Source organism: Ideonella aquatica, assembly GCF_018069755.1.
Lineage (GTDB): Bacteria > Pseudomonadota > Gammaproteobacteria > Burkholderiales > Burkholderiaceae_C > Ideonella > Ideonella aquatica.
The window spans coordinates 1-115,343 of sequence record NZ_JAGQDE010000014.1 but is presented as its reverse complement, the minus strand read 5'-3'; the positions used below and the strand labels follow the sequence as shown (position 1 = coordinate 115,343).

Here is a 115,343-nt window from a genome sequence, read left to right as displayed (position 1 = left end):
GGTGGCTCAGCTGCGCGAGGCCCGCATGATGGGCCGCTGGAACGAGAAGGCCATCGAGGCCGAGGCACTGCTTAACCGCGACCGCTACCGCCGACTGGATGCCTTCCTGCAGCGGCACGGCCAGGCGGTGCGCGTGGCGCCCGACAGCGTGTGCGGCTTCGTGCACGGCAAGGCCGGCGTCATCGAGCTGGCCGATGGGCGCAAGCTGGGCTTCATCGGCTCGATGAACGAAACCCGCAGCGGCTGGCAGCGCCACTACGAGATCCTGTGGGAAGACGAGTCTCCCGAGGGTGTGGCCTGGATCGAGAGCGAATTCGACTTCCTGTGGAACGCCTCGCGCCCTCTGCCCGAAGCGGTGATCCGCGAGGTGCACCGGCGGGGCTACCGCCGCGAGGTGGTGTTCGACGAGATCGACGACGAAGGCGACGTGGCGCCGGCCGCGCTGATCGAGTCGCCGCTGTACCGCGAAGGCCTGGCCCTGCAGCCATGGCAGCAAGGCTTCGTAACCGAGTGTCTGCGCCACCACCAGATGCACAAGGTGGTGCGCCTGCTGCTGGCCGATGAGGTGGGCCTGGGCAAGACGCTGTCACTCGGCACCGCAGCGCTGACGCTGTGCCTGCTGGCCGACCGTGAGCAGCAAGCCCGGCGGCCGGTGGTGATCTTTGCGCCGGCCACGCTGTGCGAGCAATGGCAGACCGAGATGCTGGACAAGCTGGGCATTCCGTGCGCGCGCTGGGACACGGTGCGCAAGGTGTGGCTCGATGATCAGGAGCGGGCCATCTCGCCCGCGGGCCGTGAGCACATCGCCCGTTGCCCACTGCGCATCGGCATCGTCTCGACCGGGCTGATGATGCGGCAATCGGCCGAGAAGCAGCACCTGCTGGGCCTGCGTTTCGGCCTGGTGATCCTGGACGAGGCACACAAGGCCCGCACGCGGCAGGGCTTCGGTGCCGACGCGGGCACGCCGAACGAGCTGCTGGCCTTCATGCGCGAGATCGCGGCCCGGTCGGAGCATGTGCTGCTGGGCACGGCGACGCCCATCCAGACGCAGCCGCAGGACCTGTGGGACCTGATCGGCATCCTGCACCAGGGGCGCGGCAACTTTGTGTTGGGCAACGACTTTGCGGCCTGGCACCGGGCCGGCGAGGTGCTGGAGATTCTGTCCGGCCGGCAGGAGGTGACTTCCGCCGAGCATGCGTGGGAGCTGCTGCGGTCCCCGCTGCCGCTGGTGGACTCCACGCGCGAGCCGCGCGCAAGGCGGCTGTTCAGTGCAATCCGCCAGGACCTGGGGCTGGTGAACGGCGAGACCCAGACCGCCCGGTCGTTGGCCGACCTGAGCGAGGACACGCGCGAGATCCTGGAAGACGAACTGCACCGTCAGGTGTCCGGCGCCACCTTCTTCCAACGCGAGAACCCCTTGGTGCGCCACGTGGTGCTGCGCAAGCGCGTCAGCCTGGAGGACGCCGGCCTGCTGGCCCGGGTGGGCGTGGACGTTCACCCTGATCGCCAGCTGATCCGAGAGCCCCACGGCTTCGATGCCTTGTTCGAGGCCAAGGCCCTGCGCACCAGCGAAGACTTTCGGGAGGCCTACCGTGAGGCACGCGCCTTCGGCAAGGCCTTGAGCGCGCGTGGCCAGGGTCGCGCGGGTGGCGGCGGGTTCATGAAGAACCTGGTCGAGCAGCGCATCTGCTCGTCCATCCACGCGGGCCTGAACACGGTGCGAGCGCTGCTTCAGGGCCAGACACTGCGCGACGAGGAAGACGAGGGCGACGCGGAGCTGGCCGTTGAAAACACCGACGAACGCGAGGCCCTGGAGCGGCTGCTGAACCGGCTGGAGCGGATCGCGTCCGACCCCAAGCTGGCGGCACTTCTGTACTACCTGGACCGCGAGAAGTGGCTGGAGCTGGGCGTGATCATCTTCAGCCAGTACTACGACACCGCGCGCTGGGTGGCGGAACAACTCGCACAGCGCTACCCCGATGAAGCGATCGGCCTTTACGCCGGTGCGGGCCGCAGCCGGCTCTACCAACGTGGCGACAGTGTGTCGTGCGAACGCGAGACGCTGAAGAAGATGGTGGCCGAGCACCAGATCCGGATCATGGTGGCCACGGATGCGGCCTGCGAAGGCCTCAACCTTCAGACCCTGGGCACGCTGGTGAACGTCGACCTGCCCTGGAACCCGACGCGGCTGGAGCAGCGTATCGGCCGCATCAAGCGCTTCGGCCAGAAGCGTGACACCGTGGACATGCTCAACCTGGTCAACGAGCAGACCGTCGACGAGAAGATCTACGACCGCCTCTCGGACCGCATGCGCGACCGCTACGACCTGTTCGGGTCCGTCCCGGACACGATCAAGGACGAGTGGATCGACGACATCGAGGCACTGGGCCTGAAGATGGACGAGTACATCAACGTCCAGCGCGAGGCCACCGGCTTCGACCTTCGCTACACCGCCACGATGGCGCCGCCAGAAAAGGACTGGCGCGATTGCACGGCCGTTCTGTCGCGGCGCGACTTCGCCCAATTGATGACAGCTGCCTGGAGCTGACATAGACCGTTGTCACGCCAGGGCGCCCGAGTCACCGCCTGGCAAGAAGAACACAAGTCGAGGCAAGGCGGCTTTCAAGCGTAGCTGAACGCGCCGCGACCGTTCGTGGCCCATACGCGCTTTTCGCAAGCTTGGCATCGCCGATCTGAGCGTGTCGACAGCTGGACCGGGATAGCCTCTGCTGGAATTTCAGCCAAGAGGACTTGCGCACGAGCGCGATACGAATGATCGAGTCCGCCAAACTGTGCGGGCCAACCGGTGTCGAAGGGCTGTCCTGCGGGCCGTCCGCCATGTTGTCTGCCGCCTCGGCCTGTGTCAGCGGGGCCTTGCTGGATCTGGGTGCTACGCGATCCAAGCCAGCACAGACTGCCAAGTGGTCAACCCCTGCGCGCGGTCTTCGTCCCCAAGCTGTATCACGAGACGATTCCACGCAACCGGACCCAAGCCGTCCAGCCCAATAGGGGCGGCAGCCTCCAAGCGCGCGCGCTCTGCGTCGACCTCACCAACCTGCATCGACCAAGCGCGCCCCAGCAGGTTCAAGTAGCCGATACGCGCTTCACGGAACTGCGACGCTTTTTGGCCGGGCCGCAACACCAAGCCCAATACGCCAGCGAGCGCGAGAACGGCTCCGGCTACTGCATTGGCCAAGTTGGACTGCGCCAGGAATGTCGCCACCGCCGCTGAGCCACCGATGGCACTGACGAGGCTCAACGCCGTGTCGATTCGGGTCCAGAAGCGCTCATTCAGCTCACCGTAGATCACAGCGTAACGCACATCAGAAACGGCGGCGCCAAGCTCTCGGGTGGCGGAGGTGGTGGGCATCGAGCGCTACTTTCTGTCACGTCGAGGGTGGCGGTGGCGGTGGCGGTGGCGGTGGCGGTGGCGGTGGCGGTGGCGGTGGCGGCGGTGGCGGTGGCGGCGGTGGCGGTGGCGGGCTCGGCGGTGGAGGCGCTGGCGGGTTCCAACTCCTTCTTTCGATGCCAACTGTCCCTGTGGTGAGTATGCGCTTGTTCAACTTCTCCTCCGATTGCTTGATGGACTGAGAACCGCGGTCGCGGGAGTCAATGATCGCCGAGGTCAGTGCGTACGGTCCGACTGAGCTTCAAGGTCAGCCAGCCACCGATCAGCCAGCGGGAAGTGCCGGCCGCCGTGCCGCAGGTGGTGCCGGTACCACTCTGCCGCGATCGTCGTGGCGGTCTGCCGGTCGAGATCCTCCTCGGGGATGCCGCAGGCCTCAGCCGCGGCTCGGATGGGCTCCATCAGGAAGTAGAAGCGCCCGCGCATGTCCTGGCGCAGCCAGATGTCGGGCCACTCGAAGGCAGCCGGCGGGGTGAAGACGTAGGGCATCGCGCGAGCGTCGCGCGGCGGCACGGCGGTGTGAATCCCCCTGAAGGGGGGGATGTAGTTCTATATGTATGCCTACCCTAAAATCAACGATTCCCTCAGTGTATTAGCGCAGTCTGAATTGAACATTCTGTCCCGGTAGTAACTCGTCCACTTGTTATGGCAGATCGACCTGAGGGCCTTTTCTGTCTCGGCCTTTGTTAAGTGAAAAGCCGAGGCGGCAAAATGCGTCTCCCCACCTGATCCCAAGATTGATTCTCCTCCGAGGCGTCGTACGTTCGTTTCATCGAACCCGAACCCCAGAAAGCAAATGGCATCTGCACGGGAAATGAGCGCCTGTGCTTCGGAGAACGTATCGCTGCCGTCACGTCCTTCAGGGATTACCTGAATCCCCTGCATTGCACGAAAGAGGAAACGCGTGTCCATTGGGTTGCTGTGCGCACCGTATTGAACAAAGGAAGGGTCGTCAGGGTTTAGCGAGCCTAGTTGCCCGTAGGCGTGCACGATGGGAAACTCCTTCATCAGCACCTCCACCTCGTTTGGAGTCTTTCCGTGGCGATATTGCAGGGCCGTCGACAAGGCAAATTCAAGCGACCTATCGTAGTTGAACGTGACAAAAGATATTCTGTTCTGGTTCATCTGATCCCATGGAGCGTCCATTGCGTGCAAAAGGTCTGAAAACCAGCGTCCCGGCGCCAGACCTTCGTAAATAACCCCCGGTTGTTCCAGCTTAAGTATTTGGATCGCTATCGCGAGTTTTCCCAGGTCGGAGAACTCACTTCTACGAGCCAAGAAGGCGTCTATGCTTTTCGCTTGCGAGCGGTTGAACGAAAAAAGGAATTCGTCAGCTCTGTTATTCCTTGCACGGGAATCCTCGCTTATAGGAACCATTTCGAGTTCAGATGCCTTCATGGCCCTGATGAGCTTGGTCAAATCTAAACCGCTCGGAAAGCCATACGGAATGCTCGCTCCTGCACCTAGGATCAGGACAGTTTTCCTGGTAATCAAGATAGGACCCCTACTTGCAAACAGTAATAATTTTGCACGACTGTGGGGGGCCCTGGCTCATCGTCGGCGCCGGGATCGCGCTGCCAGCCAGCGCACCCTCGCTCAGGCATCGCCCGCACCGCGGAGTGGTTCGGGCGGGTGCACCGGCCGGCGGGCCCGCCCCATGCCCAACCTCCCCAGGCTGAGCAGTGCCAGCAGGGGCGGTCGGGCGCCTGAAGAGTGGGACGGATGTGGGCTGTGTCCATCCGGCGATGGTGGCGCGCCAGTGGCTCAGGGCATGAGCTAGAAATCGCAACCCATGCGGGCGGCTATGCTGAGCAAGTGGCCTGCATCTTCTCGAACCTCGCGCTCAAGCGAGATCATTTCCTCCTCGGGGATGGTGATGCCTTTCTTGTCGTGCCTGATGACAGCCCGCGGCGTGTTCCGCCCATCGGCGCTGAAGGTGTACACGATCAGTAGAGGGTATTGAGCGGCCGCCCGCCGCCTCACTCTACCAACCGCCCATAGACGATTGCGTGAAGCGCGTCCCCAGATTGGTCTTGAATCGTCGGGTGGCGGCGCTACCATGACGCCTCCTAGAGCATTCACCCTTGCAATGTCCACACTCCAAGACCTAATCGCCCAGAAGGACGCCCTTGATCGGCAGATAGCCGAGATGCAACGCACCGCCCGCGCCGACGCCATCAGCAAGGTCAAAGCCCTGATGGCCGAGTACGGCCTCACCGCAGCTGATCTGGCACATCGCGCCGGCGACGGCGTCAAGAAGGCCGCTGGCACCAAGGTGGCCGCCAAGTACCGAGACCCAGCATCCGGCCAGACCTGGTCGGGCCGCGGGCTGAAGCCGAAGTGGCTGCAGACGCAGCTTGCGGCAGGTCGGGCGCTCATCGACTTCGCGATCTGAACGGGCCGCGGTGCGCTGGCGCACCGCCCTAGCTGCTTGTCACTGCGAAACCCCAGCTGAGCCCGCTGCTTACTCCCTCATGCGCGAGCCCGAACCACTCAACCCACCCCCACCCGATTCGCCTCAACGATCGACATTTCGATGTCGCGCTTGGCCTCGAGCAAGGCATAGATCTGCTCGTCGATCGTTCCGGCCACCAGGGGTGTGATGACGAACACATCGCGGGTGTTGCCGCTGCGGTAGGCCCTGTCCTCCGCCTGACGCTTGAGCGCCGGCGTCCAAGGCAGCGATGCGAAGAAGACGTAGTTGGCCGCAGTGAGCGTGATGCCCACCCCGGCCGCCATCGTGGTGCCGATGAAGACCTGCACCGCAGGGTCCCGCTGAAACGCGTCCACCGCCGCCATGCGCTTCTTGGGTGGGTCTGAGCCCACCAGGCTGACACAGCGCACGCCGTCGCTGGCCAGGGCCTCCTTGAGCTGGTCCACGGTGTCCATGTACTCGCAGAAGATCAGCGCCTTGCCGTTCTGGGGCAGGCATCGGACCGAGTCGATCAGGAAGTCGACCTTGGAGGCCTCCAGATGCTGACGCAGCTTGGTGAGCTTGGGCATCGTCTGCAGGCTGGGATCGGCCAGGATGCTGCGGTACACCGCCAGCTTGTCCGGCGCCTGCAGGACTCTGGTCTGGTGCAGCTTGTCTCCCAGATCCTTGAGCACGTCCTTGCCCCGGCGCAGCATCCACTCGCTGACGCGCTCGGCGAGCTGGGCGCGCTTGCCAGCGTCGCCGGCGAATTGTTTGCGGAACTCCACCAGCGGCATCCGGCCCAAGGGATGCCCCGAGAGTCGCAGCAGGGTGTGGACCTCGATCTCGCGGTTGAGCACAGGTGTGCCGGTCAGCAAAAACCGCCGCGGTACACGCTCAGCCAGCAAGAACGCATTGCGGGTGCGTCCGGCCTGGTGCTCCTTGAGGTAGTGAGCCTCGTCCACCAACATGACCGCCAGTCGCAGGCTGGCCTCGCGCACCAGGCCACCCAGGCGCTCGTAGTTCGCGATGATCCAGTCCGCTGCGCGGACCTGCACCATCGGGTGCTGACCCACCAGCGCGATGCGGGCGTTCGGGTATACCGCGCGGATCTCACGCTCCCAATTCAGCGCCAGGCTGGCAGGGCAGGCGACCAGCACCTGGTCAGCACCGGCAGCGAGCCGACCGGCCACGACGGCCTGCCTGGTCTTGCCCAGACCCATGTCATCCGCCAACAGGCCACTGGAGAGGCCCAGCAGATGCCTCACGCCGGCCACCTGGTAGTCACGCAGGCCGCATTCGCGCGCGGCCCTGGCCAGCGCCTTCTCGTCCACGGCCAAGCGCACCAGCGGCGTGCCCAGCGCAGACACAAAACCGGCGCCCAAGGGCATGGCTGTCTCCGCCTGTTCACCGCCACCTGTCGCCGGCGGAGCGGCGCCAGGCACAGCGATCGGCACCTCGCTCCTGGCAGCGGCCACCAGGTCTTCCAGCAGCAGCGCTCCTTCGTGCACGAACACGACGGTCTCGTCGACCCCGGCCACCTCGTGCAGCACACGAAGGATCTCCTGCCGATCGCGCCTGACCTCCCAGGCCCGCGCGGGCTTGTGGAATCGTCCCCCCAGCCGCTTCAGCGCCCGCACCACCAGCGGATCGAAGGCCGATGACACCGCGTAGCCGCCCTTGGCCAAGGGCATCACTTGCACATCGAGCAGCGAGGTGAAGTAGTCGGTCTGAGGGTTCTGCCAGGCCGCCACTGCCAGCGCCCGCGCATCGTCGAACGAGAAGGCCGGCAGACGAGCGGCCGCGCGCTGCAGACCGTCCAGCAGTTCGCGCAGGCCGTCGACCTCGCACAGCCACATGCGGCGGTAGGGCGTCCAGCTGGCACCCAGGGAGCGCATCAGCGCGCTCACCTCGTCCCCGAACGGCGTGGCCAGGCCCATGCGCCGACCGTCGCAAGCGGCGCGCTGGACAAACGGTCGCAAGGCGGGCGCGACCGGCGCGAAGGAAGGCCGCTCGGTGACATCGGTGGACATGGCACCGGTCACCTGGGCAGTGCCTGACGAGCTGGCCAGGCTCGGCCGCACGACCGCGATCGCCTCAGAGGTGATAGCCGCACGTGCAGTAGTGTTCGTCAATGCCGGTTCGGCTGCAGTAGCCGGGCCCCAGATCGGGTGAGACATAGCCCGGCTCGTAGCCTCGCGCCAGCAAGGCCTGTACGGTGCGCTGGCGGTGCTGCGCCGGGGCCCTGGCCAGGATGCCTGCGTAGTAGGCCTGCACCCGCTGCTCCCAGAGCCAATCCGACAGGCCACAGCCCGCAAAGGCCTTGTCCTCAGCGGCCTGGATGAGCGCATCGCAGTCGTAGGGCTGGTCCTGCGCTGCTGCGTCCGGGCGGGCACCGGCCTCGTCCTCTGCCTGCGCTGACGTCGGCGGCGAAGGCGTCGTCACTGCCGCTGGCTGGGACCGCTTGCCCGCCACCGGCTCTCCATTGATCCACACCGTGCCGTCGACACAGGTCTCGATCAGCATGTCACCGAAGCGGCCGTACCAAACCTGCGCGGTGACCACCGCAGCGCGTTGCACACCCGACTCAGCCGCCATGATCCCGTTCCTCTGGCAGCGAAGACACGAAGGTGACCTCGGCCGGCGCTGCGCCGCGGCGCATGCTGAGCCGAATGAAGGCCCAGGGCGCACTGGCCCGAGAGGTGCCGATCCGCTGAGCCAGCAGCTGCACGCCTTGCACCCTCAGGCTGGCGCGCCCGGAGCGCGCCGCCAGGTGCACGACATCGAAGGCGCAGGCGCGCACCGCGCGCCAGGCAGACTCGGCCAGATCCGGGGGCGTTCTGTGATGCATGCATTGCTCCTGTCGTGTGCTGTCCGGCGGCTAGGCCGCGCGCGCTGTCAGACGGCCAACCGACCCAGCCGGCCGTGCCCGTCTCAGCCCGCCGCGGCCTCCTCGGCCTCCTGCGTGCGGCGCGAGGGCGCGAAGGCGATCGACTCGATGCGCGCCAGCACCAGCGTCACGCTGTCGGCGTTCATCTGCAGGCCGGCACGCGGCTCACCGGTCTCACGGTCCTTGTAGCGGTGCAAGTACATCGCCCCCTTGGCCTCCACGCGGCTGCCCTTGCGCAGGTGGGCCATCACCTGCTCACCCAGTCGCTCGGACCAGAGCGTGACGTCGACGCCCACGCAGCGGTCATCGTCCTGGATGAGTTGTTCACCTTCGCGCCGGTACTCGTCGCTGAAGATGCGAATGTCGACCACGCGCCGGCTTTCGCCATTCACCTTGACTTCGCGGGCTTCGGGATCCTTGGTCAGATTACCGCGGACGATGGATTCAATGGACATGGTGTCCCCTTTGTCGATCAGCTTCCTCTTGGGGTGTGTCCGGGGAAAAGCGCCTTTGCGGCTGCTGGTGTTGTCTGTGTCGATGCGCTGGATGCCCAGCGCCTTCCGCTACCGGATGCGCAGCTCGGTTCGCAGCCGGATTAGATGACGTCTTCGCAGCAGGAACCACTGCAGACGGGTCAGCGAGCCCTGCGCGGCCAGGCGATGCTGCTGCGCCAGCGGCTCCCACCGAAGCGCCTCGATCACCTGATGGGTCCCGAAGTGATGGATCGGCAGCCGCCTGAAGAGCACCTGCCACAGCAGGTAGCCACAACCGAGGGCCAACGCGACAGCCGCAAGGACCAGCTGGGGTTGGGCAGCAACGGTGTCGAACATGTTCATGGGCCCTCCAGGGCGATGCATTGGAATACTAGCGACGCGCCAGGTCACTGTCACCCGGCGCCGTGTTCGCCGCCGTGCGGCGCCCGGCTGCCGAGCAACCTGGCAATGGTCTTGAGCTCATAGCGCGCCACCTGCTCCTGGTGGTTGAGCAGCACGGCCGAGTCCTGCGTTTCCCGCAACCACTGCGCCAGGCCCGGGGCCAGCTGCGACAGCTCCGGCTCGATGCACTCCCACACCGTGTGGGACCGAGGCGGCGAGGCCTCTCGCCAGCGCAACTGCCACGCCGTGTCCCGCAGCCTGTGCACCTGCAGGCTCCAGCGCCGACCCTGCACCTCCCGTGTGGCCTGCGCCAGCACCTGCATGGCCTCATGCACTGTCGCGAGCTTGTGTGCGGCCTGCCGGTGCCACTGCGCCAGGGCTCCGCCCTTACCCTTTAAAGGCCCTTTGCGGTCCACCCCCTGTGTGACCCCCATCTGCCCCGCCGGCACATCCATCAGCGTTTCCATCCACAAACCCCCGCCACTGGATCGGCCTTTGGCCTCGGGCTCCGCCGCTGCCACAGCCCCATCACCCACGGGATCCACCACTGTCACAGCCCTTTGCGCTCGCCATCCCCGCCGCAGGCGCAGCCCTTGCCGCCCCATGCCCCGGGCAGCATGGCCGCGCCACCACTGGCGCAGCGCAGGCCACCACGGCGGGCCCTCACTGCAGCCCCTCGGTGGCCGCCACCAGCTGAGCGTCATCGCCCGCCAAGGGCACCTCGTTGAGCAGGCGCAGCTCTTCCGCGGAAACGTCCAGATGCCGTCGCGTGTGACGCGGCCGCACATCGCCGTTGAAGACGCCCCGCGGCAGCTCGCCAAACAAGGCCACCGCCGCCTGAACCCGCTTTTTCGCCAGCTCGTCCGCACTGGCCAGCCAGTCCCTGCGCGAGAGCGGGCGCAGCTCGTCTCTCAACAGGTAGCGCTGGAGCCAGACCACCCGCTCAAAGATCCTGCGGCTGTGACGGGTCATCGTGTAGATGTCCTCGTACCCCTCCTTGTCGGACAACAGGTCCTTGCGCACCAGCGTCTTGACCATCCGGACGAAGTAGTCGAAGGTCGAGATCAAACGAACCACCGAGTAGCCGTAGGGACTGCGAAATCCCAGCTCGACGCTGACGGGCGGATCCGCCCGAACAATCGAGAAGGACAGACCGCGGCGCTGCATCCTGTGCAGGCGGCGGTCCATGCCGTCGATGCGCCGCTCCAGCTCAGCGATCACGTTCTCCATCGAGGTCCAGGTCTCGATCAGCGCAAAGTCCGCATACGGGTTGTCGTTGCCCGAGAGGTACCAGATGGCCCGCATCGCAGCGCCGACCTTCTTGCCCCCCGACTGACCGACGCCGGTCTCCCCCGGCAGCATCGCCCGGCCGATGAAGAGCCTTGATGCCTCTCGGGTATGGATCGTCATCGAGTCGTCGGCCTCGTCGGTCAGGCGACCCAGGTCGTTCTTGACCGCGACGGCCTCACGGTAGGGCACGACATCCCTTTGCGCACCGCCCGTCGCGTGATGCTCGGACTGCATGTTGCGCAGCAGCGCTTCTCGCCGCTCGAGCTCGGCATAGCGCTGGAACCTCGGATCCGCCATGTCCAGGTCATCGGCCTCGACCAGGTCCTTCAAGGCATGGCGCTCGGCCACGATGTCATAGCCGTCCGGAAACGGGGAGGACCTGGACACCGGAAACGGAGGTGCATGCCGGGGATGGCGGGGACCGCGTCGACTGGCGTCATGGGCGCCATAGGAATCATGGGAGTCACCGGGAGCCATGGAAATCCTCCTCATTGATGGTTGTGGTTGATCGAGGTGTCTGCGGGCGAAGCGGCGCTGCGGCGGCGCCGCATGGCCGGCCCTCGGTCCGCCCTGCGCGGGCCGCGTCCCGGCGAGGTGGCGCCGCTGCCCCAGCGCCCGCTTTGGCAGCCGCCGCACCCTGACGGCCCAGTCGGGTCCGTCTGTCTTGCAGCAAGACAGACAAGTTCACTCGGGCTTTGGCTGTGACAGCGCCTCATGCTGGCCACCGCCGCCTCTTCACTTCCTGGCGCAGAGCATCGAACTTGGCGCGTACCTCAGCCGATGGCGCGCAGCTCGCGGCTGCCTCGGGAGATGCCGCCGCTGCGAGCGCAGCCTGATCGCGCTGGCGCCGGGCACTGGCAATGCGGTGCGCACCGTCCGCAGCGAACTCCCCCGCAGCCGCCTTGCGGCACAGCGTGCGCAGCAGACCCACCGGCGAGCGCACAGTCCCTTGCGAGGCCCGCCAGGCGACCTCGTCCAGGAGGGTCTGTTGCATGACCCGATCCAGGCCCGCCAGGTGCCTGGCCGCGGCCTCGCGGTCCCCCTCTTGGGCGCCCAAGGGAGCCGGCCACACCAGCCCGGTCTCCACGAGCGCCACATCACCAACGCAGGATGTCGAGTGCCTGCCGCTGCCGGCCTGGCCGGGCCACTGCGCAGGCCACCCACCCCCACCCCAGTCGGGCGTGGACGGGTCGACCCATCCGCCTCGTGTGCTCGGCCCAGGCTGTGGCGGTAGTGGTGGTTGTGGTTGAACCTGTAGTGATTCCTGGAGATAAAGGCCGGATTGGTCGATCGCTGTGGGTCGGTTCGGTCGACACCTGTCGGCCGGTTCGGTCAACGCAGCAGGTCGCTTTGGTGGGTGTGCGTTGCCACCGGTCTGTTTCGCCCAAACCGACCCAGCCTCAGATTGGGGACCCAGGGCGCCGAGCCCAGAGGCCATCGGCGCGGTCATCGCACAAGCCAGCAAGGACGCGGTGGCCACCGGATCGATGCTGAGGTCGACGCGGCGCGGGAAGTTGTGCCGACGCTCCAGCAACAGCCCCAGCGCCTGGAGATCGCGGCGGGCGGTCTGCCACTGGTGGCGGGTCAGGCCGGTTTCGCGTCGCCAGGCCTCCCGGGAGAGCTGCACGTACTTGAGCCGGGCCGGCCGCGCGCGCAGGTCGCCCTGTGCCGAGAGCAGGCGCGAGGCCATCATCGCCGCCGGCACCGACATGTGGGCCGTCAGGGCCGTGTGGAACAGAAACGAGCGCCCCAGCAGCCGACCCAGGATCGGACTGTCACGATCGACGAACCAGGACAGGTCGATCGCGGGCATCTCGATCTCGCTGCGCTCGGCCATCAGCGGCACGAACGCACGGAGATTGAGACGGAAGGCCAGGCTCGCGGGCATGGCCTGAAGCCGCTCCTCCAACAGGCCACTGTCGAGCAGGATCTTGCGCGCGCGACGCTGCATCTTCCAGCTCAGGCCGGTCTCGATCTCCCACTCTCTGGCGGACTTGTGGATCCAGCCGTCTCGCGCGACCACATCGCGGCCGCGTCGGGTCCAGTAGATCAGCTGCGACAACAGCACCGCCGAGCAGGTGTCGTCCACCAACTCGACGACGCGGCTGGCCACAGCGATCGAACACGACAGTTGGCTTCGCGCGGTACCGGGTGGCAACACGGTCCGGTCCCGCGACGCGAGGCGGGGCACCCGCGGCGTCTCGGTCAGGTCGGACGCGAAGTGCCGGGCCGGCTCAGGCGACGGCTGCGGTGCGTCCTGCGCTGGGTGGGCCAAGGGCCCGGCAAGACTTCCCAGCAACACGACGGTGCGCCTGGCGGGCTGCGCCAATGTCTCGGCACGCCCTGCCTCCACCGCGAGCGTCGCCAGCGGGGTGCCCACCCTGGCAGAGGCCTTCGGGGATCTGGGCAGGAACAAGGCCACCGGATGGCTCCTCAGCAGGGATAGCCGGGCAACGAACCACCCGCGTCAACACCGCCCTTGAGCTGACGGCGGATGTCATCGCGGACCTGACCCTTGGCCCGTGAGAAGGCATCTGGCAGGAACTGGATCTGGGTGATGATCTCGCTGCGATCCAGGTCATAGCGGCGCCGCTCCTCGATCAGATCCAGCGCTCGCAACTCACCACGGGCCTGGACCCACTGCGCTTCATCGAGCTTGGTCAGGTACAGCCACGCGCTTTGGTCCAGGTGGACCCAGGGGTCACCGCGCTCCAGGTACTGCCCCTCGCTGCGGGCCTCGATCTGGTAGAGCGCCACCGCCGCCGCGATCGAGTGGGCGATGTAGATGTAGATCATCGGCACCGCGAGGCACACTTGCTCGGCACGGTCCATGTACCAGTCCACCGCCTGGGCCACACGGGCGCGTTCTTTCTGCTTGGCCCGCCGCACAGCGGCCAGATCGGTGAGGACGGCGCCGCCCTGGGCGGGCGCGGTTGAGCGGCGTGCGTTGACGCCAGGCGTGGCCGCGGAGGCGGCAAGCGCCGTGGTGCGTAGCGCCGGCTCAGGAATAGGGCAGGGGGGCTTGTGAGGGGTCGTCTGGCTCATGGCAGGTGCCTCGTCACGGTGTCGGGCGGCCTCACAGGGGATCGCCCTGTGCTGGCCGAGGAAGTGGTCGCCCAGTGGGGCGACGAAGAGCGTTCATCAGGCCTGAGGGCCGCTGCGCCAGGCGCCGGTAACCTGGGGCAGGATCACCAGCTCCAGCGACGCAATCACCTGGGTCGCGAAGCGTTCGTGCAAGCGGCGGATGCGCGCCCTGGGGCACGGCTCGGCCGCGAGCTCGGCCCAGACGCGCTCGATCTCGTCGCGCATCTCGTCTGGGGGCAGTCTGGGGCGCCCACCGGTGGCCACATCGGGCGCCAGCACGCGCCGCAGGCGCCGCGCGTCGGACTGCGACAGCGTGAACAGCTGCGTCAGCAGCCGCGGCGACGCGCCATGGCGCACCAGGTATTCCAGGGCTTCGCGGTCCGCCTTGGCGCGGTCGATGCGCTGCAGCTGCGCACGCATGGCCGCTGTATCGACGGCGATCGCCAGGCCGCACTGACCCACGGCGAAGCGCAAGGCCTCGTTCAGTGGCATGGAGCGCAGCCGGTCCAGCAGCTCTGGCGTCATGCCGGCGCCGAGCATCTGGTGCAGCACCTGGGGATCGGCGTCCTCCATGGCTGCGATCAGCCGGGTGAGGGCGAACATCTGGACAGCGGGATCCCGCAGTGTCACGGTCGACGGGCTCCGGTGGGCCTCGCCAGGGTGGCCGGGCACAGTTCCTCGTTGGTGCATGTCGGGGCGATCCTTGGTCAGTACGGGTTGCCGGACAGCAGCAGCTTCTGCAGCAGCATCCAGCGCTCGGGCAATTGCTCCATGACGGTCGCGGCCAGCTCCTCGACCGCCCGCAGCTGGGTCATGGCGGGCCGGATGAGGCCCGGGGTGACACGGGCCATCAGCAGCTCGACGGGCTCGGGCTGCACGGGCTCGATGTCCGTGCCTTCGAGGGGCGACTCCTCCCGCTCGACGGAGAAGCTCCGGTAGAAGGTGCTGGTGTGGTCGATGCAGTCGACGGCCCCTTCGAGCCACTGGCCGGAGATCGTCGTCAGCGACCACCAGACGATGGTCTTCATCGTTCGGGTCTGGTCTTGCGGGCTGCCGATCTGCACCGTCTGGCGTCTGTGGGCCTGCCGATCGGGCAGGTCCAGGTAGAAGCCCAGCGGCATCTCGTCGCGCCAGCGCAGAACGTCGCTCAGTCCGGCGGTGGCCAGCAGCTCATCGACGGCGGAGTGCAGCGCACCCAGAGGATCGGCCCGGTCCGCCACGCCCGCGCTGAACAGCGGACCGACCGAGGCGCGCGGCGTCCCGGTTGCGCCGGTCGCTGGCCGGGCCGCATCCCCCTGGGGCTCGACAAGGCCTGAGCGGGCGGACGGGATCAGCGCGCCAGTGCCCGCCCCAGGCGGCGGCCCCTGGATCACCGTGGTGAGGTTGAGCGGCCGCTGTTGGCTGGGCGGCGGCTCGACAGGCTGCGCTACAGGATGCTCGACAGGGTGCCGGACTGGCTGTCCTGTGCTGGCGCTGTCCTGCAGGGGCCCACTGGCGGAGGACGCCGTTGGTGCAGCAACCAGGTTGGGGGAGGGCTGCCGCAGCTCAGCCATCGTGAGCTTCGGATTCAGTTTGAGCAGCGAGAGCATGTGGCGCACGGACTCGATCGACTCCGAGGCACGCTCGGCCAGGGCTGCTTCGACCTGATCCGCGACCTCATGGGGGTCGAAGGCCTGCACGTCGTGCGCCGAGGTGGCGTACAGCCGCAGCTCCTTGGCGACCAGGTCGTCCCAAAACGCGGCTTCGTCCATGCCCAGGCGCGTGGCCAGCGCCAGCAGAGCGTTCAGCCGGGGCTGCAGGATGCCCTGCACCCCACGGTGGGTCAGATGGGCGCTGGCGCTCCCCAGCGGCGCCAGCCGGCTGGTGGCAAAACGCCAGATGGTCACCAGCGACTTGTCTGCCTTCAGGCCACGGGCGGCCAGTGCCTCGCTGGCCTCGCGAACGGCCATGGGCTTGGCGCCTGGATCGTGTTGGCGTCGCTCTTCCTCGATCAGCCCAAGCAGCTCACACATGCCCACGGCGACTTCCCAGAACTTCATGTCGCCACGGTTCAGGTTCTCGCCGAGGTGCTGAGACAGCAGCGTGGTCTCGCCCTGGTAGGGCTGGTAGATGCAGTTGACCCACAGGAAGCGCTCGTCGCCGGTCTGGGCATAGAGCTCCTGCAAGAGCTCGAGCGTCGTGTTGGAGCCCGCCGCCAGCATGTACGGCTCGCCAGCGTGCCTGCGCGTCACCTGCAGCGTGCCCTGATAGCCATTGGCCTTCAGGCTGTGGCGGATGTCCTCTCGCTTCTCGTTGGCATAGAGCCGTGGGTTGTGGTCGTAGCGGACGATGTCGACCGACTTGAGCAGCATGGGGCCCGGCAAGTCCCGGCGCAGGTCGATCTTGGACGGCGCGGTGTCGCCCACGGCGTAGCTGGCCTTGAACTCGGCCTCGTCACGCTGCGCTCTGCTGGGGGTCTTGCCAGGAGGACCGAGGCTGTCTGGGCTGGCGGCGCCAAAGGGCGTCGGCATGGTCGAGTCGTGCGGGCGAAGCATGGCAGTGTTGGGTCGGTTCCTGCGCGCAGCGGCGCGGGCGGTGGCGGCGGCCAGGTTCTCGATGGCCTGCCCGACGGGGATGGTCAGCGGCAGCCCGTCGGTGAGCGGGTTGAAGCCCTGGCGCTTCCTGGAGGTGTTCATGCGGCCCTTGCAGCGGCGTGGGCGGTCTGCGAGGGTCCGAAGACCTCACGTGGGTCGCCGCGCAGGCGGCCTGCAAAGTGCCCGTAGAGCTGCGGCTGAAGCTCCCAGACGATCCGGTGCATCACTTCATAGCCCGACGGACACCGGGTGCCGCCCTGGCGGTTGAGCTGATGCACTGGCCGCCGGGCGGTGAACGCGTCCTTGTAGGCGACGGCGCTGGGAATCACCGTGTCCAGGATGGTGACCCGGTCGCCAACGTCGAACTCGGCGCGCAGCTCACCGAGCAGCTGGCGGGCGTTTCGGGTGTACTCGTGACGGCAGATGACGGCTTGGATGGGAGCCAGCGCGGCCTGCGGCTCGTTGGGGTCCTGCTCCAGCCGCTGGAGCACGCGCAAGGTCCCTGAGCGGAACTCCCGCACCGACGGGGTGTCCGGGGGAAGCGGTGATACCAGGGTGTCTGCGGCAAAAGCAGCAGCGGTCTGCAGCGGCCCGATCGCGCCCTGGGTGTCGATCAGGATGAAGTCGTAGTGCTCCTGCACGTAGGGGTTGCGCAATGCGCGGGCCAGCCGGATGCGGGCGTCCGGCCGTCCGTGCAGCCAGTGCTGCAGGTGAGCTTCGCCATCGTTGGAGCGCACCAGGTCCAGCCCAGGCACCGAGGTTCGCGAAATGCAGCCCGGCGTGACCGTGCCCTGGGTGACCACCTCGACCAGACCCTGCGGCGCCTCATCGGCCAAAGCGAAGTACTTGGTGAGACTGGGTTGCGGGTCGGCGTCCACCAACAGGATGCGCGCACCCATGTCGGCCAGCAGACCGCCCAGGTTCGCCAGAAAGGTGGTCTTGCCGACGCCCCCTTTGGAGTTCAGCGCGGCGATGGTCTGAGTCATGCGCGGGTATTCCAAGTGGGTGGTCAAGCACGGGCTGCCGGCGGCTGCGGCCACAGCATCGCGACCGTGACCTCCGTCGCGCCAAGGCGGCGCATGTAGGCGGCCACGCTGTCGAGGCTGGCCCATTCGCGCGGCGCGCCACGCGCGCCGGTCAGCAAATGGTTGCGCTGGGCGAACTGCACGACCAGCCGATAGCGACCGGGCTCGATCTCACTGGCGGTGAAGACCTTGACACCCTTGGCGGCCACCAGGTGACGCAGCTCGGGCGTCTTGATGGGCGGCATACCCTCCTGGCGCTCGCGGGCGCGCCCACGCGGCTCGGTCGCGTGAGCGCGTACCATGGCGGCCGAAGTACCCGGCGGCCCTCCGCCCTGATCGCCAGAATAAGTCATGTCGTCGTCCAAAAGTGTATGTCTTGGCGAGCCAATATTACGTATTTTGGTTGCCACAGGCAAGGCTGGTCGGCTCGTGGCCCGTGGAACGGCCTCGGGCTTCGTCCTGCTATTGCGCGATGGGGATCAGGAGCTGACGCTGGAGGCCCGGCGCGGTAACGTGCGCTACTTCAAGAAGCTGGACACCCTCGCGGGCTACCTCCGAGACATCGGCGCCCAGCACTTCGAGGTCGAGCTCGGTGACTGGGGCGATCGGCCCGAGACAAACTGAAGAGATCGAACCAACAAACGCTGACTCCTGTCGTTGCAACAGGGTCGATTCGACCGCAGCACCCTGCCTGTCGAGTAGGAAGGAATTTCTTCTTTCTAGCACCCGCCGGGGCACCTGGCGGCCTGACCGTCTTGACGTCAGGGTGCGTCGATCACACCCAGTGACACGGCTCGGCAGGCGGCCGCTACGGTCGTCGCGCAGCCCAGTTTGTCTCGTGCCGCCACGAGTGCGCGCTCCACGACAGAGCGGGAGACAAACTGCTCCTTGGCGATCTCGGTCAAGCTCAGTCCGTTGGCGGCATATTGCAAGGTGAGCATTTCGCGCTGGGAGAGCGCAGGCGCCGCGTCGCGATCGGCACCCGGCGCAGCCCGCTTGGACAGCAGCCGGTGCGTGGCTTCACTGGCCAGGGTCGTGAACAGCTGCCCCCACATCAAGACCTGGGACAAATCGACGCTTGGCCGATGCGCGGACAAGCCCAGGTCGAGGATCACCAGCCCCCTGTCGCCCAGCGGTGACACAAAGGCCAAACCACGGGTCAGCCCAGCCTGCTCGTAAGCGCGCCAACGTGATGACGCGCCCGCCAGTACGAAAAGCTCGTGACCCCAACGCAGCGGCTCAACGCGCCCGTCTAGGAAGGTCTGAAGCACCGGGCACGAAGCCATGCTGTCGGACAAGGCCGCGCTCCAGCCAGCCGGCCCCGAATGAATGGAGTCGAGCTCCCAATGCGCCCGGTGAATGCGCGAGGCCGTTCCCCCCCGGGGGCGCGCCAGCGTCAAGATGAACGAACTGATGCCATAGCGCTCCGCAAAGGCGTGGCACGCGCTCTCCAGAGCCGGCACAGAGCGGGCATCCACAGCGTCATCGAAGATCGGGCCATACCGTTGGCAAGCAATGGGTTCAAGCTCAGCCGCGGCCTGTCCTGCCTGCTCCGCACTCATGACAAGACCCCCTCCTCGTCTACCAGGATGCGCTGCGCGTCGTGAATGGTCTGCGCGGTTGACAGCCCGAGCCGCGCGGAGACCGCCTTGACATGAGCCAGAACGGTCCGACGTGAGAGTCCGAGGGCTGCCGCCGTGTCCTGCAGCGAGAGACCGGCGGACAGTCTTTCCATGACCGTGCGCTCACGCTCATTGAGCCTGCTGCGCATCCTGGCCGGCGCCAGCCGGAGGACGTGAGGGAAACAGGCGTTGGCAACGGACACGAGTTCGGCGCACACCCGTCCCGGCTGGCTGCGCCAGGCCCGCTCAGAGCCATCAAAGCCCACGAACAGACGCCGTCGCTTGGGCAGGTGCAGCGCAAGTGCAGCGCCCCCGGCGATGCCCCAGGGCTCCTGTTCCTCATAGAGATCAATCGCTCCCGCCTGCTCATAGGTCTTGCGCCCCCACAGCAGGGGAAGCGACGAGCGCTTCATGTGGCGCAGCACGGGGTCGCGCTGCCATGAGTCGGGTTTCTGCGCGAGGACGAACGCCGGCGGCAGGTTGTTCAGTTCATAGTATTCGGCCGAGGTGCCGCGGTGAACTGAGAAGGACAGTGTGGCGAACCTGAAGTCCAGGGCGTTGGCACACTGAAGCACGGCAGCGAAGAGTTCATCTTCATCGCCGACACGGTCGAAGTTTCTCGCGGACATGGCGCAGTCATTGATTGACTTATTTTTTGGCGCCGATGTACTGCTCGGTGGCACCCCCCTTGGTACTGCTCGCTTCTGATCTCTCGCCAGCGTGTCATTTACTTTTTGCCGCTGGTTGTGTCCAAGTGTAGATCACTGAAAAAGCGGTTGCCAAGCCCTTGGCGGTCTAGTTGCTTGCGCTGGCTCATCCCATGAGCCACAGTAACGCTACATTGGTCACCATGCCCATGGATTCCGATTTCTTCACCCTTCCCGCGCTGGCCTGGAATTCCCCGACGAGGTACTACACCGCGCAAGTCCGGCGCAACCTCTTCGGGGATCTGGAGTTCTTTCGCGCGTGGGGTGGACGCGGCAGCCGGCGCGGCGGCCACAAGGCGGAGCCGCTCAGCTCGTTGGAAGCAGGCAGGGATCGCCTGAACCGCGAGGATGCGCGTCGGGCGCGCCGCGGGTACGTCCGTCAGACCTGAATCCACCGACTGGCAGACTGGCACACGACCCGTATAGGAGGAGCGCCACCAAGGCGGCGCGTCCGCTCAATTCAACGGCTGCTGAGTGATCCGACCAAAAAACTCCAGCGGCTCCTCGTCAAGCGCACGCAGGGCTTCGTCCAGGGCCTGCTGGTCGGTCTCGAAATGCTCTTCCCATACATGCGAGGCGTTTTCGGCATCCACGACCTCAAGAATCCAACGGTCGTGGGAGTCGCCGTAGATCTCAATCCGAACAGTGACGCCGTGGCGCGTCACCTGCTGGCTGAGTGGCGACTCGATGATGTCGGGCACACTGTCGTCGGCATGGGCCACATCGCCATCGTCGTCATCGTCGCCATCAGTCATGGTCTTCCTGGACATCACCATGGCCATGGACGCCTGGTGCTGGCCACGGGCGCGCTTGCAGGACTGCACGACCTTGTTGATGTACTCGTCGGCCGCGATGGTCATGTGCTGCAGGTTGCGCAGCAGCGCCTTCAGTTCCGGCTCTGACGCCGGCGTCGTGTCGTCAGCGAGAACGCCGGCGGCACCATCGAACATCGCGTGCAGTTCAGACAGGGCCCCCATGGACACGTCCGCCTTCTGCGGAAGCAGCATCTCGTCTTCGGTGCCGAACAGCCCGTCCACAAACCCCTTCAGCTCCTGTGCGCGCACGCGAGCGAGATCAAGCAGGGCCTGTCGGCTGGGCGCCACTTCGTAGCGCGTCAGCCGAAACGGGTTGCGCGAGCTCTGGTGCTCAGACAGGCGGTTCCACAGACCGCGCACGAGAACCTGCATCACCTCCTCGGCCTCGTCAGCGGAGGCGAACTCGGGCAACTCGCCACCCCAAGCCTGAGCCAGTGCAGCCAATGGTGAGACGGACGGCTGCGGGCTGCTGATGTGGCCCAGCACCAGCGTGCGCAGTGCATGCAAGGGAGTTGGGCACCGCAGGCGTTGCAGCAGGGCTTGCAGGTCCTTGTCGGAAGGGTTCTGGCCAGGGGGCGACTTGGGAGAGCTCATGACGACATGGAGCTGAATGCTGAAGTGGACGCCAACGCAAAGCACCAAGTCACTGCACGGCCCTGCGCAACACTTGGCTCAAGGCGTCTGCTGTGAAGTGTGCTTGACGCGAACAATCTCGACGGTGCGCGACTGATCGAGCACGCGGTAGAAGGCGATGTAGTGCGGGTGCAGGACAAGCTCACGAATCCCAGCTGGCAGGCCAGGGCGCCCCTCACGGCCAAGGCGCGGCTGCTGCGCCAGCGCTTGCACTTTGTCGCGCAGTCGCTTGCCGAACGCCCGCGCCCGTGTGGGGCTGTCCTGGGCAATGTAGCGAACGATGCTCAGAAGGTCCGCAGATGCCTTGGGGCGCCACACGATGTCGTACTCGTCCGCCGACATCAATCACCGAGCTGCGGCAGCCATGCCTGAACGGGCGACTTGAACTCCGCCTCATAGCCCAGGCTGTCTGGGTATCGATGGACGCGGCCGATTAAGCCAAAGACCACGGTCATGTCGGCGACGATGGCAGTGTCCAGCGACCACAGCGCGGTCAGATCGAAGGCGCCACAACTGCCACTGTTCCACCAGGCCAGAAGGAAGTCTGCGACCCGCCTGCTCTGCCCAGAATCGCGCTGTGCGTGGGCCAACAGACGTTCCAACGCGGCTGCTTCGTCGGCGGTGATGAGACTGGGCCGCGCCTCGTGCGCCGCGGCCAGCATCGCCTGGGCGATCAGGGCCTCTGGTTGCCGTGGTGGCCTGTTCATGCACGCGCTCGACGCACGGGCCTGGCGCGCCCCCTCCCGATGGCGTCGATCTCGGCGTCCATGGCTGCCATGACCTCGTCGTGCGGCGTGCTCGGCTGCGCATCGTCCAGAGACGCCTGGATCTCGGCGGCCAACCACCGGTTGTGGGCCACCGCCTGGTGGGCGACCCGCATCGCCTCTGCCTGGCTGGATCGGCTTCGGCTCATGTCCTTCTCGCTCGGATCCCAGTCGGTGGCGTCGAGCTGCGCTACTGCGATACCGACCTCGCGCAGCAGGATCATCGCGGAGGCAGGGTTGCCGAAACGACGCGGCTCGGTGCTGCGCGCCTTGGCCAGTACCGCATCCTGGCCGCTGCGGGTGGCAATGCGCAACATGAAGCCGCCGCCCTGACCCTTGAGGGTGACGCCGGCAACACCACCGGCCGCCGCGGTGGCGCGCAGTTGCTCCAGGGTCATGCTGTACATAGGAGTGGTCGCATAGAAGACAAAAGAATTGTGCACGTTTGACAGAACACATGCAACGTCATACCGGCGACATGGACAAGAAAAAAGTCACCGCCTCTGGCCGCCGCCCTGACGTCAATGTCGCCGAACGCAATAAGTGGCGACAATCTTAATTATGTCAACTTTGATGGGCGTTTTCGCATGCGAACCGGGCTTCAGGCCGGTTGCTGAGCGCACCCATCGGCGACGCCTATCCCAGTCACCACTCGTTGTACAGAAGAATCCAGTCTTCCTTGATGTGGGTGTGCACCGCCTTCATCAGCAGCGCATGATCGATCTGATCGAAGGCTGCCTTGATATCAAACTCCACCACCCAGTCATATCGCCAACAGCGCTCACGAGTGATCGCCACGGCTTGCCTGGCCGATCTTCCCAGCCGGTACCCGTATTGGTCTGGATTGAAGATCGAATTCAACGCTGGTTCGATGAGAGGCTTGACGACGGTTTGCGCTACACGATCGGAGACCGTAGGCACGCCCAGCTTGCACGTGCCGCCGGATGCCTTGGGAGTCTCAACCTGCTTGACCGGAGGCGGGAAGTACGCTCCCGACGACATCCGGTTCCACAGCTTGTACAGATTCTTGGGCAGGTGCCGCCCGAAGTCGGCGAGGGTTACATCGTCAACACCTGCGGCACCGCAGTTAGCCTTGACCTGCTGGTATGCCTCCCATACCGTGCGCTTCGCTATGCCGTAAGTTTTCGCCGAGGTCACGTCGCTCATCCCCGGAGGTTGGCGATCTTCGTCGGAAGGATGACGCCGCCCCTTCGCTCCGCCCCCATTACAGAGGCCTCATCGCTACTACGGGAGGCTCCGCCCCTCTGCACCAGCATCGGTGTTCTTCCTCGTGGTGTTTGCCACTTGTCATTTCCCTTGGCATCTGGAGAGAGGTTCTCACGTTCCGTACCGAAGCCTGTACTGAGATCATGCCGCCTATACACCGGCTGCCATCGGGTCCGTAGGCAGGTATCGCCCCGACTCGTCCTGAAGCAAATGGTCCACCTCAGTTTTGACAGCGCTTTGGGCATAACGATGCGTCGTCGGACTGTTTGCTTTCGCTCATCTTCTCAGTACGTACCGGACACCCCGGATGGGATGACGTTCGTCCGGTCGCTCTGACCTGCCCCCTACGGCCGTACCAGTGATTCGGTAGGGGTCCTGGGTTGAAGGTTAATGGATTTCCGTGGGAGTCAGGTGCCGAGCAGCGTCGCCGGCATGCCGGCGACGCTGCTCGGCGAAGCGCGCTGGTGGTATCCGCCCTATGCTGCTATGGGGCCTTACCTCGTTGTAGTCGCGCTGCCAGTTGGCGATCTCGGTTCTTGCCTGGTGCAGGGTCTGAAACCAGTGCTCGTTCAAGCACTCGTCGCGGAACTTGCCGTTGAAGCTCTCGATGTAGCCGTTCTGCATGGGCCAGCCGGGCTCGATCAGGATGTGCCGGATGTGGTGCTCCTGGGTCCAGGCGATGAAGGCGCGGCTGGTGAACTCCGGGCCGTTGTCGGTTCTGACGGCGGCCGGATAGCCCCTGAAGCGCGCTGCTTGATCCAGCAGCCGCGTCACGTACAGGCCGCTGATGCCGTAGTCCACCGCGATTACCACGCACTCGTGGCTGAAGTCATCGGCCACGGTCAGACACTTGATGCGCCGCCCGTTGGTCAGGCTGTCGCTGACGAAGTCCATGCTCCACACCTCGTTGATATGCTGGGCGATGTTCAGCGGCGTGCGCTCCATCGCCGGTCGCTTGACCTTCTTGCGTTCGCGCACCGCCAGGTTGGCCGCGCTGTAGAGCCGGTACACCCGCTTGTGGTTGACGCCCGGGAACTCACCCCGTAGCAGGTCGTGCACGCGCCGGTAGCCAAAGCGCCGCCGGACGTGCGCGATCTCGACGATCTTGTCCTTCAGCGCCTGCGTTTGCACGCTGGGCACCGGTGGGTGCCGGTAGCTGTCTCGGCTTAGCCCCACAAGCCTGCACGCGCGACGCTCGGACAACTGGTGCTCCTGCACCAGCCGCGCAATCATCTCGCGCCTGGCCTGTGGGGCTACCTTTTTACCCCGAGCACGCTCTTGAGCGCATGCAGGTCCAGGTGTGCCTCGGCCAGCAGGTGCTTGAGCTTGGCGTTCTCCGCCTCCAGCTCGCGCAGCCGCCGCGCCTCCGACACATCCATGCCGCCGAATTTGGCGCGCCACTTGTAGAACGTGGCGTCCGAGAAGCCGCCCTTGCGGCAGATCTCCGCCACCGCCATGCCGGCCTCGGCCTGCTTGAGGAACCCGATGATCTGTTCCTCAGTGAACTTGCTCTTCCTCATGTCCGCGATTCTCCTGAAAGGCGGACCCCTTGCTACTTCTGATTGGTACGGAGGGTGGGGGGCAGGTCAGCTCACCACCACGCCCATTGAACGCAGCAGCACCAGGTGGTTTGAAGCCTGCTCCTGCCAGCTGGCTTCGGGAGGCCAACTCCCATCTTCAGTACTGCACCACAGGTCTGCCGCCTGTGTTCGTGACACACACACCACTGCTGGCCCTTGCGGCTTTGCTTCATCTTCGGGTCGCGCTCACCGCTGCTGTTCTTGGTCGAGCTGAGCGCTGCAATCAGGGTGGCGTCCACGACCGTACCGCTCTTGAGCATCACGCCCTTGGCGCACAGCAGGTCCTTAGCGGTCTGAATCGCCCCGGGGCAATTCAGTGAGTTGTTCACTGTCATGACCTGACTGACGCTCCACGCGCGGTGAGTCGAGCCCAGCGTTGAGCTGGCTGGTCAATACGTTCAGGGCTGCCAACGCGTGCAATTCGAGCTCCGCAGTGGCCGTGCCGTCGCTTGTCGAAACATCAAGCCTGGTCAATCGCGCACCAGGGATGACGACGCTCTCCAGCGATGCGAGCAACTCGTCCAGCGGGAACGAAGCGGCTAGCGCGTTCCATTAGACGATCCAGAGCAATCCAGCTTTGATCCGGTAGGCGCCGGTTTTGTCACATGACAGCCAACATGTTTCACGCTGCTATCAAAGTACCCATGTCGGTGCGCAGGCATCAACGGGTGTCGGTTCACCTTTGGACCATCAATCAATTTGGAGCAGACGATGAGAACCCTGAAGGCAATGATCACCACGGTAATGGTCGCGATGTTTTCCCTTTCGGCTCACGCCGCCTTTCCGGAGGGTCAATGGAACAACCACTTCCGTTCCATTGTCAACGGAGTCGAGTACTTCCATCAATTCTGTCTCAAGGCCGACGGAACTTGGTATGCCACCTCCTACCCCGGCAGCGGACGTTGGACGCTATCTGGCTCGAATGTGCTGATCAATGGCATGCACAGCGACATCGGCATGGCTGAAGCTCATGCACTCAAGAAACAGGGGCCCTTGGCGATGAAGGGATTCCTGCAGCAGTGGATGCCGGACGACACCTATACCGACTTCTATGTGGCCGAATGGAATCGCGTGAGCCTGTCCGAGAAGAAGTGCGCCCCGGCATTTCCGTCGCCAGCAAATTGAAGCACTCCGGCTTTGATAAAGGCTCCTTGCCCGTTACCTATGGATGGGCGAGTCGGCCAAGGGAGAGGTCGAGGAACTGCTGGGCGGGCAGATGGCTCGGGGCGCAGCGATCGAGCACTCGGAACCAGCCCAGGTAGTGGTGCTGGTAGGAGGTGGCTACGCCGCGGAAGCGTCGCAGCCAGCCCTTGAGGCGCGAGTGGTTTGACGTTCTGGATATGCCAGGCGCCGCGAACGCGTGGGCCGGTCGTCATGTTCAGGGCCTGATGCTCGATGCCCATGGCGCTCGCCGCAGTGGCCATGGCCGAACTGCCGTCGGTGCACAGCACCGCATCCGGGGCGAGCACCGCGGCGAGCGAGGCCAGGATCTTGCGCTTGGATGCGCGCCCGAGGATGAAGTCGGTGCAGCCCCCCCGAGCGGTCCCTGGCCACCAGTACGGGCACATGGTCGTCGCTGGTGCCCCGGGTGCTGGCGTGACCACCACGGCGACGGGGCGCACGCCCGCTCAGGCGCTGCCCCTTGGCCGAGCGCAGGATGAAGGTCTCGACGGGCCTCGGCGATGCCGCTGAGCCGCGCCGATTTGGCCTGCTGGGCCAAGCTGAGGAAGCGATGACGCCAACGGAAAGCGGTGCTCGGCGACACCTGCAGGCGCTCGGCCGCTAGGTGCACGCTCAAGCCTTCATCTTGCACCCGTGCCTGCGCCAGCCACTTGTGGCGCTGGCGCAGCCGGGCACGTAGCGTGGCGGTCAAGGCATTGAAGGTCTTGCCGCAGCCTCGGCACTTGTAGCGCGGCAGTCCGTCAGCCTGCCCATTGCGCACCACCCGCTCGGCGCCGCAGTGAGGGCAACCGGGCTTGGCCGTGCCCGTCTGATCAATCTGGGCGAGCACCTGCTCGTGCTCGTCCGGCGCATGCAACTGCGCCATCAGCGCCTGGCGCTGCCTGGGACTGGACTCACCCAGACGCTCCAGCCACCGCTTCCAGTCTTGCTCCAGTATCGCGGTCTCCAGCAAACCCGGCTTGACGCCGTATGCCTGTCGCATTGCCGGGTCACTGGCTCATGGCGTGCGCCCGTCACGACCTACCAGGCAAAGAGCCTTTCGGATGGCCGCTCGGTCTCCAATTTCGCAACCGCCATCGACCGGTGAGAACAGCGCAGTCAGCACGCTCAACCGGCATAAACACGGCCATGCACACGGGCACGTCCGTAACTTCGTTCCCTGCCGCATGAGATTCGTCGCACGAGACCCTGCCAGCGCCCCGTTTCAGGTTCACTGCTGATCGGCGGTGATTCAGCGCGAGCCGGCACCTTCGCGTCGGCCATGGATCCCGTTGCAGACGCGAGGGGAACACCGTGGTCGAACAGGGGCAAGTGCGACATGCCAAACGCTGGCACCGGATGCTGGGCTGGACCTTGGCCTGTCTGCTCATGGTGATTGCCGGGTGCGGCGGCGGCGATGGCGCGTCCAACCCGGACCCGGGACCGGTGGCCCGACCGGTCGCCAGCATCAACATGCCGAGCAGTGCCACTGCCGGGTCCACCATCACGGCCGACGGCACCGGCTCACGGGCGATGAATGGAGGCACCTTGACGTTTCACTGGCGGCTGGTCGGTCCAGCTGGCAGCAAAGCGGTTCTGGATCGGCCTGCCGACGCACGGCCCAGCTTCATGGCCGATCAGCCGGGCACTTACCAGGTCGCCCTCCGGGTGGAAGAGGCCGCTGTGTCCAGCGACGAGGTCACTCGCGATGTGACCGTGGCCCCCTTGGGCAATGCCGCGCCGGTGGCCCAGGCGGGATCGGATCAGGAGGTGCCCTCTGGGGCCCCCGTTTTCCTGGACGGCTCTGCCAGCTACGATCCCGACGGCGACCCGATCACCTACGTTTGGTCGGTGCAGAGTGCGCCGCCAGGGGCTTCTGCTGCCTTCTCGTCCCCGGCGGCGGTGCGCCCTGGGTTCTTTGGCAGCGCGCCCGGTACCTACGTCCTGGCGCTGGTGGTCACGGACAGCCGAGGCAACGCGAGTGTCGCCGCCTCGGTCCGGATCACTCTGCAGGTGGCCCAAGTGGTCCCCTTGGCCAATGTGGTCACCGCCAACACGGCCGAGGTCGGGCGCGAGGTCGCCTTCGACGGGTCCGGCAGTACCTCGGCGCCGGGTTTGACGCTGTCCTATGCCTGGACGCTGACCGCGCGCCCGGCCACCAGTGCGGCGCAACTGAACGCCTCCGGAAGCCTGGCCAAGTTGATCGTCGATGTCGAGGGCACCTATGTGGTGAGTCTCGTGGTCAACGACGGCACCCGCAGCAGCGCCCCGGCCACCGCCTCAGTGAAGGCAGAGCGCTACAACCTGGGCACGCTAGGGCTGGCTGGCGTTTGGCAGACCGTCGAAGACGTGCCTGTCGATGTCGCCTTCTTCGGTCAGCGCGCACCGAACGTGAACAGCGTGGCGCTGTCCGGTCGCGGGTGCAGCAAGGACTACGCACGCTCCAACAGCACGCTGGCCGTGTTCAGCTGTCAGGCACCCCACGTCGACTCGGGGACCGACCGGTTCGACTACCTCAGCGTGACCAGCACCGATACACCGCAGGGATGGCAGTCGGGCCCGATCTACACCTCCAGCAGGGCTTACTGGCGCAACTACAACGGCGAGCTCTATGTCGAGCGCTTGGCAGCCTACGTGTTGTCCGATCCTGCGATGCGGGGCGTCATGGTGCAGATGATCCCCAATGCCCTCAGCGGCAACTATGGCGACATCAACTACCCGCAGCTGTACTCGGCCATCAAGCTCAACGAAGCACTGTGCCCGAAGGTGGCCGACCGTGACTGGACTTACCAGTGCCCCCCCCTGCCCTATGGCACCTATGCCGTGTCCTTTCTCTTCGACGGCAACACGCGTTACCTCGCCGGCCAGGCCTACCTGGTGAACATCTCCAGCGACCAGGGCCCCATCGGTGGCGACACCATCAACGGCATCTGCGGAAGCTCCGATGGCAAGGTGCTCTCGACGGCCCCCACCAACGATCTGTGTGTCTCCGGCACGCCCAGCGCCCTGGCCGGCAGCGGGCCTTGGACCTGGTCTTGCACAGGCAGCGGCGAAGGGCATGCCGATGCCAACTGCCGCGCCAACTACGCTCCGCCGGCGCCGAAACCCCAGTGATCGTGACCGCCGCCGACTTGATCTCCCGCCCCATCCACACCTTGGAGAACGCCATGCAACAGCCTTTGTCCGTGCCCCCCGATTTGCTTCGTCGCCAGAGCCTGATCGTCGCCGGTGGGTCGACACTGCTGGCCTTGGCGGGCTGCGGCGGGGGCCAGGAGGACCTCAGCCAGCGCGAGCCGACCGAGCTCCAGCCGCCCCGCCTGGACGGCGGCCGATCGCTGACCCCAGGTCTGCGCCGCCGAGCCCTGGATGTCGGCAACGAGCGCCAGAGCGTCCTGCTGTCACGCCAAACCCCGACCTGGGTCTACTACACCCAGGACACCACCGTGGTCGATGATTTCCGCTGGTACATCAGCCCGCTGCACCAGGGCAACACGCAGGTCGGGGCCTATTCGCTGGGGCCCATCGTCCAGGGCGAAGCCAGTTGGTGGACGGTGTCTTCTGACGCCATCACCCTCAGCCAGAACGGTGCTCAGATCACGGTGCGCGGCAATCTGGACACCGATCCCTCCGACAGTTTCTACGACATCGGTCGCCACCTCTGGCTGAGTGATGCCAGCATCCACCGCGACCGCCAACTGCTCCAGGGCGATTCGGTTCGTGCCAAGTGGTACTTCTTTCAGGCGCCCAACGGTTACTGGTACATCATCCCCGACCCTCAGTACGCGCCGCCGACGGCGCCCTTGGTCAAACGCTTCGCTGAGCTCAACGGAAAGTACAACTGGGTCGACGTCGATGGCAGCGGTCAGGTGGCCCTGTTCAACTGGGACCAGGGCTCACCCATCCTCCGCTTCAGCCCGGTCACCGGCTACGCCGACGCCAACGTCGGGCTGCGGCACAACATGGATGGCCAATACGGCGCCCAGTGCGTGGATCTGATGCACCACTACATCGACAGCGCCCTCGGCATCGCTTACCCGCACGGGTTCACCGGCGACGCCTACAGCATCTTCCAGAATGCCCCCGACAGCAGCACCCGGGAGTCGTCGATCTACGGCACTGTCACATTCCAGAAGGTGATCAACACGCCCAGCGCCGTGCCCGAGCCCGGCGACATCATCTTCTGGAGCAGCCCCGATCCGGGCCACGTGGCGATCGTCATCGAGGCGGACATCAACCGCTTCCAATCCCTCGACCAGAACTGGGTCAACCCTCCGTCGCCGGACGGCACTCCGGCTGCACGGGTGGAACACAACTACCACAACGTCGCGGGTTGGCTCAGTCCGCGCTGGTGACAGGACGGGCGCCACAGGCCATCAATGGCGCGGCACGTCCGGTGGCTTCGTCGCCATCCATGGCGGCTTCGTCCGAACCCGGGTACCGGGTGAGCGCGTCTCGACAGACTTCGGTTGCGCCCACTCAACCGGTGGGCGCCAACCTTGTCCGCGGCGGAGCCTGATCGTCCCGTTGTAGGGCTGTACCTCCCTCACACCAGGAAACTTCATGATTACGCGCCATGCCCTCGCGCTCATTCTGAGCGTGGCCAGCCTGTCGGTCTCGGCCAAGGTTCTTCCCAAGTCGCTGGCCTTTGACGGCGTCTGCGATGGCCTCATCAACATCACGGTGTCGGACACCGGTTGGGTCACGGCCACGCACGACTACAGCGATTGCCCTCAGTCGTACAACTCGACAATCCTGGGCGGTGTGCCGGCCAAGGCCGTTGCCGGCGTCGCTGGCCGCGCCGTTTCCTTCACCGAAGCCTCCTACGCCGACTGGGGTTACACCTTCGCCATGTACGTCAACGCCGACCATACGCTCGAGTATGCCGTGGTCGAGTTGGGCGGTATCGGCTATGTCGGCACCTGGACCGAGGGCTATCCTAAGGGCAAGCTGCGGGCAGAGAAGACGCTGTTCCAGACGGCAGTTCCGTCGCATCGCTGAGCAAGTGCGCCAGCCGCGACGCCTCACCGACCACTGGTCTGGGCCGCAAGTCGCCCTCGGGCCGCGCTGGCGCCGCGCACTGCGGTAACGGCGGGCAGGCCACGATCCGGTGGCATGCCCCGCAGATGCAGGAATCCAGTTCATCCCGCAAGAGCGCGTCGCCCACCAGGACGGCCGCGCGGCAGTGCGGGCAAGTGATATAGCCCTCTCTCATGCCAGGCAGTCTCGGCACCTGACGCTGCGATTGGCACAAGTGAGACGAAGCCGCCAAACGACGCCATGAAGCCATCGCGGTGCACCCGTGCAACGCGCGACGTGAACGGTGTGGCCTTCAAACCTAGAGGCGCGTGACGGGACATCTCCCGTGCCTGTTGCTCCGGTTCAGGCCCTCTTGTTGGCAGCGATCACCTCGGTAGTCGCTGCTTCTTTTCTTTCACACATCGAACCGCGGCCGCGCCTTTTGAGGGGGTGCTGCAGGCGCCTCGTGCCCTCCGGCCTGACGGTCGTCGCAAACCGGATGCCGACGCTGGTTCGACGTGCAGATTGGAGGCCCTGACAGCCACCGAATCAACGTGAACACAACGTCTCAACTTCTTGCCGCCCTCTTGGCACTGTCGCTCGAGGCGAGTGGCCAAGCCCGACCCGACCAGGTGCTCAGCGGGCCCGCTGCGCAGCAAGCCTTGGCGCAGCCATCGTCCGCGGCATGTTCCCCACTGGCATCCGGCATCTACGTGTCGGTTCACGGCGGAGGCCTGACCTTGCTGCACGCGCTCGACGTCAGTGCCCGAACGGTGACCGACCAGGATGGCCAGCATGGTCAGATGGACGGACCGGACGATCTGTGTCGCCACACCCTCTCGTACGCGAACGGCACACAGGTTCGGCTGGTGGCTCTGGGCCGCCAGATCTGGGCCTTCAGTGTCCGCAGCCCTGACGGCTCCGAGGCCCAGGCCTCGGGCCTGCTGGTGCGTCGCCCGCCCTCCCCTTTGCCTCTGGCCTCGCTGGACCAGGTCGCGATGCGTGAGTACCCTGCTCATCGGCGCGCCGGGTTCATCGCGGTGGACCAGGTGATCAATCCCCGGCTCGGGGGGGTATGCCCGATCGATGCCCGCGAGGCCGGTGTGCGTCGTTACCACGCTGCTTCCGATGCGCATGGCTACATCGTCGTGCTCAGCAGCGCCCGCAGGGGCGTGGACTGTCTGGGATGGCTGCCCGTCGCGCAGCGCTTGGCAGACGAAGGCGCGTCATGAGTTGGGCCTCTCCATGGGCCGGCGGTGCAAGCGCCTTGGTGGCACCTTGCTTGGTCGCGCCCCCTGGCGGCCGTTGACTCCGGAGGACCCCAGCCGTGCTGCGCGCCTTCAGGTCCACCGTGAATTGCCTGCGCTGGAGGCGCTGTGGCGCCGCCGTCTGTGGCAGCCTTCGCTGAACATCCTCAATGCTGCGGGGTTCCGGGCCGCGTTGGCCAACCAGCAGCGCCACCAGACGTCGGTAGGGCCCGCCTTCAAGTCGTTGGGTCTGCGCCTGCTGCCCGTTCCGGCTGAGCCGGCGGGGCTGTCAGAGACCCTGCTGGACGCCGCCTTTGACGCCCTGTCTGCTTTCACGCACGAGGCCAGCGTGCCGGTCTTGGGTTTGTCGGCTCAGGGGGACTTGGTGCTGCTGTTGCGGTCAGACGCGCAGCCATCGCAGCTCTGCGCCGTGGTGGACGAGTTGATGCTCCATTCCCGCTGGCGCCTGGACGCCCACCGCTGCGCGGCGATCGAGTGGCGGCCCGACGTGGTGCCGGCGGCGCTGATGGACCGCCTACGGCGCCTGCTGGATGAAAGACCCGAATCCGGCGACGCGTTCGGGCGCGTCTGCCCATCTGGTGTCGGGTTCGGCCCAGCCGCGCTGGGCCCGGCCATCGTGGATCGGCGTTGGCATGCATCCACTCGGTTCGCCGATTCGCCTGCTGCGGCGGGCACGCCTCTCCGCCCGGCCTCCTGGCACCAATTGTCGGAGACCCTCATCCGCACTACCGCCGAGTCGCTGGCCAGGGCTGCCAGGGATCAGGCATGTGACGGTCTCCCCCGTCTTGTGCGGCTCGATCCTTTGCTTCTGGAATTGCCGCAGCACCGGGCGATCTGGAGCCGCGCTCTGGCGCGGTGGCGCGTGGGTGGGCCAGGCGTGCGCGTGGTGGTGGATGCGCAGGCCGCGAGCCACCGCAGCCAGGGCTGGCGTCAACTCGCCCACGCCGCTCGTCAGCAGGGCATGGCCGTTGGCCTCAGCGGCGTCGGGGTGCTGTTCGGTGCGCTGCGGCAGTTGCCGAAATTGCGCCCGGATTTTGTGATCCTCAGTCCCATGCCGGCAGTGTCCACACTGCCCTGGGCAGAGGAGCCTTCACAAGGCCTGGCGATCGAGGCGTGGGCACGTCGCAGCGGCGTGGCCGCGGTGATGCACACCGTGGAAACCCCTTCCCAGGCCCTGTCGCTGTGGCAACACCACCCGGAAGCCCTGGTGCTGTGCCCGGGGAGCGTTGCGCCCTGAGGCTGCGGCTGGCAGCCCCTTCACGACTGGGGCTCAAGGGTGTGCCACCTCGGTGGTCCGTGGCGGGTTCAGCGCAGCGCGGTCCCGTGGATCGTCCATCACCATCCCGATGCGGGGCTGCGCGGTCTGACGGGCGACCACATTGAGAGCTGCCAGCAGCGTCAGCTGTGCAGGGTCCTCGCGGTGCAAGCCCTCGGTGACGCTGCGATCCAGCAGCGCTTCGTCCATGGGCCGGCAGTGGAGCGCCTGCAAGTCCTCTTCGGTGCGCCCCAGCTCGTGCACGCCGATGCGGCAATGGCAGGCACGGGCCAGGTGGGCCAGCTGGGTGTAGCCATCGGCGCAGGCCAACGCATCGCTGGCGGGCACGCTCAGGCCCAGCAGGCCCCGCGGGGGTTGCAAGGCCCTCAGGGCTTCCAGGATCCGACGGCGGGCATGGGGCTGATGCAGGACTTGGCCGGGCAGGCGCACCGCGCGGGGCTGATCATCCTGGCGGGTCCCCTCGGCAGCCAGTGCCACCCAGGTGGCGCAGCGCTCTGGCAGTGCCATGTCGGCCATCGCGCGTCGCAGGGCGGGATCCGGCTCGCAGAGCCAGGCCACCATCTGACCGTCCAGGTCGACCATCGGCTCCTCGTGCGCGCCGGGACGGACCTTGGTCGGCCAACGCCGGCAGTAGTTGGACAGTGCATCGGCCAACTCGCTGGGCTTGTCGATGGTGACTGCCGGCAACTCGGCATCGTGCAGCTTACCGAACAATTGGTGCAGCCGGGCCATGCGCTCCAGCGCCCAATCGTAGGGCCCCAAGGGCACGGCGACCACTGCGGCGGACCAGCCTTTGGCAATTGACGGCACCACCGAGCGGGCCGTCGAGAGCAAGTCCACGGCGGCATGGCGCAGGAATGGCGTGGAGGGCACCACGGTGGCCAGCATGCCCTGACCGATGGCGGCCACCATGGGTTCGCCATGGGCGTCGCGCTCCAGACGAGCCTGGGCGGCGATGAACTGAAGTGCCTGTGCGGCCGTCTGACGGGCCTCGATGGCGGGTAGCTCGGCCGGGGGCAACAGCGCCAGGCCCACGAGGGCGCTGGGGCCGTCGTCCACGCTGTGGCAGCGCCTCAGTTCAGTGGCCGCAGGCCCAAGCAGCCAGCCCATGCTGTGCAGGCCGGTCGCCTCGTCCAGCGCATGGCCGCGCCAGGCCTGCACCAGGCGATGCTGGGCGGCCAGCAGGCGGCTCTGCTCGGCACTGCTGTTCAGGAGCAGGAGCCGATCCTGGGCGCGGGTCTCCCGTGCTTGGTGCAGGCGCGCTCTTGCCGAATGTGTGGCAAGTGCCAGGTGGCCGGGTGGGGGGGCGGTGTGGGTGTCGATCATGGCGGCGGGCTCCCAAGGACCAGTGCATTGCCGTGATGGTCCAGTCCCCACCGGCTCGCCAGACAGCCATGCGACAAGGCGGCGGGCGCTGGCATCCAGGCTCCCGTGACGCGGTACCAGACTCCGGACCGGCTCCATCCGGTCTCCGCCTGAGGGCGGGACGCCTGTGGCATTGGTCACGCGGCCTGCCGCGGGATGGCTTCACCGTGCCCACCAACTGCCGACAACGAGGGTGGATCCCCCGCCATGGCCCGGGGCCCCGTCGTGTTGCGCATCGGTCGGGCAGACCGCGCAGGCGTTGTCGGCCATCTGCGCGCCGCGCAGCCTCCAGGGAGAACTCTGATGCACCGCACCCCCCGCTTTGCCACCTGTGCCGCTCTTGTTGCCATGGCCGCTGCGCTGGCTGCCGGCCCCGCCAGGGCGGCCAACTCCGGCACGCTGCATTTCGTCGGCGCACTGGTGAACCCCACCTGCCTGGCCTCGGTGCAGCGCGAGCACGGCCATGACCGGCTGGAGCTGGCCCGCTGCCACGCGGGCACCGCCCACAGCCAAGCCCGCCAGGAGCGGCTGGACACCGAGACGCTGGCCAGCCTGCCGCTGCAGTCGCTGGGCGTTCAGCGCGGCGCCGGCAGCGTGCAGGCGCCGTTGGGCGCGCTCGATGGCGGCCTGCTCACCTACGCCTCTCAGTACGAGTGAGGCCGCCCAGCGGCCAGCCGCCTCAGTTGTAGACCAGGTTGAACGTGGCCAAGCCCTGCACTGCGCCTGCGGTGGCGGCGCCGGTGGCGATGTAGCGCACCTGGTAGGTGTTGCTCAGGTTCTGCCCCGGCGTGGTCACGACGCCCAGGGGGCTGTGCGCGCCGTTGCTCACCGGCGTGTTGCTGCCGTCCAGGATCTGCGGGGCCACCTGACCGGCCGGCATGCCGGTGGCCGTGTTGCGGATGAGGTTGGCTGCGCCGTCGGTGGCAGGTTGACGGTGAAGCTGCTGGCCGTGAGCGTGCAGCTGCCGGTGCGGCGGATGCGGACCGTGCCGGGGTTGAGCCAGCTCGTGCCGCCCAATTGAGCGGCGCCCCAGCCCGCGTAGGGACCGCCGACCGAGGTCCTCACCGAATTGCCCAGGGTGCCACTATTGGGGGCTGGCGTGGCGCACACCACGATGCGTGCCGGCTGGGTGACCGTCAGCAGGCAGCTGCCGGCAGCCGCGATGCCAAAGCGCACCACGTGGTAGCCATTGCTCGTCAGGCCGTTCACGCTGCACCAGGCCGGGTTGTCGACGTTGGCGGTGGGGCTGGTCAGCGCCTGCAACTGCAGGTTGGGCTGGTTGACGAAGTAGTCGTTGGGCCCACCACCCATGGCCGCGTGTGTCCACAGGCTGGCCACGCCGCCGGCGGCGCTGCTGCAGGTGGCGCTGACCGTGAGTGTGCCAGTCCACAGCACGGTGCCGACCACGGCGCCATCGGGCACGCCCAGGCGCGTCAGCGCCGGGCTGGCCACCAGGGTGGCGCCGGTGCAGGCGGCCTGGGCGCCCAGGCTGGCGGTGCCGGCCAACCCAAGCGCCCAGGGCAGGCGCCACCGGCGCCGGGCCGGCCATGCCATGTCACGAGCCCCGCGCGTCAGTTGTAGACCAGGTTGAAGGTGGCCACACCCTGTACCGCGCCGGCGGTAGCTGCCCCAGTGGCGTAGTAGCGGGCGCTGTAGGTATTGTTGAGGTTCTGGCCTGCGCTCGTGACGGTGCCCAGTGAGCTGTAGCTACCGTTGCTGACGGGCGTGTTCGAGCCGTCCAGGATCTGAAGCACGACGTTGCTGGCCGCGCCGCTGGAGGCGGAGTTCGCGATCTGGTCCGCCGCAAGGCCTTGGGTGAAGGACCAGTAGGCATTGACGTTGTAGGTGCCGCCAGGCCTGGTACAACCGGTGAGGTTCAGGCTGAACGGCGTCGCACCTGCTGTTGCCCCTGCGACATTGAGCACGCCAGGACTGGTGGCCGGTAAGGTCACCGTTTGATTGGCGTCGCCGGGCGACAGGGTGCAGACGCCGGTCGGCACCAGCACGCCGCCTGTTGGAGCCGCATAAATCGGAGAGAAGTAGTCAGAATGCTGAACCCAACCCGGCACAGTATTGTAGGCTGGGGGGTACTTCATCTGACTTCCGAGCGATCCGGAGGTCGGCACCGGCAACGCCTTCACACGAATCGATACTGGCTGGCTCAGTGTGATCCTGCACGTCCCATTTGTTACAGTGTAGGTGAAGTTCGTTAAGTAGTGATAAGGAGTTGTAGTTGCGTAGTTGAAGCTGCAAGTCGTTGGCGTGTCAATAACGTAGCTTGGTGCTCCCGTCGCGATCAATTCCAAGTTCGGCTGATTCACCCAGATATCGGAGTACCCGGGCGTGCCCGCATAGACCATGATGTTCCTGGCGACATTACCTGCAGTTGGGCAGCTCGACACGACGGTCAAGGTGCCAGACCACAACACCGTTCCCACGGTGGCAGTTGGCGGCACGCCAATCGTCGCCAGTGAGGGGCTGGCGGTGATGGTTATCGAGCCTGCCGCGCAGTTGGCGAAGGCAGGGGAGCATGTGAGCGTACTGAGGGCCAGCGCGATGCAAGCGATTCGTGCCGATTGCACGGCCAACCACAGCGCGTTGCCCAATTGAAGAGTAAACGCACCGAAGCGCCAGCCTTGAGTTCGGGTATTCATTTCTAATCCTCGTGGGTAACCCAGCAACACTTGCACGCCCAACTTAGCGGGTGCCGAAAAACTAAGGGTGCGTGACTGATCGGGTGAACCAGCTTTACCGCGCTGGCAGAAGGTGGCCCAGCAAAAGTCGGTGAGCCAAAGAGGGTTCGACCTTTGCATCGGTATCCCATTTGATGCTGCACTGGACTTGCTCGTCACGGGTGGAGTCAGCCACCGGCGTCGCGCAGCGCAGGGAATTGCCCTGGGAATCAGTCCACTCGGCCACAAGGCGTTGATCGCCCTGACCGGTTGGCGACAGCCGCAGGTAGGCCGCGCCCCCCTCGCCTACCACGGCTTGCCAGTCGGGCTGGCCCTCCACCTGCACCATCGCGCCCTTGGGCAGCGGCTGGCCCTGGGCATCTCGCAGGCTGACCTTGACCCGAGTTAGCGGCGCCTCGGCAGCACGCTGCGGGGCGGCGGCCGGAGGGGTAGATGGCGCAGGCGATCCGCCGGCGCGGCAAGGCAGCGTCAGCGTCACAAAGCCCTTCTGCTCGGTGCGCTCGGGCAAGGTGTAGTCGATGGCGCACACCTCCTGCGGCGCGTTGCCCCAGCGCACCTGCAGCTGACCATGGGTCTGGCTGAGGTGCACCTGCAGACGGCTGGCCTGGCCCACGGCCCCCACGGTGGCGCCCTGGGCGTCGAGCACGCTGGCCCCGAAGGGCAAGGCGCTGCCGTCCTCGCGACGGGTATCGATCAGCACGCTGCGGCCAGGGTCGCGCTGGAAGCGCAACATCACCACCGCACCGGCGGTGGGGGCCACACTCTGCTGGGTGTCCTGCATGTGAACATCCAAAGGCGCCTCGGACATGTCCAGGCGCAGGTCGTTGCGTTGGTACGGCACCAGGTACGGCAGGATGGTGTAACCCTGGCGATCGGGCGCGGCAGCGAGGTTGTCGCCCAGGCGGATGCCTTCTTGCGCCCCCTCCACCTGCACCACGCCCACGGTGTCGCCCAGCTCGGCGGCCATGGTCAGGCCCTGCGGGTGCAGCACCAGGCCACCGGTCACGCTGGCGCCGAACTGGCTGGCCCCCTGGGCCCGTCCGATCGATGCATTCAGGTTGGCCACCGGCGTGCGTGTCTGCCCGGAGGCATAGACCGCCTGGCCATTGGCGGTGCGCAGGGCATCCAGGTTGTAGGTGGTGGTGTTGCCCTCACCTGCATTGCCGAAGTAGCTCAGGTGCTCGGTGTTGCCGCCCTGGCTGCTGTGGGAGATGGCGGCGCTGGCTGTGCCGGGCAGCTTGCTGCCCCAGCCGTCCAGTGGCAGCGTGATGCTGGCCGCCACGGTGTTGCTGCTCGAAAAACCGCTGCCGCTGGACTCGCGGGCCAGCGTGAGGTTGAACATGGCGCTGCCCAGGTTGCGTGACCAGCCCAGCTGGTAGGTGGTGAGCACGCCGGGCAGGTTCCAGAAGCTGCGCCGGCTGCCCTGGGCATAGACATTGCCCCACTCACCCAGCCCTTGCGAGACGTTGAACAGTGCGCGTGTGCGCTCGCGCGGCAGGGGGCTGGCGGGCGCCAGAGGCGCGTCGAGCAGGTTGGCGGCAGCCACCGCATCGGTCAGGCCGTAATAGTGCTCGGTGGAGTAGCGGTAGGCTGCGAACGACAGGTTCGTGCCACTGCCACTCAGCACCTTGGACCAGGTGCCGCGCAGGCTGGAGCCGGTTTCGCGGCCCTGGCCAGGCAGTGTGGTGGACGAGGCCGAGACGTCCAGACCCCAGGCACCCCAATCGGTGTTGAGCCCGGTGCCCACCAGCGCCGACGCATAGTGGGTGGCCAGTTGCAGGCCGGCGTTGAGGGTGACGGTGTTGCTCAGGCCGTACTGCCACTCGCCCTGGGCCACCTGAATGTTGTCGCGGGCGGCGCGGTGCTGGCCAGCATACAGGCCGTAGTTGAGGTGGCCCTCGCGCAGCAGAGCGGGCATCGCCGAGAACGCCAGCGTGGATTGGTGGCGGCTGCCGTCCGCCTCGAAGACGGTGATGGTCAGGTCGCCTCCGAAGCCGGTGGGGTACAGGTCGGTGATCTCGAACGGGCCCGGGGGCACGGTGGTTTCGTAGATCAGCTGGTCGTGCTGGCGCACCTCGACACGGGCGTTGCTGTTGGCCATCCCGCGGATCACCGGCGCGAAGCCGCGCTGCGACTCGGGCAGCATGCGCTCGTCGTTGACCCACTGGGCACCGCGCAGCGCGAAGCTGTCGAACAGGCGGCCCGAGGTGTAGCTGTCGCCCAGCGTGACGACGGACTTGCTGTCGATCAGGTTGTGGCGCAGGTAGGTGTTGAGGCTGCCGTAATGGCCGTTCTGGCCGCTGCCGGTGGCGTAGGCGCCGTTGTGGCGGAACTGCCAGCCCGCGGCATTGGCGCCGGCGTCCAGGCCCAGGTAGGTGCTGGTGCTGTCGGTGCTGCCCCCCCGGGTTTCATAATGGCTGGCCTGGTAGCGCAGGCGCCCGGCGGGCACACCTTCGTCCCAACTCTCGGGCGGCACTTCACCGCGGGACTGACGCTTGAGGTAGGCCTGCGGCACGCTGAGCGACAGTCGCAACTCGCCCACGGCAAACGCCGCCGTGGCGCCGGGCACCGCCTGTTCCAGGCTCAAGCAGGCGGGCGCTGCACCAGGGCCGCGGCCCAGCAGCGCCAGGCCCTCCGGGCTCAAGTGCTCGTCGGCCACGCCCAGGCGCTGCAGCAACTCGCGGGGCATGCACACCACCGGCTCGTCGCCAGGCCGCGGGGAGGCCACGCGCAGGTCGAATCGGCCCAGCCACGTCTGGTTGAACTCGACGTCGGCACGGTAGTTGCCCGGCAATGCCCCCTGGGGGCGGTTGAAGCGGGCCATGTCGATCGTCGTGTTGGCGGCCCCCATCAGCAGGTTGCGATCGAAGTCGGCCCAGGCGTTGGCGGCAGCCGTCTTGACCGCCGAGCCGGCCGGAGCGTCGGCGGCCCGGGCCGTCAGCGGGCTGGCCAGCGCCGCCCAGGCCGCGGCCATGGCCAGGGCCAGCGGGTGCAACGCAGAGCTGGGCGCGCGCGACCGGCAATGCCAGGTCAGGCGGGAGGGGTGGTGCTTGTCGGTCATGGCGGTCTCGGTGGGGCCAGGCGCGGGCGGCAGATCAGGGCAGCGCTGCGTGGTGATCCAGGAAGGCGCCGTAGTCGTTGATGGCCTTGAACTGCACGCCGCTCACAGGCGTGTTGACTGGCCACTTGAACTGAAAGCTGCGGCTGCTGCGGGGCTCGACCATGCCGGCCACGGGCTCAGCGGCCTGGCCCTGGGCGGTGCTCTGCGGCGCCACGTCCACCAGCGAGGCGTTGAACGGCGTGGGGTTGTGGACCGTGATCGTCAGCTGATCGCCAGAGACGCTGTGCTGCCAGCGCAGCTGCTTGACGACCGACTCGGCCGGATCGTCTCCGGCCAGGGCGGCCGGTCGCAGGAACAGCTTGATGCGCGTGCGCAGCGCGAACTGCAGGGTGTTCTCGCTGGCCGAAGCGTCGGGCTTGGGCGGGATCTCAAGGACATTGAGCCAGTAGACACGCTCGGTGGCGTTCTCGGGCAGCGGTTGGCCGGTGTAGACCAGCCGCAGCAACTGGGTCTTGTCGGGCTCGACACGGAACATCGGCGGCGAGATGACGAAGGGCACCTCCAGGCGCTCGACGGCGGCCTGCGCGTCGCCAGCGTCGATCCAGGCCTGCACCAGGGCGGGCTGTACGCCGCGGTTGGTCAGTTGCACGCTGACATCGCGGGCATCAGCCCGGTAGACGACACGGGTGCCGCCGATCACCACGCTGGCGTGGGTGGGTGCCAGGCAGGCCCAGGACAACAGCGTGACCAGGCAGGCTCGCAAGAATCGGAAGGAGAGGGACTTCATCGCAGACTCGGACAGGGGGGGGCGCACGGGACACCGGCGCCGGACCGCCGTGAGGCCGCCCGGCGTCCGGCGCAACTCAGTTGTAGACCAGCGAGTAGCTGAACGTGCCGCTGAAGCTGCCGGACGTGGCCACGCCGGTGGCGTAGTAGCGCGCGTTGTAGGTCTGGGTGGCGGCGCCGCCGGACAGGTTGGTGGCCGTGGTGCCCTGGCTGCCGTTGTTGGCGGCCATGTTGACCACGCCGCCCGCGGCGGTGGTGATCTGCACGTCCACATTGGCGGCGGTGCCGGTATTGCCCACCCGGCCGCTGGCATTGACGCTGCCCGAGCCCGGCTCGAAGTAGGTGTTCATCGAGGTGGCGGTGCCGGTGCAGGCGCTGACGCCAATGGTGAAGGCGGTCTGGCCGGCCGTCTGGCCTGCGGTGGCCAGCGCGCTCTTGGCCACGGTGGGCAGGGTCAGCGTGAAGTTGGGGCTGCCGCCACCATTGCCGCTGATGGTGCAGGTTTCAGCGGAGACGGAGCCGTTGATGGTGACGGTACCATCGGCGGCGGAGGCGGCTGAGCTGGCCAGGACCAGGGCCAGAGCGGCGGCGCTGAGGAGTTGGGGCTTGTGCATCATGGTGAAAGAACCATTGAAGGGGGGGATCAGGAAGCAGGCCGGGCGGCCCAGCGGCTGCCCGGCCGGCGGGATCACTGGTAGACCATCGAGAAGCTGATCGCGCTGGCAACCGAGCCGGCGGTGGTGGCACCGGTGGCGTAGTAGCGGACGATGAAGTCCGAGGTGGAATTGCCGCCGGTGACCGCCGCGGAGTTCACGTTCTGGCTGCCGGAGGGCTTGCTCAGATCGATCACGGTGCCCGACTTGTTCAGCAGCTGCAGCTGCGTGTTGGCGGCGGTGCCGGTGCTGTTCAGGCGCCCGGAGCCGGTGTCCACGTTGGCGTTGGACTCGAAGTAGGCCGTGGCCGTGGTGGCGGTGCAGGTGGCGCCCGTCGTGCTGATGGCGAATGCCGTGTCGCCGGCGGTGAGGCCCGTCGCGGCCAGCGTGCCGATGTCCAGGGTGGGCAGCGTGATGGTCTGGTTGGCCGAGCCCGCCGTGACCGTGCAGGTGGTGCTGGTGAGCGCACCGTTGAAGGTCAGGGAGCCGTCGGAGGCCTGGGCCGCCATCGGGAGGGCGGCCGCGGCAGCCAGTGCCACCAGGGTGAGGATCTTCTTCATGTATATCTCCAATCGCTGCGCGTGGATGGGGTTGGGTGGCGGTTCCGGCGCAGGTATCGGCTCCACCACAACGCCACAGACCGGGTGCGTTGGACGCCGGTGAAGGATCACCGTGTCTCGCGGCGTTGAACGAATGGTTTCGTTTCCGGGGGGGTGTCAGCCGGAATTCGGACAACAGCCGGATTTCGCGGAACGAAGCGCCCGTGGCTGGCAAGCAAACTCCAGGCGACGAGAACGGTGCTTCAGACACCGCCGGCGGCCCTGCCGTCGGCATGAGCCCTCGGCACCGGGTAGGCATGCAAGCTCCCCCAGGGTGACGCTCCGTCCCGAGGTGTGGTGCTTCCCGGGCGCGAGTCGATGCGCATTTGCGGCGTCTGGTGGCTGGTTTCGGCGGCTTGGTTCCTCTAGGTGGCGGCCTCGTCGGGATGCGGGTTCGTTGAACCTGGCGGCACGTAGCCTGCGCGGCGCGGTTCCGGCCAGGACCCCTCCGGCCCAGTCAAGTCCAGCGCGACTTGGTCGATAGGCCTGGGAGAACCGTCTGGACTGCCGGCCAGCTGGCCACGTGTGCGCTTGTTCACGCCCACACGCGGGCATGGCTCGTCAGCGATGTACCACCCCAGCTCAATCGGATACCCCATGCACGGATGGACGCGACGCCTGCTGATGGCGATGACCTGCCTGTTGGCTGCCCTGGCGCAGGCTGCTCCTGGAGTCGGCCCAGGCAGTGGCGGCGACACCTGGCCGCTCTGGTACGAACAAGCCCAGCGTGCGGCCCTGCAGGCGCCCCGGGCCCTGATCACCCAAGCCCGGGCGGAATGGGAATCGGCCCGTCAAGGCACCGATCCGGTTGCCCGTGCCCAGGCCTTGATACGCATGTCCGAGGCCGCCCAGCTCTTGGGCGTCACCGAGGTCGTGACCGTGCGGCCCTTGGTACAGGCAGAACTGGCGCGGCCCGCAGGCGCCACTGGACTGTTGAGGTTTCTGTTGGAGACCGAGGCCTGGGGCATGGGTATGCAGGTGGCTGATGTGGCCGAGGCGGATCGGCACCTGCAGGTGATGCAGTCCGATCCTCTGGCCCAGACCCCGGGCCTGCCCAGGGTCATCCTGCTGCTCTCTCAGGCCATTCGTCAGATGCTGCTGGCGGGTGAGGCCGGCAAGGCCGTGGAAGCGTTGAACGAGGTGCTGCCGCAGACAAAGTCGGACACCATGCGGGCGCTGGTCCTGGCGGCCAAGGCTCAATCGGGCGTGGTCTCCACGGTGACAGGCCCATCCGCCCGGAATGCAGACCGCGCGAGTCTTGCCGAGGCCATGAATCTGCTGCCGCCCGACACCTATCCCTACTTTGGCATCCAGGGTCTGATGCTGCGGGCTCAGCTCAACCAGATGGACCAAGCCTTCGCCGCGGCATTGGCGGATTACCAGCGCGCGCTGGCACTGGCGGAGCAACAGCAGTCGGCCTATTGGGCCAATGTGCTGCGATCCATGATTGCCATCGATGCCAATCTGTTGGGCGACTACCGTCTGACGGTGGACACGGTCCAAAGGATGGACTTGAACCAGTTCTCGGTTGCCGAGCAACTGGCGACCCATATGGCCTGGGCCGTGGCGCTGGCGGAGCTGGGAGACCGCTCTGCGCTGGTGCACCTGCAGCAGGCGCAGAAGCTGGGTCAGCAGGTGGACATGGTCGGACAGAACTTCAACCTCCACACCGATGCCGCCCGGATCTACCACGCCTTGGGTGACGACAAGCAGGCATACCTGAGCATGCGGGAGACCGAAAAGCTCCGTACCGAGCGGCAGCGTGCCGCGAATGAAAAGCTGCGCCAGGATGCGCAGGCGCGCTTTGATGTGCAGAAGAAGGAACAGGAGAATGCGCTGCTGAAGGAAGAGCAGAAGCGCCTGGACGAGCGGCGGCAGCTGGTGACAATCGGGCTGGTGGTGGCGCTGGTGGTGGCGGGGGTGATCCTGCTGCTGCTGGCGGTGCAACTGCGCCAGAAGCGCCAGCTGGCACGACTGTCGCAGACGCTGCAGGCGCGTAACGCCGAGCTCGACGGCCTGAACCAGTCGCGCACGCTGATGATCGCCGCGGCCTGCCACGACTTGCGTCAGCCCGCCCACGCCCTGGGCATGCTGGCCGACCTGATGGCCGCCGAGGACGACCCGGCGCGGCGCCAGCAGTGGCTGCACAACATCCGGCGCAGCAGCGCGACACTGTCGGACATGCTGTCGATGCTGATGGACTTGGGCCAGCTCGAGGGTGGACGCTACGAGCCGGTGCTCAGCAGCTTCGATCTGGCTGAGGTGGTCGAGGACGTACGGTTGCAGTACGGCGAGCTGGCACGGCGCAAGGGTCTGCGCCTTGAGCTGCCCGAGGGGGTGAGCGCCCGGGTGCATGCCGACCTGCACCTGACCCGGCGGGTGCTGTTCAACCTGGTGTCCAACGCCATCAAGTACACCCCGGCGGGCCACGTGAAGGTGGGGATTGAGCCGCAGGCGCAGGGCGTGGAGCTCAGCGTGGAGGACAGCGGCGTGGGCATCCCGCCACACCAGCAGGAGGACATCTTCCGGCCCTACGTGCGGGTGGATGAGGCCGGCCAGAGCAGCGGCCTGGGCATCGGGTTGTCGATCGTGCGGCGGGCGGCGGATCTGCTGCACTGGCCGCTGGCGCTGCGCTCGGAGCCGGGCCAGGGCACGCGCATCAGCCTCACGCTGCCGGCGGCGGCGCCCAGCGAGCAGTCGGCCTCCGCGGCGCAACGGGCGCTACCCACCGGACGCACGCTGGCGCTGATCGAGGACGACGAGGTCTCACGCGGGGCCATGGCGGCGCTGCTGCGCTCGTGGGGGGTGAAGGTGATCGATGCGCCCTCTTCCGCCGAGCTGTTGCCGCAGCTCGCCGGTGCGGGCGCCGAGGTGGACCTGGTGCTCAGCGACCTGCATCTGGAAGACGAGAGCGGGCTGGACAACGTGGCGCGGGTGCGCGGCACCCTGCACAAGCCCGAGCTCAAGGCGATGCTGGTCACCGGCGACCTCAGCAGCGAGGTCGCCCAGGTGGCCGAGCAGCAGCGCATCACCCTGGTGCACAAGCCGCTCTCGCCCACCCGCCTGCGCAGCCTGCTGGCCGAGGCCTTGACGTGAGCCAACGGTCGATGGCGCGTTGGGTCATGGGCTGGACGCTCTGGCTGATGGTGGGCTTGCTGTCTCAATGTCCGGCCCAGGCGGCATCATTGGACACCTCCGATCTGGCCTCAGACTGGCCGGCGTGGTACGAGGCCAACGCTCGCGCGGTTTACAGGGATGCCAGAGCAGCATTGGCCCAAGGCGAGCGAGAACTGGCGAGCGCCGGCCCCGTGCGGCGGGCCCGGGTGCTTGCCCTGGTTCAGATGGCCGAGGCTGCTCAGAACCTAGAAACGCAAGACGTTCGGCGGGTTCGTGGCCTGGTCGACGCCGAGCTGGCCCGGACTGGTGCGCAGACACAGCCAGTGGCTGATTTTCTCCTGAGGGCCAAGGCCTTTTCGCTGGCAGTGTCCGAACTGGACATGGAGGTTGCAGAGCGTCACCTGCAGGCCATGGCCGCCGATGGTCTGGTCGAGCGTTCGGCCACCGCTCGCGTGATCCTGCTGTACCTCCAGGCTGCCTACTACCTGTTCAACGACCAGTTCTCGAAGTCCTTGGAGATCTGCAACAGTGCCTTGGCACAGGCCGGTACCTCAGCCCTCCGCGCTGACTTACTGATGCTCAAGGCACAGACCGGATTCGGGCTCAACAACGGAACCGGAACCCAGATGGCCGACATGGCGAACCTGGATGAGGCACTGCAGATCCTTCCAGCGGATGAGTACCCCTACTTCGGGCTGACGGTCATGGCGATCCGAGGCAAGCTCAAGCACACCAACCAAGCCTACAGCGATGCATTGTCGGACTACCAGAGTGCACTGGTCTTGGCCCAGCGCCTGAAGGTTGATCGTTGGGAGAGCACCATTCGTCGGTTTCTGGCTGATGTGGCCATGCAGCTGTCGCGATTCACCCTGGCTGTCGACATGCTCAAGGGCGTGCACATCACTCAACTTTCGGCAGACGAGAAAGTCGACTTCCACAGCCTCTGGGCGATCGCCCTGGCCGAAAGCGGCGACCGCGGCGCACTAGAGCAGCTGCAGCTGGCCTATCAGGCGGCGGCAGACGTGGGCTCACATACCCAACTGCTTTCTCTGCTGCCCGATTCGGCGCGCGTCCATGCGGCCCTGGGCGATTTCAGGCAGGCCTACCTGGACATGAAGGAAGCCGAGAAGCAGCGGATGTCCAGCGAAAGGCGTTCCAACGAGAAGGAGCGCCAGGATGCGCAGGCGCGCTTTGATGTGCAGAAGAAGGAGCAGGAGAATGCGCTGCTGAAGGAAGAGCAGAAGCGCCTGGACGAGCGGCGGCAGCTGGTGACAATCGGGCTGGTGGTGGCGCTGGTGGTGGCGGGGGTGATCCTGCTGCTGCTGGCGGTGCAACTGCGCCAGAAGCGCCAGCTGGCACGACTGTCGCAGACGCTGCAGGCGCGCAACGCCGAGCTCGACGGCCTGAACCAGTCGCGCACGCTGATGATCGCCGCGGCCTGCCACGACCTGCGTCAGCCCGCCCACGCCCTGGGCATGTTGGCCGACCTGATGGCCGCCGAGGACGACCCGGCGCGGCGCCAGCAGTGGCTGCACAACATCCGGCGCAGCAGCGCGACGCTGTCGGACATGCTGTCGATGCTGATGGACTTGGGCCAGCTCGAGGGCGGACGCTACGAGCCGGTGCTCAGCAGCTTCGATCTGGCTGAAGTGGTCGAGGACGTGCGGTTGCAGTACGGCGAGCTGGCACGGCGCAAGGGTCTGCGCCTGGAGCTGCCCGAGGGGGTGAGCGCCCGGGTGCATGCCGACCTGCACCTGACCCGGCGGGTGCTGTTCAACCTGGTGTCCAACGCCATCAAGTACACCCCGGCGGGCCACGTGAAGGTGGGGATTGAGCCGCAGGCGCAGGGCGTGGAGCTCAGCGTGGAGGACAGCGGCGTGGGCATCCCGCCACACCAGCAGGAAGACATCTTCCGGCCCTACGTGCGGGTGGATGAGGCCGGCCAGAGCAGCGGCCTGGGCATCGGGTTGTCGATCGTGCGGCGGGCGGCGGATCTGCTGCACTGGCCGCTGGCACTGCGCTCGGAGCCGGGCCATGGCACGCGCATCAGCCTCACGCTGCCGGCGGCGGCGCCCAGCGAGCAGTCGGCCTCCGCGGCGCAGCGGGCACTGCCCACCGGACGCACGCTGGCGCTGATCGAGGACGACGAGGTCTCACGCGGGGCCATGGCGGCGCTGCTGCGCTCGTGGGGGGTGAAGGTGATCGATGCGCCCTCCTCTGCCGAGCTGCTGCCGCAACTCACCGGTGCGGGCGCCGAGGTGGACCTGGTGCTCAGCGACCTGCATCTGGAAGACGAGAGCGGGCTGGACAACGTGGCGCGGGTGCGCGGCGCCCTGCACAAGCCCGAGCTCAAGGCGATGCTGGTCACCGGCGACCTCAGCAGCGAGGTGGCCCAGGTGGCCGAGCAGCAGCGCATCACCCTGGTGCACAAGCCGCTCTCGCCCACCCGCCTGCGCAGCCTGCTGGCCGAGGCTTGGGCATGAGGACAGAATTCCTGATGGGCCGTGCGCAGCGGTCCGGTAGTTTGGGACTGAGCGATGACCGAGATGTTGCGCGTGATGGTGGCCGAGGACGATGCTCATGCCCGAGCGCATGTCGAGCAACTGCTGGGTGAACTGCGCCCCGAGTGGTCGGTGTGCGCGTCCGTGGAGGACGTGGCCTCGGCGCTGAGCGCCGCCCGGGAGATGCGGCCCGAGTTGTTGCTGCTCGATATCCACCTCAGCGACGATGCGCCCGAGGATTGGTTCAAAGCGCTGCTGGCCGAAGGCCGGGACGTGGTCTTCATGACAGGTGACCCGGGTTTCGCTGTCCACGCGTTCGAAGGCAATGCCGTCGACTACCTGCTCAAGCCCATCACCAGGCCGCGCTTGGAGGCCGCACTGGGCAAACTGGAGGCGCGTCGAGCGCAGCGTCGCCAGGATGGCGCCATCCGCGCCCTGCGGGCCGAACTGGCCGTACGTGCGCGCGAGGCCCGCGAGGATGTCCTGACGGGGCTGCCCAACCGCCGCGAGTACGACGAGTTTCTGGAGGCGGAGGTGCTTCGCGCCTTGCGGTACCAGCGCCCGTTGAGTCTGCTGGCGATCGATCTGGACCGGTTCAAGCAGATCAACGACCAAGGATCACACCTGCTGGGCGACCAGGTCCTGCAGGAGGTGGCCAAGGTCCTGCGCACCGCAGTGCGCCAGCACGACCTGGTGGCCAGATTGGGCGGCGACGAGTTTGCAGTGGTGTTGCCAGACACGGGCGCGGAAGGGGCGATGGCCTTGAAGAGACTGGTCGAAGAGCGCATGCGCGCATGGCACTGGAGCGATGAGGTGAGGCGAATCGCCCCCCCGACACTCAGCATGGGTTGGGGGACGCTGGACCTGCAGGCTCTAGCAGCGACTGAAGCGGCGGAGCACCTCTGTGCGCAGGCCGACGAACGCCTGTATGCCGACAAGGCGCAGCGGCAAATTCAGACGGCGAACGGCATGCGTTGACGACGCTTGCCGCAAGGCGGCTCGCAGACCCCTATTCCTGCGTCGATTCGGCCTGAGTGTTGGCGCGCTCGTCTGCTCGAGGGCTCTGTCCGCTGGTGAGTTGTCCTCCACGGAGGTACAACAATGGCTTGGGTGCGGCGGTTGCCAGCGTAGCGTCACTCGGCGGGCCAGGTGATCGCGGAGCACGGCTCCAGCGGCGCGCCAACACCGTCGCCTTTTCGGCCTGGACATCGAGTAGGGCCTGCCGCTGAGGCGAGGACAAGGTTTGCCAGGCCAGCCAGGCTGCGGCAGCGTCGATGCAGACCCGGGCCTGTACCTCGATGCGCAGATTGTGTGGGCGGGTGCTTCGCAGCGGGGGCGCGGTGTCGACGCGTGCCGCCACATCGGTGAGATGCCAGCGCAGTGCGAGGTGTGTCTGCAGCAGCCCCAGTCGATGCCTCAGGACGTCGGGATCGCGAATCTCGGCCGAAAAGATGGCCGTCTGACGCTTCCGTCCGGTCGCAGCCCCCTGGTTGTAGCGATGTTCGACCACGTGCACCAACGGGACGCCCTGGGTCGACAAGCCAGGAACCAAGGCTGCATAGCCCCCTTGGGAAAGGTCCCGAAGCATCTGAATGGACAGATGACGCGATGCCAGGACATGGACGGAAGCGCCACGCGAGAGTACACGGTCCCAGACTCTCGGCATTGGATGGTCCATGGCCCACAGCAAGGTCGAGCCTGCCAACGGGGCCGTGGACAACAGTGGCAGCAGCAACTCGTCCACGCCATCGGAGAGGCGACCGAGCGCTGCACCCAAAGGGCGCCCGGTTCCGACCTCGACGAGTGCCACCGCCTGTGCCTGGGGCCGAAACGAGCCTGTCAGGGCGCAGCGCTGGCAGGCCCCGAAGAAGGCTGCGTTGGCTTTGCTCAGCGGCACGGAGACGCGAGCGGTCTCGATCCGCAGCACCCGTCCGCTGCGACTGCCAAGCTGCCGCAAGTCTTCGCTGCTCAGCAGTCCTGCTCCCCCCATCTGATGAGAGGCGTCTTGGAGCAGCGTAAGCTCCTCTTGCGGATGGGAGTGCAAGCGCTGCCAGGCGCGCCAAACTGTGGGTTGCGGCACTTCAGCGGCAAACCGCACCAGAGTGTCGTAGACCCATCCAAGGCAGGCCTCACGGCTCAGGTCGGGGCGCAGGTGTCTGGCGATGCTGAGCAGGGCCAGATCTCTGGGGTCCGGGCCAGGAGTACGCTTCTTTTCGGCAGCAACGGTTGGCGATGTACGCAACTGCAGTGCCAACTCGCGCAGGGAGGTTGCCGGATCAGGCTTCCAGACTTGACCCATGGGCCGTCTCCGACGCGTGGAGAGCGCCTCCCAGTGCCGGACCCTCACAGCGCTTCCCAAACCAGTCGAGCCTTGCCCGCGGTCTTGGCCCACTGCAGGTGCCGATCCGCACGGCCCAGCAGCGCTCCAGCATCATCGCCCGCGACCAGCTCGGTGGCACCCACGCTGATCGTCGGCCGCATTGCTGCAGGCAGCAGGCCGCCCCAGTTGATCGTCGCGAACAGTGTCATGATCTTGTCGGCCACATGCCGGGCATCCTGAACCGTGGTCATGGGCAACACGACAGCGAACTCGTCCCCGCCCATGCGAACGGTGGCGTCATGGCCCCTGCAGGAGGCCAGCAGGGTGTGGGCGAGTCGGCGCAGGACTTCATCACCCGCGGCGTGGGAGACTTGGTCGTTGACCGACTTGAAATTGTCGATGTCCAGGATCAGCACTGCCAGCGGCTGGTGCCCGCGACGAGCCCGGGAAATCTCCGACTGAAGGCGCTCGTCCAATTCCCTGCGGTTGCCTAGACCAGTCAGCGCGTCCGATCGACTCTCCAGGTGTGCCAGTCGAAGTTGGCGTTTCAGGCGGGCGACTTCGCAGAGCAATTCACCGACCTGGTTCTGCAGCTGTGCCACCCGTGTCGACGTGTGCCGTGCTACTTCTTCAGACTGGCGGGCCCGGCGGGCTGAGACGACGCGGTCCAGACTGAGATCAAGTCGCAGGCGACTCACCGGCCGAGCCAGGCAGTCGAGGGCCCCTGCGTCAAAGGCTTGCACGGCGTGGTGATCCTGCCCCGCGATCATCACCATGGCCATCTGCCCTGCGGTCAGCGACAACCATCCGCAATCCTCATTGAAAGCCAGATCTGCGTCCACGAGCAGGACGTCGGGGCTGTGATTGCCCAGGTAAACCATCAGCTCCTGGGCCGAGGCGACCTTTGCCTGCAGCTGCCAGTGCGGACGGCTGTTGCTGACCAACCTGGCCAGCTGGCTGGACAGCGCCTCGTCGGCCGTGGCGATCACCACCCGAACGCCGCGGCGATCATGCGAACTCGCCCACCTAGTCACTGGGGCGACGTTATTCGCCGCCATCGCCTGCCGGGTGGGATCCACTTGAGTGTCCATGTCGCCGCCTTGCTGTTGCTTGAGCGGAGTGTCGGACGGGGGAGGCCTTTCGCGGAGGCTATGCGACAAGGCCCGCTGAGCGCGGAACAAGACGTGCAGGCGTGGGAAGGAAGTTGCCCCCACGCCGCGGCGCACTTCAGGCAGACGCCCGTACCGCCGCTCAAGGCAGCGTTGCCGGGTCAGAGCGACTTGAAGACGCCTTGATAGGTCTTGCTGACCTTCAACACCTCGCTGCGGCCGAACAGGTAGACGTCCAGATAGCCCAGTTCATTGCGGCGAACGGACTGGACGAATCGCAGATTGAGGATGATGCTGCGATGGATCTTGACGAAATACTGCCGCCCATGGCGTGCGGCCAACTCGTTGAGGCCCATGCGCACCAGCCCGTCGCCGCGGGTGGAGACCACCCGTGTGTACTTCAGGTCGGCCTGCAGGTAGATCACCTCCCACTCGGGGACGACGATGACGTCATTGCCTTTGGACGCCGTGATCCATTGCGATTGGCTGCGGGCGTCCTCCGCGCGCTCGGACCGGTCATCGTCATGATCGACCACCGCCAGAGTTGTGCGGACAGGCATGCGAGGATCCCGTTCGGCCCGCTCGATGGCCGTCTTCAAGCGCCAGCGTGAAACGGGCTTGAGGAGGTAGTCGATGGCATCCTTGTCAAACGCCTGGACCGCAAAGGCAGGATCGCCGGTGACGAAAATGACGGCCGCCGAAGCTGGAATCTGTTCGACCCATTTGCCGTCCTCACTGCCGGGAAGGTGGATGTCCAGGATGAGCAGATCCGGCGCCAGCGCGTCAATGCCGGCCAACACCTCGTTGGCGTCAGCAGCCTCTGCGACGACTTGCCATTGCGGCCGAAGATGCAGAACAGCCTCCACCATTTGACGGCGTTGGTCGGGGTCGTCTTCCGCGATCAGTACCTTGACGACAGGAAATTGATTCATGCGTGGGTCGAAGCCGAGCGGAGTTGCTCACTCGGGCTTTCTGGGTGATCCCCGTGGTTTATCGGACACCAGGGCCCGACCTTGAACCGAGCACGAGCAGGCGGGGCATCCTGCGTTGCCGGTGGAAGCTTTGGACGCTGCGAACGCCTCAAAGGTCGATCGGCGCGGTCGGGCTGAATTGATGCTCGACGACGCTTACCGCCTCGGGCTTCTCATTGAGCGCGGCGAGCGCGACGTCGGCGAGTTCGGGGGCCCGCGCGATCCGCTCTGCCACGCCTTGCGCCAGGCGCTGTGCGTCTTTGAAATGCGCCCAATACTGTTGCGCAGCGTCATCGATATCGCGCCGACCTCCCACCGCGAGGAACGCCTGGCACAGAGCCGCCCTCATCGGCGCATGGCACCCGACCGTGTACCAGTCAAGGTAGGGCATGTCGCTGGAATGGTCGGCCGACCAGATCACTGGAATGCCGCACTGGTTGGCCTGCGCGGCCAGCTCGGGCTTGTCGGTGATCAAGAGATCGCTGCCGAGGACCAAGTCCTGCCGGGTGGACCAAGACATCTCTGGAAACTCCACGACGCCCATGGAACCATGTTCGCCCACCGCTGGGGCGTGAATCGATTTGCCACGCAACATACACGCGGTGGGTTGAGGCGCCGGCCGCTTGGCAACCATGTCCAGCGCGCGGCTCGCTGCGCCTTGGCTTCCGACAGCGATCGTGACGACCATGCCGGAGGGATCGCCGATCAACTCAGGCGGCAGTTCGAACCATCGCCAAGCTACAGCCCGATGCTCCGTCCGTGCGCGGTCTTCTGACCCTGGCGTCGGTTTTTCGCAGCCGTCGAGGCGGATATATCCGCCGCGGCGAGGCAGATCACCCATCTGCATCATCCAAGAGGTGATCTCGTCTCGCTGGTCGAGCACGATGATGGCGTTGGAGGTGGTGATCCCGGAGTCAAGCGGCACCACCTGCAAGCTGTTGGCTCCCCCGATGGATCGAGCAAACCGGGAGAGATAGTCCTTGGATGGTCGGGTGTAGAACATTTGCACCGAGTTCCGCGCCGGTTGGAAGAACCGGTCCAGCCGGGCGTCAACCAATTCCACGCCATGAAAGACCTGAACCCCCGTGGTCGCACTGGTGCCGAATGCCCGGGCCAGTTCGTCGAGCCCGTTGGTGAACAGCCGGACCCGCTGCCCCCGACGGGTCAGTGTGAGTGCCAGCTGAAAGCCGAACCACAGGGAGCCATGCTCCTCGCACTTGTCTGCAAAGACATGCCACTCCGCGCCCTCCGGCGAAGCGTGGGACAGGCTGAGGTGATTGGGGCTCATGACGAGGCTCAAGGGTGAACTGACGCGGTGGATGGTCGCCAGCGTAGGCGCGACGTGCCAGTCGCGGCGGAAACGCGACGAAGTCCCCTGGGGCGGGTACGAAGCCCGCCAGGCCCCCCCCCAAATCCTTCACTGCTGGCATCATGAGCACCATGAACCTGATCCTGTCGTGTCTCGTCGCGTTGTCGGTGGGTGTGGCCATCGGGGCGCTGTGGCGCCGTCGTGCTCAGGTTCATGCCGGGCCTTTGAGCGTGGCGCCCTCCCCTTCGCCCGGTCCCGCGCCTGAATCAGTTGCGGTTCCTGCGCCGATGGCGATGGATCCCCCGCGGCTGGACACCCACCTGAGTTTGAATGTCCTGAACCGACTTCAGATGGTTCGGGGTGACGAGGTCCAAGTGCAAGTCGCCACGGAGTCCTTGTCGGCCTACCTCAGTGCGGTTCATTTGGTGGAACTTGCCGAGCCGGGCGCGGTGTCCGTTCGTGCCGCTGACGCTGTGGCGGCTCATTGGCGGCTCACCAGGTGGTACCACGCTGGCGTCACCGGCGCCGAAGTTCAGTGTCAGATCGAGCAGGACACCGATGTCGCCACGGCCTTTCGTTTGATGGCTGCCATGCGAGAGGGATTGCACAAGGTGCGCAAGAAGGCTGTCACGGCGGTCCGGCTCAACGCCACGCCGATGGCCGATGGGAAGACCTGGCTGTTGTCGATGGAAGTGCGTGGTGCAGACGGCGCCGTGGACGAGGCCGAGTCGAGTCACTGGCGGCTACCCCCGGGCTGAGCGCAGCTCAGCAGCCGATCGGGTGCCATCTGGCCTAAGGCCCTCAGGCGCCAAGGCGACCAGTCTTACACTCCCACCAGACCTGTCGGCATGCCTGAAATGCGGCTGGCCAGTCAGGCACAGGGAGAACAGCTTGGCCAGCACACCAATTGCGGGGGGATCGTCTCCCGCGTCTCTTGATCACCTTCAGCAGCAGTTGGAGGGCATGGGCACCCATGCGTTCGAGCTGATGTGCGCGGATCTGCTCAGCCGGGTACTCGGCGATATCCGTGTCACGGTGGCCAAGTCCGGCCAACAGTTTGGCAGCGACGCCAGTACGTCCAGGACGTCCGGCCGCGTGCTTCGAGTCGAATGCAAGCGCTACCAAAAGGGCACCGTTCTGTCGCCGCGGCCGCTGGCCGGTGAAATCCTGCAGGCCTACCTGGAAGACCCGCAGTTGGAAGCCTGGGTGCTGATGACCACCAAGTCCGTCAGCGCGAATGAGCTCAGATTGGCTGAAGCGGCTGCCTCAGCGCTCGGCTTTCCGATCATCGTCCTGGATTGGACGCCTCTTCCAGTTGGCGCAGGACTGAATAGACTGGCCGCGCTATGTGCCACTTGGCCTGAAGTTGTCGGCAAATACGCCGGAGAGAAGGCCGCCGCTGCAGCCCGGGTCTTGGCGCCGGCGGTGCTTTGCGCGGTGGACGCGCTTCGGTCCGAGCTGCAAGCCTGGCAGCTTGGGTTTGAGGCCCTCAAGGATCTGACCCACGACCTGGCGACGCGGATCTGGCTCGATTCATCCACCTCGTGGCAAGTGCTTCACCAGAACGCCGCAGGAGGTCATCCGGGCGTCCATTTGGTGGAGCGGCGTGGGCCGTTGGATCAGCTGCAAGCCTGGTGGAAGTCTCCAGCCGAGCCGCGAACCCAGGCCGTTCTTCTTGGGCAAGAAGGGGTTGGCAAGACCTGGGTGGCACTGGACTGGGTTCAGCGCCAGTTGGCCTCGCTGCCGCTCGTGCTGTTGGTGCCGGCCAGCACCTTCACCGAGCGCCAGTCGCTCAGCGAATCCGGCCTTCGCGACCTCATTGCCGAGCAGCTGCGCTCATGCGTTGTCTCGGAATTGCCGCTGGCTTACTGGCGTCAGCGAGTCGATCGCCTGTTGACCCGCCCTTCGTCGAACGGTCCCGTATTGCTGTTGGTGATTGATGGCTTGAACCAACAGCCGGGCATCGCGTGGCAAGAGCTTGTTCAGTCGCTACAGGGCCCTGGCCTGGGTGGCAAGGTACGGCTGTTGTGCAGCAGCCGGCCACGGTATTTCCGCCAAGCCCTGCACAGCTTGACACGCTGCGATGTGGCTGCGACCGAGATTCCAGTCGAGCCCTATTCGCTCGGTGAGTTGGAGGATTTGCTCCACGCCCAGGGTATGAACCTGTCCCACATGCCCAAGGCGTTGCAGGACCTGGCACGAACCCCTCGCCTTTTCCCACTGGTGCTGCGTTTGAAGGACCGTGAGGCCCTCAAAGCGGAAGCCACGGTCATGCGCCTGTTATTCGAATATGGGCATGACACTTTGCAGCTGCGTACCTCCAGCAGCCTGACCTCGGATGACTGGGTGCAGTGGCTGGTGGATCGGGCTCGCGAATACCGCGAAAGGCTGATGACCAAGAGCGCCGCCACCGCTCGCATGAGGGCCCAAGACATTGAGCTGACAGTCGCGCGGCCCAGCCTGCGGCCGGACGACGTGCGCCGTCGGCTGGATGAACTGCTTGACGGCAGCCTGTTCAAGGCAGAAGACACGGTCACAGGGATCAAGTACACGCTCAAGGAGGCGCCGGCCATCCTGGGCTTGGGCCTGGTGCTGTTGGAAAGCATGGAGGGCTCCACCGCCACGGTCGCGGACTTCGAGGCCCGCGCAGCCACCTGGTTGGAGCCCATCGGCGCCACTGACCAGAAGGCAGAGGTCATCGGTGCCGCGTTGTCCGTGCTCGCCGCCACCGACACACCTCACGGCGCTTCCATGGCGGACGCGTTGCTGAGCCTGTGGATGGACGCGCAGAATCCGGCACGCAATTTCGAGCAAGATGCCATGGCCTTCGGCGAAGCGTTTCCGGCGGCCATGCTCAGCGTCATTGAGCGCGAAGTGCCGGGTGTCGGCAACGCTGCCTTGCATTGCGCCACCCAGAGCCTGCGCCGTTTGCCTCTGACCAGGCATGCAGACTGGCAACTCATCAGGGAGCGGATGCTGCAGTGGGTTGGAATCGTCCAGCTTCAGCCTCAGCGGCTGCTCGAGGATCCCAACCACTTTGCCAGTCAGCAGCAAGCTGCGCTGCAGGCCCTCATTGGTACGGTCAGTTCAGGCGCACGCCGTATCCTTGGAGAGGACTTCTCGCTGACCGATCCTCAGGCGGTCGATCCCTCGCGAGCGATTGCGGGCATGTTGGAGGGCCACCGCCTGGAATTCTTCCTTCCGGTCATTCGCCGAGCGGCGATACGTGAGGCAATCAACGTCAGCTTTCACTCTCCCTGCTGGCAGGGGCTGCAATGGCTGGTCAGCATGGGAGCGCAAGAGCCTGCAGCTGCGCGGCAGGCGCTGTTGGTCTTGGCACAGGAGATTCGCTCAACGCCCGTCGAGCCGGGCATCGCACCTGAGGTCGGCGTGATCGCGTCTGCACTGTTGGCTTTGCTGACCGACTTGGAGTCAGAGCAGCACAGGACAGCAGAGCTTGCCAGTGCGCGCAGCTCAGCCACAGACTACCAGCGTGACTACCTGGACCGCCCGGCGCGCTCACATTGGCGGCTTGAGCGACGTCACGTCGAGGCGGTTCTCCATGACGATGCCATCTCCCCTAGCGAGCGTCTGACCCGGATAGATGCGTTCGTGGACTGTCCAGATATCGACTTGCCCAACGACATCGTGTCCGACTTGGCCGAGGCCTTGACATTGTTTGATCCGGACGGCATTGATGTCCAACGACAACGCACCGCCGCTGAGTATCGATTGGAGCGGCTGGAGCGCCTGGGTGCCAGGTTCACTCCGGCGGAGTTGGCAGACTTGGGACGTCGTCGACTGACGATGATGCTCGCACGCACAGGTGAAGCAGCCCACTGGTCAGCGAGGGCCGCCTCGAGCCTGCTTCTTGTCTGCCCGCCGGATCTCGCAACACGGTTTGCTGACTTGCGTTGTGCACTGCCGCCATCATCGGATGGCACTGCCACCTCGGCTTGCCTGCTGTTGGAAATTCTGCATCTGCCGCTCGCCGAGCAGTTGGCCAGGTTGCTCGAAGCAGACGACTTTCAACCTTGGCGATTGCTGATGGGCGCCATCCGCCCCGCGACGGCCCATGAGCTGCTGGACTTCCTGGACCAACACGCCTCGAAGGCTGACAGGGCTGCACGCGTGGCCTTGGCGGTCCTGGGCACGCAGCAGATCCATGATGCCGATCGGTTGGCCGCTCGTTTGACGGCCTATCTTGGATGCGCTGATTCGGCGCTTCGGGACCTCGCGTTTGAAGTGCTGTGCATTCGCGCTCCTCAAGTGGCCGGTTCGGTCCTGCGGGACGCCCATTGGGCAGCAGACGTAGTCAGACAACCGGTGAGTGCTCATCACGGGAGCATGGCACTGGCGGCCAGCACCGGCGATATTCCCTTTCCGGAGTTGATGGTTCGAATCGCCCCGTGGCGTTGGCTCGATGCTGCAGTGCTCAGGGGATCGAATCCTGAGGAGTTGCGACTCGCCAGTGAACTGCTGGTGGAGATGGCGGTGCGGCCTGCGAGCGAGCTTCCGCATCTTGAGGGGGAACTGATCGTCCGCACACTGGGTGATGGCAGTTTGCCAACGGTGATGCTGCGCGAGGAAATGCCAGCAGGATCGGATCTTGTGGAATGCCTGAAGCGGGCGTCTCGTCCTCGACTCGAGGTGGACCAAGCGCTGGAGGCGCTTGCGTCCCAAGCTCGGCAAGCCATCGAGGCTATCTGGGCCCAAGGACACGGGTTGTACCTTCAGGATCTGGATGTTCGCGGTCTTGAAGCAGCGTACCTGGCATCGCCGCAGACGTGGGACGTCCTTCTGGCGGGGGCCGATGCTGACAGTCCAGCGTTCCAGCAGCGGTGCATGCGAGCATCCGTGCTGTACACACGACTGGCTGACGTCCTGTTCAGGTATGCGCCGACGAAGGCGCTACCCCTGTGGCGAACGTTGCGGCGGGTGGTCCACATGCGCCTGATGGGCGAAGCTCACATCTCGGAGCTCGTTCACGTGGCCATGAAAGCCCAGGGATCACCCGAATCACAGCTGGCTCGTGAGGAACTGCTGCTTCCGGCTTGGTGCAACACCGATCAAGATTTGTTGGAGGTGGTCGTGGCTGCCAAGATCCATGGCCAAGCCGCCTGGTTGACGTCAGTGATCGACCGTGACCGGCTTTCCGGCGAGCCCTGGCTTGCCCACCGTGCGCAGGTGCTGAATGCCTTCATGGACTGTCCCACGGTGAACGAGATGGATTGGCCAGAGGGGCCCCTTCTGGGATCCTGGGACAGGCTGCGGGTAAGGATGTCGGTCTGGCGAAACCGGGCAGGTGTGGCTCGCCATTGGTGGAGGCAGTTCTTGGCTGCCGAGGATGGCGATTCTGCTTATGCCGCCTGGACGATGTTTCGCGCCAACGCTGACAGGCGATGCCTGGTGTGGGTAGGTGAATGGCTCGCCACACGTCCGCAACTCAGCAGCGGTATCGATCGACTGCGCTTCCTCCATCTGATGGTCATGTCCCATGACCTCGAGAGAGAGATCAAGCGCAAGGAGGATGAATCCCCCAAGCTCGATGGCCACCTCTTCGGTATGCGACGGCCAATCGAGTGGCTGATGCTTGACGGCGTGCTTCACAGCTGAGTCACCGGCTGACATGCCTGCGTGGCCGGAGGCCGGCCTGCACCGACCCTGTCGCATTGAATTGCCCTACACCTTGAAGAAGGCGACCGCCTGGCCCAGTCTGTCGGCCTGTTGGGCAAGGCTCTGTGACGCGGCACCGCTCTGCTCAACTAAGGCCGCATTCTGCTGAGTAGAGTCATCCAAGTGCGACACAGCGGCCGAAATCTCGGCCATGCCGGCTGACTGCTGAGCAACCTTGATGCTGATGTCGCCGATCAGCGTCTGAACACGGCCTACCTGGGTGACGATATGCTCCATCGAGCTACCCGCTGCATCAACCAACTTCGAGCCTGCGCCGATCTGGTCGACGCTGGCTCCGATCAGCGACTTGATCTCGTGCGCGGATTCGACAACACGAGCGGCGAGCGTGCGAACCTCCCCAGCTACGACGGCAAAGCCTCGGCCCTGCTCGCCGGCCCTCGCAGCTTCCACGGCCGCATTCAAGGCCAAGATATTCGTCTGGAATGCAATGCCATCAATGACATTGATGATGGTCGAAATCTTGGCCGAGGAGTCTGCGATGCCCTGCATCGTGGACGTGACCTCCTGCATCAGGCGCCCACCATCGTGGGCGGCTTCATTGGCCGAACGGGCCGCCTGATCTGCTGTGGCAGCCGCCTCTGCGCTCGACTTCGCGGCTTGCACCATTTGAGACATCGCATTTGAGGCCTGTTGAAGACGGCTGGCTTGTTCTTCGGTCCGTTGTCCCAGATCCATACCTCCGCTGGCAATCTGCCGGCTGCCCACAACGACGCTCTGCGAGCAATCGGATACTTCGCGCACGACCGACAGGAAGCTGGTTTGCATGTTGTTCAAGGCATGCAGCAATACGCCCAGTTCGTCACGCCGCTGGCCAAAGTCGCCCAGGGTCTTGGCCGTCAGATCGCCACTGGCCATCGCCTCGGCCTGTTGCTTGGCCATTTCGAGAGGCCCAATGAGCGCACGCCCCATGAGCCAGATGCTCAACGCCAGCATGGCCATACAAATCACGCAGATCGCACGCGCCAGGTTGCCGACAAAGGCTACAGCGCGAGCAACCTCCACGGCGAATCGATCGCCGTTAGTGATGAGATCTTGCAGGCCCGGCAGCATGTTGAGCGCAGTCGTTTGTGATAGGTGAACGCCTGCGTCATTGTTCACCACCTCAAGGATACCTGCGAATCGGCGAATGCTGTCATACGGCAGATCGATCACGTCGCCAAACCCCAGTACGCGAAATACGGCATGCTCGATACGCCACAATTCAGTATCCACATGGCCAGAAATCCACTGGGATTTCTTCAACGAAGCAATAATCAGATCTCGGTCAATCGCTTTTCCGCCTGCCGCCTTGTTGATGTCGTCTGTCAACTTTAGGAGATTGACAGCGTATTCCCGTTCCAGATAGTGGAACTTTGCGCTCTTGGTCGTGAGCCGAAGGCCGTACATCAAGGCAACCGACGCAAGTGCCAAGACCAAGAGCAGCAGACGCATCCATTGCCGAATAGGAAGGTTTCGCATCGGTGATGTCTCCCGTTAGTTGCTCCAAAAGTGTGGCCTGACCCGTCACCAAGCCGGCGCCGAAAAGAGGGCGGAAAACCACTCTGTTCGCTTTGGCGGCGTCCATCGACACTGCCCCTCGGGGCCCGCGGCCCTGGCCAGAAGGCTGTCTCCCAGATCAATGCTGCGAACTTAAGCCAGTTGAGCTAGAATCAGAATCGCAAGTGCTTGATTTTATTAATGTTTTCTCTCTTGACAAGGTCGCTGCCCATGCCGACCTCAATACTGTGATTCCGTACAGCAAATTCTGCTGAACCTGTCCGAGACCATCACGTCGGCGACCTTCGCGCAACGCGCGCGCCATCCGAGCAACCCGAACGCGTTCACCCGACGCCGCAAGTTGCCGCTGCCCACGCTGGTAGCGTGCCTGCTGAGCCAGCGATGCAGTTCCCAGCAGACCTCGCTGGACACCTTCTTCACCTGCTTGGGCGGCAGCGGCGATCTCGTCCGAGGGGCCAGCGATCGTGCGCTGGCGCGGGCTCGCGGTCGGTTGCACCTGCCGGCCCTGCAGGACCTCAACGATCAACTGCTCGTCGACGCCGAGCGGCTCGGCCTGATTCCGCGCTGGCGCGGCCGTCGCCTGGTCGCCGCCGATGCCTCGGTGCTGATGCCGGCCACGCGGCGCTGCCCTCGCACCGTGGGTCTGGCCACGCGTGATCAGCGGCTGTTTGCCCTGTACCTGCCCGGCGCGGACCTCACGCTGCATGCTGCCGTGCACAGCGCGGCCGAGTCCGAGCGGGCCATGCTGATGGAGGCGCTGCATCGCCTGAACCAGGACGACGTGCTGCTGCTCGACCGTGGCTACCCCGCCGCCTGGCTGGTGCAATCGCTGATCGAGCGCGGCATCGGCTTCGTCATGCGCTGCGATATGGCCAGCGGCTGGCCGGCCGTGCGCACGTTCATCCGCAGCGGGCAGACCGAGGCCACGGTCACCCTCAACAGGCCTTCGGCACAGGACGCTGCCGATTGGGGCTGCCAGCGCAGTGCACCCCGCGTGCGTCTGGTGCGCCAGGTCGCGCCCAATGGCGCCGTGCGCGTGCTGGCGACCAACCTGGATGCCCAGCAGGCCCCGGCCGGCGACTTCGGCGCGCTTTACCACCAGCGCTGGCGCATCGAGGAAGCGTTCAAGCGCCTGAAGCACAACCTGCACCTCGAGTCGGTCAGCGGCCTGAGCCAGCACGCCTTGCTCATCGACGTCGCCTCCAAGGTGCTGGCCGACAACATCGCCGCATTGCTGACCAAAGCCAGCGAGTCGGCGCTGCCGCACGACCGCGTCTGCGCGCCACACGCCAACGCCCGCTATGCCGCCCAACTCTTGCAGCGTGCATTGCCGCGCATCCTGCTGGCCGTCGGTGATGTGCTCGGCGCCATCGGCAACGTCTTCAACATGCTCGTGCAGCACGCCCAGCGCTATCGCCCCGGGGCGATCCTGTCCACGTCCCGAGCACCATCGCAAGACTCATCCGCGCTTTGCCTTCAAGGGGTGATCGGGCTTAAGTTCGCAGCATTGGCCGGCTGCCGGCGCTGCCCAGCCCGTCAACTCCCGATACCGCACCTGAGCATACTGATGCCGGAAGCCGTGCACCCGGTGGATACCGGCCGAAGCACACTGGTGCTCGAAGCGGCGCAGCTGCTCGGCGTAGGTCTTGTCCGCCGGGATGAGGCTGCCCCTGCCGGCCAGAGCCTTCGCCTCGTCGAGCAGCTGCCGCTGCTCCGCATTGCAGACGGGCACCTCGCGCGTTCGGCCGCCCTTGGTCCAGGTGTCCTTCAGAGCGAGGATGTTGCCCCGCTCGGCCCATTCCGGCCGGATCTTGATGGATTCCTCGCGCCGCAGTCCGAAGGCGGCCTGCAGCCGCATCGACATGGCCGAATACTGGTCGTTCATCCGTGAGAGCTCGCTGAACTGGAGTTCCCGTGCCTTGCTGACGTTGGTGACGTGCTGCCGGTTGCCGATGCCGTAGTGGTGGTTGTCGCGGGCGATGACGTTGCTCTTGCCGATTTTCTCGGCCCACCAGCGCAGTTCGGCCCTGCGGTTCTTGATGGTGCCGATGGCCAGACCCTCGGCCTGCCAGCGCGCCACCAGGCCGTCCACGTGCTCGGGCTTCAGGCTGGTGGCGCCCAGATGCCGAAAGCCCGCCTCTTGGAGCTGGTTGGCCACGAGGTCGAGCACACGTTCGCGGTCGCGCTGGGTGGCGAAGCTGCCGTCGCGGTTGCGATGGCAGAGCTGCTTGAGCTGGTAGTTCAGGTCGCGCATCCGGTTGCTGCTGGCGTTCTCCGTTGTCAGGTCGGTCGGTTGCCCCTGGGGGGGCGGTCGGGTTCGTTGTCGCTGGTGTGAAGTCGGTCTGGTAAGTGTTTCTGTCCGTCCCGAGCGACTGAGCGCAACGGGAACCACGAGGGACACGGGACACCACTGCCGTCTTGTGCCGAGGTCTTGCTGCTGGCCGCCGCGACGCGCGGCGTTGGCCCCGACGGCGCTTGCTGCGGCAAGTCGGTTCGTCGGTTCGAGCCCATGCCCTGGGCTCAAGGGATGCACCGCAGGGCGGTGCGCAGGTCGACGGGCTTTGCACGGCCGGCAACATCCCATGAGCCAGCGTACACGTCGGCCTTTGCGCGGCCAAGCCCAGCGTCTCCGCGGGATTGCCGGCACTGTGGGCGTTTGAGTGCGGCCGGGCGTTTGAGTACTACCGCGCTCCAGCGGCGTCTTTGAGCTCCACCGCTCGCAGGAATTTCGTCACCTCCTGCTCAAGTTCGAGGCGCGCCGGCAGTTCAGCGGGCAGGTGCGAACCGTTCGACAGTTCTCGCAGACGCTTGTCTCCCAGAACACGATCGAACGCAGGCCGACTCATCGTCGTCGGCGTCCAGTTGTCGGCACCGGGATGCACCAGCAGCAAGGGGCATCGAGGCTCCAGGTGCGGCATCTGCAGGGTGTGCATCGTTCGGAAGAAGCGGCTCGGGACCCGCAGGCGGCCGATGAGCGGGTCATTCTCGAAGTACTCGGTCATCGCCGGATGGCCGGACATCCGGTCCAGGGGCGCCAGCAGGCGCAGCGGAAGCCGCAGCCGGTCAATGGTCGAAGGCATCCATCGAAAACCCAGCAAAGACGCCTTGCCCAGCCAAGGCCACTTCGCAGCCCGCACGAAGGTGGCTGGATCGCTCATGTCGAGCAAGGTGGTGGCGATGACGCCCTGTACCCCTCTGGCTGCCTGGGCTGCGAGTGCCGCGGTCATCCCGCCGACGGACAGTCCCATCAGGACGACGGAGCCCTGGACATCGTCTGCCAAGGCGGCGACGACCGCAGGCCACTCACCGTAGTCCCAGTGGAAGTCTGCACCCGGGCGGGTGAGCCCATAGCCGGGCAGGTCTGGGGCGACCGCGCGCCAGCCAATGCCGGCTGCGAAATCTGCCAGGGGAGCGAGGATGCGCCCGTTGCCGCCACCGCCGTGGACGAGGATCAGCGTACCCGTCGCTCGACCCTCCGGGCTCCATTCGTCGAGATGCAATTGATGTCCACGGACGGTCCTCCATCGCTCGACAGGAGTGCGCCGGATGGAGATGCCGAAGGCATCGAGCAGCAGTTGCCGGTAGCGGTGCCACGAGGGCGAGTCAGCGTAGGTTTCCAAGGGGCTTGCGGGTCGACTGGGCCGCTCAAGTATCCCCGCGGAGCTCATGCCGGTGTGTTGGTGCTGCGGTGGGCTGCATTTCACTTCCCCCTTCGTCGCAGTGCGGCGGGAGTCTGACCGCTGAGCTTGAGCACGAGTGTTCGCAGCGTGGATGTGTCGGTGTAGCCCACCTGCTCGGCAATGCGTGACAAGGGCAGGTCGGTTTCGCGAAGCATGCGCATGGCTTCTTCTCCGCGCACGCGGCGCATCAGCCCGACCACCGACAAGCCCAGGCTGGCCTGCGCATGGCGATGAAGCGTGCGCGGGCTCGTCGCCAGGGTGTCCGCGAGCTCTTCGACCGAAACGGCGCGATCAAGATTTGCCTTGATGTGTGTTATCGCCCGCGCCACCAATGGGTCCGTCACGCGGGTCTGGCCGATTTCGGCAACCGCTGATTGCGGCGCCCTCCAGGGGCTCACCAGATACCGGGCCACTTGAGTGGCGAGCTCTGCACCGAACTGCTTGGCGATCAGAACCAGCATCAGGTCCACATGCGCCAGCGTGCCCCCGGCGCACAGCACCTTCCCGTCCTCGGTCGTCAGCGCACCTTCACGCAGCTGGACCCGCGGGTAACGGTGGCGGAATTCCGCGGCCAGCCACCAGCTGGTGGTGGCCAGGCGCCCGTCCAGCACACCGGCTTCAGCCAGGGCAAAGCTCGCCGTGCAGGACGTTGCCAGCAACGCACCGCTGTCATGCTGCGCCTGCAAGGCATGGACGAGAGTTTGGCCCTTCGTCGTGGACAAGGCTGTGACGGGGTCCAACGCATGGGACAGGCCGAGGCCGGGAACGATGACCACATCCCAAGGTTCGACCAAGGCCGACCATGGCATGCGCGTGGCCTTGGCAAAGCCGCGTTGGCCGCCGATGTAGGCCACGTCGGCCATGGGGCGGCCGGCCAGGGACGCCACGATCTGCAAGGCGTCCAGCGTCACGGCGACCGGGGCGTTGAACTGGCCTTCGAGATCGATGATGGCGATCGAGAGCATGATGGCGAAATATACAAAAAAAGTGTCCAAACCGCCACTGTTGCAGCCACGTACCGAGGTCTAGGATTCGCTCATGAACACACCACTCGTCACCCTTCCACTGCTCGAGACCGCTGATCAGTCGCCACGCCAGGCCGAGCTTCTCGCCCGCGGCCGAAAGGCCACGCAAGGCATGCTGCCCAACATGTATCGAGCAATGGCACACAGCCCCGCGCTGCTCGATACGTACCTGTACGGCTACGAGGCCCTGCGCAAGGAGGCGGGGTTCACCCCCGCTGAACTCGAAGTCATCTTCCTCGTCATCAGCTACGAAAACGCCTGTGACTACTGCGTGGCTGCTCACAGCCTGGTGGCCGATACCCTGTCCCGCGTGCCGCGCGCAGTGACCGATGCGATTCGGAATGGAGAGGACATCCCGGATGCCAAGCTGCGCGTGCTGGTCGACGTCACACGCCAGGTGCTCTTGTCGCGCGGGCGGCCCGACCCGGCCACGGTGCAGAAGCTGCTCAACGCCGGCTATGAGGAGAAGCACCTGCTGGGCATCGTGCTGGCCATCGGCATCAAGACGCTCTCGAACTACACCAACCATCTGTTCGACACGCCGCTGGACGGCGTCTTCAAGGTCCGCGAATTCACGGCGTTCAAGGCGACGCAGCGGATCGTCGAGTTTTTCAAGCCGCGTCGTGAGTAGCCCGCCGCCAGCGGGGGTTGAGTCCGATGCCTGCAATGCAGCGCGCCAGATTCAACCGTCTCGCTCCGGTTACTTCTCGATCTGAACACGTCCTGGCTCTCGTGAGGAGACTGAATTGCGGAATAAGACTGTCGCTGTGATTGGTGCGGGGCCGGCCGGTCTGCCCACCATCAAGAACCTGATGGATCAGGGCTTTGACGTCACCGGCTTTGACCGGTGCGAGGACGTGGGCGGAAACTGGCAGTTCAACGACAGTACAGGCCACTCCAGCGTTTTCGAGACAACGCACATCATCAGTTCCAAGTACACATCCGAGTACGAGGACTTTCCGCTTCCCAAGGACTCACCCGACTACCCATCGCACGTTCAGCTGCTGCGATATTTCCGGGCTTATGCCACCGAGTTCGGGCTTCGCCCGCACATCCGGTTTCGGACCACCGTGAGCCGGGCGGAACCGGTTGAAGGGCATCGCTGGCGACTGACGTGGCAGACGGATGAAGGCTCAACCGAGAGCAAGGTGTTCGACGCCCTGTGCGTGGCCAGCGGTCACCACCACACACCTCGATGGCCCGAGTATCCAGGCGAGTTCTCGGGGGAGTACATCCACTCCCACGACTACAAGCGGGCGGCCGGCTTTGCTGGCAAGCGCGTTCTGGTGATCGGAGGTGGAAACTCCGCATGCGACGTGGCGGTCGAGACTGCGCGTGTCTCAAGCAAGACGGTGATCAGCTGGCGAAGGGGCTACTACCTCATTCCAAAGTTTGTCTTCGGAATGCCCGTGGACAAATTCTTCTATCGCTTCCGACATCTGCCCAAGTGGGCGCAGATTCGCGGCATGAAGCTGACCATCAACCTGTTGCAGGGACGGAATCGGGACATCGGTCTTCCGGAGCCGGATCATGAAATTCTGGCGACGCATCCGACGCTGAATTCAGATCTGTACCTCGCGATCCGGCACGGGAAGGTGCTGCCCAAGGGCGATGTTGCGCGCTTCGATGGGCGAACGGTTCATTTTGCCGACGGTACCGCGCAGGAATTCGACTGTGTGGTGGCCTGCACCGGATTCCACATCACCCATCCTTTTCTCGATCGGTCACTCATCGATCTGTCTCAGACGTCGGTGCGTCTGTATCAGCGCATGTTGCCCTCTCACTTGAAGAACCTCTATTTCATCGGACTTTTTCAGCCACTGGGTTGCATCTGGCCCGGGGCGGAGTTGCAGGCGAAGCTTGCAGCTCGGCATCTTGCGGGCCTGTGGGAACCCGCAAAAGACCTTGACGAACTCATCGATCACGAACTTGCAAATCCAGATGTTCGCCAGGTCAATTCACATCGGCACACCATTACGGTGAACGACTTTGCCTTCCGCCATCGCTTGAGGGCGGACCTCGCCCGGTCCCTGCCAGGAAGGAAGGAGCGGGCCTCTTCGGGTCTGCCCAGCTTCGCGACCGAGTAGCGGCGATGTCAGCAGTCTCGATCATGCGGACTGAAGAATTCCGCAGTGGGGCGGCTGGCGCGCTGCACGTGTCCACGTATGAGTGCAGCAACGCGATCCAGCGTGCGGATCTTCTTTTTGTCCATGGGGCCTGGTCTTCGAGTTGGTATTGGGAGTCCTTCTTTCTGCCCTGGTTTGCAGAGCGCGGCTTCAGGGCCAGGGCAGTATCCCTACGCGGGCACGGCGAGTCAAAGGGACGGATACGCTGGTCATCTATTCAGGACTACGTGGATGACGTCTCGGTCGCAGCGCAGGGTCTGACCCGCCCGGTCATCATCGGGCACTCGATGGGTGGCTTTGTGGCGCAGAAATACGCAGCGCGTCATGGCGCTCGGGCGCTGGCGCTCCTGGCCTCGGTTCCGCCTTCCGGGGCGTGGCATGCATTGCGGCGAGTCATTGCTGAACGTCCCTTGGCATTTTTGCGTACGGTTGCAACGCTGGACCTGTACGGTGCCGTAGCCGATCACGCAACAGCCCGGGGCCTGTTGTTTTCCCGGGATGAAAGCCGCACTGACAAAGATCATCTTCTGCAGCGCCTGAAGTCGGAGAGCTTTCGTGCCTTTCTGGACATGCTTCTTTTGCCGATGCGAGGAAAGCGGTCCCCGAACTTGGTCCCCGTCGCCGTATTGGGCGCCGAGTTTGACCAATTGATCAGCATCGCAAACAACGAGGAAACGGCCAGCTTCTATGGCGTCGAGTCACGTGTGCTGCCATTGGCCTCGCACATGTTCATGGTGGACGATCGGTGGTCGGATGCAGCCACACTGATCGAGCACTGGCTCTCGGTTCAGGTTCTCAACGAGGGCGCCAAGCTGCCTGTACCCGCGACGCCTTCAGCGCCAGACGTCCAGTCTGCGGGCGCTGATCACATCAACTCCCTGACGCTACCGACCGCAGACGAAGCGGTGGACCCACCTCGAAAGGCCAAGATGATCGGCGGCATGCAGCACCACCCTCTGATTTTGTCGTCACTGTTGACTCATGCGGAAGAGGGCCACCATCACACGCCCATTTGGTCGCGAGAGGCGCCAGCGCGCGTGGCTGAACTTGGCGTGATCGTGCGGCAAGCCTGGGGAGATACGGCCAGGCGCGCCAGGTGCATTGCGTCAGTGCTGAAAGCCTTTGGCGTTGATGAAGGCGACCGGATTGGATCGATTGCGTGGAACACGCACCGCCATCTGGAGCTCTACTATGGCGTCACGGGAATCGGGGCTGTTCTGCACACCATCAACCCGCGTCTGTCCCTGGATCACCTGCGCTTCATGATCCACCAGGCCGAAGACGAAGTACTTTTCTATGACGGTACGTTCGCTGGACTCGTTGACACCTTGAGGCCGCTGTGCCCGAAGGTTCGGCACTGGATTCAGTTGTCCCGCGCGCCCGTCGGTCTTGAATGGCGAGATCAGGCCTATGACGAACTCATTTCGGGCGCTGCGCCACTGTCAAGCTGGCCCCAACTTGACGAAAACTCTGCGGCTGCTCTGTGCTACACCTCCGGTACCACCGGATATCCGAAAGGTGTTCTCTACTCTCACCGCGCACTGGTGCTCGAGTCGATGACGGCCATCGGCCCGGACGCTCTCGGATTGACTCGGTCCGATACGGTCGCACCTGTGGTGCCCATGTTCCATGTCAACGCCTGGTCGATACCCTTTGCCGCTGCCATTGCCGGTGCCTCACTGGCATTACCCGGATCCAATCTGGGAGGAGAGGCGTTGCACGACCTGTTCGAGAAAACCGGGACAACCCTGTCCGCAGGCGTGCCCACCATCTGGCAATCGCTGCTCGCGTATTTGGACGGTACGGACGGCACGTTCTCCACCATGCGGCGGACCATCATCGGTGGTTCTGCGGTGACACAACCCATGGTGAGAGCTTTTCGGGAACGGCATCGCGTAGAGGTCATTCATGGCTGGGGCATGACCGAGACTTCTCCTCTGGGCACCATCAGTTCACTGACGGCGGCAGAGGCTGCCACGTTGTCGCCGGAAGAGGCCGCTGCCCGCCTGAGGTGCCAGGGGCGCGCGCCGTTCGGGGTACGACTGAAGCTGGTCAATCCGGAGGGACATGTTCTTCCTCATGATGGCAAGTCTGCAGGCCATCTGATGATTTCTGGTCATTGGGTGGTCGACAGCTACTTTCGCGGCGACAAGATCACGACGACCGACGGTTGGTTCGACACGGGGGACATTGCCACCCTTGGCTCGGACGCCGTGATGGTCATCACGGACCGGGACAAGGACTTGATCAAGTCCGGTGGAGAGTGGATCAGTTCTATCCAGCTCGAAGCGATTGCTCTGCAGCACCCTGGTGTGGTGGAGGCGGCTGCAATTGCCGTCCCGCACCCGCGGTGGGGAGAGCGCCCGCTGGTTGTTTGTGTCTCTTCCGGCAGTGGTGCCATCACCACGGCGGAAATCCGGCGGCTGTTTGAAGAGAAGCTGCCCTCCTGGCAGGTCCCGGACGTCGTGATGTCTGCGCAGCTGCCAGTGGGTGCGACGGGAAAAGTCGTGAAGATGCAACTTCGCCAAGCGTATTCTGAGCACTACAAAACCGCATGAGACAAGCAACATTCACTGTGCTATCTATCCGAAACCTGCTGTGCCATCTTCAAACTCAGTGCAAGTCGGCAGGCGCTCCGCAGCACTTCTTGAACTTCTTGCCGCTGCCGCAAGGGCAGGGCTCGTTTCGGCCCACCTTCGTCTGCAGCGTCCGGGCCACCGCTCGTTCGTGAATGGCCAGGCGCAGGGGTAGCCAGTGGGCGTGCATGCCCAGGACGGCTTCGGGGATCTGCAAGGCCAGTTCAGCCCTCTGTGCCGGCGTGCGCGTGAGCGCGTCCTGTTCGGGCCCGAAGTCGTCCTCTCCCAATAGTCCGATCGGCCGGTACCAGGCTCGGCCCTGATCCGTCTCCAGCAGGGGTTGCCAGTCGGCACGGCAGAGGTCCACGCCCTGTACGAAGCCCCAGGCCCAACCCTCGGCGTCATCGAACTCTTGACCCTCGAACTCCCTCACGGACCAATGGGGGTAGATGTCAGGCTGCTCATCCTCCAGGGCGGCGATGATGCTGTTGAAGTGGCGCATCACCAGCTCCAGGATCCGGTCGATCTGCTCGATGCTCTGTGCAGCCGGCACCATTCCCTGAACCTGCGTATGTCCCCAGATCGGCGGCAGCCACTGCTGGGGCTTCAGTGTCGTGGGCCCGATGGCCACGGCGTGCATGTAGCCGTCCATCGTGTCGAACATCATCGCCTCGGCCCCGTCGCGGTCTTCCATCAGGAAGGCTTCGAGTTCATCAATCTCCTCGTCGGAGAGCGGGGGGAAGCCTTGGGGGGTGATCGGTATCATCAATTCACGGTCCTGGTTGATCTCGTCGATGCGCGTTCCTGGGGCGTATGTCCGGCGATGCCTCTAGGAGGCTGTCGGACTTGGGTGTCGCCGGCTGCAAATCGGCCGCAGCGGCGGCTTTTTCACCGGCTTTTTGCCCCATAGCTGGGCTATGGGGCTGCAAATCCGGCAAAAACTGTCCTCGCTGGGGCCGATTCTCGCTCTCGGCGCCCCAAGTCCGACAGCCTCCTAGATCGACAGGATGGCAGGCTTGAGCCCACCCGCGCGGCGCCCGATCAGAACGGGTCGGTCTCAGCCGCTGACTGGGCTGTTTTGCGTCTGCTCGCACGCCTTGATGCGCTTCTTGGATTCGGCCGTGCTGCGGCTGAAGCCGATGGACTCGTTGTCGGTCTCCAAGATGTGGCGGTGGTGCGTCAGGCAGTCCAGCAGCGCCGTGGTCCATCACCGTGGAATGCTGTCCGCCATCACAGCGGAATGGCGTCTGGGATGGCTTGGAATACGCACCATCAGCTGCGCGGTGTGCTGAGCCTGCTGGCGCAGGCGCTGCATGCTGGGCTTCAGCCGCCGCCGCTCGGGTTGGGCGGCGTCACCTCAGGCCGCTGGCGGTGACATGAGTTTTGCAGGGCCGACGATTTAGGGTCAGCGCAGCACCGAGACTGCCAACGCCAGGGATGCACGGACTGGGTTGGGCTGAGTCAGCGCGAACTTGGGCTCATGAAGGGCAATGGTCCCGGGCCGTCTGATGATGCCGAGGTGCCCGAGCCGGGCTCCTCTGCAGTCCTGAACAAACCCACGCGCGCCGGCAGTGTTTCGCGGTCAAGTTCTGTTCGCAGGGCCACATGCTTCCAGAGGTGCGCCAGTGCACCGCGAAAGTCACCTTGGCGTTCCAGCAGTCGCGCCAGTTGCTCATGGGCCTGGCTTTGCTGCGGCTTGGATCGAATGCGCTCGGCCAAGGCGAGGCCATGCTCCGTGCTACGGATCGCCGCCGCTTCGTCGCCCCGGGCCAGTGCGATCTCGGTCCAGGTGCGGCTGGCGGCCGCTTCCAGCCAGCTGTGCTCGATATGAGCGGCCAGACCCAACGCAAGGCGGCAGTCGGCAATGGCCAATTGCAGTTGCCCACGGGCAAGCGCGGCTCGGGCCAGATGCCAATGGGCTTCAGCTTCGAAGTCCCGATGTCCGCCGCGCCGAGCCGCAGCCAAACCGTGGCTGAAGTGTCTCTCGGCGTCCTCTAATTGGTTGGTCTCGAAATGACCCACGCCGATGTTCAGTGCCACCTTGGCGGCCAGGTATTCGTCCTGCAAGGGCGCCAGGCGCGCCAGCGCGTCGCGGTGGTAGCGCAGCCCGTTGTTCCAGTCGCCCATTGCGTAGTGCAACTGGCCCAACCCCACGCGCGCTGAGACAGCCACGCGGGCCTCGGCCGCAGCATCTGCCAGCTCCAGAGCGCGCAACCATTGCTCTGTGGCTTCGAGGTAGTTGCCCTGCTGGTAGGCCGCGCGCCCCAGCGCCTCGGCAGCACGTGCGCCCTGCGCGGCGGCGCCAGCGGCTTGCGCCTCGTTGGCAGCTCTGCGCAGCGCGCCCTCTAGCTCAAGGGCGCGGCCACGCGGCTCGAGCAGCGTGAAGCGCCGGCACAGGACGTCAATTGCACCGAGCCGGTCACCCGCTGCACGAAGTCGAGCCTCCTGGGTGTCGAGCTCCCGCAGAAGAATGTCGTTGTCGACAGCCTCACTGGCGGCGGTCAAGCCACGCAAGCTCGCTTCAAGGTCCTGTTCGTGTGGGGTCACGGTCTGATGCGCTGGCATGTACGCCAGCCACTCACTGAATTCCAGAAATGTAAGGCCAACTTAATACCAATTGACGCCCCAGCATCTTGGTATTAAAGTGGTATCTCAATGGCTGACGCTGATATTTTGCCCCTGCATGTGAACCGGCGCGGCCCGGGCGCAGACCTGCGCTGGCTGGTAGGCATTGATGGTGGGGGCACGACAACCCGACTGCGCCTGTGCAGCGTGAAGGGCGAGTTGCTGTCGGAAGCGACGGCCGGCCCGTCGGCACTCGGTCAGGGCATCCATCAAGCTTGGGAGCAAGTCGATCTTGCCTTCGCCCGTGCAGCCGAGAGGGCTGGACTGGAAGGTTTGAGCTGGCGGCAATGTGCCATCGGGTTCGGCGTGTCTGGCGCCAACGTGCGCGACCTTGCTGAGCAGCTCATCGAAGCCGCGCCGGACTGTGCCCTGCTGGCCGTAGACACCGACAGCTTCGCTGCGGTGCTGGGCGCGCATGGCGGCGGCCCCGGCGCGGTGTTGATCGGCGGCACGGGATCGGTGTGCGAGGTGCTGCGCAGCCATGGAACGCGAGCCTCGGTGGGCGGTTGGGGCTGGGTCGTGGGTGACGAAGGCAGCGGCGCCTGGTTGGGAAAACAAGGGGTTCGACAAGTACAGCATGCGCTTGACGGCCGCGGATCCAGCGGGCCGATGACACGTGCGTTGCTTGAATCGATCGGCGGCGGCACAGAGACCTTCAAGCAATGGTGCGCAGCGGCGAGGCAAACCGAGTTCGCCGCGCTGGCGCCTGTGTTGTTCGACTGCGAGGCAGAGGATCCCGTTGCACGCGGCATTCTCGACGCCGCTGCGCGCGCGCTCGAGGCCCTGGCCGATGCGGCCGACCCCTCCGGCCAGTTGCCGCTGTGCTTGTCCGGCAGCGTGGCGTTGCAATTGGCGCCGCGAATGCGTGCACACTTGTTGGCACGCCGCGTGCTGCCGCGGGCCGATGCCACCTGGGGCGCGGTGGAACTGGCGCGCCGCGCGGCCAATTTGCCCATCTTTGAATGAGCACCCCACTGCCCTTTGCGTTCACCCTGGACAGCGATGCAGCCTCCCCGCTGTACTTGCAGCTGGCGCGTGCGCTGGCGCAGGCGATCGCCGATGGTCATTACAAGTCCGACGAGGCGCTGCCTTCGGAGCGGGTGCTGGCCGACGCGCTGTCGGTCTCACGCGTGACGGCGCGCAAAGCGATTGAACGCCTGGTCGAGCAAGGCTTGATCGTTCGCAAGCGTGGCAGTGGCAACTACATCGCGCCGCGGCTCGAGCAACCTGTCACCCGGTTGTCGAGTTTTTCTGAAGAGTTGCATCAGCGCGGATTCGTTCCAGGCTCACGCTGGCTTCATCGTGGCTTTGCCGCTGCTGCCCCCGACGAACGGCTGTCACTCGAACTACAGCCCGGTGAGCGCGTGGCGCGACTTGAACGCTTGCGACTCGCCGACGGCACCGTGATGGCCTATGAGGTCAGCGTGCTGCCAGCCACGGTTCTGCCTGATCCCATGAAGGTCGAGGCCTCCCTGTACACCCACCTCGCGCAGGGCGGCCACAGCCCTGTGCGGGCGCTGCAGCACATTCGCGCGCTCAATGCCGACGCACGCCTGGCCGGGCTGCTCGAGGTTCCGGTGTCGACGGCGGTGATGTTCATCACGCGGGTGGGCTATGTGGCCAGCGGCAAGGCTGTGGAGTTGACGCACTCCTACTGCCGCAGCGATTACTACGACTTCGTGGCCGAGATGCGGCGCGAGTGAGTCCAGCGGATCGCCCTGTTCTTGATGCAGCTGCACGGTTTCATCCTCACGCCTGATGGCTTTTTGCGCGGCACGCTGCACTGCGAAGGCGGGCGTATCGTCGCCATCGAAGGCTGTTCCGTCCCTGAGACGCAGGCACGGGGCGAGACGATGATCCTGCCTGGATTCATCGATGCCCATGTCCACGGCGGCGGCGGCGCCGACGTGATGGATGCGGGCGAGGCGGTCTTGACGACTGCGCGAACGCATGCGCGCCATGGCACCACCACCCTGCTGGCGACCACGATGACGGCGCCGCTCGAAGAGATCGAGGCGGCGCTCATGGCACTGGCACCCTGGTGCAACCAATCGGTGCCCGGCGCGGCGAACATCGCTGGCGTCCACCTTGAGGGCCCTTACATCAATCCCCAACGCCTGGGTGCGCAACCCGACCATGCCTGGGTGGGCACCTTGCAGCAGGTGCGGTCGCTGTGCCGGCTGGCACCGATCCGGCTTGTCACGCTGGCGCCGGAAGTGCCGGGCCACCTGGCGCTGATCGCGGCGTTGAGTGCCGAGGGTCTGCGCGTGCAGATCGGCCACAGCAATGGCCGCTACGAGGACGGCGTGGCCGCGATCGAACAAGGCGCCAGCGGCTTCACACATCTGTTCAACGCCATGAGCGGCCTGCACCACCGCGACCCCGGCATGGTGGGCGCGGCGCTGGCGCATGCCCGGCATGCCGAAATCATTCCCGACCTCTTGCATGTGCATCCAGGCGCGATCCGCGCTGCACTGAGGGCAATCCCCTGTCTGTACTGTGTCAGCGATTCCACGGCCGGTGCGGGCATGCCCGACGGGCGCTACCGCCTTGGGCGGCATGAGGTCTACAAGTGCCAGGGTGGCGTGCGCCTGGCAGATGGCACATTGGCCGGCAGTGCATTGACGATGGACCAGGCGCTGCGCAATCTCGTCAAACTGGGACTGTCGGTGCAGGAGGCCAGCATGCGGGTGTCGACCATCGCTGCCGACTATCTCGGTCTGAGCGACCGCGGGCGTCTGGTTCCGGGCGCGCGGGCAGACATGGTGGTGCTCGATGGCGAACTCAGCCTTCAGGGGGTCTATGTCGAAGGCGTGGCCATTGATCTGGCAACGTGAGGCCCCACGGCTTCCACCTGCCCGCGAGGCGAGGCTGACGCGATGCCGACCATGACCGAAGTCAGCGGCCTGTCCAGGGCTCGTTTTGAACAGGATGTCGTGCCCGCCTACCAGCCGGTGGTGATTCGCGGGCTGGTATCCCATTGGCCACTGGTTGAACATGCCAATGCGGGTCTGGAGGCCGTACTGCGCTATCTCGACGCCTTCGCCAACCCAGGCCAGACCGTCGACGCCTTGCTCGCTCGGCCCAGTCCCGAGCGCAGTTTCAGCTATCGGGCGAGCCAGGATGGATTCAACTTCGCACACGAGAAGCGCGACCTCGCCGCCATCTTCGAGCAGTTGTGGCGCTACAGCCATTTCGAGGATCCGCCCTGTCTGGCCGTGCAAAGCGCCCTGGTGGCCGAGGCCCTGCCGGGCCTGGAGCGTGCCCACGTCTGCCCGCTGCTTGATGCTGAAGTCTCCGCTCGCATCTGGATAGGCAACCGTGCAACGGTGCCGGCGCACTTCGACGACTCGCACAACCTGGCCTGCGTGGCCGCTGGGAGTCGGCGCTTCACGCTGCTACCGCCGCAGTGCGCGCCACTGTTGTATTTGGCTGCGCCCGATTACGCGCCGACAGGTGCGCCAATGTCCGTGGTGCCTGAGTTGCACAGCGCCAACCTCGACCAGTTTCCACTGCTGCGCGAAGCGCTTGACCAGGCCTTGGTCGCTGAATTGGCGCCGGGTGATGCGGTCTACATTCCGCCGCTGTGGTTTCACCAGGTGCAGGCGCTGGCGCCACAGCTCAACATCCTGATGAACTACTGGTGGCGTCCGGCGGCGCCTCAGGGCCGCAAGGACGATCTGCACATGGCCGCGATGCGCCTGGCAATGCTGGCCTACAGACATCTGCCAGCATCTGAACGTGAAGGATGGCGCGCCCTGCTCGGGCATTACGTCTTCGGTGCGCGGGACCAGGACCTGGCCCATATTCCCGAGACCGAGCGCCGTCTGCTCGGCACCGTCGATGCACCCACCGAGCGAGCCCATCGCGAGGACATCATCCGTCGCTTGCGCGACTGATGGCGACTCACGCAGCATCTGAGGGTCCCGGTCAGAGACCGCTGTACCGTGGCCGCTGAGGTCACCACAGATAAACCTGCAGCGAGGTGTCACCCAGACGCGGCGGTATGTCGACGAGAAGCGCTCTGTGGTCGGGGAAGTTCAAGGCACTGCGCGAGACAAAGTCGTCCACCGACGCCAGTCGATGCCGTGCGTGGTCGACCGTAGGTGGCTGCACCTCGTCTACATCGGGAAAAACACCCATGCCGCACAGCAGCGCATACCAGGACATGATCGGATAGCCCTGGCCAAAGCGGCCTGCCCGCAGCGCTGGCGCCAAGGGCTGGCGCGACATCCACGTCATCAGCACGCCCCGCAGCGAGTCCGACAGGTGCATGTTCTCGGCGTTGGCCACCCAGTAGTCAGTGTCGGTGCGCGAGTTGGTCTTGTAGTGGGCCACGATGTAGTCGCGTGTGTTTTCAAAGCGCTGCCGCATGGTCTCGTTGAAGCGCTCTTGTGCGGCGGGACCGAGGTCGCCGTCCTCCAGGGCCTGGACGAGCATGGCTGCCGTTCGCTGCACAAACAGCAGTGCCGTAGCCTCCAGGGGTTCGATGAAACCCTGCGAGAGCCCCACGGCCACACAGTTGCGGTTCCACACCTGAGCCATGCGGCCAACACGCATCTTCAGGTGACGGGCGCTGACATCGGCGTCCAGCAGTCCCAGATGGCGACGCAACTCGGTCTCGGCCGCGTCGGCGCTGCAGTGTGCGCTGCTGTACACATAACCATTCCCGCAGCGCTGGCGCAATGGAATCTTCCACGCCCAGCCGTACCTCAAGGCGGTAGAGACGGTTTGCGACTCGATCGGGCCTTCCAGCGGCGTCGGCACGGCGATGGCCGCGTCGTTGAAAAGGTTCTCGCCAAACGCAATGAAGGGCGTCTTCAAGGCCTGACCAATGAGCAGCGACGCAAAGCCCGTGCAGTCAACGAAGAAGTCAGCCTGCAACACCTCATCGCCTTCCAGACGCAGGCCACTGACGTTGCCCTGTTCGTCCAACAACACCTGCCGGACATGGCGCGTAAGGTGTTGCACGCCGCGGGCCACGGCCTTGCGACTCAAAAACTGGCCCAGGAGCGTGGCGTCGAAGTGATAGCCATAGCCCACGTCGAAGGGAAAGTTCTCACGGGGGCGTGGCGCCAGGCCGCGCCGCGCCAGCGTGGCCGAGACAAAAAAGCGATCCGGGTGCGCGTCCACGTCGGCGCCATCCAGACGCGCGTGGGCATTGTCGACAAACACCGGCATCACCATGTTGTCGAGCGTCGACGCGAAGGGATGGAAGTAGCGCTCGAAGCCGGGCTTGGTGGACCAGCGCTCAAACGTGATGCCGCTTTTGTAGGTGGCGTTGCAAGCGGGCATCCATTCTGATTCCTCGATGCCAACCACCTCGAAAAATTGGCGCAGCCAATTGGTCGAGCCCTCGCCGACACCAATGATGCCCACCTCGGGCGACTCCACCACCGTGACCTGCAGACGTTGGCCATAGGCAGTGGTGGCCAGCATCAGGGCCGTCATCCACCCGGCCGAACCGCCACCCACCACGCACACGTGCCGCACGGGTGGCGGGATGTCGCGGCCCGGGGTTCGCGTTTGCGCGGCGATGTACTGGTCGATGATGCTGGCGTTGGTGTTGGTGCTGGTGTTGGTGTTGGCGTTGGTGCTCACGATGTCTTGAGGATGAAAAAAGGGAGCGCCTCGGCGCTCCCCCATGTGCTTTGCACGCGGCGCGGGCCGGCACGCGGTGACCGATGGTCTCAGGCCACACCTTGCCGAAGTCGCGACCGCCGTGAATCAGAACTTCACACGCGCCGTGAGGTAGTACTGGCGGCCGTTCTTGTAGATGGCGCGCGGCTGAACATCGGAGGCGTAGTTGACCAATGTCGGGTTGTTCAGGTTCTGCATGTCCAGGGTGATCCCGAAGTTGGCATTGAACTTGTAGCCCAAGGATGCGGACAACACGCCTACGCCCTTCTGGAAGTACTCGGTTCCGCGGTCCAGACCCAGGAAGATGTCGTCCATGTGGTTGTAGTTGACGCGCGCCGAGAACACGTCGTTTTCGTAGTAGCCGGTCAGGTTGACGGCGTTCTTCACGTTTCCGCGCAGCAGCTTGCCGTCCTCGTCGCTGCCATTGGACAGGGTGTAGTTGGCGCCGACGCCGAAGTTGTTGCCAATGGGCGTCTCGAACGCGAACTCCATGCCCGAGACGGTGGCTTTCTTGTTCGTCAGGCCGGTGATGACAAATTGACGATCGACCAGTTGCACATCCCCGCCGCCGCCGGTATTGCCCAGCAGCACGGGGTAGGTCGCCGTGAAGCTGCCGTTGGTGATGTAGCTGGCCAGATCCATGTGGAACGCACCCACCGAGGCATAGGCCCGTGGTGCGAAGTACCACGAGATATTGGCGTCGATGTTGGTAGAGCGCACCGGCTTCAAGCCGGGATTGCCGGCCGTGCCGCCGCCCACGGCGGCGTTGTCCAGGAACATGCCGTTGGTGTTCAACGAGGTGTAGGCCGAAAGCGCCGTGTAGTCGGCCCGTGTCATCGTGCGGCTGACGGACATCCGGCCGACGACGTCTTTGGTGATGTCCAGGCGCACGCTGGCACTGGGCAGCACGTCGGTGTAGGTGCGGGAGTCGGACGTGGCATTGAAGTTGCCGAAGAGCGATGAGACGTCGGGGGTCTCACCGTCGCGGCTGGGGCGGAACGAGCCCGAGGTCTGCTTGGTGCGCACCAGCCGCACGCCAACGTTGCCGCCCCAGGCATCGCCCTCCAGATTGGCCTGCACGTAGACTGCCGTGGTCGACTCTTTCACGCTGTATTCGCCGCCGTCAAATGGCGAGCGGCGCGCGATGGGGTCGCGGTTGGCGAAGCTGGCGTTGTAGGCGGCCAGCGCATCGGCGGGGATGTAGCCGATCTGGGTCGGAAAGCCCGAACCGAGGCCGCTGCCGAAGTTGGACGGGTAGCTCGCTGAAAGTGCCGGCAGGCTGGCCGCGGCGAAGGGCGAGTTCTGCGGCGCATCGACGCCATTGACGGCGCACGCGCTGGGTTGACTCCAGTCGAAGCCCGTCACGCGATATGGGGTGCCGCTGGCGCAGCCCGGCCCTTGGTTGACCGTGGGGTCGGTGTGGCGCTTGTGCGTGGCACTGCGCGCGCCGAACTTCAGGCTGCGCAGCATGCCCGTGTCCAGCTTGTACTCGGCATCCAGTTGCGCCCAGTCTTCCTTGTCGTGCACCACCACGTTCTGCGTACCGAAGATCCAGTCCGCCGTCATGCTCGGGTTGTTGAAGGAGAAGGCGGGTGCCGAGTGCGGGCCGTTGATCGCAAAGCCAGCGCGGTCGGTGCGGATGGCCAGTTCCACCACGTCCTGGCTCAGCGTCTTGCCCTTGCCCTTGGTGGTTCCGATGTTGCTGCTGAGCGTCAGCGCGTTGCTGAGCTTGAACGTGCCTTCGAGGTTGAAGAAGCTGCTTTCGGCCGACGCGTCGCGGGAGATCATGTCGTAGTAGCCGGCGGTGCTGGCATTGGCCCAGTTGAAGGTGCCGCCGGTCAGCGTACGGTCGCCGTTCTTGCCGGTCGTGATCTCGTAGTTGGAGAGGGTCGCACTGTTGATCAGGCCGGGGCGCACGGCCATCAGGTAGTTGCGGTTGTAGTTCTCGGCGCCCAGTTTGGAGCTGAAGCCTGTCAGCACCAGGTCGATGTCCTTGGTGGGGCGGAACTGGGCCTTTACGAGGCCGCCCTTGCGCTCGCGGGTCTGTTCGAAGAGAGCTGAGCCGATCAGATCGGGCAAGTAGACGCCCGCCAGCTCCGGGTGGGCCGCCACCAGGTTGGGCGCGTTGCTGCTGTCCAGCCGGTTGAAGAAGCCCAATGTCTCGACGCCGTCGCGACGCAGGCTGCGCTTTTCCGAGAAGGCCTGCACCATCAGGCCGAAAGTGCGCTCGTTGTTGCGGAAGTTCAGCAGCGCACTGGCCTGAGGATCGCTCTCACCCGCCAGATCGGAATAGACCATGCCAAGGCTGGCTTCAAACGTGAGGTTCTTGCGGAATTCCAGCGGCGTACGCGTGATGATGTTGATCGACCCCGCCGTGCCGCCTTCAATCTGCGAGGCCTCCGCGCTCTTGTGCACTTCCACGCGCGACACCAGTTCCGAGGGCAGCAGCGTGTAGCTCACGCTGCGGCCCACACCGGCACCGGTCTGGTCCAGCACGAACCAGTCACCGTTGGCAATGGCGTGGCCGTCCACCAGGGTTTGCGTGAGGCTGGGGTTGGTACCGCGCAAGCCCACGCGGTCGCGCTCGTCGAAGCCGCCGGAACCTGCAGCGGCACTGGTGATCACGGAGATGCCGGCAATGCGCGACAGTGAGTCGGCGACGTTTTTGTCGGGCATCTTGCCGATGTCCTCGGCGGTGACGACGTCAATGTTTGCATCGGCCAGACGCTTGACGTTGATGGCCTGCTGCAGCGACGCGCGGATGCCGGTGATCTCAACCGTCTGCGTCGGCACCTCGGCTTTGGCAGCCGGCGCGCTGGCGGGCGTTGCGGGCGGGGCGGTCTGGGCAAGGGTGGACACCGGCATCGACAGCAGCGCCACGGCTGCGGTGATCGGCGAAAGGCGGAACTTCATGGAGCTCTCCTGGGTGTAAAGGGTGCAAAGAGGGTGCGGCTCGATCACGCATGCCAGACCTGCATGGGGCACGCTTGCGGTGCAGTCTAGCCAGGTGCAATCCACTTTACTACCACTTGCCCTTCGTACTTTCCCGGATAGGCTCGGTTTTGCAGCGGTTCTGCGAACAGATCGGCTGCCATCGCCCGAACGGGTCAGATCGAGGCTTGACCACTTTCATTGCTGGTACTAAAGTGGTATTTCTGCTGCGTGGCCTTGGCCAACGCCCTTACATCACAGCGATCAGGCCCATGACCCAGCACTTCCGTGCGTCCGTGCCCGCAAACAACCGCTCCCAAAGGCGATCCGGCAGACGTGCCGGCAAGCCTTCGACAGTAAAGAGGCGCCGGTGGCCGACAGCCTCCTAGGAGGCTGTCGGACTTGGGGCGCCGATAGCGAAAATTGGCCCCAGCGAGCGGATTTTTTGCCGGATTCGCCGCCCCATAGCCCCGCTATGGGGCAAGAAGACGGTGAAAAAGCCGCCGCTGCGGCCGATTTGCAGCCGGCGACTCCCAAGTCCGACAGCCTCCTAGCCACCCGCAGCCAGATGGCCCAGGAGTGCCGCGCGGCGCCAGACAACGTGGCCGTGCAGCTGGCACGTGACACCGAGCGCTATAGGCACCTGGCGGCGCTGCTTCGCGAACATCCGCCGATTCAGGCCGTGACCATCGCACGCGGCAGCTCGGACCACGCCGCGCACTACCTCGCGTACCTGCTGATGCATCGTCTGGGCCTGTGGGTGTCGTCGATGCCCATGTCCCTGGTCACGCTGTACGGCAGCCCGATGCAGTGTCAGGGTGTGCTTGCGCTGGCCTTGTCGCAGTCCGGGCAGAGCCCTGACCTGATCGCGCCCGTGGAACACCTGCGGCGCGGGGGCGCTCGCACCGTCGCTTGGGTCAACCAGCCGGACTCTCCACTGGCCGCCGCGGCCGAGTTTGATCTGCCTCTGCATGCGGGGCCGGAACTGTCGGTAGCGGCCACCAAGAGTTACATCGCGCAATTGGTCGCTGCAGCTCGATTGGTCGCGCATTGGCAACAGGACGAAGCGCTTCTGGGCGCACTGCAGGCCTTGCCCGATGGCCTGCAGGCTGCCGCCCGCCTGGATTGGAGTCGTGCGGTCGACGCTCTGCGCGGTACAACACAGTTGTTCGTCATCGGCCGCGGTCCTTGCCTGGCTGTGGCAGAGGAAGCGGCCTTGAAGTTCAAAGAGACCTGTGGCATCGCGGCCGAGGCCTTTTCCAGCGCCGAAGTTCAACACGGCCCGATGGCGTTGGTGCGCGATGGTTTTGCGGCATTGGTGTTGGCGCCCCGTGGGCCAGCGCAGGCCGGCACGGTGGCCCTGGCGCAACGCCTGCGCGACCAAGGTGCCACCGTTGTGCTGGCCGCACCGCCCGGAACGCCCGGCGCTGACCTGCCGCTCGCGATGGCTGCGCACGAGCTGCTCGACCCCATCACCCTGGTGCAAAGCTTCTACCCCATGGTCGAACAACTCGCCCGCGAACGTGGCATGGACCCTGACCGTCCGCCGCACCTGCGCAAGGTCACGCGCACCGCATGAGCTCTATCGCGCACATGGACCGCAGCGATGCACTGCGACTGGCGGCATCGCTGGTCATGATCGACATCGAGGGCACGGCCCTGAACGCCGCCGAGATCGAACTGTTGCGACGTCGCCCGGTGCGTGCCGTGTGCCTGTTCCGCAAGAATCTCGACGGCTTGGCGGGTACAAGGCGGCTGACGGCGCACTTGCATGCACTGCTGGGGACCAAGGCGCTGGTCGCGATGGACCAGGAAGGAGGCGCCGTCTCGCGGGCCACGTTCGTGCCCGTGGGGCCGGCCGGCATGGCCCTGGGGGCTGTGGGCGACGCCGACATCGCGCGCCAGGTCGGCGCGGCCACGGCCCGCTCGATGGCCTGGTTGGGGGTGAACTGGAACTTTGCGCCCGTGCTGGACGTGAACAGCAATCCGGCCAATCCGGTGATCGGCGAGCGCAGCTTTTCCGACGACCCCGACGAGGTTTCACGGCTGGCCGGAGCCTGGATGGCTGGCAGCCTGCTGGAAGGCGTCGCCTGCTGCGTCAAGCACTTCCCCGGTCATGGCGACACTCACGAAGACTCCCACCATGCGCTGCCAGAGGTCGACAAGACCCTGGCTGAACTGGAAGCTCTGGAGTTGCGGCCCTTCCACGCGCTGCACGAGCAGGCACCGGCGCTGATGACCGCCCACATCGTGTACCGCCAACTCGATGCTGACCGGCCGGCCACACTGTCGCGCTTTTTCCTGACCGAACTTCTGCGGCACCGCATCGGCTACCAGGGTGTGGTCATCACAGACGCCTTGATGATGCGCGCCATTGCCGACCGCTGGGGCCATGCGCGCGCTGCCGTGCTCGCACTGGCAGCGGGTGCTGACATGGTGCTGGCGCAAGGCAGCCTGCAAGAGCAGGAAGACACCGTGGACGCGGTGGCTGATGCCCTGGTCGACGGCCGCCTGGACCCTGCTCAGCTTCAGCGCGCGAGCCAGCGCATAGATGCCCTGGCCGAGCGCTTTCCGGCACGGCTGCGCGATGTCGATGCCGCGCGCTGGACCGCCGACATGCAACTGATGCAGCTGACCGCCGAACGTGCCTTGACCACCCTGCGCGCTGCGCAGGCACCGCGCGGTCCGCTGCGCGTCATCACCCAGGCAGAAGTGGCCAGTGACGGTGTCAGCGAAGCCGGTCCTTCTGCGCAGGAGCTGGCCTCGTTGTGGCCCCGTGGTACGGACATCGAGTGGCTGGTCGTTCCGAGACTGGTGGCGATGCGTGGCCAGGACATCCCGCGCGACCACCGCTGCAACGTGCTGGCCTCCAACACGCGCCAGCGCTACCCTTCAGCCGCGCGTGATTGGCCCATCGATCTGCATCTGGCCCTCTGGAACCCGTTTCAGGCCCTTGACCTGAATGCACCCACTGTGCTGACCTGGGGCTACGACGCGCCAGCGCTGCGCGCGCTGAGTGCCTGGCTTGCCGGCCACCTGACCGCCACCGGCCGTCCTCCGATTCGCGCTCTGGAGATGTCATGAACACGTCCGCACTGCGCTGGGTGCCCAGCCTGTACTTCGTCCAGGGTCTGCAGTTCTTTGTCGTCATGCTCATTGCCGGACTGATGTTCAAGAACCTCGGCGTGGGCAATGCCGACATCGCGCGCTGGACAGGTCTGATGGGCTTGGCCTGGGCGTTCAAGCCGCTGTGGAGCCCGCTGATCGAGCTGGTGGCCAGCAAGAAGCGCGTGGTCGTGATGTCACAGTTTCTCAGCGCCATGGGCCTGGCCGCGGTGGCGTTGGCCTTGCAGCTTCCGGCCTGGTTCGTCCTGTGCATTGCCGTGTTTTTTGTGCTCGCCTTCGCCTCGGCCACACACGACATTGCCTGTGACGGCCTGTATATGGCCTCGCTGGATGCCAAGCGGCAGGCGGCTTATGCCGGCTGGCAGGGCGCCTTCTTCAATGCCAGCAAGTTCCTGACCCTGGGAGGCCTGCTCGTACTGGCTGGCTGGCTGGAAAAGCGCCATGGCGTGGCCAACGCCTGGTCGGCCATTTTTCTGCTGCTGGCGCTGGTGCTGGCTGGCTTGGCAGCCTGGAACGCCCGTGTGCTGCCCAGCGCCATCGGCAGTCCGCCAGCACGTGGGCAGCTGTGGGCGAACTTTGCCGAGGTGCTGATGGACTTCCTGAAGAAGCCTGGCATCGGCTGGGCCTTTCTGTTCATCGTCCTGTTCCGCTTTGCAGAAGGTCAGGTGCAGACCATTGGACCGCTGTTCCTGATCGAGCCCCGGGAGCAGGGCGGCCTCGGGCTCAGCACCGAACAGGTTGGCGGCATCTACGGCACGGCCGGTACGGCGGCCTTTCTGGTCGGATCCATCCTGAGCGGCTACTTCACCGCAGCGCTGGGTCTGCGCCGCGCGATGCCTGTCCTGCTGCTTGCCATGATGATTCCCAACGCCACATTCTGGTGGTTGGCCCATGCGCTGCCCACGGATGCCTGGCTCACCACTGCAGCCATCGCCATCGAGATGGCAGGCTACGGCTTTGGCTTTGTGGGCATGATTCTTTTCATCATGCAGGTGGTTGCTCCTGGTCGCTTCAGCACGGCGCACTATGCGCTGGGCAGCGGCGTCATGCAGCTGGGGTTCATTTTCAGCAAGACCATCAGCGGCGACGTCCAGCAGGCGCTGGGCTACGACACCTTCTTTGCCTGGACCATGGTGGCAGGTCTGCCTGCGCTGTTGTTGTGGCTGTGGGTACGGCGGCGTATCGGCGCGCCCGCACCTGAGCCCGCCGCAGGATGATCGCGACACTGGCGCTGGCTGGCGCCTTGTTCTTCGACGACTTCAGCCAAGCCGACCGGCAGGCACTGGTGCAAAGCGGTTGGACACTGCGCGACAAGATCGGTCATCCCGGCATCGTCGGTGCACGCTGGGACGCGGGGCACATCGAACTGGTTGCCGACCCTCAGCAGCCGAACAACCGCCTGTTGCGTCTGCATGCGGCCACCGACGGCACGCCAGAAGGCAGCTACCAGACACAGCTTTGCCGCGCACCGAAGACGCTGTGGGGGACCACCAGCGCGCGCATACGCTTCAGCGACCAACCGCACACGGGCGCCGACGGTGATGCCGTGATCCAGGCCTTTTTCCAGGTCAGCCCCCTGCGCTTTGACTATGACCCGCTGTTCAGCGAGCTGGATTGGGAGTACCTGCCCAACGGCGGTTGGGGCGCAACCGAAACTCGGCTGTACGGCATTGCCTGGCAGACCGTGCGCCTGGAGCCCTGGGATGCCCACAACCTCAGCACGGAAGTCAAGCGCAGCTTTGGAGACCGCTGGACCCAGCTCACCGTGCAAAGCACGCCGCAAGGCAGCCGATGGTTCGTTGACGGCCGACAGGTGGCGTGGCATGCAGGGCGCACGGTGCCCCGGCAAGCCATGTCGCTGGCCTTCAGCCACTGGTTTTCGCCCAGCGGGCTGTTGCCCGTGAGCGCGGGTGCCCCGCGTCACTACAGCTTTGATGTCGACTGGGTGCTGCATCTGCCCGATCAATCGGCGTCACCGCAGGCGATGCGTCAGCGCGTGCAGGCACTGCGCCGCGCGGGCGTGGCCCAGCAGGACAACCTGCCGCCGCCAGAACAGCCTGCACGCTGCGATTTTTGAGAACAGCCCATGCCCAACTTCATGGCCCTCGTCCTGCCTGTCGTGTTCCTGGCGCTGGTGGCGGGACCCGCCAGTGCCGCACCAGGAGGCTGTCTGACTCGGGGCACACAAAGCGAAAATCGGCCCCAGCGAGCGGATTTTTTGCCGGATTCGCCGCCCCATAGCCGAGCTATGGGGCAAGAAGACGGTGAAAAAGCCGCCGCTGCGGTCGATTTGCAGCCGGCGACTCCCAAGTCCGACAGCCTCCTGGACGCACCGTGGTTTGGCGGTGGCGCTCGTGCGGTGCAACGTCAAGGCGACGCCGTGGTCGGCGTTTACGTGATCAACGAGCGGCCTGCCAGCGCTGTCGATCGGCTGCCACTGGGCAGTGTCAGCCATGTGCTGTACGCCTTTCTGCATCTGTGCGGCCCCGGTCAGGTGGCGCGTGATGCGCAGGCCTGCCAGGGCCGGCCGGCCTTCGACGTAGTACCGCACCCCCAGCATCGCATCTTCGACGAGGCCTTCCAGCGCTTGAAGCGCCGCGATCCGCGCGTGCAGGTGTTGGCTTCGGTGGGCGGATGGGGCGGTTCTGACCCGCTGTTCCACGCCGCCAGCACCGCGGAAGGGCGTCAGGCGGTGGTGCTGGCCATGCAGCGCTTTTTGCGTGAACACCCCGGCTTTGACGGCATCGACATCGACTGGGAGCATCCAGGCGGCAACGGCGCAGCCAATGGCGTGCAACTGGGTCATCCCGAGGATGGGCGCCACTATGCGTTACTGATGCAGGACTTGCGTGCGGGGCTGGATGCGCTCGGCCGGGAAACCGGTCGACGCTACGGGTTGACGGTTGCCGTCAACGCCACCGCCGCTGTGCTGGACCGTATCGACTGGAGCCTTGCGGCTCCGCCGCTGGATCTGGTCTTCCTGATGACCTACGACTACCATGGCCCATGGACCGAGAAGGCGGGCCACCATGCGCCGCTGTTCAGCAGCTGGGCCGGTGCCGACGACAGCCTGGCGCAGTCGGTGGCGCACATGCGTCGTCATGGCGTACCGCTGTCCAAGCTGGTGGCCGGGGTGGCCTTTTACGGCCGCGGCTTCTCAGGCGTGAAAGACCCGCGCCCAGGGGCTGACCGCAGCGGCGTGTTTCCGATCCGCGAGGACGGCGCCATCTTTTACCGCGACCTCGCGCGACAGTACCTGGACCGGCAGGGCAGGGGCAGGGGTGGGTTCGAGACCCGATTCAGTCATGCGCAACAGGCGTGGAGCCTGTACGACTCCGCGCACCAACGCTGGATCGGGTACGACGATCCCCGCGCCGTGGCCGAAAAGGCACGCTATGCCCGCGAAGTCGGACTGGCCGGCGTGTTCGCCTGGGAGTTGAGCCAGGACAACGGCGATTTGCTCAATGCCATGAATCGTGGCAGCGGCCACCGCCTGCTGGCCCCGGAAAGCCGACAGGCGCCTTGACGGCTTTGCCGATCCCGACCCTTACCCGCACAGGCAGGGACGGCTTGAGGAGTTTTCATACGTTCCCGTCTCTTGCCAATGGCTCTTGCGGCTTCATTGGCCCTGGCCACGGCCGGTGCAGTGGTAGCCCAAAACCAGGAGCCCATCCAGCCCATCGTGCCTCCCCAGCAGGTGAATTTGGGCCAGGTGGAATTGGGCAAGAAGCTGTATTTCGATCCGCGGCTGTCCAAGTCGGGATTCATTTCTTGCAACTCGTGCCACAACCTCAGCATGGGTGGTACCGACAACATCAAGACCAGCATCGGCGATAAGTGGCAACAGGGCCCGATCAACGCGCCAACGGTGCTTAATTCCAGCCTGAACCTGGCCCAGTTCTGGGATGGCCGTGCATCAGACCTGAAAGCCCAGGCCGGTGGCCCCATCGCCAACCCAATGCTGCGAACTTAACCCAGTTGAGCTAGAATCAGAATCGCAAGTGCTTGATTTTATTAATGTTTTCTCTCTTGACAAGGTCGCTGCCCATGCCGACCTCAATACTGTGATTCCGTACAGCAAATTCTGCTGAACCTGTCCGAGACCATCACGTCGGCGACCTTCGCGCAACGCGCGCGCCATCCGAGCAACCCGAACGCGTTCACCCGACGCCGCAAGTTGCCGCTGCCCACGCTGGTAGCGTGCCTGCTGAGCCAGCGATGCAGTTCCCAGCAGACCTCGCTGGACACCTTCTTCACCTGCTTGGGCGGCAGCGGCGATCTCGTCCGAGGGGCCAGCGATCGTGCGCTGGCGCGGGCTCGCGGTCGGTTGCACCTGCCGGCCCTGCAGGACCTCAACGATCAACTGCTCGTCGACGCCGAGCGGCTCGGCCTGATTCCGCGCTGGCGCGGCCGTCGCCTGGTCGCCGCCGATGCCTCGGTGCTGATGCCGGCCACGCGGCGCTGCCCTCGCACCGTGGGTCTGGCCACGCGTGATCAGCGGCTGTTTGCCCTGTACCTGCCCGGCGCGGACCTCACGCTGCATGCTGCCGTGCACAGCGCGGCCGAGTCCGAGCGGGCCATGCTGATGGAGGCGCTGCATCGCCTGAACCAGGACGACGTGCTGCTGCTCGACCGTGGCTACCCCGCCGCCTGGCTGGTGCAATCGCTGATCGAGCGCGGCATCGGCTTCGTCATGCGCTGCGATATGGCCAGCGGCTGGCCGGCCGTGCGCACGTTCATCCGCAGCGGGCAGACCGAGGCCACGGTCACCCTCAACAGGCCTTCGGCACAGGACGCTGCCGATTGGGGCTGCCAGCGCAGTGCACCCCGCGTGCGTCTGGTGCGCCAGGTCGCGCCCAATGGCGCCGTGCGCGTGCTGGCGACCAACCTGGATGCCCAGCAGGCCCCGGCCGGCGACTTCGGCGCGCTTTACCACCAGCGCTGGCGCATCGAGGAAGCGTTCAAGCGCCTGAAGCACAACCTGCACCTCGAGTCGGTCAGCGGCCTGAGCCAGCACGCCTTGCTCATCGACGTCGCCTCCAAGGTGCTGGCCGACAACATCGCCGCATTGCTGACCAAAGCCAGCGAGTCGGCGCTGCCGCACGACCGCGTCTGCGCGCCACACGCCAACGCCCGCTATGCCGCCCAACTCTTGCAGCGTGCATTGCCGCGCATCCTGCTGGCCGTCGGTGATGTGCTCGGCGCCATCGGCAACGTCTTCAACATGCTCGTGCAGCACGCCCAGCGCTATCGCCCCGGGGCGATCCTGTCCACGTCCCGAGCACCATCGCAAGACTCATCCGCGCTTTGCCTTCAAGGGGTGATCGGGCTTAAGTTCGCAGCATTGTCTCCCAGATGCGCCCCAAGGGCTTATCGGAAGTCTCCAAGCGGTTCGGGCTCAGGCTGAAGCCGAGTCAGTTTCAAAGCTCGAAGGGAATTGACCTGCCTCGAAAAAAACCCGCCGCGCCGTGAGGTCGCGACGGGTGAACAGAGCCGACTGGAACGAATTCCTTTGCCGACTGCGGCGGGATGCCATGAGTGAGTGGTTTCCCTGAGCGTGCCGGAGTCTCCGTCTTGGCACACCAGCAAGGCGTCAATGCGACGAAACGCCTGAAAAAAGGCACCAAGGGACCGTTCCTTGAAACCAAGCAGCACTGCACAAGCGAATGGCGTGGTTTTCTGCGACCGAAGGGTATCCGGGAAGTGGCGGTGTAATTCACACTATCTCGTCGCCGCTGCAAAACGCCCACAACCCGCATGAACACTTACTCTGCGGGGTGAATGCCGATGGCGAGAACTCCCAGGAAGCGATTCAATGGAGCGCAGTTTCCGGGAGTTCTTGACCGCCGATGAGCACCGACGATTTCTTCCGCGCCCGCCTGGATCAGATGATCGACCTGTGCCATCCGCTGGCGGTGCTGGCCACGCGAATGCCCTGGGATGAGATCGAGAAGGCGCTGGCGCCGGCCCTTGCGCACAAGGATCGCGCTGGCCGGCAGGTCGAGGGAGCGGACCTGTTCGGCCCGACCCTTCAGGTGGCGGGCTCTGGGGTCAGCAACCGCGGCCGGCCATCGGGCACCTGAAGGCCGATCACTGTCAGTGGTCTTCCAATAATCCCCACTGATGGTCGTCGAATTTTCCCCACCCATCACCGCCAAGGAGCGAACGATGGAAGTGGAAGAAGTGGAAGATCTGCCGACAGCGATGTCCGAGCAAGGTTGCGATGCACAGGGCCCGAGGGCCCTGTGCATCGCGTCGGCTACGGTGCCCATGTCCTCGGAGGACATGGAGGCGCCTGTGCTTGGTCAACAGCAATGGGAAGCGGTTCATGCGCGCCACGCGCTGGGCGAGAGCATCTCGGCCATCGCGCGTGGTCTGGATGTCGATCGCAAGACGGTGCGCAACTGCCTGCGCCAGACGTCGTGGAAGCCCTATCAGCGCACGGCCGAGAGCAGTCTGCTGGACGAACACCGGGCGTGGATCACCGAGCGGGCCCCGCAGGTGAACTACTCAGCGCGCATCCTGTGGCAGGAGTTGCGCGCGCAGCGCGGCTTTCAGGGCAGCTACGTCATCGTGCGCCGGGCCGTGGCGCCGCTGCGCCTGCAAGCATCGGTGGCCGCGTTGACCCAACGTCGCTTCGAGACCGGCCCGGGCGAACAGGCCCAATGCGACTGGGGCCAGATCACGGTGTCCCTGGGCGAGGTGCCAACCGCCGTCCACATCTTCGTGATGACACTGGGCTACAGCCGGCGCGGCTTCGCGATGGGCTTCCTGGGCGAGCGCATGCCCGACCTGCTGGCCGCGCACGAGGCGGCATTCGCGCACTTCGGCGGGCGCTGCGAGTTTCTGCTGTACGACCGCATGCGCACCGTGGTGCTCGGCACGACCAAGGGCAAGCCCAAGCTGAACGCCACCTTCGCGAGCTTCGCCAGCCACTGGGGCTTCACCCCGAGGCTGTGCCAGCCCTATCGGGCCCAGACCAAGGGCAAGGTCGAGTCGGGCGTGAAGTACGTCAAGCGCAACTTCGTGCCCGGTCGCGTGTTCCATGACCTGGAAGACTTCAACGCGCAGCTCGCGGCCTGGCAGCTCGGCGTCGCCGACCTGCGCACGCACGGCACGACGCACCAGCGGCCCATCGACCGCTTTGCCCACGAGGCGCCCGCGCTGGCACCCACCGCCAGCCACCCGAGCTTCCTGCAGGCGATGGTGCGCGATCGCGTCGTGGCCGACGATTGGCTGGTGGCCATCGAGGGCAACCGCTATTCCGTCCCCTTCGCACTGATCGGTAAGACCGTGCAGGTGGTTCGCCAAGGCGGCCTGTGGGTGATACGCCACCGCGGCACCGTGGTGGCCGAGCACGCGGTGCAGGCCGGACGCGGGCAGCTCAGCGTCAAGCCTGAGCACGGCCCCGGCGCAGCCATGCGCAACACCCGGCAGCGCTTCTCTTCGTCGAGTGCGCCGCCTCCGACGGTCACGGCCGATTCGGCCGGCACCGTCGAGGTCCGCGACCTGGCCATCTACGACCGAGTCGGCTCGCCGACTCCCGAGGAGGCCATCGTATGACCCGAAGCTCCGTCAAGACGGCCTCGTCGGCCGCCAACGCCGCCGCCGCGGCCATGACCACCCCCGCCCAGCTCGAACGCCTGGGCGAGCACCTGCGCAAGCTGCGGCTGCTCAAGAGCAGCGAGCGGCTCGAGGCCCTGTTGCAGGAGGCCGCCGCCCAGGACCTGCCCTACGCGGAGTTCCTCGAACAGGTACTGGGTGAGGAGGTCGCGGCCAAGGCCAGCAAGAACATCGCCATGCGCACAGCCATGGCGCGCTTCCCCTTCGTCAAGCCGCTGGAGACCTTCGACTTCTCATACCAGCCCTCGATCGACGGCAAGCTCGTGCAGCAACTGGCCAGCTGCCACTTCATCGAGCATGGCGACAACGTCATCGTGCTGGGCCCGCCGGGCGTGGGCAAAACGCATCTGGCGGTGAGCCTGGCCCTCAAGGCCATCGAAGCCGGCTACCGCGTGCTGTTCACCACGGCCGCCAGCCTGATCGAGAAGCTGACCAAGGCCCATGGCGAAGGACGCCTGGAGGATAAGATCAAGTTGTACACCGCACCGCGCCTGCTGGTGATCGACGAGATCGGCTACCTGCCCATCGACCGCGTCGGCGCCAATCTGTTCTTCCAGCTCATCAGCCGACGCTATGAGCGCGGCCCAATGATCCTCACCAGCAACCAGAGCTTCGGCGCCTGGGGCGAAGTATTCGGCGACCGCGTCATCGCCACCGCCATCCTCGACCGGCTGCTGCACCACGCCGTGACGATGAACATCCGCGGCAATTCCTACCGGCTGAAGGACAAGCTCAAGGCCGGTCTGGTCCGCCCGCACGACGACAACTCATCCCAACCGGGTGGGGAAATTTGAACGACCACAGGTGGGGAGTTTTCGGCGACCCTTGACAGATCACCGCATGGACCGCTGCTGGCTCAAGGGCAGCGAGGGCGACGCGCTGCACGCCATGCTGTGCGCCGCTGGCTTCAACATCCGCTGGTTGCTGCGGGCAGTCGTCCGCCCGGGCCTTTATGCGGCCTGCATCCTCGCGTCCTGGCTAACTTCGATCCTGTCAGCATCGCTCGTCACAGCCCATTCGATGTCCCCAGCACTTGCCGGTGGGGATGGGAAATGAGTTTTGCAGGTCCGACTCTTTATGCGGACAGCGAATGACGGGGGCAGGCATAACGTCGTTCAACTCTGACGGTGACGGGGATGGGTGCGCCGCTACGAAGCGCCCCGGCCTGGGTGCGAGAGTTGGTCAGACTGGAACGAGGCCTATCCCAGGCGGCATGGAGATGCGTGATCTGGTCAGCGTAGCCCGGTGCGCACCCAATTCTCGAGCCGTAAACCGGCCACGCGCTCGAAGTGGCGGGTGTTGTCAGGCACCAGCACCGCGGCGGCTGGATTCACTTCTACGACCACCGGCGCCCGCACCAGGCGCTGAACATGAAGACCTCCGCTGAGGCCTTCGCATTTGAGGCCTGACCTATGCAGGTTCTACTGGCTCAATACAGATCACCTCACACGGTAGTACGCGAGTGACGAGTTGTTGTAGCCCTTGGGGCAGTATCCGCTGATATTCGACCCAGCCTCGCTCATGCAGTAGTGCGAGGTCGGTGGCATGTTCACGACGTTGCTGTAGAAGAAGTAGGTGCTGTAATCCACGCCACGCGCGCAGAAGTAGGTCTGCGCGCAGTAGCCATAGAAGTAGCCTTCGTTGGCGGTGTACCAAGTGCTGTTGTAGCCCTTGGTGATCCAGTACTTCACCGCCTCGGTCCGAGACGAATAGGACATCTGTCCGCTGTGCAGACCGAAGATGTTGTTCTGGATCGCGGGCGCCAGCGACGGGTCGCCGCATGAGCTCTCCGCACAGGCCACTGCCGTTGTGTAGATCACGCAATGCTGCGGATCACGCGCGTAGACCTTGCAAACATTGATTATCACGTTGGCCAAGGCCGTGTCGACTCCGGTGGAACCCAGCGCCAGCGCCATCTTGCTGCGCAGCGTGTAGGTGTTCGCGGTCCATGAGGCCGGCGGAACCTGCGCCCAAAGTGAGCTCGCTGAGTTAAGCAGGCTTGAGTTCTGGGTCGCCGAGTAGCCGAACTGTTTGATCGACGTGGCCGGATCTGGCAGCGGCGTCTTGCGGATGTCGCCGGCCATTGCCGTGCCGAGCATCGTCGAGACAATCAAAGCTGCGCTCGCGCGCAGAATCGTCGCAGTACGCATGTGAATCCCTGTGGTTTGGCTGATTCGATCCGGATACGTACTGCCTTCCGGGCTACCCCCTGATAATAGGGGCATTTGCCGCACTGTGGCAATCAACGTGCTCGACCTGAGCACTTCGCACCTTCGCCGCCAGCTCCGTGGTTGGCCAGTGAATGATATCCCCCCCCGGCGCACGAACAGCCCAGCCAAGCGGCTGCCATTAGGGAAGGTCTGCACAAATCGCCCCACGCCAGGCTTGGCATCGGCCTGAAGCGCTGAGACGATACGACTCATGAAGCAGCACAGCCTGGGCTTGGGACAGACGGCCAAGCGAACGCGGCGCCGGGAGTTCCTGGACGAGATGGAGAAGGTCGTTCCCTGGGCTGACCTGGTGGCGCTGGTGTCGCCGTTCTTGCCTGAAGGCAAGCGAGGCCGCCCGCCGTTCTCGCCCGAGACCATGCTGCGCATTCACTTCATGCAGCAGTGGTTTGCGCTGAGCGACCCGGCGATGGAAGAGGCGCTTCATGACATGCCGGTGTTTCGTCAATTCGCGGGCCTGGAAGGCTGGGACGAGCGGCTGCCCGACGAGAGCACGATCCTGCGATTCCGTCATGTGCTGGAGAAGCACAAACTGGCCGCTCAAATCCTGCAGACCGTCAACGACTTGCTCAGCGCCAAGGGCGTGATGCTCAAGAGCGGCACGGTGGTGGACGCCACCTTGATCGCTGCACCCAGCTCGACCAAGAACAGCAGCGGTGAGCGCGACCCGGAGATGAAGCAAAGCCGCAAGGGCCAACAGTGGTACTTCGGCATGAAGTGCCACATCGGCGTGGACATCGAGTCGGGTCCGGTCCACACCGTCAAGGGCACCAGCGGCGCGGTCAACGATGTGATCGAGGCCAACAGCCTGGTGCGTGAAAGTGACCGAGAAGTCTTCGCAGATGCGGGCTACCAAGGCGCTGGCAAACGGCCCGATGCCCGCGGCGACGTGACCTGGCACATCGCCATGCGCCCGGGCCTTCGCAGGACACTGGACCTCAGCGATCCGATGGATCGTCTGGTCGATCAGCTGGAGCGGGTCAAGGCTGGCATCCGGGCTCGGGTGGAACACCCGTTCCGGGTGGTCAAACGCCAGTTCGGGCATGCCAAGGTCCGCTACCGAGGCTTGGCCAAGAACACGGCGCAGTTGCACACACTGTTTGCGCTGGCCAACCTGTGGCTGGTGCGGCGCAAACTCATCGGGGCGATGGCATGAGTGCGTCCGCAGCCTGGCAGATGGGCACCGCGACGGCCGATTCCGCAGCCCCGAGGCGGTCGAATGATGCGAATCAGCGGCCGGCGGCATCACATTCCTATCGGTTCAGCGCATTGCCATGCTCGGGCGGGCTTTGTGCAGACCTTCCTTAGCGAGGACTTTGCGGCTGCGCTCGATGCCGTCAACTCATGGCTGGCCGACGAACTTGACCGCAGGGACTTGCAGGTGCGCCTGGTCACGCCGTCGAGCGCCAAGCGCGTCGCCATTGAGTTCGAACAGCTGGCCAAGCGCGGGCGGCGTGTGGATTGGGACTGGCAGGATCTCTTCTTCCGGCGCGTTCGCTATCGCGATGCCTGGATGAATCGCCCCGGTTTCTGCGGCGGCCTGTTAGTTTGAGTCATAGGGTCACTGCTAGACCAGCGCGTTGCCGATGGCAACTGGCTTCGGACTCCGCTGGAGGTATTTGGCCCAGTTGCCGTATCAGGAGGCGGTGCTCGTCTAGCAGTGGACACACCGTCCAGGGTGGAACGCTCCACCGTCTGTTTGGTCATGCTCGGCCTTCGCCTCGCGATGTCCTGCGCCTTTGGGCGGTTCAGCAGGTCGCCCCTGGTGTCCTGAGGCCCATCTCAGCGCTCTATAGCTACAGATAACGCGCATAATCTGTAGCTATAAAATACCCGCCGAAAAGCACCTTGCCCCGCCGCGCCGTGCCCACCTCGCCGCTTTTCTCCGAGAAATCAGGCACTTACCCAGGTCCGCACCACCGCGGCCTGGTCAGGCTGGGTCGCCATCACTTCGCCCACCTTCGAGCCATCGCCGAAGGCGTCGAGCTGCACCAGGCCGCCGCCATGTACCTGGGCATCGACCACGGCCTTCAGGCGCCCGGCGCCCACCACCTGGTGGTTGACAGCGTGCGCGCACTCGCCCGACGCGCCGGCGAGCGGGACTGGCGCCTGGTCGGGCTCACCATCCGCATCCACGGCCGAGAGCACCGCCCCAGCCTGGAGGATTTCATTGCCGAGCGCGACCTTGATGGGTGGTCCGAGCGCGAGGTGCAGGACTTCTACAGCGAGGCCTTCCCCATCGAGCCCAAGGCCGCCCGACGCGAGCGGCTACGAGAGCGCCAGCTGAGCCTGCTGCGCCGACTTGAGATCTCTTCCTCGGTTGTTCCGGCCATGAGCGATCGCATTGACTCCTGGTTCGATCCAGTCACCGCCGCGCGCCTGCAGGCTAGCGGGGTGCTGCTGCTACAGGATCTGCATCAGCGCATCACCCAAGGCGGTCGGTGGTGGCGAAGCATTGCAGCGATCGGGCAGACCAAGGCCGCCCGCCTGGCAGCCTTCCTGGCTGTGTTGCTACCAGATCACCCGCTTGCTTCGCCTCGACGCTTTGCTCTGCATGACGTCGAGGCACCGCAAGCCCGCCCCAAGGACCAGGGCAGTCCGGCCGCCATCCGACCAGTGATCGCAAGCCCGGAGGCAACCGCCCTCCCCTCCCCTGGCGCCGAAGCGCGTGTTGAACCGGTCAGCGCCGAGCCCAGTGGCCAGGCTGATCTGTTCATTCGCGCCCGCAATGACCAGGACGCCATCGAAGCCTGGGTACATGCCCGTGCCGGCTCCGCGGCCACGGTGAAGTCGTATCGGCGTGAGGCCAGGCGCCTGTTGGTTTGGCTGCAGGCCGAGCGAAAGAAGGGCCTCAAGCAGTTCAACGTCGACGACTGTCGCGCCTACCTGGTGTTCCTGGAGCATGTGCCCGCGCACTGGATCTCGCGCTCGAAGGCCTCACCGCTGGAGCACGGTTGGGCCCCATTCAGAGGACCGCTGTCAGTGGCCAGCAGGCGCTTGTCAGCCACGATTCTGAGCACACTGTTCGATTGGCTGGTGTCCGTGGGCTACCTGGTGCGCAACCCTTGGCTGTTGGTCAATCGCCGCATCGGAGATGACGCCGGCCGCAATGAACTCGAGAGTCGCGCGTTCACACCAGAGACCTGGTCCGAGATTCTACGAGTGCTCGCCGAACAACCGCCCTCCCCTGCCCTGCACAGGATCGTCTTTGTGCTGCGCTTTGTGGAGGCAACCGGCCTGCGATCTACCGAGCTGGTGCAGGCAAGGCTTGACGACTTCAGGTCACATAAAGGTCGGCGGGTTTTGCAGGTACATGGCAAGGGTTCACGCAACCGCCTGGTTGCCATCCCGCCCCAGGCTGTGCATGCCCTCGAAGAGTATCTGCGCACTCGGCACCTTCCACCTCTGGGGCAGGCTCCTGGCGACGCGCCACTCTTGGCCAGTGCCACAGACCCAATGGAGCCTATCAGCTATGAGGCGCTCTACAAGACCGTGCGGGTCTGGCTGACCAAGGCACTGAGGTTGGCAACGCTGATTGAATCAGCTCGGCAGGAGGCCTGGCGTGCCAGCCCGCATTGGCTTAGACACACGTTCGGCACGAGAGCGGTGGAACGCGGCATTCCACTGGACGTGGTGCAGCAGCAGCTGGGCCATGCCGACCCTCGGACCACCAGTCGTTACACAAGAGCGCAGCTGGATCGGCAATTGGAGGCTCTGCAAGGGGCCTTCAGCGGCGAGTAGCCGCTGACCACATCGAGGGGTCAGGCAAAAAAAAAGGGGGTGGAACGGTTCCACCCCCATGCAGACCCCGCCTCAACACCCTATCGCTTCGTGGGCTGCGAGTCGCTAAGGAAGTCAGCCAGCAGCTTGGCCAAGGCCTTCTGGCGGTCGACGGCCAACACACCCGCCTTCAACTTGATGCTCACTGCACCATCCGGAGCCACACTCAAGCTACCCCATCGCCTGCTCCCGGTTTGCAGCAGCAACGACGCAGCCGCTGGGGGTTGAACGGTTCCACCCCCCTCCCCTTGCTGCCCAACCAAGCGCAGAAAGACATCCTTGGCGGACGGCCTTGGCTCGAGTTTCGTGATGGCGTCTGCACGCTGGATCACACCCGCCTGGTCAGCTTCCAGCGCATCGGCCAATGGCTTTGCCCAGCGGAACTGAATCTCAAGCGGCGACAAAAAGGCGGCTACCACCTGGTGAGGCAACTTCGCCAACGACAGTGACTTGCCCAATGCGCTCAGGTCAACGCCGACGGCATCTGCGAGCTTGCGGTTCGACGGAAAGAGTCCTTCGTCCAACGCTCGCTGGTACATCCGTCCTTGCTCGTAGGGCGAGAGACTCTTTCGAGCACGGTTCTCGCGATCCATGTCCACGAAGAGTCCCTGGTCCGACAGGTTCTCCACCAGCGCCAGAACTGGAAGCCCAAGCTCCAAGCAGCCCTGATGCCGGCGATGGCCAAAGACAACTTCATAGAGCTCGCCCTGCTCGTCACGCCCCACGGGTCGAACCTTGATGGGCTGAACATTACCTCCGGCGTTCGCCAGTTCGTCCTTCAGCTGCTGGAACTCAGCATCGGCAAAGCTCAGCTCGTGCCTGTTGGCCCACCGGCTCCGACTGATCCGCTTCGGATCAATCTGCCTGGTCGCCTTGGCACCGTCCCATTGAGAAAGGTCGGCGGCCAACTCATGGACTTTGCCACGCAGTGTTTCGACCTCCTCCGCCTGGGCCTTCAGCGCCTGGTTCTCAGCCAATAGCTCTGATCGGGCGTCCGCGGCGAAAGCCATCATCGCGCCTGGTGCCGTCTTCGGGCGATGGATCTCAGCAGGGGGTGGAACGGTTCCACCCTCCCCTGCTCCTGCAGCCGCCAAGCCTGGCAGATTACTGAAATCCAGGCGCGCGGCCTTGTCACGAAACTTGGTCATCTCAGCCCCCAGCGTTCACGCGTTGACCGGCCCACACTGCCTGCACCTGCTGCTCAATCAGCTCGCACATGCGATCGTAGGCATCCCTGGCTCGAGAAAAGGTCTTGGCGTTCATCGCGCCTCTGGGTAGATCAAACACCGTGCCGAACTCTGCCGAGGCCGTGGCAGCCACGGCGGTCTTTGGGATCTCAATGGGCAGGACCTTGTCGCCATACCCTTGCATCACCCACTGACGGACCACAGAACTGGCGGCATCGGCAGACTCCACCCGAGACAGCAAGACGTCAATGAACTCGAAGGTCTTGTCCTGGCCACGGCTCAGGATGAGTTGGTTGCACAGATCGGAGAACAAGTCCCAGAACTGCGCAGAGCTGGCGAAGTCCAGCGCCGAGGGCGGCAGTGGCATCAACACGCCGTCAGCAGCCATCAGAGCATTGATGGTCACATAGGACAGGGCAGGGGGGGTGTCAATCACGATGACGTCGTAGTCGCTACGCGCCTGGTCCAGCCCGCGGTCCAGACAACGCCAGAACTCGAACCCCGCGTCGCGAGTCTGCCGAGCTGGAAGAGCGAACTCCGCTCCGAAGAGCAGGGGAGCAGCGCAGACGATGTCGATGCCCGGCCAGTAACTTGGCCGGATCGCATAACTCAGATCCTCTTCAGCACCGGAGAAGAGCGGCAAGGCCGTATGCTCCTGCTCAACCTCGGCATCCGGCAACACGCCAAAGAGCGTGGTGGCCGAGCCCTGTGGGTCCAGATCCAGCAACAAGACTCGGTGCCCTCGCATAGACATGCCTTGAGCCAAGGTCACCGCAGTCGTGGTCTTTGCGACACCGCCTTTGAAGTTGGCCACGGTAATCGTCGTGCCAGCGGCGTCCGTAGGCCGCATGTGGCTGGCACGCAGATCACGGACCCAGACACGCGCTTCCTCCATCGTCCACTCGCGCCGGTTGCCTGCCATCTGTCCCTCCGGCAAGCCACCACGGGAAAGGCGGTACGCTATCTTGCTCTTGTCGACGCCGCACATCAGCGCCAGTTGCGCCGCGCTGACCGACGGCGCCTTCTTGGCGGAGGTGGGTGACAACATGGTCGATCGGATCGCGCTCATCATTGCTGCGATTCGTGCGGCCTGTGCTTCGATGTCACCCAACGACTGCTTGCGGATGGGCGCCGAGGGCATCTCGGCGGGTAGGTCCTGCTCGCTTGTTGCCATCATGATCTCCGTCTTCATCTCAGATGCTTCGATTATCCGCTCACTCTGAGGAAAATCGAAGACTCTCTGATCTGTCATAGGAGTCATGGCCTCATCGGCAGTCAAACCGAGCTCGCGCAGCCTTGATCTCCTCGAACTTCATAGAAGCGGCTCCTCTCCGGGGGGAGTTCTAAGGGATTCAAAGTCTCTTAAATACATCTAGACCTGCCGACCCGCGAAAAAGTCTTTTCACGACAACATCTTAGCGAGTCCTCGTGACGGCAAGTGTCCAGACTTGAACCGCTTCGGTCCGGGCTCTACCCGCCAGCGTCCCTGAACAACCCGCCTACCGTCCGGAGTTGATCCGCTTGCACTCAGAACCCCTTCGAAAGTGCCCCCGACGGTACAAAGCTGGACACTTGGCCTCCAGGCGGTGCCAGGAGTGAAGGTGCAGACATGGTTGAGAGACGACCAGGCATCGAAGTGTCCAGCTCTAAACCGCCACCGCAGAGCAACGATCGTCGCAACTGTCCGGGTTCTACCCGGGGCCTACCGATCTGGAACTGTCCACCACCTAACCGGCACTACCCGAGGGCATCTTCCTGCTAGTGTCCAAGCCTGCTTGGACATAAAATTTGGTCATGAGCGATCTTGACGAAGCCGTGTCAGGTCCGGCCACCCGCGTCCCAGGACCGGCGCCGGGTGACGACCTTCGCAAGCCGCACGAGATGATCGTGATGATGCCCCGCTCTGGCCGAGTCACGCTCACTGGCCGAAGGCTCTACAACGCCTTGCTTCAGGTTTCGCAGAGCCATATGGCGGCGATGCCGGCCATGCCACCGGCAGACTTCATGTTCTCTGCGCCGCTGCCCAGTCTCCTTCGAGCCACGGGCTCCAGCGGCGAGGATCGCACTGCGGCGAAGCGCTACCTTCGCGAGATGAGGGGCCTTGAGGTTGACTGGGAATCGACAGCAGCAGGGGACGGCGTCAAGTGGCGTGGCTTCTCGATGCTATCGGAGGTCAGCATCGAGGTCAGGAATGGCGAGAACTGGGTCTCCTGGTCCTACCCGCCCACGCTGATGGCTGCGCTGCGCGAGCCCACCCGATGGGCTCGCCTGGACTTGGAGGTCCTGGGACGACTGGGTACCTACACCGCACTGGCTCTCTATGAGATCTGTGCGCGCTACCGAGACAATCCGTCCGGTCTCACCAGCCGCAAGCCCGTTGCCTGGTGGGCAGATGCCCTGAGCAACGCGCCGGCCAATGGCGAACGACGCGAGTGGCGGAAATTCAAGTCCGAGCGCGTCAAGGACGCCATTGACGAGATCAATCGGGAGACCGAGATCGAGATCGAACTGATCGAGCACAAACAGGGCAGGGCGGTGGAAGAGGTTCAGTTCGCCGTCCGCAAGAAGCGCCAGGCGCCCCGCGAGCTGCCGCACGAACCGATTGACGTCGACCTGGTGCGCCGTGCCGGTTACCTGCACATCCGCGAGATCAAGCTCGATGGCCTGATCCAGGAGTTCGGAGACCAAGCCGTGCGCAGCTGCTTGGATCACATCGAGCGACGAGCTGCCAACGCCGCGCTGAAGCCCATCGACAATGCCTACTCCTATTTGCGTACGCTGCTGCGCAATGGAGGCGTCGAGCCAGCTCCAGACACCACCGATACCGCGCCGTCGATCGAATCGGATCTGACCAGTCCGCGAACCCCGGCTCAGAAGGCGGCACAGCAAGCAGCTCAGTCACAGTCTGAGCTTGAGGCGCGGCAAGCCAAACTGGGCGAACGCATCGCCCAACTCAGGTCAGAGATCCAAGCGCTCGACCCGGTGCGCAGGAAGGCGTTCGTCGACAAGGCCATCACACTGATGACCGAGCGAGGCCTTTTCACCCCGGTCATCCGCCGCAGAGCAGAGCAGGGCGATCCGCTTCACGGGCCATTGGGTGCAATGGTGGTCAGGTGCTATGCCGAGTCCACCTATGGCACGAATTGGGAGAACCTGGCCTGACTGCCCCAGTGCGCGCGCAGCTTTCCGGGAAGCAGCCACTTGTGACGACCAGCCTTCGGCCATAAGCTGCCCGACAGGGCTGCGCCAGAGACCAGCCGTTCAAGCCACGGTTGACCTCACTGCCACATCCACGATCGGCCTGCGAATGTCGAAAAGTCGCTTCACTCGGCCCGTCAACCGGTCGAAATCGGCCGCCAATCCCCAGGCAACACTCAGTGAGTGCCACGCACGTGGCGCTTGGACGCTGCCGCTGGCTTTGCCCCGGCGTGATCGATACCCTGAAGAATGCCGCAGTCTGCGGCCGCATGTGGAACGGGGCAGGCCGCTCGCAGCGCCCTCAGTTCCTTCTCCAGGGCACGCAGGGCCTTGATCCGCTCGGCCACGTGGCCGATGTGCTCGTCCAGCAAGCTGTTCACCTCGCCGCAGTCTGCCAGCGGCTGGTCCTTGAATCGCAGCAGCACGCGCACCTCATCGAGCGTCATGTCCAGGCTTCGGCATTGGCGGATGAACGCCAGCCGCTGTGCATGCTGCGGCGTGTAGATGCGGTAGTTGCCCTCCGTGCGCGCGGCCATGGGCAGCAGCCCCTCACGCTCATAGAAGCGGATCGTCTCGATGGGCGTTCCGCTGGCCTGGGCCAGTTCGCCGATGCGCATGTGTATTCCCTCGTGTCCGCGATAGTTTTCGACTCACCTTGACTCTATACCCACTTCAGGGTTTTCAATGCCGGAATGGCTCACGACCACGACCACGACCACGACCACGACCACGACCACCGCCGCCCTTCGTCGCCGGCAGGCAATGCGCCGGCGCCTTCGTGCGGCTCATGGTGCGGCGCGCCCACCGAAACGCCACTCGCCGAGGCGCCGTCGACGACAGCCGCCGGCCAGCGCTTCCGTATTCCTGCGATGGACTGCGCAGCCGAGGAGTCCGAGATCCGCCGCGCCGTCGAAGGAATCCCGGGCCTGACGGGCCTGCGCTTTCAACTGGGCGAACGCAGCCTGCGCATCGACGGCCAGCCGCAGGCGGCGCTGTCTGCGGTCGAGGCCATCCGAAAGAGCGGTTTCGAGGTTCAAGCGTGGCCCGACACGCCCGCCTCTGCGGAGAGCGTTGACGCTGGCCCTCACGACCATGCCGCCGGAGTTAGCTCCGGCCTTCCCCGGTTGCTGGCGGCACTAGCCCTGGCTACTGCGGCGGAAGGCCTGTCTTTCCTGGTGCCAGACGCGCCCTGGTCCAAATGGGTCGGCCTTGCAGTCGCCGCGGCGGCCATTGCGCTGGCCGGCTTTGGCACCTTTCGCAAGGGCCTGACCGCCCTGCTCCACGGCCGCCTGAACATCAATGCGTTGATGTCGGTGGCGGTCGCGGGAGCCTTCGTCATCGGCCAGTGGCCCGAGGCCGCCATGGTCATGGCGCTGTACGCCATCGCCGAGCTGATCGAGGCACGCGCGGTCGACCGGGCCCGCAACGCCATCAGCGGGCTGCTGGCACTCTCGCCCGACACGGCCGACCTCCGGCAAGCTGACGGCACGTGGAAGTCCGTGCCCGTGGGCGAGGTGTCGATCGGCGCGACGGTGCGCGTCAGGCCCGGCGAGCGCGTTGCGATGGACGGTGTCGTCACCGAAGGCAGCACGAGCATCGACCAGGCCCCGGTCACCGGAGAGAGCCTGCCGGTGGACAAGGGACCGGGCGATGCGGTCTACGCCGGCACCATCAACCAGACCGGCACCATCGAGTGCCGCGTCACCGCGGCGGCCTCGCAGTCCACGCTGGCCCGGATCATCCATGCGGTCGAGCAGGCCCAGGGCAGTCGCGCGCCCACGCAGCGCTTCGTCGACCGCTTCGCCGCCATCTACACGCCGGCGGTGTTCGTGCTGGCGCTGGCCGTGGCCATCGCCGGCCCCTGGCTGTTCGGCTGGACGGCGCTGGCGGCCGTCTACAAGGCCCTCGTGCTGCTGGTCATCGCCTGCCCCTGCGCACTGGTGATCTCCACACCCGTCACCGTGGTCAGCGGCCTTGCGGCGGCCGCCCGGCGCGGCATCCTCGTCAAAGGCGGTGTCCACCTGGAACAGGCACGCCTGCTCAAGGCGATCGCGCTCGACAAGACCGGCACCATCACCGAGGGCAAGCCGCGCCTGGTCGAGTGGCAGATGGTGGCCACCAGCATGCCCAAGCCGCGGGCGGAGCACATCGCGGCCGCCCTCGCCGCACACTCCGACCACCCCGTGTCGCGTGCCATCGCCGCCGGGCTGGCGCCCAACAGCGTCGAAGCGCGCAACTTCGCTGCGCTGTCCGGGCGCGGCATCGAGGCCGACATCGACGGCGAACGCTACGTGCTGGGCAACCACCGCCTGATCGAGGAACGCGGCCAGTGCTCCGCCGAGATCGAGGCCGTGCTGCACCGCCACGAGCAAGCCGGTCGCACGGTGAGCCTGCTGGCCACGGCCACCGGCGTGCTTGCACTCTTCGCAGTGGCCGACACCATCAAGCCGTCGTCGGCGGCCGCCATCGGTGAACTCAAGGCCATGGGCATCACCCCGGTGATGCTGACCGGGGACAACCAGGCCACCGCCGAGGCGATAGGCCGCGAGGCCGGCCTGGCCGACATCCGCGGCAACTTGCTGCCCGAGGACAAGCTCGCGGCGATCCAGGCGATGCAGCAGCAGTACGGCGCGACGGCCATGACCGGCGACGGCATCAACGACGCACCGGCACTGGCCCAGGCTGACATCGGCGTGGCCATGGGCGCAGCCGGCACCGACATCGCGATGGAGGCTGCCGACGTGGTGGTGATGAACGACGACCTCCGGCGCATCGCCGAAACCGTGCGTCTGTCGCAGCGCACGCACACCGTGCTCTGGCAGAACATCGCGCTGGCCCTGGGCATCAAGGCGGTCTTCCTGGTGCTCGCGCTGTTCGACAACGCCAGCATGTGGATGGCCGTGTTCGCCGACATGGGGGCCAGCCTGTTGGTGGTCTTCAACGGCCTGCGGCTGCTGCGCAAGTCTGAACGAAGCTGAGGTAAGCCTGAATGTCCTCACGCTCCTCGTCATCGAATACCAGATCAGGTGTCGAATTCTCCGTGTCATGGACTCGCCGCAAGGCATTCCGCTAGACTTTGTCGCATGCAGTTCTTTCGGGTCACCATCGCGCGCTTCGTAGCCATTGCGTTGCTCGCGTGGATGGGGCTGGGTGCCATTGCGGCGCCGTTGACAGCTTGCTGCGCGGGAACTGACCCCTGCTGCGTGGTATCCCCGTCCGTGCAGGGCTGTATGGGATGCGCCACGGTACCCGCCATGGTGGCAAAGCCCGTCGAGGTGCCGCCCTCGACAGCGCCTGACAGGCCCGAGGGCAGGTCCTTAGTCCAAGAGGAAGGCACGCCGGTCCCCCCATGGAAACCGCCGGATTGACGGTTGATGTTGGGCTGACCCAAGCATCTACATCAATCAACTGGAGAAAATCCATGAAGTCGATCTACATCAAGGCCGTGGCCGCGATCAGCGCTTCCGCGTTTTCCGTTACGGCATTTGCAGCCCCCTGCTGCGTTGCCGGCGCGGCCTGTTGTGCGGGCATGCTGCCCTGCTGCTGGTAAGTAGCTGCAGCTAGGGCGAACATGTTTTGCCCGGGGCCGAGAGGATGCGCTTTCGGCCCCATCCCACTGTGGTGGGGTCCCACTGCTCGGTCAACTAGAGCTATGGCGGCACACATCAGTGGCCGCTTTTGTGAGCCACAAGACCGCTCAAGTCCGGCGCATTCGTGCCGAAAATAGGTGACGCCGGTCACGGCGGTCATCCTCAAGTGCCCGCCTCAAAAACTCTGTAGCTGCTAGACTCTTTCCATGCGCCGTTGGCTCGCCATCCTCATGCTCGCCCTGTTGCCGCTGCAATTCAGCTGGGCGGCCGTGGCGGCGTATTGTGGGCATGAGTCGGGCCAACATGCCCAGCACTTGGGACACCACGAGCACCAGCACACGGGCCAGGCCACTGCCGACAACGACAGTGCGCCGGCGGACCAGAGCGCGCCGGCTGGGTTCGACTTCGATTGCGGCCACTGCCACGGCACCTGTGCCAGCATGCCTGCACCGAGGGATGGCACGACGCCGCTCGCCCTGGCCTCGCATCCGGTCACGCCGGTCGAAGGCACCGTGCGCACGATCGCGCAAAGCCCGCCCGAACGCCCTCAGTGGCTTCCCCTCGCCTGATCGGCGAGGCGGGTCTCTTCCCTTTCTGAAGCCCGTTCGCGCCTGCGCGCGCGCCTCCTGACGCATGGGTCAGTGGCGCCGTTCGCGGCCCGATCCGACCTGAGTTCCTCAGCGTCGCCTCTCGCCGATCTCCCGTGGGTTGTTCTCAACACTGGAGCATCGGATGCACCGAAGAAGAATTCCGGCTGCCGGGCGGTGGCAACACACCGCCCGCGCCACCCTGAGCCTGGCACTGGCCGCAGCATTGACGGGCGGTCTGATCGAAGCGCACGCGCAGACCGCGGCGCAGGAACCGCTGACCCTGCGCGGGGCCTTTGAAGCGGCGTGGGCGCGCCAGCCTGAAGCACAGGCGCTGACTGCACGGCGGGACGCGGCACGCGCTCAGGCGCAGGCCGCCCGGTCGTTGACGCCCGAGCCGGTCGCCATGGAGCTGTCCACCAAGACGGACCGCCTGAACCGGAACCTCGGCACCCGGGAATACGAAGTCGGCGTCGCCATCCCGATGTGGCTGCCGGGCGAACGCGGTCGCAGCCAGGCACTCGCCGACGCCGAAGGCCGTGCTGTCGAGAGCCGGACCACTGCGGCCCAACTGCGCATCGCAGCAGCCGTGCGTGAAGCCTGGTGGTCCTGGCACCGGGCACGCGCCGAGCTGGAAGCTGCGCGCGGCCAACTGGACAACGTTCGCCGCATCGCGGCCGACGTGGGCAAGCGCCTGAAGGCTGGCGACCTGGCCCGAGCCGACCAGCACCAGGCCGATGCCGCGGTGGCTGCAGCCGAAGGCGCCGTTGCGCAGGCAGATGGCGCACTCACGGCCGCCCAGCAGCATCTTCGCTCGCTGAGCGCCATGCCGGCCGTCGGGCTGACCAGCGCCATCCCGAGCCAGGCCGAGCCAGAGCCGCCCATTCCGACAACTCCCACGGCCGAGATGGACACCCATGCCGAACTGCTTGCGCTGAAGGACCGCGCAGCGGTTGCCGAGGGAGTTACCGCCCTGGCTGCCACGCAAACACGTGCCAGCCCGGAGCTGACGGTTGCCGCCACCCGCGATCGGGGCGCCTACGGGGAGTCCTACAACCAGACCTTCACCGTCGGCGTACGCATTCCCTTCGGCGCTGGACCCCGACACGACGCACGCGTGGCCTCTGCGCGCGCCGAAGCGGTCGAATTGCAGGCGCAGATGGCACTCGAACGTGCCCGCCTTGCCGGTGAACGCGAGGCCGCCCGGGCACGCACCGATGCCGCGCGTGCGCAACTCGCGGCCGCCGATCGACGTGCGCAGCTGGCGCGCGAGTCGCGCGGCTTCTTCGACAAGTCGTTCCGGCTCGGCGAAACCGACCTGCCCACCCGCTTGCGCATCGAGTCCGAGGCCGCTGAGGCCGAGCGCCAGGCCGCACGTGCGCGCATCGAACTCGCCGCGGCGATCTCCGCCTGGCGTCAGGCCCTGGGCCTGCTGCCGCAATGAGCCCTGGCGGCGCGCACGAAACGAACACGCTCTAGCGAACCCAATCAGGAATCCCACCCCATGAAGTCCACCCACCCCTTGGCCGCGCTCAGTCTCGCGGCCGTCTTGCTCGGTGCCGGAATGCCGGCCGCTGCCGGCGACGGCCACGACCACGGCGACGCTGCACCGGCCGCTGCCGGCACGGCGCTGCCGCGCTTCGCAGCCGTCTCCGAGACCTTCGAGCTCGTCGGCGTGCTCGATGGCAAGCAGGTCACCTTGTACCTGGACCGCTTTGCCGACAACGCGCCCGTGCGCGGCGCGAAGATCGAGCTCGAGATCGCGGGCACGAAGATCAGCGCCCAGGCCCACGGCGACGACGCCTACGAAGTGGTGCTGAAGGAAGCGCCGAAGCCCGGCGTGCTGCCGATCACCGCGACGGTGACTGCCGGGGCCGAGGTCGACCTGCTGGCCGGTGAACTCGACCTGCACGAGGCCCCGCACACCGAGGAAGCGGTCCACGAGCACTCGTGGAAGGAGTACGTCGGCTGGGCCGTTGGCGGTCTGGCCGCACTGGCCGTCCTGGTGCTCGGAGGCAGGCGCCTGATGGCGGCCCGCCAGCCACAGACCGGAGGTGCAGCATGAAGCAAGCCGTGACGAACCGCCTGGCGGGGCTGTGCATCGTGCTGGCCCTGGCCGCCGCGTGGCCGGCGCAGGCCGGCGAAGGGCACGACCATGGCGATGCACAGGCTGCGCCGAGCGCCAACGGCCCGCAGCGGCAACCCGATGGCAGCGTCTTCATGCCCAAGCCCGCCCAGCGCCAGCTCGGCGTGCGCACGATGGTGACCGAGGAGGCCGAGCTTTCGCGCTCGGTCGAGCTGAACGGCAAGGTCCTGATGGACCCGAACGCTGGCGGCAAGGTACAGCCCCTGAACGCCGGCCGCATCGAACCCGGGCCGCGTGGCCTGCCTCACCCGGGCCAGTCCGTGCGCAAGGGCGAGGTGCTGGCTTTCGTGGTGCCGTCGACCGCGCCCATCGAGCGCTCCAACCAGTCAGCGCAGCTGGCCGAACTGCGCGCAGCCAAGTCGCTGGCCGAAAAGCGCGTGGCACGGCTGAAGGAGTTGTCCGACACCGTGCCGCGCAAGGACATCGAGGCGGCCGAAAGCGAGGCGGCCAGCTTGGCCGAGCGCATCGCGGCGGTGGGCGGCGGCCTGGCGACGCGCGAAGCCTTGGTGGCGCCGGTGTCTGGCGTGATTGCGTCGGCCCATGTCGTAGCCGGCCAGGTGGTCGATGCGCGCGAACTGCTGTTCGAGATCATCGACCCGAGTCGCCTTCGCATCGAGGCCCTCGCTTTCGAACCCGCACTGGCGGCCAACGTCGGCAGCGCCACGCTGGCCATCGGGGACCAGCGCGTGCCGCTGGAGTTTCTGGGTGCGGCACGCAGCCTGCGCGAGCAGGCCTTGCCGCTGGGCTTCCGCGCCCAGGGCGCGGCCTTGAATAGTCTCGCCGTCGGTCAGCCCGTGCGCGTCTTCGTGCAGACGAAGCAGAAGGCCAAGGGCATCGCCGTCCCGGTCGCATCGCTGATGAAGAGCCCGGCGAACCAGGCCGTCGTCTGGGTCAAGACCGCACCGGAACGCTTCGAGCCTCGCGTCGTCACGACCGAGCCGCTGGATGGTCTGCGTGTGTCCGTGACCTCCGGTCTGAAGGCTGGTGACCGCGTCGCCACCCAAGGCGCCACGCTGATCAACCAGGTGCGCTGACATGTTCAAGTGGCTACTCGACAACAGCCTGACGAACCGGCTGCTGGTGATCATCGCCAGCGTGGTGCTGATGGCCTATGGCGCGTTCACGCTGTCGCGCACGCCGGTGGACGTGTTCCCCGACCTCAACAAGCCCACGGTCACGATCATGACCGAGGCCGGCGGCATGGCGGCCGAAGAGGTGGAGCAGCTCATCACCTTCCCGCTGGAGACCACCATGAACGGCCTGCCCGGCGTGGAGTCGGTGCGCTCCACGTCGTCGGCCGGCCTGTCCTTCCTCTACGTCACCTTCGACTGGAGCACCGACATCTTCCGCGCCCGGCAGCTGGTGTCGGAGCGACTGTCGTCGATGGAAGAAGGCCTGGCCGGCGGCGTGGTGCCGCGCATGGGGCCCATCAGCTCGATCATGGGCGAGATCATGCAGATCGCCATCCCGGTCGATCCCAGCAAGATCAGCGCGATGGCCGTGCGCGAGTACGCCGACTGGGTGTTGCGCCCGCGGCTGCTGTCGGTGTCCGGTGTCGCGCAGGTCATCCCCATCGGCGGCGAGGTGCGCCAGTTCCAGGTTCAGCCCAACACGGCGCGCATGGCCGAACTGGGCATCACGCACGACCAGCTCGAAGGCGCGTTGAAGGGCTTCTCGTCCAACACGTCTGGCGGCTTCCTGGAACTGAATGGCCGCGAGTACCTGATCCGCAACCTCGGCCGCACCTCGCGCCTTGACGACCTGAAGAACCTGGCGCTGTCGGCGAAGAACGGGCAGCCCATCCTGTTGCGCCAGATCGCCGAGATTACCTTCGCCGCGGCCCTCAAGCGCGGCGACGCGGGATTCGAAGGCAAGCCGGCGGTGATCCTGGGCATCCAGAAGCAGCCGACCGCCGACACCATCGCGCTCACCAAGTCCATCGAGGACGCACTCGTGGGACTGAAGGCGTCCCTGCCAGCCGGCATGGAGGCGCCGCGTGTGACCTTCCGTCAGGCCAGCTTCATCGAGGCCTCGATCACCACGCTGCAGGGCAAGCTGATCGGTGCCTCGGTGTTCGTGGCGGTGATCCTGTTCTTCTTCCTCGGCACCTTGCGGCCGACCATCATCGCGCTGACGGCCATTCCGGTGTCGATCTTTATTACCGCACTGGTCTTCAAGTACTTCGGGCTGTCGATCAACACGATGACGCTGGGCGGCCTGGCCATCGCGATCGGCGGCCTGGTCGACGATGCCGTCGTCGGTGTCGAGAACGTGCTGCGGCGGCTGAAGGCCGACCGCGCCAACCACCCGCACAGCCGGCTGCACCCGATCGAGATCGTCGCGCGCGCCACCATGGAAGTGCGCTCGGCGATCCTCTACGCGACGGTCATCATCGTGCTGGTCTTCATCCCGCTGTTCGCGCTGCCGGGGCTGGAAGGCAAGCTGTTCGTGCCGTTGGGCATCGCCTTCATCGTCTCGACGCTCGCGTCGTTGATCGTGTCGGTGACGGTGACACCCGTGCTCAGCTTCTACCTGCTGCCGCGGATGAAGAACCTGGACCACGGTGACACCAAGGTCCTGGCCTGGCTGAAGGCGCGCTATCGCAGCAGCCTGCAAGGTGTGCTGGATCGGCCCCGGGCCGCCATCGCCGCTGCCGGTATTGCGGTGCTGGTGGCTGCGGCGGCAGTGCCGTTCTTCCCGACGACCTTCCTGCCGCCCTTCAACGAGGGCACGCTGCTGATCGGCCTGCGCCTGAACCCGGGCGTCACGCTGACCGAATCGTCGGCATTGGCGCGCCAAGCCGAGGTGCTGGTCAAGCAGGTGCCCGAGGTGACGCACGTCGGGCGCCGCAGTGGCCGAGCCGAACTTGACGAGCATGCGGAGGGCGTGCACGTCAGCGAACTCGACGTGGGCCTGAAGCCCACCGCCGAGATGACCCGCAGCATGGATGAGGTCAAGGCCGACATCCGCAAGCGCCTGGTGAACCTGCCCGCCGCGCTGGAGATCGGCCAGCCCATCTCGCACCGCATCGACCACATGCTCTCGGGCGTGCGCTCGCAGATCGCGATAAAGATCTTCGGCGAAGACCTGGATGCGCTGCGGGGCCAGGCCGATGCACTGCGTGCCAGGCTGGCCACCATCCCGGGCATCGCCGATCTGCAGATCGAGAAGCAGGTGCTGGCGCCGCAGATCAAGGTGCGCATCGACTACGCGGCTGCGGCGCAGTACGGCGTGCCGGCGCCCCAGGTGCTGTCGGCACTGCAGGCCTTGGTCGAGGGCGAGAAGGTCACCCAGATCGTCGAAGGTGGCCGGCGCTTTGCGCTGGTGGTGCGCGTGCCGGAGTCGGCACGGTCGGTGGAGGGCCTGGGCCAGATCCTGATCGAGACGCCCAACGGCCGCATCCCCCTCTCGAAGATCGCCACCATCGAGGACGGCGACGGTCCCAACCAGATCAGCCGCGACGACGGCAAGCGGCGCATCGTGCTGTCGGCCAATGCGTCAGGACGTGCGCTGTCGGAGATCGTTTCGGACATCCGCAAAGTGGTCGCCGAAACCAAGTTGCCGGAGGGGACCTTCATCACCCTGGGGGGCCAGTTCCAGGCGCAGGAAGAAGCCTCGCGCCTCGTCGGCCTGCTTTCCATCGTGTCGCTGGCGCTGATGTTCGTGGTGCTGTACAGCCGCTACAAGTCCGCCGCGCTGTCGGCGCTGATCATGGTGAACATCCCGCTGGCCCTGGTCGGTGCGGTGATCGGCCTGTGGCTGTCGGGCCAGCCGCTGAGCGTGGCGGCCCTGGTCGGCTTCATCACGCTGGCCGGCATCTCGGTGCGCAACGGCATCCTGAAGGTCAGCCACTACATCAACCTGATGCGCTTCGAAGGCGAGTCCTTCGACCAGAAGATGGTGCTGCGCGGCTCGCTGGAGCGGCTGAGTCCGGTGCTGATGACCGCCCTCGTCACAGCCTTCGCGCTGGCCCCGCTGCTGTTCGAGGCCGAGCGCCCCGGCACCGAGGTACTGCACCCGGTGGCCGTGGTCATCTTCTCCGGGCTCATCAGCTCGACCCTGCTCGACACCTTCCTCACGCCCGCGATGTTCTGGCTGTTCGGCCGCAAGCCCGCCGAGGCGCTGCTGGACGACAAGGACGCCGAGGCGCTTTGACGTTCCATCCCGTTCCCTGTTTGAAGCAACTCACCCCCGAAAGGACTCCCATGAAGACCCATGCCCTCCTTGCCTCCTTCGCGCTTGCGCTGGCCGGCTCGGCCTTCGCTGCTGACGAAAAGCACGACCACGCCCACGAGCACAAGCCGCTGCATGGCGGCGTCGTGGTCGAGGTCAAGGACATGGACTACGAACTGGTCGCCAAGCCCACCGTGATCCAGCTCTACCTGCGCGACCACGGCAAGCCGGCCGATGTGTCCAAAGCCAGTGCGAAGCTCACACTACTGACCGGCACCGAGAAGCAGGAGGTCGAGTTGAAGCCGGTGGGTGAAAAGCTCGAAGCCACCGGCAGCTTCAAGGTCGGCCCCGGCACCAAGGCCGTCGCGGTCGTGACGATCGGTGGCAAGCCGGCCACTGCACGCTTCTCCGTGAAGTGAACGCCATGACTGCCCGCAGATTGACTCTTGCATCAGCGGTCTTGGTCGGCGCAATGCTGGCGGGCTGTGCCACGCCGCCTGCACCCGATCCGACAGCCGAGGTTCCCTACTGCCACAAGACCAACAAAGGCCGGGTGATCGCATGCACGGCTGGCCCGGTGCCGAGCCTGGACGCCGATGGGCAGGCCAAGCAGTTCGTGCCTGACCCGAGTGCGCTCACCGTGTACGTCGTGCGGCGCAACTGGGGCGACGGCCGAAACTTCGTGAAGGTCCAGGCGGATGACGGAGCCACCGTCGAAACCCTGCCGAACACGATGGTGCGCTACAGGTTGAAGCCCGGGACGCACACGATCGCTTTCGAATCGGAGGGGCAGCGTCCGGCCAAGAGCGTGGCAGGAAAGGCGGGCGAGGTGCGGTTCGTCCGGATCGACGGCATGGTCTGGGCCTGGAAGAGCACGTTCACCTGGGCCACCGAGTCCGAGGATTCGATCCGCGAGCGAGCACTGAAGGCGAGGCTCATCGCGGACTTGACTGTTCGCTGAAAGTTGCCAGCCTTCCGTCGGTACGTTGTCTGTGAGCTTTGAAGGCTGGCGATGTCGGCTTTGCACTCGATGCGTCCGACTGCAATGGGTCGACTCCGGCCGACCGTTCCGGCGATCTGTCCTCCGTAGACCGGTCGAAGGCTGATATCCAAGCGCCGAGTCGAAGCAAGCAAGCTACAGGTACTTCTTGTAGTAGGACGCCTGCAGCCTTAGCAGCAGTGCAGCGGCCATCGTCAGGGGGAGGAGTGCCAAGTTGGGATGCATGACGTCAGGCAGCGCAAGGCAGACCAGGTAGCCGGTGATCAACACGAACGTCACCCCCAACTTTGCCCGGTGGTAGATGCTGGAGGACTCCCGTCCGGCATTGGCCTTGCGCGCGGCCCGCGCGACCAGGCCATCCACAGCGCCCAGCAGGAAACCCAGAGCCAGGGCCGGCAACATGGCCACATACATCGCGGTCCGCACGGCGAACCCGTAGGTTCCGAGGACCAGAAGGTTCCAGTCAGCGCCGGCACCGTGAACCAGCTCTTGGGCATAGGCCCCACCTGGGTCTGGAGAGTTGCGGATGAAGTCACTGGCCGCGAATTCTCGGGCCCGCCCTGGGATGTTCATCAGGGTGCGCGACACCAGGGTCGCAATCGCCAAGGCCGAGTGATGGATGGTGTCGCCGATGAAGCGCGCGATGCCCGCGGGCTCGACAAGCATGGGCGTTATTGAGCCGGCATCAAAGTGTTGAACTCAAGCCGCATACCGAACCGGCTCATGCTCGAAGTAGCTCTTGATCCGCTCGGGCTGCCTCTGCACGCTGCGCAGGTGGCGCGCCGCGGCCTTCACAAGT

95 protein-coding genes and 6 pseudogenes (1 of these 101 running past the window's edge) are annotated in these 115,343 nt (G+C 65.5%); 49 read left to right on the top strand and 52 right to left on the bottom strand.

The window, feature by feature from the left end; translation table 11 throughout:
* Window positions 1–2,548: the 3' portion of a phospholipase D-like domain-containing anti-phage protein gene (locus tag KAK06_RS16005; RefSeq protein ID WP_210803127.1), read on the top strand. The gene continues 200 nt to the left of window position 1, outside the view; only the last 2,548 of its 2,748 coding nucleotides appear in the window; its start codon lies off the left edge, out of view; it ends in the stop codon at window positions 2,546–2,548.
* Between the two features lie 342 nt (window positions 2,549–2,890).
* Here the strand turns inward: KAK06_RS16005 and KAK06_RS16000 are convergent, their stop codons facing one another.
* On the bottom strand, window positions 2,891–3,370 hold the full coding sequence (locus KAK06_RS16000; RefSeq protein WP_210803126.1) for a hypothetical protein: 480 nt from the start codon (window positions 3,368–3,370) through the stop codon (window positions 2,891–2,893).
* Between the two features lie 27 nt (window positions 3,371–3,397).
* Here KAK06_RS16000 and KAK06_RS15995 point away from each other — a divergent pair, with 27 nt between their 5' ends.
* Window positions 3,398–3,547, top strand: a complete 150-nt coding sequence (locus tag KAK06_RS15995; RefSeq protein ID WP_210803125.1) for a hypothetical protein — start codon at window positions 3,398–3,400, stop codon at window positions 3,545–3,547.
* A gap of 78 nt (window positions 3,548–3,625) precedes the next feature.
* Here the strand turns inward: KAK06_RS15995 and KAK06_RS15990 are convergent, their stop codons facing one another.
* The 3 genes from KAK06_RS15990 to KAK06_RS15980 all read right to left on the bottom strand — a co-directional run bounded on the left by KAK06_RS15990 (window position 3,626) and on the right by KAK06_RS15980 (window position 5,350).
* Window positions 3,626–3,895, bottom strand: coding sequence for a hypothetical protein (locus tag KAK06_RS15990; RefSeq protein WP_210803124.1), 270 nt, complete (start codon window positions 3,893–3,895; stop codon window positions 3,626–3,628).
* 72 nt (window positions 3,896–3,967) lie between these two features.
* On the bottom strand, window positions 3,968–4,804 hold the full coding sequence (locus KAK06_RS15985; RefSeq protein WP_210803123.1) for a hypothetical protein: 837 nt from the start codon (window positions 4,802–4,804) through the stop codon (window positions 3,968–3,970).
* Between the two features lie 378 nt (window positions 4,805–5,182).
* Window positions 5,183–5,350 carry a hypothetical protein gene (locus KAK06_RS15980; RefSeq protein WP_210803122.1) on the bottom strand — a complete coding sequence of 56 codons (168 nt, stop codon included), beginning with the start codon at window positions 5,348–5,350 and terminating at the stop codon, window positions 5,183–5,185.
* Between the two features lie 205 nt (window positions 5,351–5,555).
* Here KAK06_RS15980 and KAK06_RS15975 point away from each other — a divergent pair, with 205 nt between their 5' ends.
* The gene (locus KAK06_RS15975; protein WP_375140898.1) at window positions 5,556–5,801 is read left to right on the top strand and encodes an H-NS histone family protein; all 246 of its coding nucleotides are present in this window, start codon (window positions 5,556–5,558) and stop codon (window positions 5,799–5,801) included.
* A 98-nt stretch (window positions 5,802–5,899) separates the two neighbouring features.
* Here the strand turns inward: KAK06_RS15975 and KAK06_RS15970 are convergent, their stop codons facing one another.
* From KAK06_RS15970 to KAK06_RS15910, 13 genes are all read right to left on the bottom strand, one after another.
* Window positions 5,900–7,852, bottom strand: coding sequence for a DEAD/DEAH box helicase (locus tag KAK06_RS15970; protein ID WP_210803120.1), 1,953 nt, complete (start codon window positions 7,850–7,852; stop codon window positions 5,900–5,902).
* A gap of 64 nt (window positions 7,853–7,916) precedes the next feature.
* Window positions 7,917–8,417 (bottom strand): hypothetical protein, encoded by a 501-nt coding sequence (locus tag KAK06_RS15965; protein WP_210803119.1) that lies wholly within the window; start codon window positions 8,415–8,417, stop codon window positions 7,917–7,919.
* Window positions 8,407–8,670, bottom strand: a complete 264-nt coding sequence (locus KAK06_RS15960) for a hypothetical protein (protein WP_210803118.1) — start codon at window positions 8,668–8,670, stop codon at window positions 8,407–8,409. Before KAK06_RS15960 ends, KAK06_RS15965 begins: the two co-directional genes overlap by 11 nt.
* Window positions 8,671–8,753: 83 nt before the next feature.
* Window positions 8,754–9,164 (bottom strand): single-stranded DNA-binding protein, encoded by a 411-nt coding sequence (locus KAK06_RS15955; protein WP_210803117.1) that lies wholly within the window; start codon window positions 9,162–9,164, stop codon window positions 8,754–8,756.
* 108 nt (window positions 9,165–9,272) lie between these two features.
* A complete protein-coding gene (locus KAK06_RS15950) occupies window positions 9,273–9,545 on the bottom strand; it encodes a hypothetical protein (protein WP_210803116.1) in 273 nt (90 codons plus the stop codon).
* Between the two features lie 50 nt (window positions 9,546–9,595).
* Window positions 9,596–10,051: a hypothetical protein gene (locus KAK06_RS15945; protein ID WP_210803115.1), complete on the bottom strand. Its 456-nt coding sequence runs from the start codon at window positions 10,049–10,051 to the stop codon at window positions 9,596–9,598.
* A gap of 196 nt (window positions 10,052–10,247) precedes the next feature.
* The gene (locus KAK06_RS15940; protein WP_210803114.1) at window positions 10,248–11,222 is read right to left on the bottom strand and encodes a PFL_4669 family integrating conjugative element protein; all 975 of its coding nucleotides are present in this window, start codon (window positions 11,220–11,222) and stop codon (window positions 10,248–10,250) included.
* A 364-nt stretch (window positions 11,223–11,586) separates the two neighbouring features.
* Window positions 11,587–13,296, bottom strand: a complete 1,710-nt coding sequence (locus KAK06_RS15935) for a hypothetical protein (protein ID WP_210803113.1) — start codon at window positions 13,294–13,296, stop codon at window positions 11,587–11,589.
* Window positions 13,297–13,307: 11 nt separating this feature from the next.
* Window positions 13,308–13,919 carry a hypothetical protein gene (locus KAK06_RS15930; protein WP_210803112.1) on the bottom strand — a complete coding sequence of 204 codons (612 nt, stop codon included), beginning with the start codon at window positions 13,917–13,919 and terminating at the stop codon, window positions 13,308–13,310.
* Window positions 13,920–14,015: 96 nt separating this feature from the next.
* Complete coding sequence (locus tag KAK06_RS15925) at window positions 14,016–14,561, bottom strand: STY4526/YPO1902 family pathogenicity island replication protein (protein ID WP_210803111.1); 546 nt, start codon at window positions 14,559–14,561, stop codon at window positions 14,016–14,018.
* 104 nt (window positions 14,562–14,665) lie between these two features.
* Window positions 14,666–16,468, bottom strand: a complete 1,803-nt coding sequence (locus tag KAK06_RS15920; RefSeq protein ID WP_210803110.1) for a hypothetical protein — start codon at window positions 16,466–16,468, stop codon at window positions 14,666–14,668.
* 161 nt (window positions 16,469–16,629) lie between these two features.
* Window positions 16,630–17,532 (bottom strand): ParA family protein, encoded by a 903-nt coding sequence (locus tag KAK06_RS15915; protein ID WP_247652912.1) that lies wholly within the window; start codon window positions 17,530–17,532, stop codon window positions 16,630–16,632.
* Between the two features lie 8 nt (window positions 17,533–17,540).
* Window positions 17,541–17,801, bottom strand: coding sequence for a hypothetical protein (locus tag KAK06_RS15910; RefSeq protein ID WP_210803109.1), 261 nt, complete (start codon window positions 17,799–17,801; stop codon window positions 17,541–17,543).
* A 106-nt stretch (window positions 17,802–17,907) separates the two neighbouring features.
* Between KAK06_RS15910 and KAK06_RS15905 the strand changes: the two genes are divergently transcribed.
* Window positions 17,908–18,180: a ParC-related protein gene (locus tag KAK06_RS15905; protein ID WP_210803108.1), complete on the top strand. Its 273-nt coding sequence runs from the start codon at window positions 17,908–17,910 to the stop codon at window positions 18,178–18,180.
* A gap of 137 nt (window positions 18,181–18,317) precedes the next feature.
* Here the strand turns inward: KAK06_RS15905 and KAK06_RS15900 are convergent, their stop codons facing one another.
* A complete protein-coding gene (locus KAK06_RS15900; RefSeq protein WP_210803107.1) occupies window positions 18,318–19,118 on the bottom strand; it encodes a helix-turn-helix transcriptional regulator in 801 nt (266 codons plus the stop codon).
* Window positions 19,115–19,807 carry a helix-turn-helix transcriptional regulator gene (locus KAK06_RS15895; RefSeq protein WP_210803106.1) on the bottom strand — a complete coding sequence of 231 codons (693 nt, stop codon included), beginning with the start codon at window positions 19,805–19,807 and terminating at the stop codon, window positions 19,115–19,117. The genes KAK06_RS15900 and KAK06_RS15895 overlap by 4 nt, the downstream gene beginning before the upstream one ends.
* 227 nt (window positions 19,808–20,034) lie before the next feature.
* Here KAK06_RS15895 and KAK06_RS15890 point away from each other — a divergent pair, with 227 nt between their 5' ends.
* Window positions 20,035–20,274: a WGR domain-containing protein gene (locus KAK06_RS15890; RefSeq protein ID WP_210803105.1), complete on the top strand. Its 240-nt coding sequence runs from the start codon at window positions 20,035–20,037 to the stop codon at window positions 20,272–20,274.
* Between the two features lie 66 nt (window positions 20,275–20,340).
* Here the strand turns inward: KAK06_RS15890 and KAK06_RS24230 are convergent, their stop codons facing one another.
* The 7 genes and pseudogenes from KAK06_RS24230 to KAK06_RS15855 form a co-directional block, all read right to left on the bottom strand.
* Window positions 20,341–21,294 carry a hypothetical protein gene (locus tag KAK06_RS24230; protein ID WP_247652911.1) on the bottom strand — a complete coding sequence of 318 codons (954 nt, stop codon included), beginning with the start codon at window positions 21,292–21,294 and terminating at the stop codon, window positions 20,341–20,343.
* Between the two features lie 78 nt (window positions 21,295–21,372).
* Window positions 21,373–21,675, bottom strand: coding sequence for a type II toxin-antitoxin system RelE/ParE family toxin (locus KAK06_RS15880; RefSeq protein WP_210803104.1), 303 nt, complete (start codon window positions 21,673–21,675; stop codon window positions 21,373–21,375).
* Window positions 21,675–21,995, bottom strand: coding sequence for a DUF7673 family protein (locus KAK06_RS15875; RefSeq protein ID WP_210803161.1), 321 nt, complete (start codon window positions 21,993–21,995; stop codon window positions 21,675–21,677). The genes KAK06_RS15880 and KAK06_RS15875 overlap by 1 nt, the downstream gene beginning before the upstream one ends.
* Window positions 21,996–22,036: 41 nt before the next feature.
* Window positions 22,037–22,504, bottom strand: coding sequence for an antitoxin PaaA2 family protein (locus KAK06_RS15870; RefSeq protein ID WP_210803103.1), 468 nt, complete (start codon window positions 22,502–22,504; stop codon window positions 22,037–22,039).
* A gap of 238 nt (window positions 22,505–22,742) precedes the next feature.
* Complete coding sequence (locus KAK06_RS15865) at window positions 22,743–23,264, bottom strand: reverse transcriptase domain-containing protein (protein WP_247652910.1); 522 nt, start codon at window positions 23,262–23,264, stop codon at window positions 22,743–22,745.
* Window positions 23,265–23,711: 447 nt separating this feature from the next.
* Window positions 23,712–24,844, bottom strand: a protein-coding gene (locus KAK06_RS15860) for an IS3 family transposase (RefSeq protein WP_375140897.1) whose coding sequence is annotated in 2 segments (ribosomal slippage) — window positions 23,712–24,583 and window positions 24,583–24,844 — 1,134 coding nt in all. Because the reading frame shifts where the segments join, the coding sequence is not laid out codon by codon here.
* Between the two features lie 203 nt (window positions 24,845–25,047).
* Window positions 25,048–25,182 (bottom strand): annotated as a pseudogene (locus KAK06_RS15855) (IS5/IS1182 family transposase); the annotation flags it as partial.
* Between the two features lie 433 nt (window positions 25,183–25,615).
* On the opposite strand from KAK06_RS15855, the gene KAK06_RS15850 reads away from it, so the two are divergent.
* Window positions 25,616–26,029: a hypothetical protein gene (locus KAK06_RS15850; protein WP_210803101.1), complete on the top strand. Its 414-nt coding sequence runs from the start codon at window positions 25,616–25,618 to the stop codon at window positions 26,027–26,029.
* A gap of 37 nt (window positions 26,030–26,066) precedes the next feature.
* Here the strand turns inward: KAK06_RS15850 and KAK06_RS15845 are convergent.
* Window positions 26,067–27,023: pseudogene (locus KAK06_RS15845) on the bottom strand (IS1595 family transposase).
* A 356-nt stretch (window positions 27,024–27,379) separates the two neighbouring features.
* Here KAK06_RS15845 and KAK06_RS15840 point away from each other — a divergent pair.
* The 5 genes from KAK06_RS15840 to KAK06_RS15820 all read left to right on the top strand — a co-directional run bounded on the left by KAK06_RS15840 (window position 27,380) and on the right by KAK06_RS15820 (window position 33,586).
* Complete coding sequence (locus KAK06_RS15840) at window positions 27,380–29,179, top strand: PKD domain-containing protein (RefSeq protein ID WP_210803100.1); 1,800 nt, start codon at window positions 27,380–27,382, stop codon at window positions 29,177–29,179.
* 2 nt (window positions 29,180–29,181) lie between these two features.
* On the top strand, window positions 29,182–30,417 hold the full coding sequence (locus KAK06_RS24585) for a CHAP domain-containing protein (protein ID WP_210803099.1): 1,236 nt from the start codon (window positions 29,182–29,184) through the stop codon (window positions 30,415–30,417).
* A gap of 208 nt (window positions 30,418–30,625) precedes the next feature.
* Window positions 30,626–31,063 carry a hypothetical protein gene (locus KAK06_RS15830; RefSeq protein WP_210803098.1) on the top strand — a complete coding sequence of 146 codons (438 nt, stop codon included), beginning with the start codon at window positions 30,626–30,628 and terminating at the stop codon, window positions 31,061–31,063.
* Window positions 31,064–31,821: 758 nt separating this feature from the next.
* Window positions 31,822–32,313 carry a hypothetical protein gene (locus KAK06_RS15825; protein WP_210803097.1) on the top strand — a complete coding sequence of 164 codons (492 nt, stop codon included), beginning with the start codon at window positions 31,822–31,824 and terminating at the stop codon, window positions 32,311–32,313.
* A gap of 124 nt (window positions 32,314–32,437) precedes the next feature.
* A complete protein-coding gene (locus KAK06_RS15820; RefSeq protein ID WP_210803096.1) occupies window positions 32,438–33,586 on the top strand; it encodes a hypothetical protein in 1,149 nt (382 codons plus the stop codon).
* Between the two features lie 33 nt (window positions 33,587–33,619).
* On the opposite strand, the gene KAK06_RS15815 is transcribed toward KAK06_RS15820, so the two are convergent.
* Entirely contained in the window at window positions 33,620–34,951 is a 1,332-nt protein-coding gene (locus KAK06_RS15815) for an EAL domain-containing protein (RefSeq protein WP_210803095.1), read from the bottom strand.
* A gap of 342 nt (window positions 34,952–35,293) precedes the next feature.
* On the opposite strand from KAK06_RS15815, the gene KAK06_RS15810 reads away from it, so the two are divergent.
* On the top strand, window positions 35,294–35,647 hold the full coding sequence (locus tag KAK06_RS15810; RefSeq protein WP_210803094.1) for a hypothetical protein: 354 nt from the start codon (window positions 35,294–35,296) through the stop codon (window positions 35,645–35,647).
* A 22-nt stretch (window positions 35,648–35,669) separates the two neighbouring features.
* Here the strand turns inward: KAK06_RS15810 and KAK06_RS15805 are convergent, their stop codons facing one another.
* From KAK06_RS15805 to KAK06_RS15775, 7 genes are all read right to left on the bottom strand, one after another.
* Window positions 35,670–35,855, bottom strand: coding sequence for a hypothetical protein (locus KAK06_RS15805; RefSeq protein ID WP_210803093.1), 186 nt, complete (start codon window positions 35,853–35,855; stop codon window positions 35,670–35,672).
* Window positions 35,816–36,544: a hypothetical protein gene (locus KAK06_RS15800; protein ID WP_210803092.1), complete on the bottom strand. Its 729-nt coding sequence runs from the start codon at window positions 36,542–36,544 to the stop codon at window positions 35,816–35,818. The genes KAK06_RS15805 and KAK06_RS15800 overlap by 40 nt, the downstream gene beginning before the upstream one ends.
* Before the next feature lie 17 nt (window positions 36,545–36,561).
* Window positions 36,562–37,644: a fimbrial protein gene (locus KAK06_RS15795; RefSeq protein ID WP_210803091.1), complete on the bottom strand. Its 1,083-nt coding sequence runs from the start codon at window positions 37,642–37,644 to the stop codon at window positions 36,562–36,564.
* Between the two features lie 94 nt (window positions 37,645–37,738).
* The gene (locus KAK06_RS15790) at window positions 37,739–40,744 is read right to left on the bottom strand and encodes a fimbria/pilus outer membrane usher protein (RefSeq protein ID WP_210803090.1); all 3,006 of its coding nucleotides are present in this window, start codon (window positions 40,742–40,744) and stop codon (window positions 37,739–37,741) included.
* 34 nt (window positions 40,745–40,778) lie between these two features.
* The gene (locus tag KAK06_RS15785; RefSeq protein ID WP_210803089.1) at window positions 40,779–41,531 is read right to left on the bottom strand and encodes a fimbrial biogenesis chaperone; all 753 of its coding nucleotides are present in this window, start codon (window positions 41,529–41,531) and stop codon (window positions 40,779–40,781) included.
* 76 nt (window positions 41,532–41,607) lie between these two features.
* Window positions 41,608–42,147, bottom strand: coding sequence for a fimbrial protein (locus tag KAK06_RS15780; RefSeq protein ID WP_210803088.1), 540 nt, complete (start codon window positions 42,145–42,147; stop codon window positions 41,608–41,610).
* 71 nt (window positions 42,148–42,218) lie between these two features.
* On the bottom strand, window positions 42,219–42,743 hold the full coding sequence (locus KAK06_RS15775) for a fimbrial protein (protein ID WP_210803087.1): 525 nt from the start codon (window positions 42,741–42,743) through the stop codon (window positions 42,219–42,221).
* Between the two features lie 972 nt (window positions 42,744–43,715).
* Between KAK06_RS15775 and KAK06_RS15770 the strand changes: the two genes are divergently transcribed.
* The 3 genes from KAK06_RS15770 (at window position 43,716) to KAK06_RS15760 (ending at window position 49,378) form a co-directional block, all read left to right on the top strand.
* Entirely contained in the window at window positions 43,716–45,878 is a 2,163-nt protein-coding gene (locus KAK06_RS15770) for an ATP-binding response regulator (protein WP_210803086.1), read from the top strand.
* Between the two features lie 344 nt (window positions 45,879–46,222).
* Complete coding sequence (locus tag KAK06_RS24580; RefSeq protein ID WP_210803085.1) at window positions 46,223–48,382, top strand: ATP-binding protein; 2,160 nt, start codon at window positions 46,223–46,225, stop codon at window positions 48,380–48,382.
* A gap of 54 nt (window positions 48,383–48,436) precedes the next feature.
* Window positions 48,437–49,378 carry a GGDEF domain-containing protein gene (locus tag KAK06_RS15760; protein ID WP_210803084.1) on the top strand — a complete coding sequence of 314 codons (942 nt, stop codon included), beginning with the start codon at window positions 48,437–48,439 and terminating at the stop codon, window positions 49,376–49,378.
* 31 nt (window positions 49,379–49,409) lie between these two features.
* Here KAK06_RS15760 and KAK06_RS15755 read toward each other — a convergent pair whose 3' ends face one another.
* From KAK06_RS15755 to KAK06_RS15740, 4 genes are all read right to left on the bottom strand, one after another.
* Window positions 49,410–50,699, bottom strand: coding sequence for a hypothetical protein (locus KAK06_RS15755; protein WP_210803083.1), 1,290 nt, complete (start codon window positions 50,697–50,699; stop codon window positions 49,410–49,412).
* A 44-nt stretch (window positions 50,700–50,743) separates the two neighbouring features.
* Entirely contained in the window at window positions 50,744–51,811 is a 1,068-nt protein-coding gene (locus KAK06_RS15750) for a GGDEF domain-containing protein (protein ID WP_210803082.1), read from the bottom strand.
* 179 nt (window positions 51,812–51,990) lie between these two features.
* Window positions 51,991–52,761, bottom strand: coding sequence for a LytR/AlgR family response regulator transcription factor (locus KAK06_RS15745; protein WP_210803081.1), 771 nt, complete (start codon window positions 52,759–52,761; stop codon window positions 51,991–51,993).
* 148 nt (window positions 52,762–52,909) lie between these two features.
* Entirely contained in the window at window positions 52,910–54,088 is a 1,179-nt protein-coding gene (locus KAK06_RS15740; protein ID WP_210803080.1) for a hypothetical protein, read from the bottom strand.
* Between the two features lie 152 nt (window positions 54,089–54,240).
* Here KAK06_RS15740 and KAK06_RS15735 point away from each other — a divergent pair, with 152 nt between their 5' ends.
* A complete protein-coding gene (locus KAK06_RS15735) occupies window positions 54,241–54,867 on the top strand; it encodes a hypothetical protein (RefSeq protein WP_210803079.1) in 627 nt (208 codons plus the stop codon).
* Between the two features lie 205 nt (window positions 54,868–55,072).
* Window positions 55,073–59,725 (top strand): NACHT domain-containing protein, encoded by a 4,653-nt coding sequence (locus KAK06_RS15730; RefSeq protein WP_210803078.1) that lies wholly within the window; start codon window positions 55,073–55,075, stop codon window positions 59,723–59,725.
* A 66-nt stretch (window positions 59,726–59,791) separates the two neighbouring features.
* On the opposite strand, the gene KAK06_RS15725 is transcribed toward KAK06_RS15730, so the two are convergent.
* Window positions 59,792–61,237, bottom strand: a complete 1,446-nt coding sequence (locus tag KAK06_RS15725; RefSeq protein WP_210803077.1) for a methyl-accepting chemotaxis protein — start codon at window positions 61,235–61,237, stop codon at window positions 59,792–59,794.
* A 310-nt stretch (window positions 61,238–61,547) separates the two neighbouring features.
* Between KAK06_RS15725 and KAK06_RS24215 the strand changes: the two are divergent.
* Window positions 61,548–62,528 (top strand): annotated as a pseudogene (locus KAK06_RS24215) (IS4 family transposase); the annotation flags it as partial.
* Between the two features lie 234 nt (window positions 62,529–62,762).
* On the opposite strand, the gene KAK06_RS15720 reads toward KAK06_RS24215, so the two are convergent.
* From KAK06_RS15720 to KAK06_RS15710, 3 genes are all read right to left on the bottom strand, one after another.
* The gene (locus tag KAK06_RS15720; protein WP_210803076.1) at window positions 62,763–63,557 is read right to left on the bottom strand and encodes a phage integrase N-terminal domain-containing protein; all 795 of its coding nucleotides are present in this window, start codon (window positions 63,555–63,557) and stop codon (window positions 62,763–62,765) included.
* A gap of 427 nt (window positions 63,558–63,984) precedes the next feature.
* Complete coding sequence (locus KAK06_RS15715; protein ID WP_210803075.1) at window positions 63,985–64,923, bottom strand: alpha/beta hydrolase; 939 nt, start codon at window positions 64,921–64,923, stop codon at window positions 63,985–63,987.
* 80 nt (window positions 64,924–65,003) lie between these two features.
* On the bottom strand, window positions 65,004–65,948 hold the full coding sequence (locus KAK06_RS15710) for a GlxA family transcriptional regulator (protein WP_210803074.1): 945 nt from the start codon (window positions 65,946–65,948) through the stop codon (window positions 65,004–65,006).
* Window positions 65,949–66,021: 73 nt separating this feature from the next.
* Between KAK06_RS15710 and KAK06_RS15705 the strand changes: the two genes are divergently transcribed.
* The 3 genes from KAK06_RS15705 to KAK06_RS15695 all read left to right on the top strand — a co-directional run bounded on the left by KAK06_RS15705 (window position 66,022) and on the right by KAK06_RS15695 (window position 70,692).
* Window positions 66,022–66,639 carry a carboxymuconolactone decarboxylase family protein gene (locus KAK06_RS15705; RefSeq protein ID WP_210803073.1) on the top strand — a complete coding sequence of 206 codons (618 nt, stop codon included), beginning with the start codon at window positions 66,022–66,024 and terminating at the stop codon, window positions 66,637–66,639.
* A gap of 115 nt (window positions 66,640–66,754) precedes the next feature.
* Complete coding sequence (locus KAK06_RS15700) at window positions 66,755–68,095, top strand: flavin-containing monooxygenase (RefSeq protein ID WP_210803072.1); 1,341 nt, start codon at window positions 66,755–66,757, stop codon at window positions 68,093–68,095.
* Window positions 68,096–68,100: 5 nt separating this feature from the next.
* The gene (locus KAK06_RS15695) at window positions 68,101–70,692 is read left to right on the top strand and encodes an alpha/beta fold hydrolase (protein ID WP_210803071.1); all 2,592 of its coding nucleotides are present in this window, start codon (window positions 68,101–68,103) and stop codon (window positions 70,690–70,692) included.
* 55 nt (window positions 70,693–70,747) lie between these two features.
* Here KAK06_RS15695 and KAK06_RS15690 read toward each other — a convergent pair whose 3' ends face one another.
* Complete coding sequence (locus tag KAK06_RS15690; RefSeq protein WP_210803159.1) at window positions 70,748–71,476, bottom strand: UPF0149 family protein; 729 nt, start codon at window positions 71,474–71,476, stop codon at window positions 70,748–70,750.
* Between the two features lie 695 nt (window positions 71,477–72,171).
* Window positions 72,172–73,257 (bottom strand): tetratricopeptide repeat protein, encoded by a 1,086-nt coding sequence (locus tag KAK06_RS15680; RefSeq protein ID WP_210803070.1) that lies wholly within the window; start codon window positions 73,255–73,257, stop codon window positions 72,172–72,174.
* Window positions 73,258–73,365: 108 nt separating this feature from the next.
* Here KAK06_RS15680 and KAK06_RS15675 point away from each other — a divergent pair, with 108 nt between their 5' ends.
* From KAK06_RS15675 to KAK06_RS15660, 4 genes are read left to right on the top strand one after another with little or no spacing between them, the layout of a single operon-like run.
* Entirely contained in the window at window positions 73,366–74,301 is a 936-nt protein-coding gene (locus KAK06_RS15675; RefSeq protein ID WP_210803069.1) for a glucosamine kinase nucleotide-binding domain-containing protein, read from the top strand.
* Window positions 74,298–75,038 (top strand): GntR family transcriptional regulator, encoded by a 741-nt coding sequence (locus KAK06_RS15670; protein ID WP_210803068.1) that lies wholly within the window; start codon window positions 74,298–74,300, stop codon window positions 75,036–75,038. Before KAK06_RS15675 ends, KAK06_RS15670 begins: the two co-directional genes overlap by 4 nt.
* A gap of 24 nt (window positions 75,039–75,062) precedes the next feature.
* Window positions 75,063–76,172 (top strand): N-acetylglucosamine-6-phosphate deacetylase, encoded by a 1,110-nt coding sequence (gene nagA / locus KAK06_RS15665; RefSeq protein WP_210803067.1) that lies wholly within the window; start codon window positions 75,063–75,065, stop codon window positions 76,170–76,172.
* A 51-nt stretch (window positions 76,173–76,223) separates the two neighbouring features.
* Window positions 76,224–77,234, top strand: a complete 1,011-nt coding sequence (locus tag KAK06_RS15660; protein WP_210803066.1) for a cupin-like domain-containing protein — start codon at window positions 76,224–76,226, stop codon at window positions 77,232–77,234.
* A 61-nt stretch (window positions 77,235–77,295) separates the two neighbouring features.
* Here KAK06_RS15660 and KAK06_RS15655 read toward each other — a convergent pair whose 3' ends face one another.
* Together KAK06_RS15655 and KAK06_RS15650 are read right to left on the bottom strand one after the other, a co-directional pair.
* Complete coding sequence (locus tag KAK06_RS15655) at window positions 77,296–78,936, bottom strand: tryptophan halogenase family protein (protein WP_210803065.1); 1,641 nt, start codon at window positions 78,934–78,936, stop codon at window positions 77,296–77,298.
* Between the two features lie 126 nt (window positions 78,937–79,062).
* A complete protein-coding gene (locus KAK06_RS15650; RefSeq protein ID WP_310741104.1) occupies window positions 79,063–81,936 on the bottom strand; it encodes a TonB-dependent receptor in 2,874 nt (957 codons plus the stop codon).
* Between the two features lie 538 nt (window positions 81,937–82,474).
* Between KAK06_RS15650 and KAK06_RS15645 the strand changes: the two genes are divergently transcribed.
* The 11 genes and pseudogenes from KAK06_RS15645 to KAK06_RS15595 form a co-directional block, all read left to right on the top strand.
* On the top strand, window positions 82,475–83,485 hold the full coding sequence (locus KAK06_RS15645; RefSeq protein ID WP_210803157.1) for an SIS domain-containing protein: 1,011 nt from the start codon (window positions 82,475–82,477) through the stop codon (window positions 83,483–83,485).
* Window positions 83,482–84,990 carry a beta-N-acetylhexosaminidase gene (nagZ, locus tag KAK06_RS15640; RefSeq protein ID WP_210803064.1) on the top strand — a complete coding sequence of 503 codons (1,509 nt, stop codon included), beginning with the start codon at window positions 83,482–83,484 and terminating at the stop codon, window positions 84,988–84,990. The genes KAK06_RS15645 and nagZ overlap by 4 nt, the downstream gene beginning before the upstream one ends.
* A complete protein-coding gene (locus KAK06_RS15635; RefSeq protein WP_210803063.1) occupies window positions 84,987–86,249 on the top strand; it encodes an MFS transporter in 1,263 nt (420 codons plus the stop codon). Before nagZ ends, KAK06_RS15635 begins: the two co-directional genes overlap by 4 nt.
* Entirely contained in the window at window positions 86,246–87,109 is an 864-nt protein-coding gene (locus KAK06_RS15630) for a glycoside hydrolase family 16 protein (protein WP_210803062.1), read from the top strand. The genes KAK06_RS15635 and KAK06_RS15630 overlap by 4 nt, the downstream gene beginning before the upstream one ends.
* Window positions 87,110–87,118: 9 nt before the next feature.
* On the top strand, window positions 87,119–88,558 hold the full coding sequence (locus KAK06_RS15625) for a glycoside hydrolase family 18 protein (RefSeq protein ID WP_210803061.1): 1,440 nt from the start codon (window positions 87,119–87,121) through the stop codon (window positions 88,556–88,558).
* 78 nt (window positions 88,559–88,636) lie between these two features.
* Window positions 88,637–88,990: pseudogene (locus tag KAK06_RS15620) on the top strand (cytochrome-c peroxidase); the annotation flags it as partial.
* Window positions 88,991–89,113: 123 nt separating this feature from the next.
* Window positions 89,114–90,439, top strand: coding sequence for an IS4 family transposase (locus KAK06_RS15615; protein WP_310741105.1), 1,326 nt, complete (start codon window positions 89,114–89,116; stop codon window positions 90,437–90,439).
* A 442-nt stretch (window positions 90,440–90,881) separates the two neighbouring features.
* Window positions 90,882–91,103: pseudogene (locus tag KAK06_RS15610) on the top strand (IS5/IS1182 family transposase); the annotation flags it as partial.
* A gap of 52 nt (window positions 91,104–91,155) precedes the next feature.
* Complete coding sequence (gene istA / locus KAK06_RS15605) at window positions 91,156–92,595, top strand: IS21 family transposase (RefSeq protein WP_210803058.1); 1,440 nt, start codon at window positions 91,156–91,158, stop codon at window positions 92,593–92,595.
* Between the two features lie 53 nt (window positions 92,596–92,648).
* The gene (gene istB / locus KAK06_RS15600; RefSeq protein WP_210803156.1) at window positions 92,649–93,449 is read left to right on the top strand and encodes an IS21-like element helper ATPase IstB; all 801 of its coding nucleotides are present in this window, start codon (window positions 92,649–92,651) and stop codon (window positions 93,447–93,449) included.
* A 37-nt stretch (window positions 93,450–93,486) separates the two neighbouring features.
* Window positions 93,487–93,711 (top strand): annotated as a pseudogene (locus KAK06_RS15595) (IS5/IS1182 family transposase); the annotation flags it as partial.
* Window positions 93,712–94,094: 383 nt separating this feature from the next.
* Here KAK06_RS15595 and KAK06_RS15590 read toward each other — a convergent pair.
* On the bottom strand, window positions 94,095–94,805 hold the full coding sequence (locus KAK06_RS15590; RefSeq protein WP_210803057.1) for a hypothetical protein: 711 nt from the start codon (window positions 94,803–94,805) through the stop codon (window positions 94,095–94,097).
* A gap of 271 nt (window positions 94,806–95,076) precedes the next feature.
* Here KAK06_RS15590 and KAK06_RS15585 point away from each other — a divergent pair, with 271 nt between their 5' ends.
* The 3 genes from KAK06_RS15585 (at window position 95,077) to KAK06_RS15575 (ending at window position 98,624) form a co-directional block, all read left to right on the top strand.
* Window positions 95,077–96,039 carry an IS5 family transposase gene (locus KAK06_RS15585; RefSeq protein WP_210803056.1) on the top strand — a complete coding sequence of 321 codons (963 nt, stop codon included), beginning with the start codon at window positions 95,077–95,079 and terminating at the stop codon, window positions 96,037–96,039.
* 63 nt (window positions 96,040–96,102) lie between these two features.
* Window positions 96,103–96,435, top strand: a complete 333-nt coding sequence (locus tag KAK06_RS15580; RefSeq protein WP_210803055.1) for a hypothetical protein — start codon at window positions 96,103–96,105, stop codon at window positions 96,433–96,435.
* Between the two features lie 296 nt (window positions 96,436–96,731).
* The gene (locus tag KAK06_RS15575) at window positions 96,732–98,624 is read left to right on the top strand and encodes a site-specific integrase (protein WP_210803054.1); all 1,893 of its coding nucleotides are present in this window, start codon (window positions 96,732–96,734) and stop codon (window positions 98,622–98,624) included.
* 80 nt (window positions 98,625–98,704) lie between these two features.
* Here KAK06_RS15575 and KAK06_RS15570 read toward each other — a convergent pair whose 3' ends face one another.
* A complete protein-coding gene (locus tag KAK06_RS15570; RefSeq protein WP_210803053.1) occupies window positions 98,705–99,811 on the bottom strand; it encodes a ParB/RepB/Spo0J family partition protein in 1,107 nt (368 codons plus the stop codon).
* 1 nt (window position 99,812) lies between these two features.
* Window positions 99,813–101,042, bottom strand: a complete 1,230-nt coding sequence (locus KAK06_RS15565) for a ParA family protein (RefSeq protein WP_247652908.1) — start codon at window positions 101,040–101,042, stop codon at window positions 99,813–99,815.
* Between the two features lie 602 nt (window positions 101,043–101,644).
* Here KAK06_RS15565 and KAK06_RS15560 point away from each other — a divergent pair.
* Window positions 101,645–103,012, top strand: coding sequence for a replication initiation protein (locus tag KAK06_RS15560; RefSeq protein WP_210803052.1), 1,368 nt, complete (start codon window positions 101,645–101,647; stop codon window positions 103,010–103,012).
* A gap of 212 nt (window positions 103,013–103,224) precedes the next feature.
* Here KAK06_RS15560 and cadR read toward each other — a convergent pair whose 3' ends face one another.
* Complete coding sequence (gene cadR, locus KAK06_RS15555; protein ID WP_210803051.1) at window positions 103,225–103,665, bottom strand: Cd(II)/Pb(II)-responsive transcriptional regulator; 441 nt, start codon at window positions 103,663–103,665, stop codon at window positions 103,225–103,227.
* A 75-nt stretch (window positions 103,666–103,740) separates the two neighbouring features.
* On the opposite strand from cadR, the gene KAK06_RS15550 reads away from it, so the two are divergent.
* The 9 genes from KAK06_RS15550 to KAK06_RS15515 all read left to right on the top strand — a co-directional run bounded on the left by KAK06_RS15550 (window position 103,741) and on the right by KAK06_RS15515 (window position 114,505).
* Window positions 103,741–106,026 (top strand): heavy metal translocating P-type ATPase, encoded by a 2,286-nt coding sequence (locus KAK06_RS15550; protein ID WP_259373634.1) that lies wholly within the window; start codon window positions 103,741–103,743, stop codon window positions 106,024–106,026.
* A gap of 443 nt (window positions 106,027–106,469) precedes the next feature.
* A complete protein-coding gene (locus tag KAK06_RS24425; RefSeq protein ID WP_259373633.1) occupies window positions 106,470–106,598 on the top strand; it encodes a hypothetical protein in 129 nt (42 codons plus the stop codon).
* Between the two features lie 246 nt (window positions 106,599–106,844).
* A complete protein-coding gene (gene czcI, locus KAK06_RS15545) occupies window positions 106,845–107,207 on the top strand; it encodes a cation efflux protein, CzcI family (RefSeq protein ID WP_210803050.1) in 363 nt (120 codons plus the stop codon).
* 163 nt (window positions 107,208–107,370) lie between these two features.
* On the top strand, window positions 107,371–108,669 hold the full coding sequence (locus KAK06_RS15540) for a TolC family protein (protein WP_210803049.1): 1,299 nt from the start codon (window positions 107,371–107,373) through the stop codon (window positions 108,667–108,669).
* Window positions 108,670–108,729: 60 nt separating this feature from the next.
* Entirely contained in the window at window positions 108,730–109,290 is a 561-nt protein-coding gene (locus KAK06_RS15535; protein ID WP_210803048.1) for a hypothetical protein, read from the top strand.
* A complete protein-coding gene (locus KAK06_RS15530; protein WP_210803047.1) occupies window positions 109,287–110,405 on the top strand; it encodes an efflux RND transporter periplasmic adaptor subunit in 1,119 nt (372 codons plus the stop codon). Before KAK06_RS15535 ends, KAK06_RS15530 begins: the two co-directional genes overlap by 4 nt.
* A gap of 1 nt (window position 110,406) precedes the next feature.
* Entirely contained in the window at window positions 110,407–113,526 is a 3,120-nt protein-coding gene (locus KAK06_RS15525; RefSeq protein WP_210803046.1) for an efflux RND transporter permease subunit, read from the top strand.
* A 50-nt stretch (window positions 113,527–113,576) separates the two neighbouring features.
* Window positions 113,577–113,963, top strand: coding sequence for a hypothetical protein (locus KAK06_RS15520; RefSeq protein ID WP_210803045.1), 387 nt, complete (start codon window positions 113,577–113,579; stop codon window positions 113,961–113,963).
* Window positions 113,964–113,968: 5 nt separating this feature from the next.
* The gene (locus KAK06_RS15515) at window positions 113,969–114,505 is read left to right on the top strand and encodes a hypothetical protein (RefSeq protein WP_210803044.1); all 537 of its coding nucleotides are present in this window, start codon (window positions 113,969–113,971) and stop codon (window positions 114,503–114,505) included.
* Between the two features lie 174 nt (window positions 114,506–114,679).
* Here KAK06_RS15515 and KAK06_RS15510 read toward each other — a convergent pair whose 3' ends face one another.
* On the bottom strand, window positions 114,680–115,210 hold the full coding sequence (locus KAK06_RS15510) for an IncC plasmid conjugative DNA transfer DtrJ family protein (RefSeq protein ID WP_210803043.1): 531 nt from the start codon (window positions 115,208–115,210) through the stop codon (window positions 114,680–114,682).
* Window positions 115,211–115,343 lie beyond the last annotated feature (133 nt).

Bases quoted from the DNA above. Each gene is read 5' to 3' on its own strand.
- KAK06_RS16000 (WP_210803126.1), bottom strand. From the start codon at position 3,370: ATGCCCACCACCTCCGCCACCCGAGAGCTTGGCGCCGCCGTTTCTGAT.
- KAK06_RS15990 (WP_210803124.1), bottom strand. From the start codon at position 3,895: ATGCCCTACGTCTTCACCCCGCCGGCTGCCTTCGAGTGGCCCGACATC.
- KAK06_RS15985 (WP_210803123.1), bottom strand. From the start codon at position 4,804: ATGAAGGCATCTGAACTCGAAATGGTTCCTATAAGCGAGGATTCCCGT.
- KAK06_RS15975 (WP_375140898.1), top strand. From the start codon at position 5,556: ATGCAACGCACCGCCCGCGCCGACGCCATCAGCAAGGTCAAAGCCCTG.
- KAK06_RS15970 (WP_210803120.1), bottom strand. From the start codon at position 7,852: ATGTCCACCGATGTCACCGAGCGGCCTTCCTTCGCGCCGGTCGCGCCC.
- KAK06_RS15965 (WP_210803119.1), bottom strand. From the start codon at position 8,417: ATGGCGGCTGAGTCGGGTGTGCAACGCGCTGCGGTGGTCACCGCGCAG.
- KAK06_RS15960 (WP_210803118.1), bottom strand. From the start codon at position 8,670: ATGCATCACAGAACGCCCCCGGATCTGGCCGAGTCTGCCTGGCGCGCG.
- KAK06_RS15955 (WP_210803117.1), bottom strand. From the start codon at position 9,164: ATGTCCATTGAATCCATCGTCCGCGGTAATCTGACCAAGGATCCCGAA.
- KAK06_RS15950 (WP_210803116.1), bottom strand. From the start codon at position 9,545: ATGAACATGTTCGACACCGTTGCTGCCCAACCCCAGCTGGTCCTTGCG.
- KAK06_RS15945 (WP_210803115.1), bottom strand. From the start codon at position 10,051: ATGGAAACGCTGATGGATGTGCCGGCGGGGCAGATGGGGGTCACACAG.
- KAK06_RS15930 (WP_210803112.1), bottom strand. From the start codon at position 13,919: ATGAGCCAGACGACCCCTCACAAGCCCCCCTGCCCTATTCCTGAGCCG.
- KAK06_RS15925 (WP_210803111.1), bottom strand. From the start codon at position 14,561: ATGTTCGCCCTCACCCGGCTGATCGCAGCCATGGAGGACGCCGATCCC.
- KAK06_RS15920 (WP_210803110.1), bottom strand. From the start codon at position 16,468: ATGCCGACGCCCTTTGGCGCCGCCAGCCCAGACAGCCTCGGTCCTCCT.
- KAK06_RS15910 (WP_210803109.1), bottom strand. From the start codon at position 17,801: ATGCCGCCCATCAAGACGCCCGAGCTGCGTCACCTGGTGGCCGCCAAG.
- KAK06_RS15905 (WP_210803108.1), top strand. From the start codon at position 17,908: ATGTCGTCGTCCAAAAGTGTATGTCTTGGCGAGCCAATATTACGTATT.
- KAK06_RS15900 (WP_210803107.1), bottom strand. From the start codon at position 19,118: ATGAGTGCGGAGCAGGCAGGACAGGCCGCGGCTGAGCTTGAACCCATT.
- KAK06_RS15895 (WP_210803106.1), bottom strand. From the start codon at position 19,807: ATGTCCGCGAGAAACTTCGACCGTGTCGGCGATGAAGATGAACTCTTC.
- KAK06_RS15890 (WP_210803105.1), top strand. From the start codon at position 20,035: ATGGATTCCGATTTCTTCACCCTTCCCGCGCTGGCCTGGAATTCCCCG.
- KAK06_RS24230 (WP_247652911.1), bottom strand. From the start codon at position 21,294: ATGAGCTCTCCCAAGTCGCCCCCTGGCCAGAACCCTTCCGACAAGGAC.
- KAK06_RS15880 (WP_210803104.1), bottom strand. From the start codon at position 21,675: ATGTCGGCGGACGAGTACGACATCGTGTGGCGCCCCAAGGCATCTGCG.
- KAK06_RS15875 (WP_210803161.1), bottom strand. From the start codon at position 21,995: ATGCTGGCCGCGGCGCACGAGGCGCGGCCCAGTCTCATCACCGCCGAC.
- KAK06_RS15870 (WP_210803103.1), bottom strand. From the start codon at position 22,504: ATGTACAGCATGACCCTGGAGCAACTGCGCGCCACCGCGGCGGCCGGT.
- KAK06_RS15865 (WP_247652910.1), bottom strand. From the start codon at position 23,264: ATGAGCGACGTGACCTCGGCGAAAACTTACGGCATAGCGAAGCGCACG.
- KAK06_RS15850 (WP_210803101.1), top strand. From the start codon at position 25,616: ATGAGAACCCTGAAGGCAATGATCACCACGGTAATGGTCGCGATGTTT.
- KAK06_RS15830 (WP_210803098.1), top strand. From the start codon at position 30,626: ATGATTACGCGCCATGCCCTCGCGCTCATTCTGAGCGTGGCCAGCCTG.
- KAK06_RS15815 (WP_210803095.1), bottom strand. From the start codon at position 34,951: ATGATCGACACCCACACCGCCCCCCCACCCGGCCACCTGGCACTTGCC.
- KAK06_RS15810 (WP_210803094.1), top strand. From the start codon at position 35,294: ATGCACCGCACCCCCCGCTTTGCCACCTGTGCCGCTCTTGTTGCCATG.
- KAK06_RS15800 (WP_210803092.1), bottom strand. From the start codon at position 36,544: ATGGCATGGCCGGCCCGGCGCCGGTGGCGCCTGCCCTGGGCGCTTGGG.
- KAK06_RS15795 (WP_210803091.1), bottom strand. From the start codon at position 37,644: ATGAATACCCGAACTCAAGGCTGGCGCTTCGGTGCGTTTACTCTTCAA.
- KAK06_RS15790 (WP_210803090.1), bottom strand. From the start codon at position 40,744: ATGACCGACAAGCACCACCCCTCCCGCCTGACCTGGCATTGCCGGTCG.
- KAK06_RS15785 (WP_210803089.1), bottom strand. From the start codon at position 41,531: ATGAAGTCCCTCTCCTTCCGATTCTTGCGAGCCTGCCTGGTCACGCTG.
- KAK06_RS15780 (WP_210803088.1), bottom strand. From the start codon at position 42,147: ATGATGCACAAGCCCCAACTCCTCAGCGCCGCCGCTCTGGCCCTGGTC.
- KAK06_RS15775 (WP_210803087.1), bottom strand. From the start codon at position 42,743: ATGAAGAAGATCCTCACCCTGGTGGCACTGGCTGCCGCGGCCGCCCTC.
- KAK06_RS15760 (WP_210803084.1), top strand. From the start codon at position 48,437: ATGACCGAGATGTTGCGCGTGATGGTGGCCGAGGACGATGCTCATGCC.
- KAK06_RS15755 (WP_210803083.1), bottom strand. From the start codon at position 50,699: ATGGGTCAAGTCTGGAAGCCTGATCCGGCAACCTCCCTGCGCGAGTTG.
- KAK06_RS15750 (WP_210803082.1), bottom strand. From the start codon at position 51,811: ATGGACACTCAAGTGGATCCCACCCGGCAGGCGATGGCGGCGAATAAC.
- KAK06_RS15745 (WP_210803081.1), bottom strand. From the start codon at position 52,761: ATGAATCAATTTCCTGTCGTCAAGGTACTGATCGCGGAAGACGACCCC.
- KAK06_RS15740 (WP_210803080.1), bottom strand. From the start codon at position 54,088: ATGAGCCCCAATCACCTCAGCCTGTCCCACGCTTCGCCGGAGGGCGCG.
- KAK06_RS15735 (WP_210803079.1), top strand. From the start codon at position 54,241: ATGAACCTGATCCTGTCGTGTCTCGTCGCGTTGTCGGTGGGTGTGGCC.
- KAK06_RS15730 (WP_210803078.1), top strand. From the start codon at position 55,073: ATGGGCACCCATGCGTTCGAGCTGATGTGCGCGGATCTGCTCAGCCGG.
- KAK06_RS15725 (WP_210803077.1), bottom strand. From the start codon at position 61,237: ATGCGTCTGCTGCTCTTGGTCTTGGCACTTGCGTCGGTTGCCTTGATG.
- KAK06_RS15720 (WP_210803076.1), bottom strand. From the start codon at position 63,557: ATGCGCGACCTGAACTACCAGCTCAAGCAGCTCTGCCATCGCAACCGC.
- KAK06_RS15710 (WP_210803074.1), bottom strand. From the start codon at position 65,948: ATGCTCTCGATCGCCATCATCGATCTCGAAGGCCAGTTCAACGCCCCG.
- KAK06_RS15705 (WP_210803073.1), top strand. From the start codon at position 66,022: ATGAACACACCACTCGTCACCCTTCCACTGCTCGAGACCGCTGATCAG.
- KAK06_RS15695 (WP_210803071.1), top strand. From the start codon at position 68,101: ATGTCAGCAGTCTCGATCATGCGGACTGAAGAATTCCGCAGTGGGGCG.
- KAK06_RS15690 (WP_210803159.1), bottom strand. From the start codon at position 71,476: ATGATACCGATCACCCCCCAAGGCTTCCCCCCGCTCTCCGACGAGGAG.
- KAK06_RS15675 (WP_210803069.1), top strand. From the start codon at position 73,366: ATGGCTGACGCTGATATTTTGCCCCTGCATGTGAACCGGCGCGGCCCG.
- KAK06_RS15670 (WP_210803068.1), top strand. From the start codon at position 74,298: ATGAGCACCCCACTGCCCTTTGCGTTCACCCTGGACAGCGATGCAGCC.
- nagA (WP_210803067.1), top strand. From the start codon at position 75,063: ATGCAGCTGCACGGTTTCATCCTCACGCCTGATGGCTTTTTGCGCGGC.
- KAK06_RS15660 (WP_210803066.1), top strand. From the start codon at position 76,224: ATGACCGAAGTCAGCGGCCTGTCCAGGGCTCGTTTTGAACAGGATGTC.
- KAK06_RS15645 (WP_210803157.1), top strand. From the start codon at position 82,475: ATGGCCCAGGAGTGCCGCGCGGCGCCAGACAACGTGGCCGTGCAGCTG.
- nagZ (WP_210803064.1), top strand. From the start codon at position 83,482: ATGAGCTCTATCGCGCACATGGACCGCAGCGATGCACTGCGACTGGCG.
- KAK06_RS15635 (WP_210803063.1), top strand. From the start codon at position 84,987: ATGAACACGTCCGCACTGCGCTGGGTGCCCAGCCTGTACTTCGTCCAG.
- KAK06_RS15630 (WP_210803062.1), top strand. From the start codon at position 86,246: ATGATCGCGACACTGGCGCTGGCTGGCGCCTTGTTCTTCGACGACTTC.
- KAK06_RS15625 (WP_210803061.1), top strand. From the start codon at position 87,119: ATGCCCAACTTCATGGCCCTCGTCCTGCCTGTCGTGTTCCTGGCGCTG.
- istA (WP_210803058.1), top strand. From the start codon at position 91,156: ATGGTCGTCGAATTTTCCCCACCCATCACCGCCAAGGAGCGAACGATG.
- istB (WP_210803156.1), top strand. From the start codon at position 92,649: ATGACCACCCCCGCCCAGCTCGAACGCCTGGGCGAGCACCTGCGCAAG.
- KAK06_RS15590 (WP_210803057.1), bottom strand. From the start codon at position 94,805: ATGCGTACTGCGACGATTCTGCGCGCGAGCGCAGCTTTGATTGTCTCG.
- KAK06_RS15585 (WP_210803056.1), top strand. From the start codon at position 95,077: ATGAAGCAGCACAGCCTGGGCTTGGGACAGACGGCCAAGCGAACGCGG.
- KAK06_RS15580 (WP_210803055.1), top strand. From the start codon at position 96,103: ATGATGCGAATCAGCGGCCGGCGGCATCACATTCCTATCGGTTCAGCG.
- KAK06_RS15570 (WP_210803053.1), bottom strand. From the start codon at position 99,811: ATGACCAAGTTTCGTGACAAGGCCGCGCGCCTGGATTTCAGTAATCTG.
- KAK06_RS15565 (WP_247652908.1), bottom strand. From the start codon at position 101,042: ATGAAGACGGAGATCATGATGGCAACAAGCGAGCAGGACCTACCCGCC.
- KAK06_RS15560 (WP_210803052.1), top strand. From the start codon at position 101,645: ATGAGCGATCTTGACGAAGCCGTGTCAGGTCCGGCCACCCGCGTCCCA.
- cadR (WP_210803051.1), bottom strand. From the start codon at position 103,665: ATGCGCATCGGCGAACTGGCCCAGGCCAGCGGAACGCCCATCGAGACG.
- KAK06_RS15550 (WP_259373634.1), top strand. From the start codon at position 103,741: ATGGCTCACGACCACGACCACGACCACGACCACGACCACGACCACCGC.
- KAK06_RS24425 (WP_259373633.1), top strand. From the start codon at position 106,470: ATGAAGTCGATCTACATCAAGGCCGTGGCCGCGATCAGCGCTTCCGCG.
- czcI (WP_210803050.1), top strand. From the start codon at position 106,845: ATGCGCCGTTGGCTCGCCATCCTCATGCTCGCCCTGTTGCCGCTGCAA.
- KAK06_RS15540 (WP_210803049.1), top strand. From the start codon at position 107,371: ATGCACCGAAGAAGAATTCCGGCTGCCGGGCGGTGGCAACACACCGCC.
- KAK06_RS15535 (WP_210803048.1), top strand. From the start codon at position 108,730: ATGAAGTCCACCCACCCCTTGGCCGCGCTCAGTCTCGCGGCCGTCTTG.
- KAK06_RS15530 (WP_210803047.1), top strand. From the start codon at position 109,287: ATGAAGCAAGCCGTGACGAACCGCCTGGCGGGGCTGTGCATCGTGCTG.
- KAK06_RS15525 (WP_210803046.1), top strand. From the start codon at position 110,407: ATGTTCAAGTGGCTACTCGACAACAGCCTGACGAACCGGCTGCTGGTG.
- KAK06_RS15520 (WP_210803045.1), top strand. From the start codon at position 113,577: ATGAAGACCCATGCCCTCCTTGCCTCCTTCGCGCTTGCGCTGGCCGGC.
- KAK06_RS15515 (WP_210803044.1), top strand. From the start codon at position 113,969: ATGACTGCCCGCAGATTGACTCTTGCATCAGCGGTCTTGGTCGGCGCA.
- KAK06_RS15510 (WP_210803043.1), bottom strand. From the start codon at position 115,210: ATGCTTGTCGAGCCCGCGGGCATCGCGCGCTTCATCGGCGACACCATC.